The organism is Brachybacterium tyrofermentans (genome assembly GCF_014897585.1).
GTDB lineage: Bacteria > Actinomycetota > Actinomycetes > Actinomycetales > Dermabacteraceae > Brachybacterium > Brachybacterium tyrofermentans.
The window spans coordinates 111,111-226,453 of the sequence record NZ_JABUXW010000002.1 but is presented as its reverse complement, the minus strand read 5'-3'; the positions used below and the strand labels follow the sequence as shown (position 1 = coordinate 226,453).

Here is a 115,343-nt window from a genome sequence, read left to right as displayed (position 1 = left end):
GGACGCAGGATCGGATGCGGATGCGGATGCAGGACCGGGCACGGTGTCGGAGGCAGGATCGGGATCAGCGACGGACGCAGAACTCGACGAAGGATGGGAAGCAGGACCGGGCACGAGAACTCCTTGACGGCGGTCGGGTGGGGCGGGCGACGGGAGCCGCGCGACGCGGCGGCGTGATCGTGCCACCACAGGATGCCGCGAGGTCTCTCGGGCCGATGCCCCGAGACTACCAAGTGCGATCGATCACCCGCTGTGCCTGGTCTGGACCCCGCAGCGCTCTCACCAGGGACGCTGACCTGTGCGGAGGGGTGCTGACCGGGCGGACAGGCGGCCGTCGCCGACGGGCGGGGGCGACCGCACGCCGGACACGGCGTCACGGGGGGCGCGGCCCCGTCTAAGGTCGACCAGCAGCCCGAACCCGTCCGGCCCCGGCCGGACCCCCGCACCACCCCACCCGCACCACCCCAGGAGCAGACATGCGCGCCCATGAGGCCGGAGCCCTTCACGGCAACGACGCCGCCCCCACGTGGCTCCCGTATCCCGCCGACGTCAACACGCTGATCGACGGTCTGTGGTCGCAGACCACGCGGCGCAACGCCGAGGGCGCGGTCGAGGTGGGCGGCGTGGATGTGCGGCGCATCGCCGAGGAGGTCGGGACCCCGGCCTTCGTCCTCGACGAGGACGACTTCCGCGCCCGCGCCCGCGAGTTCCGCGATGCCTTCGCCGAGGCCTTCGCGCCTCACGCGGGGGCCGACGTGTACTACGCGGGCAAGGCCTTCCTGTGCGGGGCCGTCGCCCGTTGGGTCCAGGAGGACGGGCTCGGCCTGGACGTGTGCACCGGCGGCGAGCTCGCCGTCGCCCTGCGCGCCGGGTTCCCGGGGGAGCGCATCGCCCTGCACGGCAACAACAAGTCCGTCGCCGAGCTGCGCCGCGCCCTCGACGCCGGCGTCGGCCGCATCGTGATCGACTCCCTGGACGAGATCGACCAGGTCGAAGCCGTCGCCGCCGAGCTGGGAGTGAGCGCCGCGGTGATGCTCCGGGTGACCACGGGCGTCGAGGCCCACACCCACGAGTTCATCGCGACCGCCCACGAGGACCAGAAGTTCGGGCTCTCGCTCACCGGCGGCGCCGCCTTCGAGGCCGTGCGCCGAACCCTCGAGGCGGAGCACCTGGACCTCCTGGGCCTCCACTCCCACATCGGCTCGCAGATCTTCGACACGGGCGGCTTCGAGGTGGCGGCGCGTCGCGTGCTGGATCTGGTCGCCCAGGTCAGGACCGAGCTCGGCCACAGCATCGACCAGCTCGACCTCGGTGGCGGCTTCGGCGTCATGTACAACACCCAGCACACCCCGGCGACCCCCGCGGCGCTCGCCGCCGGGATCGCCGGGATCGTGGAGAAGCAGTGCCATGAGCTCGAGCTCGAGGTGCCGCACGTGTCCTTCGAGCCGGGCCGCGCGATCGCAGGGCCCTCGACCCAGACCCTCTACTCGGTCGGCACCGTCAAGGACGTCCGCCTCGGCGGCCCCCACCACCGGGTCTACGTCTCGGTCGACGGCGGCATGAGCGACAACGTCCGCACCGCGCTGTACGACGCCGACTACTCGTGCCTGCTGACCGGCCGCGTCTCCGACGCCGCCCCCGAGGTGGTGCGTGTGGTCGGCAAGCACTGCGAGAGCGGCGACATCGTGGTCAAGGACGAGTACCTGCCCTCGGACGTGCAGCGCGGGGATCTGATCTCGGTGCCGGTCACCGGTGCCTACTGCTACTCGCTGGCCTCCAACTACAACCACGTCCCGAGGCCGCCGGTCGTCGCCGTGCGCGGCGGCGAGGTCCGCACCCTGATCCGTCGGGAGACGGAGGAGGACCTCCTCGGCCTCGACGTCGGGTGACCCCGGCGGCGACGGTCGCGTTCGTCGCCTCGTCGCCTCGTCGCCTCGTCGCCTCGTCGCCGCGTCGCCGCGTCGCCGCGTCGCCCTGTCGCGCCGTCCGCCGGTCGCCATCACGCGGCCCAGCCCCGCGGGATCCTGCTCCCGCACCGCCCCTCCGTCGTCCTGGACGTCGGTCATCTGCGTTCATGCTCGGTCACGGGACCGACGTGCCCTCGGCTAGAGTTCGAGAGCCCGCCCGGCCACCCCGTCGGACCATGTGGAAGGACCACCTCGCACATGTCTCAGTCATCTCCCAGCAGCTCCTCGCCCTCGGCCCCGCAGGTGCTCCCTGTGCTCCGCGTCGCCGTGCTCGGAGCCGGTACCGTCGGCACCGAGGTGCTGCGTCTGATCTCCCAGCAGGGGGAGGACCTCGCCCACCGCATCGGTGCCCGGCTCGATGTGGTCGGCGTCGCCGTGCGCGACACGACGCGAGACCGCGGCGAGCACGTCCCCGCCGCTCTGCTCACCACCGACCCCTCCGCGCTCGTGCGCGAGGCGGACCTCGTCATCGAGGTGATGGGCGGGATCGAGCCGGCCCGCAGCCTGCTGCTGGAGGCCATGTCCCATGGCGCGAGCGTGGTCACCGCCAACAAGGCGCTCCTCGCTCAGGACGGCTCCTCCCTCTACGAGGCCGCCGACACCCACGGGGTGGACCTGTACTTCGAGGCCGCCGTCGCCGGGGCCATCCCGCTGGTGCGCCCGGTGCGGGAATCCCTGGCCGGTGACCGCATCCAGCGCGTGCTGGGCATCGTCAACGGCACCACCAACTACATCCTCGATGCGATGACCCGCTCCGGGGCGAGCTTCGAGGAGGCCCTCGCCACGGCGCAGGAGCTCGGCTACGCCGAGGCGGACCCCACCGCCGACGTGCAGGGCCACGACGCCGCCGCGAAGGCCTCGATCCTCGCCTCGCTCGCCTTCCACTCGCGGGTGCGCCTGTCCGACGTGCACTGCGAGGGGATCACCGACGTCTCCGCCCAGGACATCGCCGCGTCCGCCCGCATGGGGCGCACGATCAAGCTGCTCTCGATCGTCGAGCGGGTCCAGGACGAGAGCGGTGAGCGGATCTCCGCCCGCGTGTATCCGGCGCTCATCCCCGACGGCCACCCGCTGGCGTCGGTCTCCGAGGCGTACAACGCCGTCTTCATCGAGGCGGACGCCGCTGGCTCGCTCATGTTCTACGGACAGGGGGCCGGGGGAGCCCCGACCGCCTCCGCGATCCTCGGCGATGTGGTCTCCGCGGCCAGCCAGCGCGTGCGCGGCGGCGTGGGCCCCCGTGAATCCCGGTACGCCGAGCTGGACCTGATCCCGCTCGACGACCTGCGCAACGCCTTCTACATCTCGCTGACCGTGCAGGACCGTCCCGGCGTCCTCGCCGAGATCGCCGGCACCCTGTCCGGGTACGGGATCTCCATCTCGACCATCCATCAGGAGCTCCTCGACCAGCAGGACGACGGGGGTGAGCAGGCCCTGGCGCATATCGGCATCAGCACGCACCGCGCCCTGGAATCCGCGATGACCTCGTCCCTGGACGTGTTCTCGTCGACCTCGACGGTGCTGAGCATCGATTCCGTCCTCCGTATCGAAGGAGAATGACCCCTATGGCACATCAGTGGCGCGGCGTCCTCGCCGAATATCGTGAACACCTGCCCTTCGCCGACACCGACACCCTGCTCACGCTGGGGGAGGGCGGCACCCCGCTCGTGCCCGCACCGGCGCTGTCCAGGCGGGTCGGCGCGGATGTCCATATCAAGGTCGAGGGCCAGAACCCGACCGGCTCCTTCAAGGACCGGGGCATGGTCTCGGCGATGTCGAAGGCGCTGAACGACGGCGCCACCGCCGTGGTGTGCGCCTCGACCGGCAACACCAGCGCCTCGGCGGCCGCCTACGCGACGGCCGCGGGGATGACCTGCGCGGTGCTGCTGCCCGAGGGCAAGATCGCCGCCGGGAAGCTCGCCCAGGCCGTGGTGCACGGCGCGAAGCTGATCCAGGTGCAGGGCAACTTCGACGACTGCCTCGAGATCGCCCGCAAGCTCGACGCGGAGCATCCCGTCGAGCTCGTGAACTCGGTGAACCCCTACCGCCTGCAGGGGCAGAAGACCGCCGCCTTCGAGGTGAGCGATGCCCTGGGCCGCGCGCCGGACATCCACATCCTCCCGGTCGGCAACGCGGGCAACATCTCCGCCTACTGGATGGGCTACCGCGAGTACCACGAGGCAGGCGTCAACCAGGCGCTCCCCGCCATGTGGGGATACCAGGCCGCCGGCGCCGCACCCTTCGTGGCCGGGCGCCCGATCAGCAATCCCGAGACCGTTGCGACCGCGATCCGGATCGGTGCCCCGGCTTCCTGGGACCTCGCGGTCACCGCCCGCGACGATTCCGGCGGTCTCATCGACGCCGTCTCCGACCAGCAGATCCTCGACGCGCAGAGCCTGTTGGCCGCGGAGGTCGGGATCTTCGTCGAACCGGCCTCCGCCGCGGGTGTGGCGGGCCTGCTCCAGCAGTCCGAGCGCGGCCTGGTCCCCGCCGGCGCGACGATCGCCATCACAGTGACCGGCAACGGGCTCAAGGACATCGACACCGCCCTCTCCCAGCGCGATCTCACCCCCACGGTGATCCCGGTCGACATCGCCGCCGCCGCGGAGGCCATCGGCCTGTGAGGATCCAGAACACGCGAGTCTCCGTCCAGGTCCCGGCGACCTCCGCCAACCTCGGCCCCGGATTCGACACCCTCGGGCTCGCGCTCGGGCTGTGCGACGACCTCGAGCTCGAGGCGACCACCGGGGGGATCGAGATCCACGCCGAGGGCGAGGGCTCGGGATCGGTGCCCACCGGCGAGGAGCACCTCGTCGTGCGGGCGCTGCGCCGGGGCCTCGACCACGCGGGCGCTCCGCAGACCGGGGTGCGCCTGCGCACCGTCAACCGGATCCCGCATGGTCGGGGACTGGGATCGAGCGCCGCGGCCACGATCGCCGGCCTGCTGCTCGCGCGCGGGCTGCTGTCCGATCCCGACGCCCTGGACGATGCCGCCGTGCTGGACCTCGCGACCGAGTTCGAGGGCCATCCGGACAACGCCGCCCCGGCGCTGCTCGGAGGCGTCGTGCTCTCCTGGATGTCCGGCGGCCGTGCGCGTTCCGTGTCGCTCACACACGCTCCAGGCGTGCTGAACCCCGTTGTCCTGCTGCCCTCGAGCACGCTGTCCACGCACCAGGCGAGGGGCCTGCTGCCCGCCGAGGTGCCCCATGCCGATGCCGTCTTCAACGCCTCGCGCACAGGCCTGCTGGTCCACGCGCTCGGCGGGGACCCCGAGCTGCTCATGGAGGCGACGGAGGACCGCCTGCACCAGGAGCAGCGCTCCGCCGGGATGTCCCAGAGCATCGAGCTGATGCGCGTGCTGCGCCAGGAGGGCCACCCCGCCGTGATCTCGGGAGCAGGGCCCTCCGTGCTCGTCCTGTCCGGCCGACGGTCCGAGGTCGCGCCCCTGGTGCGCCGGATCGTCACCGATCCCTCGACGTGGCGGATCGCCCAGGTCCCGCTGCGGGAGAACCCTGCTGCCCCTGTGGTAGGTTGAGCCTGCGTCCAGGCGGCATCGTCCGATGGCGAGCACTGCAGCAGAGTCTGCCGGCAGTGTCCCGTGTCCCGATGCATCCCTGATCAGCGTCACGCATGAACCCTGCGCTCCGCGCACACCGTGCCGAGCAGGCCCGTGCACCAGACGCTGACGCACCCCGAAGCACACCAGCAGGCCGACCATCGGTGCCCTGCACCGTGGCGTCACCTTGCTCGGATGAGCCGCTGAAGCACCCGGACTCCGTCCCTCTGCCCGCAGCGGCAACCAGACCAGAAAAGAATCGGCTCCGTCCGGTTCGACAGGAAGGAACCCGGGTGAACGACACCACCTCCGACGCGGATCTCGCGGCGAAGAAGCTTCCCGAGCTGCAGTCCATCGCGACTGACCTCGGCATCAAGGGCGCGCGGCGCCTCCGCAAGGGCGAGCTCATCGACGCCATCCGTGGGGGCGGGTCCTCTCAGGCCGCGCCCGCCGCTGCGCCTGAGGCCGCTGTCTCGAGCGCGCCGGCCGCCTCCACCGCCCCGGCGGCGTCCACCGAGGACCCGCAGGGCGCGACGCAGCGCGACCGCTCCTCGGCGCGCTCCGCACGCTCCACGTCCACCAGCACCGGCACCGGCACCGGCACCGAGCAGGGTCGCTCGTCGCGGTCCGAGACGGACGAGGCCCCCACCCGGTCGCGGTCGCGGTCCCGCTCGGCTGCTCGTGACCAGGGCGAGGACAACGCCCCGGATCTGGGCCTCGAGCTCCCGGATCGTCAGGGCGGGCGCCGCGGCGGCCGCCGTGAGGACACGCGCCCCGCGGGCGCCGCTCGCGACGACAGCCGTGAGGACGCTCGTCGCGATGACAGCCGCGACGACTCCCGTCGTGACGACAACCGTCGCGACGAGACCCGTCGTGACGAGACCCGTCGTGACGAGGACAACCGTGACGACTCCCGCCAGGGGGGCTCGCGCCGGGACGATTCCCGTCGCACCGCTTCCGACCGGGACGACGAGGGCCGCTCCTCGCAGCAGGGACGCGACGGTCAGGACCGCCGCGGGAACCAGCAGGGTGGCAATCAGCGTCGCCGCCTCGAGGACATCGCGCTGCCGGACCGCTCGGGCGAGAACGACGAGGATCGCAACCAGGGCGACGACTACGACGACGACCGTCGCGGCCGCCCCCGCAGCCGGAACCGCTCGCGCGATCGCAAGCGTCGCGGCCGTGGCCAGAACGACCAGGGCGGTCAGGAGTCCCAGGGCGGGCAGAACTCCCAGGGCGGCCGGAACTCGCAGGGCAACCAGGGCAACCGGAACGATCAGCAGGAGGACTCCGAGCCGCGCGGCGGCGAGGAGCTGATGACGGTCGCCGGAATCCTCGACATCCGCGACAACAACGCCTACGTGCGCACCACCGGGTACCTCCCCGGCCCCAGCGACGTCTACGTGACGATGAATCAGGTCAAGCGCGCCGGTCTGCGCAAGGGTGACGCGATCACCGGCCAGGTCAAGGCTCCTCGCGACGGCGAGGACCACCAGGTCGAGCAGCCGCAGCAGCACCACGGCGGCGGTCGCAACCGTCGCGGCAAGGGCGGCGGCGGTGGCAACAACCAGAGCAAGTACGCCGCGCTGGTCCAGGTGGACACCGTCAACGGTCTGCCCCAGGACAAGGCCCGTTCGCGCGTGGACTTCAGCAAGCTGACGCCGCTGTACCCGGATGAGCGTCTGCGCCTGGAGACCGATCCCAAGGGCCTCGCCCCTCGCCTGATCGATCTCGTCTCGCCCATCGGCAAGGGCCAGCGTGGTCTCATCGTCGCGCCGCCGAAGGCCGGCAAGACGATCATCATGCAGCAGATCGCCAACGCGATCACCACGAACAACCCTGAGGTCCACCTCATGGTCGTGCTGGTCGACGAGCGTCCCGAGGAAGTCACCGACATGCAGCGCACGGTCAAGGGTGAGGTCATCGCCTCCACCTTCGACCGCCCTGCCTCGGATCACACGATCGTCGCGGAGCTCGCCATCGAGCGGGCGAAGCGCCTGGTCGAGATGGGTCGCGACGTCGTGGTGCTGCTGGACTCGCTCACGCGGCTCTCGCGCGCCTACAACCTCGCCGCTCCGGCCTCGGGCCGCATCCTCTCCGGTGGTGTCGACGCCTCCGCGCTCTACCCGCCCAAGCGCTTCTTCGGTGCGGCGCGCAACATCGAGCACGGCGGCTCGCTGACGATCCTCGCCTCTGCCCTGGTGGAGACCGGGTCCAAGATGGACGAGGTCATCTTCGAGGAGTTCAAGGGCACCGGCAACATGGAGCTGCGCCTGTCCCGTCACCTCGCGGACAAGCGCATCTTCCCGGCCGTGGACGTCAATGCCTCGGGCACCCGTCGCGAGGAGGAGCTCATGGGCAAGGAGGAGCTGGCCATCATGTGGAAGCTCCGCCGTGTCCTGGGGTCCCTCGAGCAGCAGCAGGCTCTCGAGCTGCTCATGGAGCGGGTCAAGAAGACCCAGTCCAACACCGAGTTCCTCATGACGGTCCAGAAGAACACGCCGAGCGTGAACGGTCGCAGCGCCGACTGACGCGCCAGCATGCCTGTCGACGGGGCGTCTCCCACCGGGAGGCGCCCCGTCGTCATGCTGTGGCGACCCCACGCATCGGACTGCGTGGCCCGCGGCCCGCGGAGGGCAGACTGCGTGGGCAACACGCCGACCCGATCCACGAGAACGTGTCGTCGCTGGCACGTTCTCGTGGAATGGGCGAGCAGGGGCTTGTCGGTCGGTCGTCGGCGGCTCAGCCCTTGATCGCGCCAGCGGCGATGTTGGCGATGAAGTGCCGCGAGCCGATGATGAACACGCCGATCAGCGGGACCACACTGATGAGGGCGCCGGCCATCACCATCCCGTAATCGGTGAGGTACAGCGAGTTGAGGTTCTGCAGGGCCGTCTGCAGGGTCTGGCGTTCCGGATCCACTAGCACGATCAACGGCCACACGTAGTCGTTCCATGCGGTGATGAAGGTGAAGATGCCGAGGAAGGCGAGGCCCCCGCGGAGGAGAGGCACGCCCACCCTCCAGTAGGTGGTGAAGAATCCGGCGCCGTCGATCCGTGCCGATTCCACGAGCTCGTCGGGGATGGATCCCGCCGCCATCTGCCGCAGCAGGAAGATGCCGAAGGCGTTCGCGGCGCCCGGGACTATCAGCGCCTGCAGCGTCCCTACCCAGCCCAGTTCCGACATCAGGATGAAGCTCGGGACCAGGGAGAGGCTTCCGGGCACCAGCATGGTGGCGATCAGCAGGATGAACAACGGCTTCTTGCCCGGGAAGTCGAACTTCGCGAAGGCGAAGGCCGCCAGGGAGTCGAAGAACATCACCAGGGCAGCGCTGGCCGTGGAGACGATGATCGTGTTCACCAGGGCCTGCAGCAGGTCGACGCTGGAGACGACGCTGCGCACGTTCTCCGCGAAGCTGCTGCCGACGGTGAGCTTCGGCGGGTAGCCGAAGATCTCCCCGGTGGTCGAGGTCGACATCACGATCAGCCAGTAGAACGGGAAGATCGACAGCAGCACGCCGGTGATCACGCACAGGTGGGTGACGACGGCGACGAGCCGGCCCCGCGCCACGTAGTGCGCGTTCGGGCGGTGTGCATCTGCCGTGCTCTTCGGTGCGGCCGGTTTCAGTGCGGTCATCCTCGGGCCTCCTTGGTCCGTACAGCGCGTCGCACCGTGTCGTCACCACGTCCGGAGACCAGGCGCCAGTTGATGATCGCGAAGATGGCGGCGATCAGGAACAGGGCCCAGGCGATCGCCGAGCCGTAGCCGAAGTCGAACTGGGTGAACGCCTGGTTGTATTGGTAGAGCACGATCGTCATGCCCGCCTCGCCGGCGCCGCCGGAATCTCCGAGCAGCACCTGGGGCTCGGTGAACAGGCTCAGGCCGCCGATAGTCGAGGTGATCACCGTGAACAGGATGATGGGGCGCATCATCGGCACCGTCACCCGGAAGAAGACCTGCGACAGGTTGGCTCCGTCGACCTTCGCGGCGTCGTACAGGTCTGTGGAGATGGACTGCAGGCCCGCGAGATAGATGATCGCGTTGTAGCCGGTGAATCGCCAGATCACCATGACCGCGATCGTGATCTTGATGCCCCAGGGGCTCGACAGCCACGGCACGGCGTCCAGGCCCACCGCGGTGAGAGCAGAGTTCACCAGGCCGAAGGTGTCGGAGAAGACCGATCCGAAGACGATCGCCATCGCCACCATCGAGGTGACGTTGGGCAGGAAGAAGGCCACTCGGTAGAACTTCGTGAACCGGATGTTCTGGTGCAGCAGGAACGCGATGACCATCGCGAAGAACAGCATCGGGATGGTCGAGAGGAACCAGATGATGAAGGTGTTGCCGACGGAGTTCCAGAAGCGGCCGTCGGTGAGCAGGAACTTGTACTGCGCCAGGCCCACGAAGGACATCTCTCCCATTCCGTCCCAGTCCATGAAGGACAGGACGATGGAGAACAGGATCGGGAACAGGCCGAAGACGGCGAACAGCAGATAGAAGGGGGAGATCGCCAGGTAGAGCGGCAGCACCTCCCGGATCTTCCGCTTTCGCTTGGCGGTGGGATCCGCGGGGGTGAGGGCGTCGCGCGGCCGCGTCGGGATTGCGGTGCTCATGAGAAGACTCCTCGCTTGAGGAGGACGCGCTCCGCCTGGCCGATCGCATCGTTCCAGGCGGCCTCGGAATCCTTGCCGGAGGTCTCCACGTTCGAGAGCTCGAGGACGAACTTGCCCATGATGAAGGTCTCCGCGTTGCTGATGAACGAGGAGGGGACCGATTCCGCAGCGGTGGAGAAGAACGCGAGCGGGTCCTGGTCCCCGTAGAAGTCTCCGGAGTAGGTCAGATCCTCGAAGGAGGCGGGTGTGGAAGGGAACAGCGACTCGTCCTGGTAGGCGGCGGCCTGGTTCTCGGGAGAGTTGATCCAGGTGATGAAAGCGAGGGCGGCCTCCGGGTCCTTGCAGGTGTGGGGAAGCGCGGCGAAGGAGCCGCCGCTGTTGCCAGGACGGACCGGCTGTGACGCGAGGCGCCAGGCGCCGGCGGTGTCGGGAGCGGACTGCTGGAGGACCTGGGCCCACCAGGCCGCCCCGATGTTCCCGGCGGTGCGGCCGCTGGCCCAGGCAGCGTTCCGGTCGGTGTCGCGTTCCCGCGGGATCTTGGCCGTCACACCGGCCTCGACGGCGGCGACCGAAGTGTCCCACGCCTGACGGACGGCGCTGTCTGGCCGCAAATAGAGGGCCTTGTCGTCGGTGTCGAAGAAACGTTCCGGGCTCGCGTTCAAGAATTCTTCGAAGACGTTCAGCGCGTCGTTGACGAGGAAGGCGTCGGCCGCACCCTTGAGCTCGGTGCCGAGCGCGATCCAGTCCTCCCAGGTGGTGATCGCCGCCGAAACCTCCGCGGGCGTGCTCGGCAGGCCCGCCTCCTCGAAGATGTCCTGGCGGTAGAAGTAGCCCGTCGGGCCGATGTCCAGGGGGAAGAAGCAGAAGCGGCCGGTCGGGGTCGTCCCGAGGTTCCACTTCCACTCGTAGTAGTCGTCCTTGACGGAGTCCGCGCCGAGCTCGGACAGATCCAGGAACAGGTCCTCGTTGGTGAAATAGAGGGCGTTGTTGGAGTTGATGTAGGTGATGTCGGGGATGTAAGCGTCGCCGGCCAGACTGGTGCGGAGCTTGGTGTCGAAGCTGGTGCCGATCACATCGGCTCGGAGATGGCGGTCGGTGCCGGGGATCTCCTGGCTCGCCTGCTCCAGCAGATCTCGACTGGCTGATCGGTCCCAGAACCACAGCACGAGTTCATCGGGGTCCTCGGAGATCGTCGGGTCCGAGCCGCAGCCGGCGAGGGCCAGCGGGAGCAGCCCGGCGCCGAGCATCAGGGATCGTCTCGAAGGACGACCGTGCGGTGGGGAACTTCGTAATGGACGTCGTGTGAGCGCAGCGCTCATACGCACCCTCCTCGTTGAGTGGCAGTCGCAATACCGTGAACGTTCACGGGTGACGCAGATCATGCCATCGTGGCATCCGTGCGTCAACGGTTCGGCCGGCGGTCGTCATCATGGATCCGCGCCAACCAGTGCGCTTGTGGAGCCGCGGGGGCCGGGATAGGGTGAGAGGGTCGTGAACGTTCACGACTCTTACTGGCCTCGAACTCGAAGGACGACGACGTCTCCATGAGCACCTCCTCCACCCCGTTCCGCTGGGCGATCCTCGGCCCGGGCGGCATCGCCCGACGCTTCGCCTCTCAGCTCCCCTCCTCGCTGGACGGCGTCCTGGTTGCCGTCGGGAGCAGCTCTCCCGAGCGCGCCAGCGCCTTCGCCGAGGAATTCCCCCTCGCCGAGCCCGCACTGCTAGGCACCTATGAGGAGGTCCTCGCCTCCGACGAGGTCGATGGCGTCTACGTCTCCACGGTTCACACCGGCCACGCTCGCCTGGCCGCGGCCGCCCTCGAGGCCGGCAAGCACGTGCTGTGCGAGAAGCCCCTGACTCCGAACTCGGGCACCACGATGGCGCTGAACGACCTCGCGGCCCGCAGCGGAAAGGTCCTCCTGGAGGCGTACATGTACCGCTTCCACCCGCAGACGGTGAAGGTCCTCGAGCTCGTCGCCGACGGCGCGATCGGCGACGTCACGCACGTCGACGCCTCCTTCGCCTTCGACACAGGCGGCCGCAGCGGCCGCCTGTTCGACACCGCCACCGCGGGCGGCGGGATCCTCGACGTCGGCTGCTACCCGCTGTCCTTCGCCCGCTTCGTCGCCGGCGCCGCCCAGGGCAGGGCGTTCGTCGACCCGACCGCGCTGCAGGGCAGCGGCACCCTCGGCGAGACGGGCGTGGACGAATGGGCCACCGCCGAGGTCGCTCTCCCCGGCGACATCACCGCGAGCCTGCGCACCGGAGTGCGCCTGTCCGATCCGCAGTCGGCGACGATCACGGGATCCCGGGGCGTCATCCGTCTGTCCGACCCGTGGGGTCTGTCGGAGAAGCAGGCCATCGAGCTCGACGTGGTCGGCGAGGAGCCCCAGCGCATCGAGATCCCGGCCGCTTCCGCCTACGCCCTGGAGGCCGACGCGCTGGCGAGGGCCGCGCGCGACGGGGGAGTCGTCCCCGAGGTCACCCCGGAGAACACGCTCGGACAGGCCCGTGCGCTGGACCTCTGGCGTGAGGAGATCGGGCTGCGCTTCCCGTTCGAGGCCGACGACGCGGACATCCCTACCCTCACCGGGCGTCCGCTCGCCGCGTCCAGCGTGCAGTCAGGGCCCGCGATGGCCTACGGGTCGCTCCCAGGGATCGACAAGAAGGTCTCGCGCCTGGTGATGGGCTGCGACAACCAGATGAACCTGGCCCATGCGTCGGCGATGTTCGACGCCTTCTACGAGATCGGCGGCACCACCTTCGACACCGCTTACATCTACGGCGGCGGCCACGTCGAGAAGCTGTTCGGGAAGTGGGTGCAGAACCGAGGTGTCCGCGAGGACGTCGTTGTGATCACCAAGGGCGCCCACACCCCGCACTGCGACCCGGAGTCGATCACGCGTCAGCTCGAGGAGTCCCTCGAGCGTCAGGGCACCGACTATGCGGACCTCTACATGATGCATCGGGACAACCCCGAGATCCCGGTCGGGGAGTTCGTCGACGTCATGGACGAGCATCTGCGGGCCGGGCGCATCCGCGCCTACGGCGGCTCCAACTGGACCCCCGCCCGGGTGGACGAGGCCAACGAGTACGCCCGCGCGAACGGACGCACGGGCTTCACGATCCTCTCCAACCACTTCGGCCTGGCCGAGGCGCTGGACGTGCCGTGGGCGGGTTGTGTGCATGCGACCGATGCGGATTCCAAGGCATGGCTCGAGGAGCGCGGCATCGCGCTGCTGCCGTGGTCCTCCCAGGCGCGAGGATTCTTCACTGGGCGGGCGCACCCCGAGGACCGCTCCGATGCGGAGCTCGTGCGCTGCTACTACAGCGATGAGAATTTCGAGCGCCTGGCCCGGGCAGAGGCCTTGGGTGCCGAGCGCGGGGTGCCCGCGACGGCGATCGCCCTCGCCTTCGTGCTGCACCAGAAGTTCCCGACGTTCCCGCTGTTCGGCCCGCGCAGCATTGCCGAGATGCGCTCGTCGACCCTCGGACTCGGAGTCGAACTCTCCGAGAGCGACCTCGCGTGGCTCGACCTGCGGGCCGAGCAGCGGGCGTGACAGACTTCCGCGCATGACGCAGCAGGCCAGCACCCCCGGCACGCACCGTGCGACGATCATCGACGTCGCGGCGCGCGCCGGGGTCTCCCGGCAGACGGTCTCGCGGGCGATGAACGACATGCCCGGCATCAGCGTCGCCACTCGTGAACGAGTGCTCGACGCCGCACGCGAGCTCAGCTACCGCCCCTCCCGCTTCGGGCGGGGCCTGGTCGAGCAGGGTCCCATCACCCTCGGCCTGGTGGTGATGGACCTGACCAACGCGTATTACGGGGAGCTGGGTACGGCAGTGGTGCGTGCCTGCGCTCCGTACGGGTGGAACGTGGTCTTGGTCGAGGCGGAGAACGCTGTTGATCCGGAGGGCGTCGCCGCTGACCTGGCGCGCCGGGTCGACGCGATCGTCGGCTACGGCGTGGGGACCGGCGACATCCGCGGCGGCGCGGGCATGCCCGTGGTGCAGCTGGACGGCGGCCGGAAGCATCTCGACGCCGGAGGCGTGGTCGAGCAGCTGTTCGCAGAGGCGATGCCCGAGCTCGTGGGGCACCTGCAGGATGTGGGCGTGCGGCGCCCGCTGGTGCTTGACCTGACCGGCGGCCCGATAGGCGGCCGGGCTCTCACTCTCGCTGCTGCACTCCGCGAGCTGACGGATGACGGCGAGGTGCTGATTCATGAGGTCGACGCCCGCACCGGTCACCGTGAGGCCCTCGAGGTGGCGCTGGCGACCGGGGCCGACGCCCTCATCGCCTTCAACGACGAGCTCGCGGTGCGCCTGCTGCGCGCACTGCGCTCGATGGAGATCGAGGTTCCCGGCCAGGTTCGCCTCGTAGGCATCGACGGACTTGAGATCGGATCGCTGGTGACTCCCGAGCTCACTTCGTTGAGCATCGACATCGAGGCGGTGGCGCGGGAGACCGTCGAGCTGGTGGCAGGGATGCTCGAGGGGACCGTTCCGCTGAAGGGGCCAGATGCACATCGAACGGTGCCCTATCACCTGGAGGTCCGCGCCTCGACCTGAGATGTCGTGCCCGTCCCGCGGCCGTCCACCACCTGGATTCGCGATGTTGCGCACGCCGCATCCCGATTCCTCGCTCCGGGGCCGTGTGCCGTGGCAGACTGTGACGTCGGTTCTGGTTCACGGCGCCCGGCCGGGCGCCGACCCAGCGACCCCGAGAAGGAGAGACATGAAGGCTGATATTCACCCCACGTACGTCGAGACCCAGGTCAAGTGCACCTGCGGTAACTCGTTCACCACGCGCAGCACCAAGACCGATGGTGCGATCAGCACCGAGGTCTGCTCCGCGTGCCACCCCTTCTACACCGGCAAGCAGAAGATCCTGGACACCGGCGGCCGCGTGGCCCGCTTCCAGGCCCGCTACGGCAAGAAGGCCTGACACCGAGTCTCCGACGCCGGTGCGCGCCCCAGGGCGTGCACCGGCGTCGTCGCATGTGAGGGCGTGATGGTAGATGAAGGACGACGACACCACTGACTGTCACGGTGGCCGTGATGGCCGTGATGCTGGTGGAGATCGTGATGCCCGTCTGGAGCCGTTGCGCAGCGAGCACGCCCGGCTGCAGGAGTCGATGGCCGATCCCGCTCTCCATGACGACCCCGCCCGCGCACGACGGGTCGGTCGTCGGTACGCGGAGGTCGACACGGTGCTGGCCGCCGCCGCCGACATCGAGTCGACGACCGCGGATCTCGAGACCGCCCGTGAGCTGATCGAGCTGGGAGAGGGAGACGACGAGCTGACGGCCGAGGCCGAGCAGCTCACGATCCGCCTCGAGAGCGAGCGCGAGCACCTCGAGGATCTCCTCGCCCCCCGGGATCCCGATGACGCGCGGGATGTCCTCCTCGAGATCAAGGCCGGCGCCGGTGGCGAGGAGTCCGCCCTGTTCGCGGCCGAGATGCTGCGCATGTACCGCTCCTACGCGGAGCACAAGGGCTGGCGCGTCGAGGTCCTCACCTCCGCGGAGTCCGAGCTCGGCGGGTTCAAGGACGTCACGACGGCGATCACCGCGCGCGCCGGCACCACCCCGGCCGACGGCGTCTATGCCCACCTCAAGCATGAGGCCGGCGTGCACCGGGTGCAGCGCGTGCCCGTCACCGAGTCCGCGGGGCGCATCCACACCTCCGCGGTGGGCGTGCTGGTGCTGCCCGAGGCTGATGAGGCCGACGAGGGCGAGGTGCTCGCCGAGGCGATGGCGGCATCGAACCTGCGCATCGACGTGTACCGCTCGAGCGGACCTGGTGGGCAGAGCGTGAACACGACCGATTCCGCCGTGCGCATCACCCATCTCCCCACGGGGCTCGTGGCCTCCTGTCAGGACCAGAAGAGCCAGCTGCAGAACCGTGAGCAGGCGATGCGCATCCTCCGCACCCGCCTGCTGGATGCGCGCCGGGCGGAGCAGGAGGCGCAGTCCTCCGCGGCTCGCCGCTCCCAGGTGCGCACCGTCGATCGCAGCGAACGCATCCGCACCTACAACTTCCCCGAGTCACGGGTCGCCGATCACCGCACCGGCTACAAGGCGGGGAACCTCGCCAGCGTGCTCTCCGGCGACCTCGACGATCTGATCGCCTCCTCCCGGGACGCCGCGCGCGCCACCCGCCTCGAGGACGCCCAGCGCACCGCAGCCGAGGACGCCCGATGAGCATCGATCCCGCGGCCATTGATCCGATTGTTCCCTCCGAGTCCTCCGAGTCCTCCGAGTCCTCAGCGGCCCCCGCGGCTCCGGCGCTGTCCGGCGCTGCGGCGCGGGGCCGTCTGCGCACCGCCCTCGCCGAGACCACGGAGCGCCTCGGGGCCGCCGGAGTGCCCTCGCCCAGCGTCGATGCGCGTGCTCTGATCGCCGCGGCCGCGCGCACCGATCGACCCCTCGTGCTGCTCGACGAGCTGCCGGAGACCTTCGCTGCGGATCTCGAGGCGGCCACCGCTCGCCGCGAGCAGCGCGAGCCGCTCCAGCTCATCCTGGGCCGTGCCCCGTTCCGTCGGCTGATGCTCGCCGTGCGCCCCGGGGTGTTCATCCCGCGACCGGAGACCGAGCTCGCCGTCGATCTGCTGCGCGAGGAGGCCGTCGGCCCGCTGGGCACCGTGGTGGACCTGTGCACCGGCAGCGGGGCGCTGGCCGCGGCGGTCCTCGACGAGATGCCTGACTCCCGCGTCACCGCGGTCGAGGTCGACCCGGCGGCGATCGAGCTCGCACGGGAGAACCTCGAGATGGCCGGCCCCGGCCGCGGCCGCGTGCTGTCCGCCGATCTGACCGCGGCCCTGCAGGACCCCTCGAGCCCCTCCGCGGCGGTCCTCGCCGAGCTGTGCGGGGAGGGGCACGTGGACGCCGTCGTCTCCAACCCGCCGTACATCCCGCCCGAGGCCGTGCCCCGCGATGCCGAGGTGCTCGACCACGATCCGCATCGTGCCCTCTTCGGCGGCGGCCCGGACGGTCTGGAGGTGCCGCGCGCCGTGATCGCCTGGGCCGCCCGACTGCTGCGACCTGGGGGAGTGCTGGTCATGGAGCATGCGGACGTCCAGGGTGAGGCGGCACGGCGAGCCGCCGCACAGCACGGCGGCTTCGATTCCCTGCGCACCGCCCGTGACCTCACCGGCCGAGACCGCTTCCTGGTCGCCCGCCGTGCCGACGAAGACCCCGACCCCGGAAGTGAGACACTGACCTCGTGAGCGTGCATGACACCCAGAACCCAGAATCCCGCGACGCCGCGCTGACGGCTGCGACCGATGCCGTCCGTGACGGCAAGCTGATCGTGCTGCCGACGGATACCGTCTACGGCATCGGCGCCGACGCCTTCACCCCGGACGCCGTCAACGCCCTGCTCGATGCCAAGGGCCGAGGTCGCGACGTGCCGCCGCCGGTCCTCGTGGGCGATCACGCCGTGCTGCTGGCCCTGGCCACCGATGTGCCCGATTACGTCGAACAGCTCGCGGAGGAGTTCTGGCCCGGCCCGCTGACCATCATCCTCACCGCCCAGCCCTCGCTGACCTGGGACCTGGGGGAGACCCGTGGGACCGTCGCCCTGCGCATGCCGGACGACGAGATCGCGCTGGCGCTGCTGCGCCGCACCGGTCCGCTCGCCGTCTCCAGCGCGAACCGCAGCGGGAAGCCCGCCGCGCTCACCGTGCTCGATGCCGCGACGCAGCTCGGGGACAGCGTCGAGGAGTACCTCGACGGAGGAACTGCCAGGATCGGCACCAGCTCGACCATCCTCGACGCCACCGTGGAGCCCGCGGAGATCGTCCGCGAAGGTAGCCTCACCAAGGAACAGATCATCGCGGCCGTCGGCGACATCTTCGCCGCCCCCGTTCCGGAGGTCTCCGAGGACGACGCCGACGTGGAGGGCTCGCCCGAGGCAGCCGACGACGGTTCGCTCGCGGAGGGCGCGTCCGCTGACGGCGCTCTCGCTGATGGTTCTGCGGCGGACCTCTCCGCTGCCGACCACTCTGCCGCCGACGGCACCGCTTCCGACGACACCGCTCCCGACGGTGGTGCCCCGCAGGGCGACTCCGCAGGCGACAGTCCTGCCGAGAGCAGTCGGGCGACCCCGGCCGAGACCACTGGCGCCGCCGCGGGCGCCCCGGCGCTCGACCTCCCGTCCGAGCCCGACCTGGGCCGGTCCGCGACGACCCCCGCTGAGGCCGCCGTCCCCGCTGTCCCTGCAGACCTCGCTGCCGACGATCTCGCTGCTGGCGATCCCGCTGCCGATGATCTCGCAGCTGGTGATCCCGTTGCCGGCGATCTCGGTGCCGACGGTGCGACGCCGACCGTGGCGGACGCCTCGACGACCGAGGGCGGGCGCGGCGAGGGACACGCTGCGGGGTGAGGATCTATCTCTTCGTCCTGCTGATCTCCGCTGCGGTGACGTACCTCGTCACCCCGGCCGTGAGGCTCCTGGCCCGCCGAGCCGGGGCGATGACCGCGGTGCGGGAGCGGGACGTGCACGATGCCGTCACCCCTCGTCTGGGCGGCCTCGCGATGCTCGCCGGAGTGGCGGCCGCGATGGTGGTGGCCAGCAACATCCCCTTCCTCGAGGGCCTGTTCGAGGACACCCGCCAGCCCTGGGCCATCCTCGCCGCCGCCGGTCTCGTCTGCCTGCTCGGCGCCGCGGATGACAAGTGGGACCTCGACTGGATGACGAAGCTGGCGGGGCAGATCCTCGCCGCGATGCTCCTGGCCTGGCAGGGCGTCAGCCTGGTGTCCCTGCCGATCGGCGGTGTGACCATCCTGTCGGAGCGCTCGGCGCTGATCCTCACCGTGCTCGTGGTCGTGGTCTGCATGAACGCGGTGAACTTCGTCGACGGCCTCGACGGACTCGCCGCCGGGGTGATGGCCATCGGGGGCTCCGCGTTCTTCGTGTATGCGTACACGCTCACCCGCAACGCCTCCACCACGGACTACTCCTCGCTCGCCGCTCTGCTCACGGCGGTGATGATCGGCGCCTGTCTGGGCTTCCTGCCCCACAACATGACCCGTGCCCGGATCTTCATGGGGGACTCCGGGTCGATGCTGCTGGGCCTCCTCCTGGCCGCGAGCACCATCGCGGTGACCGGCCAGGTCGATCCCGCACGACTGTCGGGGGCGGACTTCTTCGGGCAGTTCCTGCCGATCCTCCTGCCGATCGGCGTGATGGTCATCCCGTTCCTCGACTTCGCACTGGCAGTCGTGCGGCGGATCGGCTCGGGGAAGTCCCCGTTCCATGCCGACAAGGCCCATCTGCATCACCGGCTGCTGCGCCTGGGGCACTCCAAGCGCACCGCCGTCCTGATCATGTACACGTGGACGGTGGTGGTGTCGGTCGGACTGCTCCTGCCGATCGTGCTGTCCACCCAGGCGGTCCTGATCTTCTGGGCGTGCGGGCTCCTGTTCGCGCTCCTGCTGACCTTCGACCCGCTCAGATGGCGCCCCGGGCGCCGCCGGAAGGAATCCGATGTCCCCTCGTCCTGACAGCTCCGCCACCCCCACCGGGAGGACGCCGCGTCGCCGCGCCGTGGGCGACCGCGCCATGCAGCGGGCCCTGATCCTGGCGCTCGTGGTCGGCATGGTGCTCGACGTCGTGGTCATCGTGATCGCCGCCATGAGCTCGGACCAGCCGGCACTCGTCGGTGCGCTCATCGGCACGGGCCTCACGCTCGTGGTGGTGCTGCCGACGCTCGCGATCACCTTCGCCGGTCCGAGGCTGACGCCGGTGACCATGGCGGCCACCGTGCTCGGCAGCTGGGCGGTCAAGATGCTTGTTGTGATCCTCGTCCTGATCGTGGTGCGGGACATGGGTGGCGTCTCCACCCGGTGGATCGGACTCGCACTGCTGGTGGGCGCGGTCTCGGCCGTGGCGGTGGAGGTCACGCTGCTGGCACGGTCCCGTCAGCCCCTCGATGTGGAGCAGGTCGCAGACCCCCCTGATGACCAGTCCGGATCCTGACTCTCTGTTATGATTTCCAAGGTGCTCGACTGCTGATCACGGTGCAATACCGCAGCGAGTTCGACCACTGATCGACCACCCGGAACGCCTAGCGTCGTCCATCGTCGTACGCATGGTGGCCGCTACGGGATGGACTCGATCAACATGACGGCCACGGCCGACGCAGCTGCGTCCGGCCACACGACCACGGGAGATCGAGCTGAACACCGCAGACCTCAGCCCCACGCTGTACGCAGAGGGCGATTCGCTCTTCCACATCCCGAGCCTGGCGGAATTCTTCCCGCCGCCGATCCTTTTCGCCGGGACCCCGTTCGAGTTCAACCGGGTGCAGCTCGTGCGCCTGATCGTGATCGCGGTCGTCCTCATCGTGATGTGTGTGATCGCCTCCCGGGCCAAGCTGGTCCCCGGCCGCGCGCAGAGCATCGTCGAGATGCTGATCGAGTTCGTGCACGGCACGATCATCCAGAACACCCTGGGGATCCGGGAAGGTCGACGCTTCGCCCCCTTCCTGATCACCCTCTTCTTCCTCATCCTCGCGATGAACCTCGCCGGGGTGGTCCCGGGCATGAACCTCGCGGGCACCTCCGTGATCGGCTTCCCGCTGCTGCTGGCGCTGTGGACCTTCGTGACCTACGTGGTCGCCGGGATCAAGAAGCACGGGCTGGGCGGCTACCTCAAGCACGAGACCATGCCTCCCGGTGTGCCGAAGCCGATCTACATCCTGCTGATCCCGATCGAGTTCCTGCAGGTCATCCTGATCCGCTGGGCCTCGCTCACGATCCGACTCCTCGCGAACATGGTCGCCGGCCACATCATGCTGGTCGTCTTCATCGGGCTGACCCAGGGGCTGCTGCTCTCGGGCACCTGGCTCATCGTGGCCTCCCCGTTCGCCGGAGCCCTCGCGATCGGCATCTACGGCTTCGAGATCTTCGTCGCCGCGCTGCAGGCCTTCATCTTCACGATGCTGGCCGCGGTGTACATCCAGATGGCTTCCTCGGACGAGCACTGAGCGCTCGCCTCCGTTCCCGCACCTCCCCGCAAGACCCCTGTCTGCCGCCCGCCCGGGCGGCACAACGAAAGGAATCCCCGTGGACCCGATGATCCTCTCCGAAATCAACGGCAACGTCGCGTCGATCGGCTACGGCCTCGCCGCTATCGGCCCCGGTATCGGCATCGGCATCATTGTCGGCAAGACCGCTGAGGCCACCGCGCGCCAGCCCGAGCTGCGCGGCCAGCTGCAGACCACCATGTTCATCGGTATCGCCTTCACCGAGATCCTGACGCTGCTGGCCATCGTCACCGGCCTCATCTTCGGCGGAACGGCCTGAGGCACCCCTGATGCTCAACGCTGAAGCAGAAGTTCCCGGCTACAAGCTGCTGCTGCCGGAGACCTCGGAGATCATCTGGACGTTGATCTTCGTCGTGATCTTCGCCGTCGTCTTCATGAAGTTCGTCCTGCCGCGACTCACCGCAGTGCTCGATGAGCGTTCGGAGAAGATCGAGGGCGGGCTGAAGAAGGCCGAAGAGGTCCAGCAGCAGGCTGATGATCTCAAGGCCACCCAGGAGCAGGAGCTCGCCGCCGCTCGCCAGGAAGCCGCAGGCATCCGCGAGAAGGCACGCCAGGACGGCGCACGCATCGTCGAGGAGGCCAAGGCTCGCGCCGAGGCCGAGTCCGACCGGGTGCTCGCCTCCGGCCGTCAGCAGCTGTCCGCGGAGCGCCAGACGGCCTCCACGCAGCTTCACAGCGAAGTCGGATCGCTCGCGAGCGACCTGGCTTCCAAGATCGTCGGGGAGTCCCTCACCGATGATGAGCGATCCCGCCGCGTGATCGACCGGTTCCTGGACGACCTCGAGTCGAGCCAGTCCGCCACCCGATAAGGACCAGTGATGCGAGGAACTTCCTCCACCTCGTTCGCCGAGGTCGTCCAGCAGGCCCAGTCCGTCTTCGCGACGGACGGGCTCTCCCTGGACAGCACCGCGGACGAACTGTTCGCGATCGCCGATGCGATCGACTCCAGCAATCAGCTCGTGCGTCTGCTCAGCGACTCCGGTCGCGACGCCGAGGTGAAGGAGTCGGCCGTCCGTGCGCTGCTGACCGGCAAGGTCAGCGACGCCGCCCTCGGCCTCACCCTCGAGGTCGTGCGTCGGCGCTGGTCCGAGCAGGAGGACATCCTCGACGCCCTGGAGCGGCTGGGGGTGACCGCCCTGCTGGAGCAGTCCGAGCGCGAGAGCGTCCTCGGCCAGGTCGAGGAGGAGCTCTTCCAGGTCTCGCGACTGATCGACGACAGCGCCGAGCTGTCCTCGAGCTTCGACGACACCCGAGGGGATCCTGCGGCCCGCGGGCGGGTCGTCCGAACGCTGCTCGAGGGACGTGTCCACCGGCTCACGGGGGCCCTCGCGGTCCGCGCCGTGTCCCGGCGCACCGAGCTGAAGCCCTCGCGCCGTGTGCGCGAGATCGCGGAGTTCGCCTCGGACCGTCGTCGCCGCCTCCTCGCCGTGGTCGAGACCTCTCGTCCGCTCGACGAGGCGCAGCAGTCTCGTCTCGCCGCGGTCCTGGCCGGCATCTACGGCCGTGAGGTGCAGATGAACCTCGAAGTCTCACAGGACGTCGTGGGCGGTCTGCGGATCCATGTCGGAGACGACCTCTACGACGCAACCGTCCTCGCGCGCCTCGCCCAGGCCCGCGAACACCTGGTGTCCTGACGGCTCCGGCCGCGGCACCTGCCCCAGCACCACACATCACCCCCGCAGCGACGGGACCACGAGAGGAAGCGAAGCACCGCGATGGCTGAGCTCACGATCCGCCCGGAGGACATCCGGCAAGCACTGGACACCGCCGTGTCCACCTACCAGGCAGGTTCCACCGACCGCGAGGAGATCGGCCGGGTCACCGAGTCGGCCGACGGCATCGCCCGCGTCGAGGGCCTGCCCAACGTCATGGCCAACGAGCTGGTCCGCTTCGAGAACGGGGAGCTCGGCCTCGCGCTGAACCTCGAGCTCAGCGAGATCGGCGTCGTCGTCCTCGGCGAGTTCTCCGGCATCGCAGAGGGCCAGGAGGTCCGTCGCACCGGCGAGGTCCTCTCCGTGCCCGTCGGCGACGGCTACCTCGGCCGCGTGGTCGACCCCACCGGCGCGCCGATCGACGGCCTCGGCACGATCGACACCGTCGGCCGCCGCGCCCTGGAGCTCCAGGCTCCCGGCGTCATGCAGCGCAAGAGCGTCAAGGAGCCCCTGGCGACCGGGATCAAGGCCATCGACGCCATGACCCCGATCGGCCGCGGTCAGCGTCAGCTGATCATCGGTGACCGCCAGACCGGCAAGACCGCGATCGCGCTGGACACGATCCTGAACCAGAAGGCGAACTGGGAGAGCGGCGACCCGGAGAAGCAGGTCCGCTGCATCTACGTCGCCGTCGGCCAGAAGGGTTCGACCATCGCCTCGGTGCGCTCGACGCTCGAGCAGGCCGGAGCCCTGGAGTACACGACGATCGTCGCGGCCCCGGCCTCCGACCCGGCTGGCTTCAAGTACATCGCGCCCTACGCGGGCTCCGCGATCGGTCAGCACTGGATGTACGAGGGCAAGCACGTCCTCATCGTCTTCGACGACCTCTCCAAGCAGGCCGAGGCGTACCGCGCCGTGTCGCTGCTGCTGCGGCGTCCGCCGGGCCGCGAGGCCTACCCGGGCGACGTCTTCTACCTGCACTCTCGTCTGCTCGAGCGTTGCGCGAAGCTGTCCGACGAGCTGGGCGGCGGCTCGATGACCGGTCTGCCGATCATCGAGACCAAGGCCAACGACGTCTCGGCCTACATCCCGACCAACGTCATCTCGATCACCGACGGCCAGTGCTTCCTGCAGTCGGACCTGTTCAATGCGAACCAGCGCCCGGCGGTCGACGTCGGCATCTCGGTCTCCCGCGTCGGCGGCTCCGCCCAGACCAAGGCCATGAAGGCCGTCTCGGGCACGCTGAAGATCTCGCTCGCGCAGTACCGCGACCTCGAGGCCTTCGCGATGTTCGCCTCGGACCTGGATGCCGCGTCCAAGCAGCAGCTGAACCGCGGTGCCCGCCTCATGGAGCTGCTCAAGCAGAACCAGAGCTCGCCCTTCCCCATGGAGGAGGAGGTCGTCTCGATCTGGGCCGGCACCAAGGGCAAGTTCGACGACATCGATCTCGAGGACGTCCGCGACTTCGAGTCGCATCTGCTGGAGCACCTGCGCCACAACGGCGGCGTGCTCGACGCGATCCGCAGCACCAACAAGTTCGAGTCCGCGACCGAGGAGGAGCTGTCCAGCATCCTCGACGAGGTCAAGAAGGACTTCCTCGCGGGCAAGGGCAAGAGCGCAGGCGTCAACGACGTCAGCGAGCGCCTCGACGACGAGGACATCGAGCAGGAGAACATCGTCCGCGGCTGATCCGATTCATCCGTGCCCGCCCGGGAGGGCGGGCACGGCGGACGCCGGCTTCACGCCACGCACGAGGAGAGACATGGGAGCACAGCAGAGGGAGTACAAGAAGCGGATCAAATCCGCTCAGGGCATGAAGAAGATCTTCAAGGCCCAGGAGATGATCGCCGCCACGCGCATCGCCAAGGCGCATGCCCGTGTGCTCGCCACGACGCCGTACGCCGATGCCATCTCGCAGGCCATCGGAGCGGTGGCGATGCACTCCACCGACTTCGCGCATCCCTTCCTGGAGCAGGACCGCGCGCAGACCGGCCGTGTCGCGATCCTGCTGATCACCTCTGATCGCGGCATGGCGGGCTCGTACTCGCCCAACGCGATCCGTGAGGCGGAGGAGCTCGGCAACTCGCTGCGCGACGAGGGCAAGACCGTGGACATGTACATCGTCGGCCGCAAGGGCGACTCGTACTACCGGTTCCGCAACCGTCCGTCGGTCAAGACGTGGACTCCGTACAAGGAGGAGGAGCTCGCGCTCCTCGGCCACGAGATCGCCGAGACCCTCACCGAGGTGCTGCTCAGCGAGGACCCCGCGGTCCACGTCGATGAGCTGTACCTGGTCGGAACCCGCTTCAAGAGCAGGTTCCAGCAGTTCGCACGCGTCTCCCGGCTGGTGCCGATGGGCATCGTGGAGGCCGAGGACGGCGGCGAGAAGCCGACGTTCCCGCTCTACGAGTTCACCCCTGACGCCGAATCCGTCATGGGCGAGCTCATCCCGCGATACGTCGAGTCGCGCATCGTGAACACCCTGATGCAGTCCATCGCCTCGGAGCACGCCTCCCGGCAGCGAGCGATGCAGACCGCGACGGACAACGCACAGACCCAGATCGACAAGTTCACCCGACTGGCGAACACCGCTCGCCAGGCGGAGATCACGCAGGAGATCACGGAGATCGTCGGCGGCGCCGACGCCCTCTCCGGATCCGGGCGCACCGAACGCTGAGACCTCTGCCCAGCGCTCCCGAGCGCCGGCCCGACCCCTTGGAGAGAAGCCACATGACCACCACAGCTCCCGCCCCCGCCACCGCGACCGGTCGTATCGCGCGTGTCACCGGCGCCGTCGTCGACATCGAGTTCCCGCCCGGGAACATCCCCGCCATGTACAACGCGCTCACCGCGCAGGTCGAGGTGAGCGGCGCAGGCCTCGCCTCGACGCTCCTCACCCTGGAGACCGCCCAGCACCTCGGTGACGGCATGGTCCGCGCCATCGCGCTGAAGCCCACCGACGGTCTCGTCCGCGGCCAGGACGTCACCGACACCGGCGCCCCGATCTCGGTGCCCGTCGGCGACGCGACCCTCGGCACCGTCTTCGACGTGGTCGGCAATGCGCTGAACCTCCCCGAGGGCGAGACCCTCCAGGTGTCCGAGCGCTGGCCCATCCACCGCCAGGCGCCGAACTTCGACCAGCTGGAGTCCAAGACCCAGATGTTCGAGACCGGCATCAAGTCGATCGACCTCCTGACCCCGTACGTGCAGGGCGGCAAGATCGGCCTGTTCGGCGGCGCCGGCGTCGGCAAGACGGTCCTCATCCAGGAGATGATCTACCGCGTGGCGAACAACCACGACGGCGTCTCTGTGTTCGCCGGTGTCGGTGAGCGCACCCGTGAGGGCTGGGACCTCATCGAGGAGATGACCGAGTCGGGCGTCATCGAGAAGACCGCCTTGGTCTTCGGCCAGATGGATGAGCCGCCGGGCACGCGTCTGCGCGTGGCCCTCTCGGCCCTGACCATGGCGGAGTACTTCCGCGATGTGCAGTCCCAGGACGTGCTGCTGTTCATCGACAACATCTTCCGCTTCACCCAGGCGGGCTCCGAGGTGTCGACCCTGCTGGGCCGCATGCCGTCGGCCGTGGGCTACCAGCCCAACCTCGCGGACGAGATGGGTGTGCTCCAGGAGCGCATCACCTCGACCCGCGGACACTCGATCACCTCGATGCAGGCGATCTACGTGCCGGCCGATGACTACACCGACCCGGCCCCGGCGACCACCTTCGCCCACCTCGACGCCACCACGGAGCTCTCCCGCGAGATCGCCTCGCGCGGTCTGTACCCGGCGATCGACCCCCTGACCTCCACCTCGCGGATCCTCGACCCGCAGTACGTGGGCCAGGACCACTACGACACCGCGGTGCGCGTGAAGATGGTGCTGCAGCGCAACAAGGAGCTGCAGGACATCATCGCGATGCTCGGCGTCGACGAGCTCTCCGAGGAGGACAAGGTCACGGTGTCGCGTGCGCGCCGCATCCAGCAGTTCCTCTCGCAGAACACCCACCTCGCCAAGCAGTTCACCGGCGTGGACGGCTCGGACGTCTCGCTGCGCGACACGATCGAGGGCTTCAAGGGCATCTGCGACGGCGAGTTCGACCACATCACCGAGCAGGCGTTCTTCAACGTCGGCGGGATCGACAAGGTCATGGAGAACCACCACCGCATCCAGAAGGAGCTCGGAGCGTGAGTGCTCTCGAGGTCACCTTCGTCACCAGCGGTCGCACCGTGTGGTCCGGTCAGGCCGCCCAGGTGGTCGTGCCTGCTGCCGACGGTTCCATGGGCATCCTGCCGCAGATGCAGCCCACGCTCGCCGTTCTCGGCGACGGTCAGGTGCGCATCATCGACGCGGACGGTTCGGTCGCCGAGCGCACCGTCCATGGCGGCTTCGTCTCCGTGGACTCCGACCGTGTCACCATCGGTGTCGACGACGCCGAGCTGCTCGAGTCGGATCACTGAGCGGCGCCTGAACAGTTCATGATCGATCTGAGCATCCCGATCCTCCTCCTGGGGGTCGGGATGCTCTTCGTCGTGATGGCGGTGTATCTGGTGGGTCGGCAGATCGCCCTGAGCCGTCAGCGCGGCGCCTTCGAGTGCTCCCTGCAACGGCGCGGCCTGGTGACCAGGTCGAGCTGGCAGCACGGGTTGATGCGCTTCGGCACCGATCGTCTGCGATGGCATCGGGCCTTCTCGCTGCGGGTCCGTCCCGAGGTGGTCATCCGACGCCTCGAGCTGCTCGACGTGTCCCGGCGCCGCCTGCCCTCCCGCATCGCGGGCGAGGAGGACAGCTTCCTGGTGGAGTTCACGCTGCGCGGCGGGCGCACGATCGTCGCGATCGTGGATCTCGCCTCCGGGGCTGCGCTGAACTCCTGGATCGAGGCAGCTCCGACCGGCCTCGTGATGGGCGACGCGGACTGACTGACCGCGGCCACGGTGCCGTACGAACCGTTGATCGTCGGGCTGACGGCTGACGGCTGACGGCTGACGGCTGTCGGCTCTCGATCCGCCAGCCCGCTAGGCAGCTCTGGACCTGTCGGCCCCGGACCTGCCACCCCTGGACCACTTGGCCCTCGTCCAGCTAGGCGCCGACCCGCTGGCCGCCCCGCAGCACGGAGACGGGCCGGAGGTCGGTGTCCGTGAGCACGATGTCGGCCCGGCGTCCCGGTGCGAGAGATCCGAGGCGATCCTGCTGACCCAGCACCGTGGCCGGGACCACGGACGCCGCACGGACGGCGCGCACCAGGTCGACGCCGGCCTCGAGGACGGCGAACCGCACCACGTCGAGCAGATGCGCAGTCCCTCCGGCGATCGCGGTGCCGCCGGTGAGGGTCGCGACCCCGGCATCGACGGTGACGTCGAGCGAGCCGAGGCTGTACTGGCCATCCGGCATCCCGGCCGCGGCCATCGCGTCGGTCACCAGCGCCACGCAGTCATCGGCGGCGAGGGCGAAGACATGGGCGACGGTGCGTGCATCGAGGTGCACACCATCGGCGATGACCTCGACGACGAGATCCGCGCGGGCTGCGGCGTCCAGCGCTGCGAGCGCGGGGCCGGGATCACGATGGTGGATCGGCCGCATCCCGTTGAACAGATGGGTGGCCGTAGGACGGGCGGAGCGCCCGTGCTCCCGGCGCAGCTGGTCACCGGCCAGCGCGACGGCGCTGGTCATCTGGGTGCTGGAGCCGTCGGTGTGTCCGAGGGAGGGGATGGCGCCGACCTCGGCGAGGGCTTCGATCACCGCGTCTGCACCCTCCGCCTCCGGGGCGACGGTCATGGTGGCGAGTGCTCCACCGGCGATCTGGGCGAGCTCCCGCACCAGATCCGCATCGCCGGCGGTGATGTGCTCGGGGTTCTGGGCGCCCCGACGGGCCACGGAGAGGAACGGGCCCTCGAGGTGGATGCCGGCGATCTCTCCGTCGGCCGTGAGCTGCGCGAGCTGCCCGACCCGGTCGCGCAGGGTGGCCGCGTCCGCCGTGACCAGGGAGGCGACCAGAGAGGTGGTTCCGTGCCGGCGGTGCTCACGCACCGCGGTGAGCATCTCCTCGGCGGAGGTGGAGTCGGGGAAGGAGACGCCGCCGCCGCCATGGCAGTGCAGGTCGACCAGTCCGGGAAGGATGAGCCCCTCGTGCTGGAGGGTCTTCACGGCGGTGTGCTCGGGAGCGTGCGCGGAGGGACCGGACCAGATGATGTCCTGCCCGGAGACGAGCACCAGGGCGTCAGGCACGAGCCCCTGCTCGAGCAGCGCCGTGCCGCGCAGAGCGAGATCGGCGGAGACCGCCGCGGGGGAGTGGTCCGTGCTGGCAGCGGTGCTCAAGGCAGCTCCTGGTGCGGTGGGGTGAGCGGGGCGGGTGGGGAGATCAGAACAGCCGGGAGTCGACGTCGTCGATCCCGCGCAGGGCGTCGTAGTCCAGCGTCACGCAGTCGATCCCGCGATCACCGGCGAGGACGCGGGCCTGGGGCTTGATGGCCTGGGCGGCGAAGATGCCGCGCACGGGGGCCAGGAGGGGGTCGCGGTTGAGCAGCTCGAGATACCGGGTCAGCTGTTCGACGCCGTCGATCTCGCCGCGGCGCTTGATCTCGATGGCCACCGATCCGCCGTCCGCGTCACGGGCGAGGATGTCGACCGGCCCGATGGCGGTGCCGTACTCCCGGCGCACGAGCGACCAGCCGTCGCCCAGGGTCTCGATGTTCTGCGCCAGCAGCGCCTGGAGATGCGCTTCGACGCCGTCCTTCTGCAGGCCGGGATCGACACCCAGCTCATGGGCGGAGTCCTCGAAGATCTCGTGCAGCCGCACCCGCAGCCGGTCACCGGTCTTGGTATGGGTGACGTCCCACTGCTCGATCCACTCGCCCTCGGGGTCGTCGACGGCGTCCGCGTCCTCGCGACGCGTGGTCGCCAGGGTGCAGGGCGGGCTCATCCAGTTCAGGGGTTTATAGCTGCCCCCGTCGGAATGGATCAGCACGCTGCCGTCGGCCTTCACGATGAGAAGGCGTGGGGCCAGCGGGAGGTGGGCGGTGAGTCGACCGGTGTAGTCGACGGAGCAACGGGCAACAACGAGACGCACTCCGCCAGGGTACGTCACCGATCCGGAGGATCCGACGCCGGAGGCTCATTGCGCGCCTGATGAGAGGCCCATGGGGCGCTCATGAGGGGATCTTTACCGAGGTGCACATAGTCACGGGGGACTGTTGCCGCGCACGGCACCGCCCTATCGTGGATGAATCTGCCACCTTGGCCCGTCGGGGCCGCTCTGAAGGAGCACTTATCGTGCAACGCCTCCTCGCCGTCCTCCTGATCCTGATCGGAGTGATCGGACTGGTGCTGGGACGCCTCGGTGAGACCACCTGGGCCCCACCGACCGAGACCACCGCGACCGTGGAGCTCAGCAGCCCCGGCCCCGCCGTGGTCATCGATCCGGGCGTCCTGTACGTCGGGGGCCAGAAGGGCGAGGTGACGATCGAGGGCTCCTCGGACGTCTCCCTCATCACCGCGGACAACAGCGACATCGAGGCCTACCTCGCCGACACCGCCTACACGCGGATCACCGGGGCCAGCGACTGGAGCACGCTGAGCACGGAGGCGGTCAACCCGGAGGGCGCCACCGAGCTGAGCGATCCCACCGGATCGGACCTGTGGCGCACGGTCGAGACGAAGCCCTCGCCGTACACGGTCGAGATCGCCGACTTCGCCGCGGAGGAGCACGGGGACAACCAGCAGGCGTACCGGGCGATCCTGGTCGTCACCGACGGCACCGAGGCCGGTGCCGATTCCGTCTCGATCACCTGGCCCGTCGAGAACGAGAACGAGTGGGTTCCCTTCGCCTATGCCGGCGGCGCCGCGATCGCCGTGATCGGCCTGGTCCTGCTCGTCGTCTCGATCGGCGGCCGACGCCGAGAGGACGACGAGGACGCGGAGCTCGAGGCGACCGACGCCGCCACGGAGACTGACCGCGCCGCGGTCGACCCCGAGGTCGAGGCAGGCGCAGCCGCTGGTACGCCGGCTGATGCTGATGCTGATGCTGATGCTGATGCTGATGCTGAGTCCGACGACATGACGACCGATGGCGTGACGTCCGACAGCGAGGCGCCCGGCGATCCGGTCCGCCTCTTCCACGACGACACCGAGGTGCTCGCACCGGTCGACGGGAAGGGCGACGACGTCGCCGACCCGGACGCCGGCCGTCCCTCCCCGACGGGCCCGGAGGACAATGCCTGGGGCCTGGGCGAGGATCGCGGTACCCCGGAAGACGTCGACGACCGGGACAGCGAGGACCGTCGATGACCCGCCAGAACCGCAGCACGCCTGTGTGGAAGGACCCGCAGATGACCAGCCGACCCGTTCCCCGCCGTGGACTCTTCGTCGGAGCGGGATCCCTCCTCGCCGCCGGGGTGCTCTCCGCCTGCGCCTCGGAGCCCGAGGCGCCGCCCGCGCCGCCCAAGGGCCCTTCCGCCGCGGAGCCGACCCCCGTGAACACGGTCGAGCAGTTCGAGACCTACGTCAGCGAGGTCAACGCTGCGGTGCTCGCCGCCGACAAGAAGGCCGACGTCAAGAAGCTCGCGCCCCGCGTCACCGGCTCGGCCGTGACCTTCCGCAAGTCGGCCTACGCGATGATCAAGAAGGCCGACGAGTGGGCAGCCTTCCTCAGCGTCCCCGGTGAGTCGCTGATCGTCCCGATGACCACCGTCACCGCCGAGTTCCCGCGCGTCGCGATCGCCCTGGTCGAGGACTCGAAGAAGGACGGCGTCCCGTACTTCATGGCACTGCAGCAGGCCGACGCCCAGTCGCCCTACATCAGCTGGGGCTGGGCTCAGCAGGCCGTCGGCATCGAGATGCCTCAGGTGCCCAACGAGCTGGTGGGTGCCGAGAAGGTCGAGGTGGACTCCGAGGACCTGCTCATGACTCCCGCGAAGGCCCTGGCGCTGTATGCCAAGGTGCTCTCCAACGGCGACGAGGACGACCCGGACGACCTGCTCGCCGACGACCCCTTCAAGCTGGAGCGGCACGAGCAGATCAAGACCGAGCGCAAGGAGCTCAACGCCGGCGTCGAGAAGGACGAGGCTGCGACTGTGAAGGAGACCTACAAGGTCACGGACGAGGAGTTCGTCGGGCTGCGCACGGACGACGGCGGAGCCATCGTCATGGGCACCCTGACCTCGACCCGCACGGTGTCCATCAAGGACGGCGCGACCATGCGCTATGCGGAGGACAACGCGTACACCAAGGTGATCGGCAGCAAGGAGTTCACCAAGGAGTACGTCCGAACCTATGGGGCGCACGTCGCCCTGTTCATCCCCGCCAAGGGGGCGAAGGGTGCGAAGAAGGGCGCCACGGCGCAGGTGCAGCCGATCGGCGCCACCCTGACCACCCTGGGAGCCACGGGGGAGTGACCTCCGCCGGGGCGACGTCGTCGGTCGATCGGCTCCGGAGGATGTTCTCTCAGGGCGTCCCCGGGATGGCGGTCTCTGAGAGCCCCGGCTCGGTGCACTCCCTAGACTGTTCGGGTCCCGACCTCGTCGAAGGAGTTCTCCCGTGACCGATCCGTACGGCATCATCGATCTCGCCGCGCTGAAGCAGCCTGCCGCTTCCGAGGGAAGCGCCGGCGGCGCCGGGGGCACCCCGTCCCCGCATGAGGTGGCTGTCACCGAGCAGGGTCTCGAGCAGCTGGTCGCCGATTCGCAGCAGATCCCCACGCTCATGCTCGTTACCAGCTCGCGGGTCGCCGAGGGCGAGCAGTTCCTCGGCTCCCTGCGGCGCGCCGTCGACGCCCAGGGTGGGGCGCTCCGCCTCGCGGTCGTCGACGCCGACACGCAGCAGCGCGTCGCCGGAGCCCTGCGCATCGAGCAGCTGCCGACGCTGCTCCTGCTGATCCTCGGCCAGGTGCAGCCGATCGTGCAGTCCGTGCTCCCCGACGAGGAGGTCGACAACCTCATCAGCCAGGTGCTCGAGCTCGCGAAGCAGCAGGGCCTGGACACCACCGGCGCAGGGCAGGGTGAGCAGGCGGCTCCCGAGGAGGAGCCGATGCCGCCGCTGATCGCCGAGGCCTACGAGGCGATCGAGAAGGGCGACCTCGACGCCGCCGTGGCCGCCTACGAGAAGCAGCTCTCCGAGACCCCGGCCGACGCCGAGGCGAAGGCCGGCCTGGCCACCGTGTCGCTCATGCGCCGCACCCAGGGCATCGACGCGAACGCGGTCCGCGAGGAGGCCGCCCAGAAGCCGACGGACCTGGCGGCACAGCTGCTGGTCGCCGACCTCGACATGCTCGGCGGACACGTCGACGACGCGTTCAGCCGCCTGCTGGGCCACCTCCGGGGCGCCGACCAGGAGACGAAGGCCGCGCTGCGTGATCGTCTGCTGCAGCTGTTCGAGGTGGCCGGCCCGGCGGATCCGCGGGTGCCTGCCGCGCGCAAGCGCCTGGCGAACTTCCTGTACTGAGCGCACGGCCGCCCGCGGACAGCACGGCCGCCCGCGGTGCCTGCACAGCCCACGACCTGCCGCCCCTCCGGAGCTCTCCGGAGGGGCGGCAGGTCGTCGTTGCTCGGTCGGCCGGCTCGGTCATCGGGAGCGGCCTCTGCAGCCCGGTTCTGCAGCCCAGCACTGCGGCACGGGGCCCGGCTGCTCAGCCCTCGCGGAGCCGCTCCGGGACGAGGACGACGGCGCCCAGCGGGGGCACCGACAGCCGCACCGAGTGATCCCGGCCGTGCTGGGGCAGGGCCTCCGCATGCACACGGCCCAGGTTCCCGATGCCGCTGCCCCCGTAGACCGGGGCGTCGCTGTTGAGCACCTCGAGCCAGCTCCCACCCTCGGGCAGCGGGATCCGGTAGCCGTGCCACGGCTGCGGGGAGAAGTTGAGCACCACGACCACCGGGTCGCCGGCCTCGTCGCGACGCAGGAACACCAGCATGTTGTGGTCGGCGTCGTCCCCGATCAGCCATTCGAAGCCGCCCGGATCCTGGTCGCGCTGATAGAGCGCGGGGAAGTCGGCCTGCAGGCCGTTGAGGTCCTTGACCAGCTGCTGGGTGCCGCGGTGCAGCGGGTACTCGAGCAGCCACCACGGCAGGCCCGACTGCTCGGACCATTCGGTGCCCTGCGCGAACTCGCTGCCCATGAACACGAGCTGCTTGCCGGGATGGGTCCACTGCAGGGCCAGGTAGGTGCGCAGCGAGGCGGCCTGCTGCCAGTCGTCGCCCGGAGCCTTGCGCAGCAGCGAGCCTTTGCCGTGGACGACCTCGTCGTGGCTGATGGGGAGCACGAAGTTCTCGGAGTACTGGTAGACCATCGAGAAGGTCAGCTCGCCATGGTGGTACTGGCGGTTGATCGGGTCCTGCCCGAGGTACTCCAGGGTGTCGTGCATCCAGCCCATGTTCCATTTGAAGCCGAAGCCGAGCCCGCCGCTGTCAGTGCTACGGGTGACGCCCGGGAACGAGGTCGACTCCTCGGCGATCATCACGATGCCCGGCGCCCGCTTGTAGGCGGTCGCGGTGGTCTCCTGCAGGAAGGCTATGTTCTCGAGGTCCTCCCGGCCGCCGTGGCGGTTGGGGATCCACTGGCCGTCCTCACGGGAGTAGTCCAGGTAGAGCATCGAGGCGACGGCGTCGACCCGCAGGCCGTCGACGTGGAACTCCTCGAGCCAGTAGCAGGCGTTGGCGACCAGGAAGTTGCGCACCTCGTGGCGGCCCGTGTCGAACACGAGCGTGCCCCAGTCCGGGTGCTCGCCGCGCCGGGGATCGGCATGCTCGTACAGCGCGGTGCCGTCGAAGCGCGCGAGCGCCCATTCGTCCTTGGGGAAGTGGGCGGGGACCCAGTCCAGGATCACGCCGATGCCCGCCGCGTGCAGCGCATCGATCAGGTGGCGCAGCTCGTCGGGGGAGCCCAGACGGGAGGTCGGGGCGTAGTACCCGGTGACCTGGTAGCCCCAGGACCCGCCGAAGGGGTGCTCGGCGACCGGCATGAACTCCACGTGGGTGAAGCCCATCTCGGTCACATAGTCGACCAGCTCGGTGGCGAGCTCGGTGTAGCCGAGCCCGGGGCGCCAGCTGGCCAGGTGGAGCTCGTAGATCGACATCCGGGAGGCGACGGCCTCCTGGGCGGCGCGCTCGGCGAGCCAGTGCTCGTCGGTCCACTCGAAGGTGCTCGTGGTGACCACGGAGCCGGTGGCGGGCGGCACCTCGGCCAGGCGCGCCATCGGATCGGCCTTGTCGACCCAGGTGCCGTCGGCCCCCAGGATCCGGAACTTGTAGGTGTCCCCGTCCCCGACAGCGGGGACGAAGATCTCCCAGACGCCGGAGGATCCCAGGCTGCGCAGGGCGTGGCCACGGCCCTCCCACCCGTTGAAGGTGCCGACCACCTGGATCGCGCGGGCGTTGGGGGCCCACACGGCGAACGATGTGCCCTCGACCCCGTCGAGGGTGAGCACGTGGGCGCCGAGCGCCCGCCACGGCTCCTCGTGGCGGCCCTCGTGGATCAGGTGGAGGTCGAGCTCGCCGATGGTGGGCGCGAACCGGTGGGGCTCGTCGAGGTCCACCGGAGCGGCACCCTCCTCCCAGGTGACGCGCACCCGGTAGGAGGGGAGGTGGGGGACCGCGAGGGCGACGGCCCAGATCCCGTCGTACTCGTGCTCCATCGCGACCGCGCTGCCATCGGGCAGGACCACCTCGACCGCCCGGGCAAAGGGCTTGAGGGTGCGGACCGTGATCGCGCCCTCGTACTCGTGGGCGCCGAGCACCGAATGGGGATCGTGATAGCTGCCGGTGGCGGCGGCGCCCAGCTCGTGCTCGCCCAGCGGCATCACCGTCGGTACCGCCGTCGGAGTCGCCGTCGACGACGAAGGGACCGGCGCGGACGGCGAGGCAGGCGGTGTCGCAGAAGGCGACGAGGGCGTCGCAGGGGCCGGTGCGGTCGGTGTCGCAGGAGCCGGTGCGGAGGACGGACTCGCCGCGCCTGAGGTCGAGGGGGTGGGGTCGGTCTGGTCAGCCATGTCAGCTCTCCTCGGGGTGGATGATCCGCAGGACGTGCGCGGGCCGGTCGGTGGCGCTGAGGACGACGTAGGGGTCGCTGCCCCACGTGAACCTCTCGCCGGTCAGCAGGTCCTCGACCTCGAAGCGCTCGGGGACGTCGAGCGCGTCGAGATCCAGGTGGAGCGTGGTCCACGCGTCCTTGTCATGGGCGGTCAGCGAGACCACGAGGATCGTGTCCGGCGAGCCGGTGCCACTGGCGACTGCTCCGAGATGCTTGGAGAAGACCAGCACCTGCTCGTCCTCGGCCTCATGGAACCGGATCGAGGTGAGCGACTGCAGGGCGGGATGCTCGCGGCGGATCCGGTTGAGGTCCGTCAGCAGCGGTTCGAGGCTCCGGCCGGCGGCGAGGGCGCCGGCGAAGTCGCGCGGCGCGAACTCGTACTTCTCGTTGTCGATCTGCTCCTGCGCACCGGGCCGCGGGACGTCCTCGACGAGCTCGTACCCGGTGTAGATGCCCCAGGTGGGGACGAGGGTGGCGGCGAGGATCGCGCGCAGGGCGAAGGCCCGTCGGCCTCCCGAGCTCATGAACGGGGTGAGGATGTCGTGGGTCGTGGGCCAGAAGCTCGGGCGCATGTACGGCGCGGACTCGACGAGCTCCTCGAGGTACTCCTGCAGCTCCGCGGCGGTCTCGCGCCAGGTGAAGTAGGTGTAGCTCTGGTGATAGCCGACCTTGCCGAGCGTGTGCATCATCGTGGGCCGGGTGAACGCCTCGGCCAGGAAGATCACCTCGGGATGCTTCTCGTCGAACTCCGCCAGCAGCTCCTCCCAGAACCGCACCGGCTTGGTGTGGGGGTTGTCGACCCGGAAGAGCGTCACGCCGTGGTCGACCCAGTGCTCGAGCATGTCCCGCACGGCGGCGTAGAGCCCGTCGTAGTCGGTGTCGAAGCTGAGCGGGTAGATGTCCTGGTACTTCTTGGGCGGATTCTCGGCGTAGGCGATCGTGCCGTCCGCGCGCACCGTGAACCATTCGGGGTGCTCGGTGACCCAGGGGTGGTCGGGGGAGCACTGCAGGGCGATGTCGAGGGCGACCTCGAGATCGAGCTCCCTGGCGCGCGCCACGAAGGCGTCGAAGTCCTCGAGGGTGCCGAGGTCGGGATGGATCGCGTCGTGGCCACCGTCGGCCGAACCGATCGCATAGGGCGAGCCGGGGTCCCCGGGGCGCGGGTCCAGGGTGTTGTTGCGTCCCTTGCGGAAAGTCGAGCCGATCGGGTGGATCGGGGTCAGATAGGCGACGTCGAAGCCCATCGCCGCGATCCGGTCCAGGGACGTCGCCGCGGTGCGCAGGGTGCCCGAGCGCCACCCCGTCTCGGGGTCGAAGCGCGCCCCTTCGGAGCGGGGGAAGAACTCGTACCAGGAGCCGAACAGGGCCCGACGACGGTGCACCACGAGCCGGTAGGGCGCCGAGACCGTGACACCCTCGCGCAGAGGCCTCAGGGCGAGCATTCCGCGCAGATCGGCGGCCAGCGCCGGGGCCACGCGCGAGGAGGCCGGCAGGCCGGGGGAACGCAGGCTCTCCAGCGCCGCGCGGACGACGGGGCCGTCGGACGCGGGCCGCAGGCCGCTGTCGACCTCGGCCAGCACGCGTCGCAGCACCAGGACCCCCTCGGCACAGACGAGGTCGAGGTCGATGCCGGCCGGGATCTTCACCTCGGCGCTGTGGACCCAGCTCTCGTAGGGCGCGGAGTACGCCTCGATGCGGAAGGACCAGTGCCCCGTCCGATCCGGCCGCACGGGCACCTGCCAGAGATCCAGGCCCGGGTTCGTGGACTCCATCCGCAGGCGCTGCTCGCCGCCGTCGGGATCCACGAGGACGACCTGCACGCCCATCTCGTCGTGCCCCTCGCGGAAGGCGTTCGCGGTGAGGGTGATCGTCTCGCCCTCGACGCAGGAGGCCGGGAAGCGACCGCCGTCGACGACGGGCTGCACGTCCATGATCGGGATCCGGCCCACGCCGCGCTCCAGCGAGCTCGTCGTGCCGGGCGAGCCGGTCGACGCGGTCGCAACGGGCTCAGCAGGGCGGGCGTCGGAGGCGGGAGCGCTGGACGCCGGGGTGCTGGCCGCCGGGGTGCTGGACGAGGGAGTGCTGTTCTCGGGGGCGTCGGTCGCGGACGCAGCGGTCCGGAACGCGGTGGACCGGGGCGCAGCGCCCTCGGACCCGGTGGCCTGGGACATGGTCTCTCCTGCCTGACACCTCGGTGTCTGCGACGGTCGTGGTGACGGTCCTCACGATAGCCGTTCGGAGGGCTCCTCAGGACCGTCGGCCTCGATCCCGAGGACCACCACGCTCCCGCTGCGCACGGTGACCGTCCGCTCGAGGACGGGACTCGTGGGAAGGTCGTCCTGACGCTCGAGAGCGGTGTCCAGCAGAACCCGCGTCGTGCCCTGGGGCCAGGGCGCCCCCGGCATCCGCACGGGAACGTCACCGGAGTCGGTCGAGAGGATCACGAGCAGATGCTCCGCTCCGCCGCGTCCCCGGATCGCCGGCCGCAGCATGGCCAGCAGATGCCGGGACGGATCCATCCACGATCCATGGTCCAGCGGGTCGCCCTCGGCCCCGAACCAGGCGACCTGGTCGGCGTCGAGGTGCTCGGGATCCGCAGGGCGCAGGAAGTGGGGCGCCCGCAGCTGCGGATGCTCGCCCCGCAGGTCCAGGACGCGGGACACCGACTCCCGCAGCTCCAGGGCCTGGTCGTCGAGCGACCAGTCCACCCACGAGATCTCGTTGTCCTGGCAGTACGCGTTGTTGTTGCCCTGCTGGGTGCGCCCGATCTCGTCCCCCGCGGTCAGCATCGGCGTCCCGGAGGCGAGCAGCAAGGTGGCGAGCATGCTGCGCGCGGTGCGGCGACGCAGCTCCTCGATCCCGTCGGGCACGGCGGCGCCGGGGTTCTCGCCCTCGTGGCCGTGGTTCCAGGAGCGGTTGTCCGAGGTGCCGTCGCGGTTGTCCTCGCCGTTGGCCGCATTGCGCTTGCGGTCGTAGACGGTCAGATCCCGCAGGGTGAAGCCATCGTGCGCGGTGACGTAGTTGATCGAGGCCCAGGGAGAGCGCAGGCTGCGTCCCTCGGGCAGAGCGGGCGGGTCGTTCCTGGTCAGCAGATCGCTGGAACCGCTCAGGCGGGTCGCGAGATCCCGGATCCCCCCGACGGCGTCGTCCCCGGTCCTCTCCCGATGCGCACGATCGGAGAGCCAGAAGGCCCGGACATCGTCGCGGAAGGCGTCGTTCCACTCGGCGAAGGGGGCCGGGAAACCACCGGTCTGCCAGCCGTCGGTGCCGACGTCCCACGGCTCGGCGATGAGCTTGACCTCGCGCAGCACCGGGTCGGTGGCGATCGCCCGCAGCAGCGGATGGTCGGCGCGGAAGCCCCGATCATCCCGTCCCAGCGTCGCCGCCAGATCGAAGCGGAAGCCGTCGACATGGACCTCCTGCACCCAATGACGCAGCGAGGCGAGCACAAGATCCATGACGTGCACCGATCGTGGATCCAGGGTCCCGCCGGTCCCCGTGACGTCCTGGAACGTGCCGTGGTCCATCCAGTAGTACTCGAGGTTGTCCAGACCCCGCAGGGACAGCGAGGGGCCTCCCGCCCCGCCCTCGGCGGTGTGGTTGTAGACCACGTCGAGGATGACCTCGAGGCCCGCGGCGTGCAGCGCCCGGACCATCGTCCTGACCTCGTCGAGCACCGCCTGGGCCCCGGCTCTCTGGGCGGCCGCCGTCGCCAGCGACGGCTCCGGGGCGAAGTACGACATGGTCGAGTAGCCCCAGTAGTTCGTCAGGCCCAACCGGGTCAGGTGGGCCTCGTCCATCGCGGCATGGATCGGCAGCAGCTCCACACTGGTCACGCCGAGCTCCTGCAGGTATGTCGTGACAGCAGGATGCGCGAGGCCCGCGTACGTCCCGCGCTGCTCGGGCGGCACGTCGGGGTGGCGGCGCGTGACCCCCTTGACATGCGCCTCGTAGAGCACCGTCGCGTCCCAGTCCACGATCGGCCGCAGGTCGTCCTGCCAGTCGAAGGCGTCGCCGACGACGACCGACCACACGGCCTCCTGGCTGTTGTCCGTCGAGCTGGGCACGGGATCCTCGTCGAGGCGATCGAGCATCGCGTCCACCTCGACGGGGAAGAAGGAGCTCAGCAGGGACGAGGAGTGCGACACGCCCCGTGCCCACGGATCCTGGAGCAGCCGCGCCGGCGTGAAGAACTGCCCGCCGGCGGGGTCCCACGGGCCATGGGCCCGCAGTCCGTACTGCGTGCCCGGAACCATCCCGGTGACGTGGTCCCAGTGGAGGCCGCCCTCGACGTGCCGCAGCCGCTGCCGCCGCTCCGTGCCGCCATGGCGCACGCACAGGTCGACGGCCTCGGCGCGCGGGGCGGCCACGGCGAAGGTGCCTCGGCCCGCGGCATCGACCGAGAGGCCGGGGGAGGAGGGAGCGGCCGGGGTCGCGGCACGGTCGGGATGATCTGCTGGCACCGGCGCATTCTCCCACCGTCGGCGGTCACGATCGCACTCAGGGGGCCCGGTGACGTTAGGATCGTCGGGATGTCACCGCGCTCCTCGTCCGGGGAACGGCCCGGACGCCGGGAGCGCAGCGGGGGCTGGACCCTCACGGTCACATGGCCGTGCGCGGTCCCCGGTCCCTGCGGGGGCAGGGCCGGAGCAGGACGAAGGTCCAGCTCGCACGAGCAGATCGAATCGACGCACGACGGGGGAGCCCCAGCGCATGAGCATTCCACCCAGCCAGCAGAGCGCGGTGCCGGCAGGTCCCGGCCGGCCCGCGCCCCAGGCGCACCCCGGCACGCCCGCGGGTCCGCCGCAGCCCCAGGGGCAGCTCCAGCCCCACGGCCAGCCGCAGGCTCCGGGTCAGCCCCAGGCTCAGGGCCAGCCGCAGGCACCCCAGCAGGGCCAGGCCCCGCAGTCGGAGCAGGGGAGAGCGCAGGGCGGCCAGCAGCGTCGGCCCGGCGACTTCGCGCCCTCGTCCGCGGCGATCTCGCCGGCGGATCTCGAGCGCACCGGCTCGATCATCCGCACGATCTCCTCCGTGTTCCAGTCCCGCGTGGTCGGGCAGGAGAACCTCCGGATGACCCTCGTCGCCGCGCTCGCCGCCGGCGGGCACGTGCTGCTGGAATCCGTGCCCGGTCTGGCCAAGACGACTGCCGCGAGCGCCCTGGCGTCGTCGATCACCGGATCCTTCGCCCGCATCCAGTGCACGCCGGACCTCATGCCGAACGACATCATCGGCACCCAGATCTTCAACTACGGCTCCGGCACCTTCACCACCCAGCTGGGACCGGTGCACGCCAACGTCGTGCTGCTGGACGAGATCAACCGCTCCAGCGCGAAGACCCAGTCCGCGATGCTCGAGGCGATGCAGGAGCGACAGACCTCGATCGGCGGCGAGGTGTACAGCCTCCCCGAGCCGTTCATGGTGCTCGCGACCCAGAACCCGATCGAGGAGGAGGGGACCTACGTCCTCCCCGAGGCGCAGATGGACCGCTTCCTCATGAAGGAGATCCTCACCTATCCGCGGCCCGGCGAGGAGCACGAGATCCTCGACCGCTCCACGTCGGGAAGCCTCACCGGCCCCCGCGAGGCCGTCGCCAACGTGTCCCTCGAGGACGTCCGCTTCCTCCAGCAGGCGGTCGACGCGGTCTACGTCGATCCGGCGGTGAAGCGGTACATCATCGATCTGGTGTTCACCACGCGCGGCTCCGGCCCGCGACCGGTGCCGAACCTGACCCAGTCCGTGCGCGTCGGCGCGAGCCCTCGCGGCTCGCTGGCCCTGATGCGCGTGGGCCAGGCCCACGCGCTGCTCAACGGACGCGACTACGTGACGCCCGACGACGTGAGGGCCATGCGCTACGGCGTGCTGCGCCACCGCCTCGTGCTCACCTTCGACGCCCTGGCCAGCGGCATCAAGCCGGAGCAGATCATCGACGCGGTGTTCCACGCCGTGCCGATGCCCTGACCCCACCTCACCCGGACGGCCACGGCCCACGGATCACGGACACCCCGACCACGGAGTACGGAGCGCACTGAATGGCCACCTCGCTGCTGACCCGCGTCAAGGCTCGGGTCGATCTGCACACCTCGAACCGGGCGCGGGGACTTATCCAGGGCCGCGGCCGCTCGATGTTCAAGGGCAGCGGCGAGGACTTCGACGATCTGAAGTACTACCAGCCCGGGGATAAGATCTCCGAGATCGACTGGAAGGCGACGGCGCGCTCCGGCGAACCGCTGATCCGACAGTTCAACGAGGAGCGGGTGCGGCACCTGTCGATCGTCGCCGACACGTCCTCGGCGATGGCGGCGACCGCGGCCGACGGCAGCTCCAAGCGCGACGCGATGATCCTGGCCGCGGGGATGGTCTGCTTCCTCGCCCAGAAGAGCGGTGACATGGTGGGCCTGGTGGCGGGCGGCGAGGGCCGTCCGATCCAGCTGCCCTCGCGGTCCAGCGACGGCCACCTCGAGCTGCTCCTGCGCAGCGTGCAGCAGGCCACCACCACCGCGGCACCGGTGACCGACACCTCCTGGCTGCTCGAACGGGCCTTCCGGGTCACCACCCGGTCCACGCTGATGACGATCATCACCGACGAGGCGCATCCCAGCGTCGAGGACTTCACACTGCTGCGTCGACTGACCACCCGGCACGACGTCATGGTGATCCGCATCGCCGATGCGGATCCGCTGCAGCGCACCGACCTGGATCACGACGTCGTCGATGTGGACCGCCCCCGCGAGATCGCGTCGCTCGCCCGGTCCTCCAAGCGGGTCGCGCAGGACGTCGAGGCCTACCGTCGGGCGCGGCGCGACGGCATCACCGAGATGCTCGACCGCCTGCACGTCACCCATATGGTCACCGAGGGAGAGACCACCGTGGTCGACGACATGATCGCGATGCTGCGCTCGAGGGAGTACCGCCATGCCCGTTCCTGAGCTGAGCGGCCCGGCGCTGACGCTGCTGGGCGGCGTCCCGCTCCTCGCGGAGCCCGCGCCGCCGGAGATCATCGCCCCGCCCCAGTACTCCGTGGCATGGGTGATCCTCGCCGTGCTGTGCCTGCTGGTCATCACCGCGCTGATCGTGGGCACCCTGAAGATCACCCGGGCGATCGAGAAGCGCATCGCCTATCGCGATCGCCCTTCCGACGTCGACACCGTCAAGGCGGAGTTCCTGCGCGCGGTGAACGACATCGCCGACCGTCACGAGGCCGGTGACCTCGGGGCCCGCGAGGGCCACCACGAACTCACCGGGGTGATGCGCCGTTTCGTGCGCCGGACCACGGGGCAGGACGTGACCAGCCAGGACACGTCGACGCTGCGGGCGGATCCGCGCACCCGCGATGTCGGGGAGCTGATCGCCGCGCTCTACGAGCCGGACTTCGCGCAGAGCACCGATGCCGAGCTGCAGGACTCCGTGCGCCGCTCGCGGGAGGTGATCCGGCGATGGTCATGACCTTCTGGTGGGTCACCGCCCTGCTGCTGCTCGCCGCGCTCGCCGTCTGGGGCATCACGTTCTGGAACCGTCGGGCGATGCGGAAGTCGCCGGTGCTGGTCGCGAACTCGGAGTACCTCGATCGGCTCCCGAGCTTCGCGCGCGCCCAACGGACCGCGAAGGTGCTGCGGGTGCTGCAGGTCGGCATCGCCGTCGTCGGCGTCGTCGCCGCCTCGGTCCTCTCCGGGCGGATCGCGACCGAGCGCATCGAGACCCCCGACTTCGCCTCGCGCGACATCGTGCTGTGCCTGGACGTCTCGGGGTCGATGTACGAGTACGACACCGAGATCCTCGCGACCTTCGCCGAGATGGTCGACACCTTCGAGGGCGAGCGGGTCGCGCTGACGATCTTCAACTCGACCAGCCGGACGGTGTTCCCGCTGACCAACGACTACGACCTCATCAAGCGCGAGCTCGAGGAGGGTGCCGAGGCGATCGACTTCGACGAGTTCGGGTATCGACTGGGCAACCGCGACTACTCCGACGACAAGGTCCGTCAGTACGTCGATTTCGTCGAGGGCACCAAGGGGATCCCCGACCAGGCCTCCGTCGTCCCCGACGGCCTCGCCTCGTGCGGCCAGGTCTTCGACCAGGCCGAGGAGGACCGCTCCCGCTCGATCATCTTCGCGACCGACAACGAGGTCAACGGCGAACCGATCTTCACCCTGCAGGAGGCCACCGAGTCGGTCGCCGCACGGGAGATCGACCTCTACACGTTCTACCCCGGAGCGTATGACTGCGGCCCGGAGTGCTTCGAGGAGCTGAAGACGGCCACCGAGGACCAGGACGGCGATCTGTACGAGTCCTCGGATCCCGAGGCGATCCCCTCGATCATCCAGGAGATCCAGAAGTCACAGGCGCAGGCGATGGGTGCCGAGCCGACGGTGGTGCGCACTGACCATCCGACCTTCGGGTTCGTCCTGACGTTCCTCTCGCTGATCGGCATCCTCGTGCTGGGATGGAGAACACGATGATCCGTCTCGAGCCCCTCATGCCCCTGTGGGCGAGCATCCCGCTGTTCGCGGCGATGCTGATCGTCGCCGTGGTGCTGCTGATCCGCAGGCCGCGCCAGCGCGTGGCGTGGCTGCGCCGGGTGCTGATGATCGTGCTCCTGCTGGTGGTCGCGCTGCGGCCGGTCACTCCGCTGGACACCCAGCAGACAGAGCGGATGAACGCGAACGTGTTCTTCGTGGTGGACCGCACGGGATCCATGAACGCCGAGGACTACGCCGGCGACCAGCCACGGCTGGACGGCGTCAAGGCCGACATGGCCCGGGTGATGGGGATGACCGAGGGCTCCCGCTACTCGATCATCGCCTTCGACTCGACGGCGACCCAGCAGCTGCCGCTGACCACCGATGCTGGTGCCGCGACGTCCTGGATCGACACCGTGACCACGGAGCCCACCGCGTACTCGAAGGGCTCGAACGTGGACCGTCCTCTGCAGTCGCTGATGAGCGCGCTCTCCGATGCGCAGCGGGACGACCCGGACTCCCAGATCCTCGTCTACTTCCTCTCCGACGGGGAGAACACCGACGGGGAGGACGCCGAATCCTTCAGCTCGGCAGCGGGATTCATCGACGGCGGCGCCGTGCTCGGGTACGGCACCGCCGAGGGCGGCCCCATGAAGGCGGAGGGCGGTGCCACCGACGGCGAGTACATCACCGGGCCCGACGGGGAGCAGGGGATCTCGACGATCGACGAGGAGCAGCTGCAGACCATCGCGGGGCAGATGGGCGTGCCCTACCTGCATCGGGAGGACCCCGAGGCGCCGATCGAGGGGACCATGGATGACGTGACCCTGAAGCCGATCCCGATCGAGTCCGGTCGCGACGTGGCATCCTTCGAGGACTGGTACTGGATCGCCTCGATCCCGCTCGCGCTGCTCCTGATCTGGGAGCTGGGCGAGATGACCTATCGGCTCCCGCGCAAGCTCGATCGCTACGACATCTCAGGAGCGCAGAGATGAGTGCACCCTCGTCAGAGAAGACCACGGAAGAGAAGCCCACGGCAGAGAAGGCCTCGACGCGGGCCCCATCGCCCGCTCTCACGCAGGACACCACCGGGAGCCCGAAGAACTTCGGGCTGAACGTGCGCCGGCTGCGCCGAGCCCGGATCATCGTCTTCGCGGTCCTCGCCCTGCCCATCCTGGCACTCGCCCTGCTGGCGGTGAAGTTCCTGTCGATGCCGATCACCCAGGCGACGCACCAGTCCGCCTATGAGGCACAGGACTATCCGACCGCGATCGAGCGGCTGGCCCCCGTCGAGTTCACGAACTGGTTCGAGCCGTACCTGCCGCATCTGTCCAAAGGCACCGATCTCCTGCAGCAGGACAAGGACGCGGAGGCCGAGAAGGAGCTGCGGACCGCCATGACGGAGTGGACCGATCACAGCGACCTCAACTCCCCGGCCCATGCCCAGTGCAAGATCGCGAACAACCTCGCCCTCTCCATCGAGCGCCAGGCGGATCAGATCGAGGATCCCCAGGAGCGCGCCGACAGGCTGTTCGAGGCCGAGGAGATCCTCGCCCCCTGCGCCTCCGGCGGCGGTGGAGGCGAGGGCGAGGGCGGCCAGGGCGGGGGCACCGGCAACGAGGACTCCGGCACCACCGAGGACAACGGCGACCGGGTGAAGGAGAAGCGTCGCGAGGCCGATGAGGAAGCCGGCAACGACCCGGACGACCGGGGCGAGCCGGGCTCCGGCTCGCCGCAGGATCCGGGCGAGCCGACGAAGGAGGACCCCGAGGGTGATGGACCCGACGAGGAGGCTCCCACCGAGGGCGACAGCGAGCAGAAGAGCAAGGAGGACAAGCTGAAGGAGCGCAACAAGGAATCCCAGGGGGGCGAGGGGGAGACCGATCCCGGCGGGTCCGAGCAGGATCCGAACAAGCCATGGTGAGCAGCGCCAGCGCCAGCGCCAGTGCCAGCGATAGCGACAGCAGTCGCGCCGCCGCGCCGGACGGGGCGATGAGCGCAGATGGTGAGCGGCGCGCCTATCTCGATCACGCGGCGACCTCGGTGCTGCGACCGGCAGCTCGCGAGGCCTTCGTCGAGGCATCGCTCGTGCAGGGCAATCCGTCGTCCGTGCACGCCACAGGGCGCCGGGCGAGAGCGGTCCTGGACGACGCCCTGGAGCTCATCGCCGAGCTCCTCGAGGTGCCGCGCAGCTGGCTGATCATGACCTCCGGGGGGACCGAGGCGGACAACCTCGCGATCCGGGCGGTGGCGACCGGGGCGGTCGCCGCGGACAGCTCCCGCACCGCCGTGGCGGTCGCGGCGACCGATCATCCGGCGGTGGTCGCGACGGCGCGCTCGCTCCAGGCGCTGACCCCTTCGATCGAGGCGCGTCTGCTGCCGGTGGACGACCAGGGCATCCTGCAGGCGGACCGCGCGGCCGACGCCCTCGCCGATGGCGCGGTGAGCGTGATGAGCACGGCGCTGGTGAACAACGAGACCGGTGCCCTCCAGGACCTGGCGGCTCTCGCCGCGATCGCCCGGGCCCACGGCACGCTCGTCCACACCGATGCGGTGCAGGGCGTGGGGCATGTGCGGCGTCCATCCTGGGACGACATCGACCTGATGTCGTTGTCCGGGCACAAGATCGGCGCCCCGGTGGGGGTGGGAGTGCTGGTGGCGAAGCCCGACGTTCCCTTCGGCACGACCAGCACCGGCGGAGGCCAGCAGCGGGGCGTGCGCTCCGGGACGCTGGATCTGGCGCTGGCCGCCGCCTTCGCGGCGGCGCTCCAGGAGACGGTGCGTGACCGGGAGCAGGAGAGCCGGCGGATCCGCGCGCTCGCCCGGAGGCTGCGCGACGGGATCCGGCAGATCGACTCGAGCGCACGGCTGACCCTCTCCGAGGAGTCGCCGCAGTCCGGGCACATCGTGCACGTGGTGTTCCCGGGCGCGCATTCGGACTCGCTGCTGTTCCTGCTGGACGAACGGGGAGTGGACTCCTCGGCAGGGTCGGCCTGCTCGGCGGGCGTCACCCAGGCCAGCCCCGTGCTGGCGGCGATGGGACTCTCGGAGGAGGACGCCCGGGGCGCGCTGCGCCTGTCGCTGGGCTGGACCAGCACCGACCAGGACGTCGACGTGCTCCTGCAGGCGCTTCCGGAGTCGCTGCGCCGAGCCCGGGCGGTCGGTGCGCTGTTCGGCTGATCGCCCGGGATCACCCGGGATCACCCGGGGGACGGTCACGGGACCACCAGAGAGCTCCCGCCGCAGCGGGGCACATCTCACGTTCCCGTCACGTGTCGCGAACCTGTGCCATCCGTAGACTCGACGGGTCGGATCCAGGGCCCTCTGGTGCTCACCAGCTGCCGGGATCACGACGATCCAGCAGATGGCGTATGACGGTGAGGAAGGGGGCGCGGCGATGAAGGTGCTGGCGGCGATGAGCGGCGGAGTCGATTCGGCGGTGGCTGCAGCCCGGGCGGCGGAGGCGGGCCATGAGGTCGTCGGCGTCCATATGGCCCTGTCCAAGAACCGCGATCAGCGGCGCACCGGCTCGCGGGGCTGCTGCACCGTCGAGGATGCCTCGGATGCTCGCCGGGCGGCAGATCGCATCGGGATCCCGTACTACGTCTGGGACCTCTCGGACGACTTCCACGACCTGGTCGTCGAGGACTTCCTGAGCGAGTACGCCGCCGGGCGCACGCCCAACCCCTGCGTGCGCTGCAACGAGCGCATCAAGTTCGCCTCGCTCATGGAGCGCGCCACGCTGCTCGGCTTCGACGCCGTCTGCACCGGGCACTACGCCTCGATCCGCACCGACGGGCCCGCGGGCACCCCCTCCTTGCACCGTTCCCGCAACATGGCCAAGGACCAGTCCTATGTCCTGGCCGTGATGGGTCCGGAGGCCGTGGGCCGCTCCCTCTTCCCGCTGGGTGAGTACGAGACCAAGGACGAGGTGCGCGAGGAGGCGCGCAAGCGCGGCCTCGGCGTCTCGACCAAGCCGGACAGCTACGACATCTGCTTCGTCGCCGATGGGGACACCCGGGGCTTCCTCGAACGCAACCTCGGGGCTGACCCCGGAGAGATCCTCGACGACAGCGGCGCCGTGATCGGTACGCACCGCGGCACCCACGGCTTCACGATCGGCCAGCGCAAGGGGCTGGGCATCCAGCAGCCGGCGGCCGACGGGGCCCCGCGCTATGTCGTCGACATCGATCCGTCCTCCCGCCAGGTCGTCGTCGGCGCCGCGGAGCTGCTCTCCACCCGTGAGCTGATCGCCACCGATGTGGTGTCCTTCGAACCGCTGAGCGCGGGCCGCGAGGTGCGCGCCCAGATCCGTGCGCACGGCGAGGCCACCCCGGCCCGGATCCTCGAGGCCCCGGAGTCCTCCGCCGCGAAACCGGCCCACGGCCCGAGCCTGCGAGTAGGCCTCGAGACCCCGATCCGCGGCGTCGCGCCCGGTCAGACCCTCGTCCTGTACGACGGTGACCGCGTGATCGCCGCTGCGACCCTGGAGCGACGCGCATGACACCCCTGGTGACCCTGACGGGGGACGGCACGTTCCGTGCCCCCACACCCCTGGAGGCCGCCCGTCTGGGGCTGCCCGACGATCCGCACCTGGCTGCGCTGATGCGGCTGCGGTCGCTGCTCGGGGACGACGTCGAGGAGCAGATCGCCACCCGGCTCTACCTTCCTGCGGCGCTCGGCACCGATGAGACGGACCATCTGCTGCCGGCCACCCTCGCACTGCTCGCCGAGACCACCGGCGATCTCGTCAGCTACGGATGGCGCCTGGGCCCTGGCATGGGTCGAGCCTGGCAGCATGCCCGTGAGCTGCGCGCCCGCCTGCTCGACGCGGCACGCATCGCCCTGCTCGGCTACGAGGGCCCGCTGATGACGACCGCGCTGGGGCCCATATCCCTGGCCGGTGCCACCTTCCTCAACTCGGGGGAGCGGACCCTGGCCGACCGCGGGGCGGTGCGCGACCTCCCGCTGCTGCTGGCCGAGGGGCTGCTCGACCATCTCGCGGAGCTGCGCGAGCGCGTCCCCGGGGCCCGTCCCCACCTGCTGCTGCGCGAGGACGCCGTCGCCGGTGTGCACGCCGGGCGCATCTCCACGCCGTCGGGCCGACGCAACTATCCGGCGGTCCCGGCTCCCGAGATCGGGATGCTCTGGCGCAGCCTGGTCGTCTCCCTGGAGGACGGCGGTCTCGAGCCGGGCATGATCACCCTCGGGGTCGGGGCGAATCTCGAGCTGCTCCGCGCCGCCCGCGACGCCGGGGTGAGCCGGATGACGCTCGGCCCGCGCCGCATGCCGACCCTGGAGACCCCGGAGGGCCGCGCGCTGTGGGAGGGCGTCGCCGAGGCCCGTGACGCCGGATGCAGCTTCGAGATCGTCGTGGATCCGCGACCGGGTGGGAAGCTCGACCCGGAGCTCGAGAGGCTCCTGGGGATCTGGAACCGTCTGGGCTACAGCGACGCCGAGGCGGCTGGCTGCACCCTGCTCGCGAACACCGGCGTCTCCCACGAGGTCCATACCGGTCGCATCGACCCGTCGGCCCAGCCCGAGCTCTCCACGCTGCTGGACGAGGGCGCGATCGAGGGGCTCCTGCGCGTGGCACCGACCTGGGCCGAGAGGGTCTCGAGCTGACACCGGCGCCGGGGCGCGCACCGGGGCGCTCCGGGGTGGACCGGTTCGGCTCGGGGCTCCCGGCTGGGCGATGTCCGGCCGGTGCGTCACAATGTCCTGGTGAGCCAGGACGAGCAGGACACCCAGAACCCGCAGCACACCGAGAGCACGGCGGCCGCTGAGCAGCCGGAGAGCGATGCCGTCGAGCCGCAGCAGCGCATCGCGGAGCTGACGGCGCAGATCGAGAAGGCGATCGAGGACTACTACCTCCACGACGCCCCGACCCTGGCAGACGCCGAGTACGACGCGCTCGAACGGGAGCTGAGGGAGCTCGAGGAGCAGAACCCGCAGCTGGCCAGCCCGGACTCCCCGACGCAGACAGTCCATGGCGTGGTCGCCAGCGGCTTGGCGGAGATCGTCCATGCGGAACGGATGCTCAGTCTCGACAACGTCTTCTCCCTCCAGGAGCTGCGTGACTGGTGCGCGCACGCTGCGGCGGAGCTCGGCCAGGAGGTCCACTGGCTCACCGAGCTGAAGATCGACGGCCTGGCGATCAACCTCCGCTACGAGAACGGGGAGCTGGTCACCGCCGCGACCCGCGGCGACGGTCGCACCGGCGAGGACGTCACCGTGAACGCCCTGCAGATCGAGGGGATCCCGCAGACTCTGGCGGGAAGCGGCCACCCCGCCCTGGTCGAGGTGCGCGGCGAGGTGTTCATGCCGACGCAGGACTTCGCGCGCCTCAACGATCTCCAGGTCGAGCTGCGCGAGCGTGCGGTCGCCGAGAGCCGCTCCCGCTGGGAGTCCCGGCAGGCGTCGGGCCGACGCGCCTTCGACGAGGAGAAGGAGCAGCTCGCCGCGACCCGCCGCTTCCCGACCTTCGCGAATCCCCGCAACACCGCGGCGGGAGGCCTGCGTCAGCAGCTCGAGAAGAAGACAGGGCTCGAACGCGAGGCCGGGGACGCCCGTCTGACGTCGCTGCGCCTGACCGTGCACGGCCTCGGCGCGTGGCCGGACCCGCCCGTCGGCTCCCAGAGCGAGGTGTACGAGCTGCTGGCGTTGTGGGGCCTGCCCACGAGCCGCTACATGGAGGTCGTCGGATCGACCGACGAGGTCGTGGCGTACGTCGAGCAGTACGGGGAGCGCCGCCACGACCTCGAGCACGAGATCGACGGCATCGTCATCAAGGTGGACTCCTTCGCGCAGCAGCGGGCCCTGGGCGCCACCTCGCGCGCCCCGCGCTGGGCGACCGCCTTCAAGTTCCCGCCCGAGGAGGTCACCACGAAGCTCGTGGACATACAGGTGCAGGTGGGACGCACCGGGCGGGTGACCCCCTTCGGCGTGATGGAGCCGGTGAAGGTCGCCGGCTCCACCGTCGAGAAGGCCACGCTCCACAACCAGTTCGATGTGGAGCGCAAGGGCGTGCTGATCGGCGACACCATCGTGCTGCGCAAGGCCGGCGACGTGATCCCGGAGATCCTCGGCCCGGTGGAATCGCTGCGCGATGGCAGCGAGCGCCCCTTCGTGATGCCCACGCAGTGCCCGGCCTGCGGCACCACCATCCGTCCCGAGAAGGAGGGGGACAAGGACTGGCGCTGCCCGAACCAGAAGGACTGCCCCGCCCAGGTGACGGGCCGCGTCGAGCATGCGGCCTCCCGCGGCGGCTTCGACATCGAGGCGCTCGGCGAGGAATCCGCGATCGCCCTCACCGATCCGGACAAGCGACGCGGCGAGGCGCTCGCCGCGCTGAGCTCCGGGCACAGCATCCATCTGCCGATCCGCGAGGCCTCGGAGGCGGAGCTCGAGAACTTCGTGGTGCTCAAGAACGGAGAGATCACCCAGGGCACCGACGGGGTGCCGCTGCTGCGCATCACCACGGCGGAGGATCCGCTGCTCCCGGGCCTGCAGGAGCCCGTGGTCACCACGGGGAACGACCTGTTCGATCTCACGGCCGACGCACTGCGCGAGGTGGTCGTCTGGCAGCCCGAGCGCCGTGACGGCGAACCGACGGGGGACTGGCGGATCCAGCCCGCGTTCTGGTCCCGTCCGCAGTTCAAGCACTACAAGCGCGACGGGGCGTGGAAGCAGCAGAAGACCCCCTCCGTGCTGAAGACCACCGAGACCCTCATCTCCGAGCTCGAGAAGGCGAAGAGCCAGCCGCTGTGGCGGGTGCTCGTGGCCTTGTCGATCCGGCACGTCGGTCCGACGGCAGCGCGATCGCTCGCCACCGCCTATGGCTCCATGGACGCGATCCGGGAGGCCGGCATCGAGCAGCTCGCCGACACCGACGGGCTGGGGCCGATCATCGCCGAGGCCGTGATCGAGTGGTTCGGGGTGGAGTGGCATCGCGAGCTCGTCGACGGGTGGGCGGCCTCCGGGGTGCGGATGGTCGATGACGTCGAGGACGGTTTCGTGAGGACCCTCGAGGGTCTGACCATCGTGGTCACCGGCGGGCTGGAGGGCTTCAGCCGGGACGGCGCCAAGGAGGCGATCATCTCCCGCGGCGGCAAGGCCTCGGGATCGGTCTCGAAGAAGACGGACTTCGTGGTGGTCGGGGAGAACGCCGGCACCAAGGAGACCAAGGCCCGGGACCTCGGGCTGCGGATCCTCGACGAGGCCGGGTTCGTCGCGCTGCTCGAGGGCGGGGCCGACGCGGTCGCCGAACCTGATGCTGATGCTGATGCTGATGCTGATGCTGCGGCGGGCGGGGCAGGCGACGCCTGACGGCCCAGATCGTCGGACCCCTCGACATCCCTCAGCAGCCGTGGGAGCGTGGTGCGCGCCACAACGCACCCGACAGGAAGGCTGCTCGACCATGAGCATCCGGAACCCCGAACCGTCCATGACGTCCGAGGAGTCCGGCGAGGGGGTGTCCCGCCGTGGCGTCGACCGACGTGCTGTGCTGCGTGGGGCAGGCCTCCTCGGGGCCCTCACCGCGTCCGGCGGAGCATTGGCCGCTCCTGCCCTGGCCGACCCCGCCCAGGCCGCAGCCCCGAGCACGCTCGATCCGACGGACTTCACCCTCACGGCCGACTACAGCGAGTACACGACGAGGGTCGAGGCGCTGCTGGAGCAGGCCGGGTCGGCGGGCGTCAGCGAGGTCATGGACACCGCGAACCACGACCGCACCGAGGCGCGGGTCCTGGACGACCAGGTGCACGGTTTCCGCTTCGCCCCGAGCGACGAGAACGACCCCGACGTCGCTCCGCAGGGGATCACCACCAGTCGTGACTCCGTCGGCACAGCGGGCAACGGCCGGTACGACGGGCGACAGGTCATCGCCGTGAGCTTCTACAACAATTCGCCCAAGGGCAGCCGCATCAACCTCATCGACTGGGATGCGAATCATCCGAACTCCTATCGGCGGATCCTGCTGGTCGAGCCCAACGGCACCGCGGCCGAGCCGAGCTTCGAGGACGTGGAGATCCACGTCGGCGGGATCGCCTGGTACGGGGATCTGCTCTATGTCGCGGACACCGGCTCTGGCATGAGGGTGTTCGACATGAGCAGGATCGTCACCACCGACACCGGCGGGACCAAGGACCAGATCGGCAGGGAGGGGGACACCTTCTATGCGCACAACTACGCCTACGTGCTGCCGCAGGTCGGGAGGATCGACTCGGAGGTCGCGGGAGGCACGGAGAAGCTGGTGTGGTCCACGATCTCCCTGGACCGCGTGAGCCGATCGATCGTCATGACCGAGTACCGCTGTGTGGACTGCGACGGGGACTACCCCGAAGGACCCACACGAGCGGTCCGCTTCCCCTTCGCGGAGGGGAAGCACACGTTCGCCGGGACGACCACGGCGACCGAGGCGCTCGACGTCCCTCTGCACTACCTCAACGGCGTGGCCTCCCACAATGGGCGCTGGTGGTTCAACGACTCCCACAACAAGACGTTGCACCACTGGTCCGGTTCAGGGGCGATGACCTCGAAGCCGTGGGTCTCCTGGGGGGAGTCCCTGAGCTACTGGGAGGACGCCGACGGACCGGACCTGCTGTGGTGCCTCAAGGAGGAGAAGGGCGACCGCCCGGTGTTCGCGGTGAAGCAGGGCGACTACAGCTGATGACGGTCGACCACAGCTGACGACGGTCGACGAGAGCAGACGCGGGCCGGCCCCGCGTCAGCGGTGGCCGCATGCCGGCTGGGCGCGCTGCTCAGCTGACCAGGGCGAGGGCCAGCGGCAGCACGGGCCCGGACCCTGACCGGCGCAGCAGGCGCCCCGCGATCGTCATCGTCCATCGGGTGTCGATCTCGTCGTCGACCAGCAGGATCGGGGCACCGTCGAGCGCGACGATCTGCTCGGCGAGCTCCGGGGGGATGGTGAAGCGGTCCCACAGGGCGGCGACCCGGAACGCGCTGTTGCGGGCTCCGCGCTGCGGGGTCGCGCTGGGCGAGAGTCCGAGCTGACCGAGGTCCTGCATCTTCCCGATCCGAGCGATGCCGGCACCCAGATCCCGCACCAGACCGGGCCGGGTCATGGAGGGCACGGCGATCACCGCGGCGGGGCGCTGCCGCCAGTCCCAGTCCGTGAGGACCTCGACGACCCGGTTCGCGATCGCCGGAGTGAGGGCCGCATCCACGCGCCGACCCTGCTCATCGACCGTGAGCAGATTCCGCAGCGGTACCGCCCAGCCCAGGTCCGACATACGGGCGAGGGCCCGACCCTCCTCCAACCGTTCCCCGGGCGGGATGTTGCCGCGCACCGGGCCCCCGGACTCCGAGGTGACGCCCACGCGGTCCAGTCCCTGCGGCCACTGCTTGCGCGGATCGATCGGGACGCCGACCCGATCCAGAAGGCGGGAGACGGCCTCCCGGGAGGCATCGTCGTCACCGTGGTCCACGGGGGCCGTGCCGGGGGCGTCGGAGCCGTCGCCCGCAGCCGGCGCGTCCTCGAGTGACCTGGTGCGAGGCGCCGGGGACGATCCCGGCACCGGGTACCAGGGGTCGGTGCAGACGTCGCAGCGACCGCAGGGGGTCGCCGTCTCGTCGTCGAGCTGGCGGGCGAGGAACATCATCCGGCAGTGCTGCGGATCGCCGGGCTGCAGATTCTCGTAGTCGAGCATGGCCTGCTGCTCCTCTCGGCGCGCACGGGCGACGTTCTCGTAGCGAGGGGCGTCATAGGCCCAGGTCGCCCCGGTGGAGACCCAGCCGCCGCGCACGGAGTCGACCGCGCCTTCGACGGCGAGCACCTTGAGCAGCAGCTCGAGGGCGCTGCGCTTGACGTCCACACGTGCCTCGAGCGCGGGCGTGGACAGCGGGGACCCGGCTGCGCCGAGCTCGGCGAGCACGGCGTCCGCATCGGCCTGGGCGGGCATGGAGGCGGTGGCGAAGTACTCCCAGATCGCTCGGTCCTCGCGGCCCGGCAGGAGCAGGACGTCGGCGGTGTCGGTGGCACGACCCGCACGGCCCACCTGCTGGTAGTAGGCCACCGGGGAGCTGGGCGCTCCCAGATGCACGACGAATCCCAGGTCCGGCTTGTCGAAGCCCATCCCGAGCGCGCTCGTCGCGGCGAGGGCCTTGACCTCGTTGTCCTTGAGGGCCTGTTCGAGCTCTGCGCGCTCCTCGGAGTCGGTACGGCCGGTATAGGCGACGACGCGGCGCCCCGGGCGGTTCAGGAGATCGGCGAGGTCCTCGGCTGCGGAGACCGTGAGGGTGTAGATGATCCCCGAGCCCGGCAGATCGTCGAGATACCGGGCGAGGTACTCCAGGCGGGCTCGGTCATCGGGCAGGGTCAGGCAGCCCAGTCGCAGCGAGTCACGGGTCAGCGTGCCGCGCAGGGTCAGCACCGGGGCGGCGCCATCGGCCTGCACCCCCAGCTGCTCGGCGACGTCGGCCACCACGCGGGAGTTGGCCGTCGCGGTCGTGGCCAGCACCGGGACCTCGTCCCCGAGCTCGGCGACCAGATCCCGCAGCCGGCGATAGTCGGGGCGGAAGTCGTGTCCCCAGTCGGAGATGCAGTGCGCCTCGTCGATGACCAGGAGCCCGCAGCGCTCGATCAGCCGTGGCATCTGCTCGGCCCGGAAGCGCGGGTTGACCAGCCGCTCGGGGGAGACGAGGAGCACGTCGAGCTGATCGGCATCCAGGGCGCTCTCGATATCGGACCACTGCGTGGGATTCGCCGAGCTGATGGCCTCGGCCCGTACCCCGGCGCGACGGGCGGCCGCCACCTGGTCGCGCATCAGGGCGATGAGCGGCGAGATGATCAGCGCGGGGCCGGAGCCCCGTCGCCGCTGGAGCAGGGCCGCGAGGAAGTACACCGCGGACTTCCCCCAGCCGGTGCGCTGGACCACCAGGACCCGGCGGCGCTCCTCGACGAGTGCCGCGATCGCCTCGAACTGGCCGTCGTGGAAATCGGCGTCGGCCCGACCGGTCAGGGCCTGCAGCGCCTCCTGGGCCTCGGCCCGCAGAGCAGAACGGTCGGTGGCGGCGGCGGGGGAGGTCGACGGGGAGGAATCCATGTCCCCCAGTGTGGCAACCGGATCCGACCTTCGTGGACGGGTCGTCGGGGTGTGGACGGTGGATCCTCGGGGAGGGACGGTCGATCCTCACCGGGGGCGGGGGGTCGCGCACCGCGGATCGGGGCCCCCGAGCGTGCCTGAGAGGACTCTCATGGACGTCTCATCCCCGCCCGTCCCGTTTTCATCAAACAGCACTATTGTGCAGGTCATGAGCAAAGAAGCCGGTTTTCGGAACCACTCCGGGGCGCCATCGCCGGGCGCTTCGATCGCAGACACCGCGGCGACCCGCATGGTCGCCGGGGTGCTGGCCGGGCTCCTTCTGACCGCGGTCGCCCTGCCCGCCCGTCGTCTCGGCCCTGCGAAGAACGTGCGCGACTCCTTCCCCTTCAGCCACTATCCGATGTTCTCCGGGAGACGGGCGTCGCACTACTGGGTGACCCATCTGCTCGGCGAGCAGGCGGACGGCTCCGTGGCGCCGCTGCACTACTCCTACCTGGGCACGGGGGGACTCAACGCCGTGCGCAGGCAGGTGCGTCGTCGCGTGCTCGCCGGGGACGGCCAGCTGCTGGCCGAGCGCGCCGCCGCTCTCGTCGGCTCCCGGGACCGGGTCGCGGATCGAGGCGTGATGCGGGTGCAGATCGTGCGCGGCCGCTACCTCGTGGACCCCTTCATGACCAGCAGGGACCGGAGCGAGTTCACCTCGAGGCTCGACGTGCGCGGAGCGGCGGAGGTGCCAGGACGATGAGCGTCAACCGCCTCACCGGCGCCCTGCGCGAGATCGCCTCCACGGCCCGACGGCATCTGGCCCCGACCGCTGGGGCCTCGACCCCGGCCATGCTGCGGATCGCCGTCGGCGGCTACCACCTCTGGCATGTCGGCCGCCGTCGGAAGCTCTACTACGGGGTGCACCGCACCGATGCGGCGAGCTTCGATCCCGTCGGACCGGCGCGGATCCTGCGCACGCCCCTGCCACCGGTCATCGCCGACCGGCTCGTCGACGCCTCCCTGGTCACCGGTGCGCTGTTCACCGCGGGGGTCGCCCACCGGGTGGTGGGCCCTCTGCATTCCGCCCTGCAGACCTGGAACTTCTCGTACCGCAACTCGTGGTCGATGGTCTTCCACCACGAGAACACCATGGTGCTGCACACGATGGTGCTCGGGGCGGCGCCGGCGGCGGATGCGCTCAGCCTCGACGCGCTGGTGAGGGACCGGACCCTGCTGCCTTCGCGGCGCTCCTGGATGTACGGGGCGACGCCGACGGTGATGAACTCCGCGGTCGCTGTGACCTATCTGCTCGCAGGCATCGCCAAGTTCACCGGCGGCGCCGGAGCGTCGTGGGTCGACGGTGCCACCATGCGCGGTCAGATCGCCTTCGACGCCCTGCGCAAGGAGATGCTGGGGGAGCAGGGCTCACCCCTCGCCCGACGCCTCTACCCGTATCGGCACCTGTTCACCGCGATGGCCCTGGTCTCCCTGATCGTCGAGGTCGGGGCGCCGCTGGCTGTGCTCGACCGCCGGCTGGGGTGGCTGTTCTCCGCAGGCGCCTTCTCGATGCACTGGGGGATCAAGGCGATCATGCGCATCACCTTCCCCTACAACCTCTGGGGCGTGCTCTACCTGCCGTTCCTGCTGATGCCGCCGCCGGATCCCCGACGATGAGCACCCGTGCCCGGAACCGGCCGGTCCCCTGCGCCACGGAGCGCCCGCCCGGGACCGCCTGACCGGGGGCACGGGATCGGAGAGCGGTCGATCAGGAGGCGGGGGTCTCCCCGTGGTGGGCGTCCTCGTCCGCTCCCGTCCCTGCGCCCTCCTCCTCCAGACGGCGCAGCCGCGCCGAGGTGGACTCGTCGTCACGCAGCGGGTCCTCCTTCGTGGCCAGGGCGCGACGCATCTTCTCCTCGAGCTCCTGCGCCTCGCGGAGCACCGGATCATCAGAGCGTGCGTCGTCGTCCTCGGGATCGTGGGCGTGATAGTCGATGTTCGGGTCTACGGACATGGCGGCACCTTCCGTTGGGATCGTCCCTGTGCGGCTCGGTGTCAGGGACCTCTTCTGGTGGGCGGAAGTCTACCGGGGCGGTCGCTACGATCGACCGGGTGAGCCCATCCCGACGCAGCACCCCGTCCCGTTCCCCGTCCCGCTCCTCGAAGGGATCCGCAGCGCGATCCTCCGGGGCGGGGGCCTCCCGGCCCCTGAGCGGCTATCGCCTCGTCGAGGCGCTGATCGCCGGCTGGAGGCCCGTGCAGCGACTCGATGTGGACGGCTTCGCCCTGCTGCGCTCCCGGGGCGTCACCCGCCGCGCCAACAGCGCGGTCGCGGTGGACGCGCCGTCGACGGACGACGCCCTCCTCGCGGCGGTCGAACGGATCGAGGGGCTCGTCGCGATGACGGGGGAGCGGGCGTGCTTCCGCATCCTCGACGTCCACGGCCCCGCCCAGCTCGATGACCTGCTCGCCGCACGCGGATACGGCAGCACCGGGCACAGCGAGCTCCTCGAGCTCCCGCTGACAGGTTCCCTCTCCGCCGTCCCGCATCCCTCGGCCGAGATCCGTACCGGGGAGCTGGACGAGGACTGGTTCGACGCCGCCTGGTCCCTCGCCCCGCGCGAGGGGGACGACGCCCGCGCGACGATGCACGACATCCTCGCCGGCACCCCCTCGGTGCAGGTCGTCCTGCGGTCCGACGGGGCCGACGCGGAGGGAGGAGGCGACGGCCTCGCCGCCGGGGCACCGATCGCCGTCGGCCGCGCCGCGCTCGTGGAGGCGGGGAAGGGGACCGCCGCGGTGCTGAACATGATCGCGGTGCACCCGCGCCGCCGCCGTGAGGGCCTCGGCCGGGCCGTGTCCCGGACCCTGCTGGCGATCGCCGCCGTCCAGGGTGCGAGCCTCGCGCTGCTCGAGGTCGAGAAGGACAACGCTGCGGCGTCGACCCTGTATCGGCGCCTCGGGTTCGCCTCCCGCGGCGCGTATCACTACCGGGTGGGCGCCCTGCCCGCGGACCGCGCCTAGAATGAGCCACATGCCTTCGATCGGACGAGATGACGTCGCACGCCTCGCCGACCTCGCACGGATCCAGCTCACCGATGAGGAGATCGACCGCTTCGCCGGCGAGTTCGACTCCATCATGGACGCTGTCGCCTCCGTGTCCGAGGTCGCCACCGAGGATGTACCCGCGACGTCCCACCCCATTGCCATGACGAACGTCTTCCGTGAGGACGTCGTCGAGACCACCCTGACCCAGGAGCAGGCGCTCGCCGGCGCTCCTGAGGCGCAGGACGGCCGTTTCGCCGTCCCGCAGATCCTGGGAGAGGAGTGAATCGATGACCGACGCCACTCAGCACGACATCATCCGGACCAGCGCCGCCGCTCAGGCCGCCGCGCTGGTCGCCGGTGAGATCTCCTCCGAGGAGCTCACCCGCGCCCACCTCGACCGCATCACCGCGGTCGACGACGACCTGAACGCCTTCCTCCACGTCAACACCGAGGAGGCGCTGAGCACCGCCCGCGAGGTCGACTCCCGCCGCGCCGCGGGCGAGGAGCTGCACGGCCTCGCCGGTGTGCCCATCGCCGTCAAGGACGTCGTGGTCACGCAGGGCCAGCCCACCACCGCGGGCTCCAGGATCCTCGAGGGCTGGATCCCGCCCTACGACGCCACCCTGGTCAGCGCGCTGCGCACGGCAGGCCTGCCGATCCTCGGCAAGACCAACATGGACGAGTTCGCGATGGGCTCCTCGACGGAGACCAGCGCCTACGGACCCACCCGCAACCCTTGGGACCGCGACCGGATCCCCGGCGGCTCCGGCGGCGGCTCCGCCGCGGCCGTGGGCGCCTACGAGGCCCCGCTCGCGATCGGCACCGACACCGGTGGTTCGATCCGTCAGCCGGGCGCCGTCACGGGCACCGTGGGCGTGAAGCCCACCTACGGCTCCGTCTCCCGCTACGGGCTGATCGCCATGGCCAGCTCGCTGGACCAGGCCGGCCCCGTGACCCGCACCGTCGAGGACTCGGCGCTGCTGCACGAACTCATCGCCGGTCACGATCCGCATGACTCGACCTCTCTCACGGACCCCGTCGGCGCCTTCGCCGCAGCCGCACGGAGCAAGGACGTCAAGGGTCTGCGCGTGGGCGTCATCGAGGAGCTCGAGGGCGAAGGCTTCGCCCCCGAGGTGCAGGCCCGCTTCACCGAGTCGCTCGAGCAGCTCGAGCGCGCGGGCGCGGAGATCGTGCGCGTGAAGTGCCCGAACTTCCGGTATGCGCTGGGCGCGTACTACCTGATCATGCCCTCGGAGGCCTCCTCGAACCTCGCGAAGTTCGACGGCATGCGCTTCGGCCTGCGCGTGGTCCCCGAGGACCACCCCACCGCCGAGAACGTCATGAAGGCGACCCGTGGGGCCGGCTTCGGCGACGAGGTCAAGCGCCGCATCCTGCTGGGCACCTACGCCCTGTCCGCCGGGTACTTCGACGCCTACTACGGCAGCGCCCAGAAGGTGCGCACGCTCGTGCAGCGCGACTTCGCCGCCGCCTTCGAGCAGGTCGACGTGCTCGCCTCGCCGACCTCCCCGACCGTCGCCTTCCGCCTCGGCGAGAAGGTCGACGACCCGATGGCGATGTACATGAACGACATCGCCACCATCCCCGCCAACCTCGCCGGCACCCCGGGCATCTCGATCCCCAGCGGCCTCGCCGAGGACGGCCTGCCCGCCGGCATCCAGTTCCTCGCCCCGGCCCGGGCCGACGAGCGCCTGTACCGCGTGGGCGGCGCCCTGGAGGCACTGCTCGAGGACTCCTGGGGCGGCCCGCTGTTGGCCAAGGCGCCCGAGCTCATGAACGGAGCGAAGTGATGACTGCATCGACCATCGATCTCGTCGACTACGACGAGGCCATCTCGCGCTTCGACCCCGTGCTCGGCATCGAGGTCCACGTCGAGCTGGGCACCGCCACCAAGATGTTCGACGGTGCGCCGAACATCTTCGCGGCCGAGCCGAACACGGCGATCACCCCCACGTCGCTGGGCCTGCCCGGCGCGCTGCCGGTCGTGAACCACAAGGCCGTCGAGTTCGCGATCAAGATCGGTCTGGCGCTGAACTGCTCGATCGCCGAGACCTGCCGGTTCTCGCGCAAGCAGTACTTCTACCCGGACCTCACGAAGAACTTCCAGACCTCCCAGTACGACGAGCCGATCGCCTATGAGGGCTGGGTCGACGTCGAGCTGGAGGACGGCGAGATCATCCGCGTGGAGATCGAGCGCGCCCACATGGAGGAGGACGCCGGCAAGAACACCCACGTCGGCGGGTCCACCGGACGCATCCACGGCGCGACCCACTCGCAGGTGGACTACAACCGCGCCGGCGTGCCGCTGGTCGAGATCGTCACCAAGCCGATCCCGAACACGAAGGGGCGCGCCCCCGAGGTCGCCGCGGCCTACGTGCGCACCCTGCGCGACATCTTCCGGGCTCTGGAGATCTCCGAGGCGAAGATGGAGCGTGGCAACGTGCGCGCCGACATCAACGTGTCGCTGCGGGCGAACCCCGAGGCGGAGTTGGGCACCCGCACCGAGACGAAGAACGTGAACTCGTTCCGTTCGATCGAGCGCACGGTCCGCTACGAGATCTCCCGCCAGGCGGGCGTGCTCGACGCCGGGCAGAAGATCATCCAGGAGACCCGCCACTTCCACGAGGACACCGGCGGCACCTCTTCAGGTCGTCCGAAGTCCGACGCAGAGGATTACCGCTACTTCCCCGAGCCCGATCTGGTGCCGGTGGCCCCGAGCCGGGAGTGGGTCGAGGAGATCCGCACCAGCCTTCCGGAGCTGCCCGCCGCCCGCCGACGCCGTCTGCTCGGCGACTGGGGGTTCACCGACCTCGAGATGCGTGACGTCATCAACGCCGACGCCCTGGATCTGATCGAGTCGACCGTCGCCGCCGGAGCGAGCGCGCAGAGCGCCCGCAAGTGGTGGATGGGCGAGCTGGCCCGTGTCGCGCGCGAGCAGGAGTCCGAGCTGCACGAGCTGGCCGTCACCCCGGCCCAGATCGCCGAGCTGCAGGGTCTGGTCGACGGGAAGAAGATCAACGACAAGATCGCCAAGCAGGTCCTCACCAAGGTCCTCGCGGGTGAGGGCGACCCGGCCGCGATCGTCGAGAAGGAGGGCCTCGCGGTCGTCTCCGACGACTCGGTGCTCACCGGCGCCGTCGATCAGGCCATCGCCGACAACCCCGACGTGGTCGCCAAGATCCAGGGCGGCAAGGTCCAGGCCATCGGCGCGCTCATCGGCCCGATCATGAAGGCCACCCGCGGTCAGGCCGACGCCGGCCGCGTGCGCGAGATCATCATGGAGAAGCTCGGCGTCACCGGCTGATCTGCAGGCCACCGCTGGACAGCACGACACCGGTCGGATTCCGGTCCGGGGCATCGCCCCGGGCTCGGGATCCGACCGTCGTGCGTCCGGGGCCCGGTCTCCGGCGGTGCCCGGGACGTCGAGCTCGCGCCGGTCCTCACCCTGGTCCTCACCGGGAGGCGGGTCTACGGTCCTGACATGGACTACACCGACATCCCGTTCGAGGACTGCCTGCGGGGCGACGAGGGCGAGATGCTCCTGTTCGCCCTGGACCGTGTGCACCGGCAGTTCGCCTGGAAGACCGGAGGACTCGACGCCGAGCAGCTGCGGCGCCGGCACGCGCCCTCGACGCTGACGGTCGCCGGGACGATCCTGCACCTGGCGAAGGTCGAGGAGAGCTGGACGGCGCTCGCGGCCGAGCGGCCCGCCGGGCCCCCGGTCCCCGGCCCGGACGGCGCCGAGCACTCCGACGGAGCCGAGTGGGACGAGGCGATCGCCCTCCGCCCGGAGGAGCTGTACGACCTCTGGTACTCGACGATCGGGCGATGCCGGAAGGAGTGGAGCCGTCTGGTCGCGGACGGCGGGCTCGAGACGGAGCTGCACAGCGACCCCGGGTACATCGTGAAGCGTCGTCGTCGACTGGTGGACATCCTCGAGGAGAACCTCCTGCACTCGGGCCAGATCTCGGTGATCCGAGAAGCGATCGACGGACTGGTCGGCAACGATCCGCCGTGACGGACGGGCAGGTGTCGGGGACCGGTGAGCGCGTCCTCAGGGTGTCCGACGCGGTCCGGGCAGGGGACCCGCGCTGTTCTGTCGTTGCCCGTGATCAGCGTGAAAAGCCTGTCCACGAGGCAACACCGTAGAAAGCCTGTGAGATGCGCCCGTCGACGTGATGGTCGAGCCCGCCGAGGCGCTCTGCACATCGGCACCTTCGCTGTCCACGGCTTTTGTCCGGTCTCGGGCTCTCGTGGCGCTTCTCATGCGGACCCCATCTGATTTGCGCGCCGCGAGCGTTGCGTTATTAGGGTAGCCAAACCTTAGTGACGCGGGTTCGCCGGATCCGCTCGACCCCGGGAGGCACCTGCCCATGGACTCGCTGCTCACGCTCACCACCGAGACGGACGACCCGGACTCGCCAGGCGTCGGATCCCTGCTGACTGCGCGGACCGCCGATGCGTACGCCGACCTCCTGCACCACGTCGTCGACGACATCGCCGGTCACGTCCGTGCAGTGCGCGCTCCCTCCGTCGGACCGGATCGCTCGGCGTTGGAGAGACTCGTCGAGGAGCGGACTCTGGACGGCTCCGGGATCGGCGCCGCGGCCGCACTGGAGGAGGCCGGTGCGCTGTACGCCCAGCACGCGGTCTGGTTCCACCACCCGTCGTACCTGGCACACCTCAACTGTCCCGTGGTGCTGCCGGCGGTCGCCGCCGAGGCGATGCTCGCGGCGATCAACACCTCCGTGGACACCTACGACCAGTCCCTCGTCGCCACCCTCATGGAGCAGCGACTCGTGCGCTGGACCGGCCGCCGGATCGGCTTCGCCGCCGGGGACGGCGTGTTCACCTCGGGAGGCACCCAGTCGAACCTCCAGGCGCTGTTCCTCGCCCGACGGCGCGCCGAGCGCAGGGCGACGACGGACCGCGAGGACCTCCTGCCCCGGCTGCGTGTTCTCACCACGGAGGCCGCCCACTTCTCCGTCTCCCGCTCCGCGGAGCTGCTCGGCCTCGCCGAGGACGCCGTGCGCATCGTCGCCGCAGATGGGCAGGGCCGGATGGACCCGACCGCTCTGGACGTCCTCCTTACCCGCTGCGAGGCGTCCGGGGAGCCGGTCATGGCCGTCGTCGCGACCGCCGGGACCACCGACCGGGGCCTGATCGATCCCCTCGCCGAGATCGCGGCCACCACCGGCACGCACGGTGCCTGGCTGCACGTCGACGCGGCGTACGGCGGCGGACTGCTCGTCTCCGGTACCCGTCGCCAGCTGCTGGCGGGCATCGAACGCGCCGATTCCGTGACGGTCGACTTCCACAAGACCTACTTCCAGCCCGTCTCCTCGAGCGCTCTGATCGTGCGCGATCCGGCCGACCTCGCCGCGGCCGCGCATCACGCCGACTACCTCAATCCCGCTGCCGAGGCCGCCTCCGCCGACGCCGAGCCCAATCAGGTCGACAAGTCGCTGCAGACCACGCGACGTTTCGACGCATTGAAGCTGTGGACCACTCTGCGCGCGCTGGGGCCCGATGAGCTGGGGCGGATGGTGGACCGGGTCTGCGACCTCGCTGCGGAGGTCCGCGGCCTGCTCGAGGACGACCCGGACCTGCACGTGCTCGGCACGACGGATCTCAGCACGGTGGTCTTCCGCTTCCAGCCCGCAGGCCTGGACGATGCACGGGTCGACGAGCTGCAGCCGCTCATCCGCCGGATCCTCTTCCAATCGGGCCGGGCCATGGTGGCGCGCACGACGATCGACGGCGTCTGCTACCTGAAGCTCACCCTGCTCAATCCCGAGGCCACGCTCACCGACATCGCCGCCGTGCTCGACCTCGTGCGGGCCACAGGTCGCGGACTCCTCGCCGGCACCCGCCTCGCCGCGACCGGGGTGGACCGATGAGCGCCCGGGCCACGCCGGAGGCGGAGAGCCCGGAACCCGCGGTGCACGACGAGGAGATCCACGACCTCATCGGCATCGGGATCGGCCCCTTCGGGCTGGGACTGGCTGCGCTTGCCGACCCGCTGCCGGACGTCGACGCCGTGTTCCTGGACCAGGCCGACAGGTTCTCCTGGCACCCGGGACTGATGATCGAGGGCACCACCCTCCAGGTCCCCTTCCTCGCGGACCTCGTGACGATGGCGGATCCCACCTCGCCCTACTCCTTCCTCGCCTTCCTCAAGCAGACCGGCAGGCTCTACCCCTTCTACATCCGGGAATCCTTCTACCCGCTGCGCAGCGAGTACGACGAGTACTGCCGCTGGGTCGCCGCACAGCTGGACTGCCTGCGCTGGCGGCGTCGGGTGGTCGCCGTGGAGGAGGAGGGCGATCACCTGCTCGTCACGGCCGCCGTGCTCGATGCAACCGGGGCTGTGATCGGCTGCGAGCACCTGCGCGGCCGCCACGTGGCTCTCGCCGTCGGCACCGCGCCGCACCTTCCGCCGCCCCTCGCCGAGCTGATCGGCCCGGCCGGTGGTGCTCCAGCAGACGAGGCCCCAGCCCCCGTGCTGCACAGCGCCGACTACCTCCGGCGGAAGGACGAGCTGCTCGCCGCCGGATCCGTGACGGTGGTGGGCAGCGGGCAGTCCGCCGCAGAGATCTATCGGGACCTGCTCCAGGAGGGCGGGGCCGACGGGCTGCGGGTGGACTGGGTGACCCGTTCCCCGCGGTTCTTCCCCATGGAGTACACGAAGCTCACCCTCGAGATGACCTCGCCGGAGTACACCGACCTGCACCGCTCCCTTCCCGAGGGGACGCGCGACCGCCTGGCGCGGGAGCAGCGTGCCCTGCACAAGGGCATCAGCGCGGACCTGATCGACGAGATCCACGAGCTCCTCTACCGCCTCTCCGCCGGGGGCCGGGAGGTGCCCTCGAGCCTGCTCACGGGAGCCGCCGTCCGCGCCGCCCGCAGGGACTCCGGGAGCGGACGGATCGTCCTGGACCTCGAGCATCCGCTCACGGGCTCGGTCGCGGAGCATCGCACCGGCGCCGTGGTCGCCGCGACCGGCTACCGGCCCCGCTCCACGGAGCTGCTCGCACCGCTCGGGGACCGGATCCGCCACGACGACGCGGGCCGGCTCGACGTCACCCGCGACTACACCGTCGACCGCGAGGAGCGGATCCATGTGCTGGGCGGCGAGGAGCACACCCACGGCGTCACCGCCCCTGACCTCGGCTTCGGCACCTTGCGCGCCTCCGTGATCCTCGCCGCGCTCACCGGGCGGGAGCCGTATCCGATCGAGCGTCGCATCGCCTTCCAGACCTTCGGCCTCCCCGCCGCCCGCTGACCAGGAGCGTCCCCATGAACCTGATGAACCCGAACGACCCGTTGGACCTGAGCGTCGAACCGCTCCGTCCTGCGGACCACACCGGCCTGCTGCACAGCTGGCTGAGCACCCCGCGCGCCCGTTTCTGGGGCATGGTCGACCATTCGCCCGCACAGGTGCGCGCCTACCTCGACGCCGTCGCCGCCTCCGAGCACGAGAACGGCCGGATCGGCCTGCGGGACGGGGTCCCGCTCGTCTACGTCGAGACCTATGATCCCGCCCGACTGCTGCCCGCCGGGGTGCTGCATCCGGAACCCGGCGATCTCGGCATGCACCTCCTCATCGCGCCGCCGGACGGCCCGACCGAGCACGGCCTCACCGCCGCGGTGCTGGCAGGCGTCGTGCGCTGGTGCTTCGAGAACCGTGGCGCCGCCCGGATCGTCGTCGAACCCGACGAACGCAACAGCGCAGTGCTCGCCAAGAACGCCGCAGCCGGTTTCCGCGTGCTGCGCACCGTCGAACTGCCCGAGGGATCGGGCACGAAGCGCGCGGTGCTGAGCATCTGCACCCGGGCGGACTTCGCGGCTTCCCCGCTCGGGGACCGGCGGCAGCGCAAGGAACTCCGGGGCGGCGCCGGAGCCGACGACGCGACTGCGGAGCGCGCACATCTCGGCGCTCCCGTCGCCCCGACGTCCCATCTGCGCGCCGACGTAGCCGAGCGGGCCCACCGGCACCTGATCGCCAAGGCCCTCGCCGAGCTCAGCCACGAACGAGTCCTCGCCCCCGAGGCGCTCGGCGACGATCGCTTCGCCCTGGCAGTCCCCGGCACCGACGTACGCTACGAGTTCCGGGCCCGGGTGCTCCCGCTCGAGCACTGGCTCGTGGACCCTGCCTCGATTCGGCGCCTCGAGGACGGCGCCCCGACGGCGCTCGACGTCCAGACGCTCGTCCTGGAGCAGCAGGAGCCGCTCGGGATCCCCGACGAGCTGCTCTCCACCTACCTCGAGGAGCTCGCGTCCACCTTCGCCGCCCGCTGCGCGACGCTCGACGAGGCCCGTCGCGGCGAGCGGCCGTCGGCCGAGGGCCTGCTCACGGCGGACCTCCCGGACGTCGAGGCCGCCATGACGGAGGGCCACCCGGGCTTCCTCGCGAACAACGGTCGCATCGGGTTCTCCCTGCCCGACTACCGTGCCTACGCGCCCGAGCAGGGCCGGCGTACGCGCCTGCAGTGGGTCGCGGTGCACGCCGGGCGCAGCACCCTGTCCCTCGGCAAGGGCCTGGACGAGGCCGCGCATGCCCGGTGGAGCCTCTCGTCCGAGGAGCGCGACTCCTTCGCGGACCGTCTGGCCGGCCGGGGCCTGGACCCGTCGGACTACCACCTGCTGCCCCTGCATCCCTGGCAGGCGGAGCATCGCCTGCCGATCACCTTCGCCCCGGACATCGCCCGCGGCGACCTCGTGCCCCTCGGGTCGGGCGGCGACGAGATGCAGCCCCAGCAGTCCCTGCGCACCTTCTTCAACCGCACGCGATCCGGGGCGCCCTATGTGAAGGTCGCCCTCGCGATCCAGAACATGGGGTTCCTGCGCGGCCTCTCGCCGCAGTACATGCGGGACACCCCCGCGATCAACGACTGGCTCGCCGCTCTCGTGGACGGCGACCCCGAGTTCGCCGGCGGAGGCTTCCGCGTCCTGCGGGAGCGGGCAGCACTGGGCTACACCGGGGACATCTACCACCGGACGCCGACCACGAACCCCCATCGCAAGATGCTCGCGGCGCTGTGGCGGGAGAGCCCCGTGCCGCTGCTCGAGCCGGGGGAGCGGGCCTTCACGATGGCGGCACTCCTGCACCGCGATCACGACGGTACGGCGCTCGCGAGCACGATGATCCGCGCCTCGGTGCTGTCGGCGGAGGGTTGGGTGGAGCAGTACCTGCGTGCCTACCTCCGCCCCCTCGTCCATGCGCTGCTCGCGCATGACGTGGTGGTCATGCCGCACGGCGAGAACCTCATCCTGCGAGTGCGGGAGCAGCAGGTGGTCGGGGCATTCCTCAAGGACATCGGTGAGGAGATGGCGGTGCTGGGACACCGCCCGCTGCCGGTGGCGATGGAGCGGGTGCGGGCGGTGGTCCCCGGCCAGGACAAGGCCCTGTCGATCTTCACCGACGTCTTCGACGGGGTGCTGCGGCACCTCGCGGGAATCCTCGACGCCGATGGGCTGCTGCCCGCCGACCACTTCTGGAGGGTCGTGGCGGGAGTCCTGGACGGGTACGAGGCGGACCATCCGGACCTCGCGCGGGGGATCGCCGGGGACGTCGACCTGCGCGCGGGCACCTTCGCGCACTCGTGCCTGAACCGGCTGCAGCTGCGCAACACCCTGCAAATGGTCGACCTCGGCGACCAGGCCTCCTCGCTGCTCTTCGCCGGGGACATGGCCAACCCCGTGGCCCGGACCTCCGTCCCTGTCTGAGGTCCGGGGCGGCGGCGCTCAGCTCTCCAGGAGCCGCGCGGCCGCCGCGGGGGTGTCGCCCTCGGGCAGCGGGAGGTAGGAGACGACGTGGAGGTCCGGCGCGTCCTGGGGCACGATGTTGACCTGCTCGAACACGAGCCGACCCACGACGGGGTGCAGGAACTCCCGGCGCCGCGAGGCGAAGCGCTCCACCTCGTGGACGTCCCATGCCTGCGAGAACTCCTCGCTCTCGGCCCGCAGATGACCCACCAGCCGCACGTGCTGGGGGCCGCCCGCCCGGCCGCCGGCCTCGGCGCGGTACTCGGCGAGGAACTGCCGGCTGGTGCGCTCCCAGTCCGGGAGCATCGAGCGCACCCACGGATCGGTGAAGATGAACTGCAGCAGGTTCCGCTGGGTCGCCTCCGCCTCGCGGACCGCGGGGAAGAGCCCCTCATAGGCCCGGTTCCAGGCGGCGATGTCCCAGTGCGGCGTGAGCGCGAAGGCCGGAGACGGGTCCAGGGCGTCCAGCAGATGCTGCACGTGCGGGGGAACCGGGGCCGGTTCGGCGAGCACCGGGCGCGGGGGAGGGGCGAACCCGGCCAGACCCAGCACGTAGTCGTGCTCCGCCTCGGTCAGGCGCAGGTTCACGGCGACGGCGTCGATCACCTGGCGGGAGGGGTTGATGTCCCGGCCCTGTTCGAGCCAGGTGTACCAGGTGACGCTCACCCCGGAGAGGAAGGCGATCTCCTCCCGGCGCAGTCCCTTGGTGCGCCCGCGGCCGACGGGCGGCAGGTCGTAGTCGGCGCGCACGACCTCGTTGCGGCGTCGGCGCAGGAACGTGCCCAGCTCGGCACGCGGTCCCTCGGTCATGCAGCCTCCTCGTCGTCGGGTCGTCGGGTCGTCGGGTCGTCGGGTCGTCCCGTCGTCCGGCCGCCCCGTCGCGAAAACTATCACTTCCACCACTAGTAGTGACGGCGTCTTGGTGCCAGGACGCTCGGAGTGATCAGATGTCCCTATGCCTCAGCTTCGTTCCCGCACCTCGACCCACGGCCGCAACATGGCCGGCGCCCGCGCCCTGTGGCGCGCCACCGGCATGAAGAGCGGAGATTTCGGCAAGCCGATCATCGCGATCGCGAACTCGTACACCCAGTTCGTGCCGGGCCACGTCCACCTCAAGAACATGGGGGACCTCGTCGCGAGCGCGATCGAGGAGGCCGGCGGCATCTCCAAGGAGTTCAACACGATCGCCGTGGACGACGGCATCGCCATGGGGCACGGCGGCATGCTCTACTCGCTGCCCAGCCGCGATCTCATCGCGGACTCGATCGAGTACATGGTCAACGCCCACACGGCGGACGCCCTGGTGTGCATCTCCAACTGCGACAAGATCACCCCGGGCCACCTGATGGCCGCGATGCGGCTGAACATCCCCGTCGTCTTCGTCTCCGGCGGCCCCTCGGAATCCGGGAAGCCCGTCGAGGGGGTCACCGAGAACCGCATCGATCTGGTCGATGCGATGTCGCTCAGCGCGAACGACGCGATCACCGACGCCCAGCTCGCGGAGGTCGAGGAGAACGCCTGCCCCACCTGCGGCTCCTGCTCGGGCATGTTCACGGCGAACTCGATGAACTGCCTCACCGAGGTGCTGGGCCTGTCCCTCCCCGGCAACGGCACCACGCTCGCCACCCACGCCTTCCGCAAGGAGCTCTTCCTCGAGGCCGGGCGGAAGGTCGTGGAGCTCGCCAAGCGCTACTACGAGGACGACGACGACTCCGTGCTGCCGCGATCGATCGCCACCAAGGCCGCGTTCTCCAACGCCATGGCGATGGATGTCGCGATGGGCGGCTCCACCAACACGATCCTGCACATCCTCGCCGTCGCGATCGAGGCCGGGACCGACTTCACCCTCGACGACATCGACCGCATCTCCCGTCTGGTGCCCACGCTGTCCAAGGTGGCGCCCAACGGCACCGCCCATGTCGAGGACGTCCACCGCGCCGGCGGCATCCCCGCGATCCTCGGCGAGCTCGACCGCGCCGGGCTGCTGGACCACACCGTGCACACCGTGCACTCTCCGGACCTCTCCAGCTGGCTCGCCGAGTGGGACATCCGCAGCGGCACGGCCTCGAAGAAGGCGGAGGCGCTGTTCCACGCCGCCCCTGGTGGCGTGCGCACCACCCAGGCCTTCTCCACCACGAACACCTGGGACGAGCTGGACACCGATGACGAGAACGGCGTGGTCCACTCGGTCCCGCACGCCTACAGCAAGGACGGCGGCCTCGCCGTCCTGAAGGGCAACCTCGCCCGCGACGGCGCCGTGTTCAAGACCGCCGGCGTCACCGAGGACCTCTTCCACTTCGAGGGCTCCGCCGTGGTGTGCGATTCGCAGGAGGAAGCCGTCCAGAAGATCCTCGACAAGACGGTGAAGGCCGGCGACGTCGTGGTGATCCGCTACGAGGGGCCGCAGGGCGGCCCCGGTATGCAGGAGATGCTCTACCCGACCTCGTTCCTCAAGGGGCGCGGCCTGGGCAAGACCTGCGCGCTGATCACCGATGGTCGCTTCTCCGGCGGAACCAGCGGCGTCTCCATCGGTCACATCTCCCCGGAGGCGGCCGAGGGCGGCCTGATCGGCCTCATCGAGGACGGCGACCGGATCATCATGGACGTCGACAAGCGCCTGCTGGAGCTCGACGTCCCGCAGGAGGAGATCGACCGCCGTCGCGAGGCGAAGGGGCCCCTGCCCTGGCGTCCCGCGAGCCGTGATCGCGAGGTCTCCCAGGCCCTGAAGGTCTACGCGCACCTGGTGCGCTCGGCGACCTACGGCGCCACCCGTCGACCGCTGGACTGACCCGCCCTGCTCGACGACACGCGACGCCCGGCCCGGGGAGGGGTCGGGCGTCGCGTGCGTGCCGGGCCGTCTCAGGCGCCGAGCATCGTGCGGTACCGGTCCACGGCGATCTCGGCGATCAGGGGATGGTCGCCGAGCGGCGCGGCGACGAGGTCCGCCCCGGAGCCCTCGAGCTGGGAGTGGAACTGCCCCGGGGCGAGCAGATAGGTCGCGACGGCGACCCGGGTCGCGCCCGCGGCGCGCCGATCGTCGACGGCCGCCGCCACCGAGGGCGTCGCGGCCGAGATGAAGCCCACGCCCACCTCGCGGCCGAGGCGCGCCGCGAGCAGACGGCCCATCTCCCGGGCCATCGCCTGACCGGCCGGGTCCCGGGTCCCCGCTGCCGCCATCACCACGGCATCCGCGCTCGTGCCCCCGGCCTCCGCGAGCCGCTGCGCCATGACCTCCGCCAACCGAGGATCCGGACCGAGCGGCCCCGCGGCGACCGCGTCGCGGTCCGCGACGGCGTGCGCGATGTCGTGGCCGACATGGACTCCGGTCGAGAGCAGCAGCGGGACCACCACGACATCGGGCGGGACGTCGCCCTCGCGGGTGCGCACCTCGGAGACCACGGAGGACAGGTCGGCGACCACCCCGGCCACCTGGGGGGACTGCACGTCGACATAGGCCTCGCGCACCGGCGCCTCGGGGACGAGCTCCGTGATCCGGCGCAGGATCGCCCGCACCACGTCGCGGCCCGCGCGCAGGCGGGTTCCGTGGGCGCAGCCGACCAGCGCCGGAACGCTCGTGCGAGGTGGGAGCCCGTCGGGGCGGGGCAGGGCCTCGCGGCCGGAACCGCGGACGGGGTCGGTGCGGACCGCAGGCTCCAGGAAGCCCTCGGCGGCGGTGCGGCCCACGGTGATCACGGCGGGGTGGGAGATCCCGGCGTCGCCGGCGATCTGCACGATGGTGGACAGGGTCCCGTGCACCACCTTCTGATCCGCCAGCGTCGCGCTCTGCACGATCGCGACCGGGGTGGACGGGGCGACGCCGTTCAGGAGGGACTGCGCGACCAGCCGCGGCAGCCACTCCACGCCCATCATGAGCACGGTCGTGGTGCCGGGATCCCGCAGTGCGGCGAGGTCCGCCGGGCCGAGGTCGCCGTGGGCGTTGACGATGTGCAGGGCGACGGCGCTGCCGCGCTGGGTCACCGGGACGCCCCCGGCCGCGGGCCCCGCGATCGACGAGGTCACCCCCGGGACGACCTGGACCGGGACACCGGCGGCGCGGCAGGCGAGCACCTCCTCGCCCCCGCGGCCGAGCACGAAGGGGTCCCCGCCCTTGAGGCGGGCCACCCGGTTGCCCGCGAGCGCCTTCGACACGAGGAGCTCCTCGATGCCGGACTGGCGCAGGGAGTGCGCCCCCGGTCGCTTGCCGACGTCGATCACCTCGACCCCTGCACCGAGCTGCTCGGTGAGTCCGGTGGGGCCCAGGCGGTCCGCGACCACGACGTCGGCCTGCCGCAGCAGGGTCAGGCCGCGCACGGTGATGAGGTCCGGGGCGCCGGGGCCCCCACCGATGAGGGCGACGGATCCCGGCTCGAGCACGGAGGCGGACAGGGCATCGTCCAGGACAGGGCGGGCAGAGGTCATGACGGACTCTCGATCAGGGCAGGGCAGGGCAGGGCAGGGCAGGGCAGGGGGTCGAGGACGCTCAGGGCATCGGCGCGGGGAGGGGGCGGGCGCTGTCCTCCGTCGAGGACTCAGCGGAATCAGGGTCCGCAGCGTCCTGGGGGTCCCCGGCGGACCCGGGGCGTGAGATCCGATGGCGTCGCAGGGCCGCGGCGAGGAGCAGCAGGCACAGCAGGGCCCCGCCGAGCTGCACGGCGAGCCTCACTGCGGGAGGCACCGCAGCGGCGGTGAGAGTGGGCCCGAGGTTCAGGGTGATGATCAGGCTGCCGACGAGGACGCCCAGGATGCCCGCCGGCAGACGGCCCGCCAGCCGTGCCGCGAGCGGAGCGGCGAGGACGCCTCCGATCATCAGAGCCACGACGAGCCCGACGGACACGCCGCCGAGGCCGAGCCCCAGGACGAACCCGATGCTCGCGCAGACGGTGACCACGAACTCCGCGGCGGCGACGGAACCGATCACGGTGCGCGGCGCAGTGCGCGCCGAGGTCAGCAGCGTCGACGTCACCACCGGTCCCCAGCCGCCGCCACCGGTGGAATCGACCAGCCCGCCGACCAGACCCAGGGGGACCAGCAGGCGTCCCCGCGGGCTCTCGGGATCCGGCGGGTCCATCCGCTCGCGCCGGGTGGCGAAGCGGATCACGACCAGGATGCCCAGACCGAGCAGCAGGGCGGACATCACCGGTGCTGCCGCCTCGAGCGGGAGCGAGGACAGCACGGTCGCCCCGACCAGGGCGCCGAGACCGCCGGGGACGGCGAGGCGCGCCACGATCCGGGCGTCGACGTTCCGCGCCCGCCAATGGCTCGCCCCCGAGGCGAGCGTCGTGCCCAGCTGGGCGAACTTGACCGTCGCGGCGACCACGGCCGGCGCCATACCGGTCGCGAGCAGGAGCGAGGCGGACGTCACGCCGTACCCCATCCCGAGGGCGCCGTCGATCATCTGCGCGAGGAATCCGGCGATCGCTGCGGGCACCAGCTCGGAGAGCATGTCAGCCGCCTCAGTGTCGCCCGGGGGCGTCGACCATCCCCGCGGCGAGGGTGGTCGCCTCCTGGGGGTCGATCACGATGAACGCGCCGCCCTTGCGGGAGTCGGAGTACGACTCCAGCGGCAGCGCCTGGGCGAGTTCGAGATCCACGCGGACCAGGTCGTTGAGCTCACCCTGCTCCGCCGGCACATGCTCGAGGGTCGAGATGTCCAGTCGGTCCCGGACCGAGGTGACCCGTGCCTGCACTGTGCTCGTCCCGTGCTTGACGAGCACCCGCGCGCCCGGGCGCAGCGGGCCCTCGGACAGCCAGCAGAGCACGGCGGAGAAGGTCCGGCGGGGAGTGGGGACGTCACCGGCGGCGAGCAGATCACCACGGGAGACGTCGAGCTCCTCGCTCAGGCGCACCGTGACGGACAGGCCCGCCTCGGCGCGCTGCACGCTGGAGCGGTCCAGGTCGATCCCGGCCACGGTGGTGGCACGGCCGGACCCGGCGACGACCACCCGGTCTCCCACCTCGACCGCTCCGGCGGTGATCAGGCCCGCGTAGCCGCGGTAGTCGACGTGCGCCGCGTCCTGCGCTCCGTGTTGAGGGCGGATCACCAGCTGGACCGGCATCCGGAAGGCGTCGTGACGGAGGTCCCGGGCAGCGGGCAGGGACTCCAGCAGGGCCAGCAGGGTGGGCCCGGTGTACCAGGGGGTGGACTCGGAGGCGTGGACGACGTTGTCGCCGCGCAGCGCCGAGAGCGGGACCACGGGCGGGACGTCCAGCGGAAGCGCCCCGGCCACGTCGGCCACCTGGGAGGCCACCTGCTCGTGGACCTGCTGGGGATCCTCGACCAGATCGATCTTGTTCAGGGCCATGACCACGTGGGGGACCCGCAGCAGCGCCGCCACCGCGAGATGGCGGCGGGTCTGCTCGACCACGCCGTTGCGGGCGTCCACCAGCACCACGACCACGTCGGCCGTCGAGGCCCCGGTGACGGTGTTGCGGGTGTACTGGACGTGACCGGGGGTGTCGGCCAGGACGTAGGACCGGTCGGCGGTCGCGAAGTAGCGGTAGGCGACGTCGATCGTGATGCCCTGCTCGCGCTCGGCGCGCAGGCCGTCGGTCAGCAGGGCGAGGTCCGCCAGCTCGCCGGTCCAGCCGCGGCGCCGGCTCGCGTCCTCGACCGCCGCCAGCTGATCGGCCAGCACGGACTTCGTGTCGTGGAGCAGTCGACCGATCAGGGTCGATTTGCCGTCGTCCACGCTGCCGGCGGTCGCCAGGCGCAGGAGGGTCGGGGTCGGGATCGCCGTGGTCGGGGCCGTGGCCGGGGCGACGGTGCTCGTCGTCGTGGTGCTCATCAGAAGTAGCCCTCCTTCTTGCGGTCCTCCATGGCGGCCTCGGAGAGGCGGTCGTCGGCGCGGGTGGCGCCGCGCTCGGTGATCGTGGTCGCCGCGACCTCGGCGATCACCGCCTCGACATCCCCGGCGGTGGAGGCCACGGCTCCGGTGCAGGACATATCGCCGACGGTCCGGTAGCGGACGGTGCGCACGCTCGGCTCCTCGCCGTCGCGCAGCTCCGCCCAGTCCCCGGGGGACAGGAGCATCCCGTCGCGCTCGAGGACCGACCGCTCGTGGGCGTAGTACAGCGACGGCAGGGCGATGTCCTCGCGGGCGATGTAGCGCCACACGTCGAGCTCGGTCCAGTTCGACAGCGGGAAGACGCGCACATGCTCCCCGGGACGCCGGCGGGTGTTGTAGAGGTGCCACAGCTCGGGACGCTGGTTCTTGGGATCCCAGTGGCCGAACGAGTTGCGGAGGCTGACGATGCGCTCCTTGGCGCGGGCCTTGTCCTCGTCGCGCCGGCCCCCGCCGAAGACGGCGTCGAAGCGATGCTCCTCGATCGCGTCGAGCAGGGGAAGGGTCTGCAGGGGATTGCGGGTGCCGTCGCTGCGCTCGCGCAGCCGGCCGTCGTCGAGGTAGTCCTGCACCGAGGCGACATGGAGCTGGACCCCGTAGTGCTCCACGGCGGCGTCCCGGAACGCCAGGACCTCCGGGAAGTTGTGCCCGGTGTCCACGTGGAGCACCGGGAAGGGGACCGGGGCCGGCCAGAGCGCCTTCGCCGCGAGGTGCAGCATGACCACGGAGTCCTTGCCCCCGGAGAACAGCATCACAGGGCGCTCGAGCTCGCCGACCACCTCACGGATGATGTGGAGCGCCTCGCTCTCGAGCATGTCGAGCAGATCAGGCGGGTCTGCGGGCGGAGGGGTGGTCGCCGCGACGGCGGGCCGCGGGTCCGGGATCAGGGTCGTCATCGTGTCTCCTGGGCGGTGTCGACGGTGAGGAGGGACAGAGGGGTGACGGCTGACGGGGTGTCCGTGGAGGCATCGTCGTCGGCCGGTGCGTCGCCGGAGGGGTGCAGGCCGCACTCGGTCTTGGCGGAATTCGCCCAGCGCCCGGCGCGCGGGTCCTCGCCGGGCGCGACGGCGCGCGTGCAGGGTGCGCAGCCGATGCTCGGGAACCCCTGCTCGAGCAAGGGGTTCTCGGGCAGGCCGTGGTCGTGGGAATAGCCCATGAGCTGTCCGAAGGACCACGTGACCAGCGGGTTGATCTTCACCAGGTCGAAGGACTCGTCATAGGTGATCAGGGGAGTGTGCGCGCGGGTGGGGCCTTCCTCCCGCCGCACTCCGGTGACCCAGGCGTCGTAGCCGGACAGGGCCCTGCGCAGCGGGTCCACCTTCCGCAGCGCGCAGCAGGCGGCGGGGTCGCGGTCGTGGAGCCGGGGGCCGAGCGAGGAGTCCTGCTCGGCCACCGTGGCCAGGGGGAGCACGTCGACCACCGTGACGTCGAGCTCGCGGGCCACACGATCGCGGGTCTCGAGCGTCTCGGGGAAGTGGTAGCCGGTCTCGAGGAACAGCACGTCGACGCCCGGGAGGTGCTGGGCGACGACGTGGGGCAGCACGGCATCGGCCATGCTGCAGGCCACGGCGAGGTCGCGCCCGAAGGTCTGCGCCGCCCAGGCGCTGACGGCCTCGGCGAGCTGACCGGGGCCGAGCTCGTCCTCGAGCGCCGAGAAGTGCTGCGAGGCCTCCTCGACGAGGGCGCGCAGGCGGGCGGTGCGCTCCACCCGGTCGGGCGTGGTGGTCGTCGTGCTCTCCGTCGTGCTCATCGCAGCTCCTCGTCCTCGGCACGGTGCGCCCACACGGCGAAGGACTCGCCGGGGGCTCGGGATCCGACGAAGCGTCGGACGACGCGTTCGACGTAGTCGGGGAGGTCGCGGGCGGCGACCTTGTGCTGGCGCAGGGTGCGGCCCAGCTGTGGCTGCTCGAGGCCTGCGGCGGCGAGCGATCCTCCGAGGTGCACCTGGAACCCGGGCAGCTGCTCGCCCTCCGCGGTGGTGATGATCTGTCCCTTCAGGCCGATGTCCGCGGTCTGGATCCGGGCGCAGGAGTTCGGGCACCCGTTCACATGCAGGCTGATCGACTCCTCCAGCTGCGGCGTGAGGTCGCTCAGCCGCTCCTCCAGGACGGAGATGGTGCGGGCGGCGGTGTCCTTGGTGTCGACGATCGCCAGCTTGCAGAACTCGAGCCCGGTGCAGGCCATGGTCGATCGGCGGAAGGGGCTGGGACGGGTGCTGAGGCCGAGCTCCTCGAGACCGGCCTGCAGGTCCTCGACCCGGTCGGTGGGGACGCCGAGCACCACGAGGCTCTGGAAGGGGGTCAGCCGCACGGACTCGGCGCCGACGGCCTCGACGAGGTCCGCGAGCGCGGTCAGCAGTCCGCCTCCGACCCGTCCCACCGTGGTGGTCGCCCCGACGTAGGACCGTCCGTCCTTCTGGAGGTGGACGCCCACATGATCGGCCGGACCGGTGGGGGCGCCCGGGGCGGGCCCGTCGGCCAGGGGATGCCCGAGGTACTCCGTCTCGAGCACCTCGCGGAACTTCTCGGGGCCCCAGGCGGCGAGAAGGAACTTCAGCCGGGCCTTGTTCCGTAGCCGGCGGTAGCCGTAGTCGCGGAAGATCCGGACCACCCCGTGCCAGACATCGCTCGCCTCCTCCTCGCGGACGAAGGCGCCCAGCCGTTCGGCCAGGCGGGGCGTGGTCGACAGGGCTCCGCCCACCCACAGGTCGTAGCCCGGACCGTGCTCGGGGTGGACGACGCCCACGAGGGAGATGTCGTTGATCTCGTGGACCACGTCCTGGCTCGGGTGGCCGGTGATGGCGGTCTTGAACTTGCGAGGAAGGTTGGCCAGCTCGGGGTCGCCGAGATAGCGGCGCTTGATCTCGGCGATCACCGGGGAAGGGTCGATGATCTCGTCGGCCGCGATCCCCGCCACCGGGCTGCCGAGGAAGCCGCGCGGGGTGTCGCCGCAGGCCGTCGTGGTCTCGAGGCCGACAGCGGCCAGGCGGCGCCAGATCTCGGGGACGTCCTCGATCCCGATCCAGTGGTACTGGATGTTCTGCCGGTCGGTCACGTCCGCCGAGCCGCGCGCGAAGTCGGCGGAGATGCCGCCGAGCACGCGGAGCGCCTTCGGGTCGAGGGCGGCGCCGTCGGTGCGGACGCGCATCATGAAGTAGCGGTCCTCGAGCTCATGGGGTTCGAGCTGCGCGGTGCGCCCTCCGTCGATGCCGGGCTTGCGCTGCGTGTACAGGCCCCACCAGCGGAAGCGACCGTGGAGATCGCCGTCCGGTATCGAGTCGAACCCGCCGGGGGCGTAGATCTGCTCGATGCGCTCGCGGACGTTGAGGCCGTTGTCGGCGGCCTTGAGCTCCTCGTTCGCGTTGAGCGGGGTGGTGCCGTCCACCTTCCACTGGCCCTGCGGCTTCCCCGAGCGCGAGGGACGAGCCCGCGGGGGAGCGGCCGGTGCGCGGGACGCTCCCTCGGCGGTCCCGGTGGATTCTGCGACCTCGGCGGTCTCGACGATCTCGATACGCGACATAGGGCGAGCATGCATGCTTATGGCGCTCATTACAATTCCTTGGGCCTGATGTGACGCCCCGTGACAGGACGGATCTCCGGGCCGCCCTCGCCGGTGGACGGATCGTCTCGCGATCCGGACGGGTGGCCTGCATCCCATCGGAGGCCCTAGTGTGTGGGGCATGCAGACGATTCTTCTCGTAGTTACCGAGCGCGGCTGACCCCGTTCGTTTCCTCGAGACGTCAACCGCGCCCCTCCCTAGCCCCAGGCGGAGGGGCTTTTTCGTGTCCCGGTCCCCGGGAGCGGAGCAACCGGGGAGGGACCGTGGCCCGCCTGCAGCAGTTCACCGCCTTGCCCACCGTCCGAGACGACGAAGGAGTTCCGATGAACGGACAGCAGATGACCGGCGCTCAGGCGCTGGTCGAGTCCCTCAAGCACGCCGGGGCCGAGGTCGTCTTCGGCCTTCCCGGCGGTTGCATCCTGCCCACCTATGACCCCCTGATGGATGCCGAGGACATTCGGCACATCCTGGTGCGCCATGAGCAGGGCGCGGGACACGCCGCGAGCGGCTACGCCCACGCCACCGGCAAGGTCGGCGTGTGCCTCGCCACCTCCGGTCCCGGTGCCACCAACCTCATCACCGCGATCGCCGACGCCCAGATGGACTCCATCCCGTTGGTCGCGATCACCGGTCAGGTCGGCTCCCAGTTCATCGGCACCGACGCCTTCCAGGAGGCGGACATCGTCGGCATGACGATGCCGGTGACCAAGCACAACTTCCTGGTCTCGGACGCCGACGAGATCCCCAAGGTCATCAAGCAGGCCTTCCACATCGCCTCGACCGGCCGCCCGGGCGCCGTCCTCGTGGACGTCACGAAGGACGCCCAGCAGGGGATGATGCAGTTCGTCTGGCCCGAGGGGCTGGACCTGCCCGGCTACCGTCCGGACCCGCGCCCGCACAGCAAGCAGATCCGCGAGGCGATCTCCCTCCTGCTGGAGGCCAAGCGCCCCGTGTTCCTGCTCGGCGGCGGCGTGCTGCGCGGCCGGGCGAGCCAGGAGGTCGGCGAGCTCATCGATCTCTCCGGGGCACCCTTCGTGACCACTCTCATGGCGCGCGGTGCGCTGCCCGATTCGCACCCCAGCCATCTCGGGATGCCGGGCATGCACGGCACCGTCTCGGCGGTCTCCGCGCTGCAGCGCTCGGACCTCATCGTGAACATCGGCGCACGGTTCGACGACCGCGTGACCGGTGTCCTGGAGTCCTTCGCGCCCAGCGCGAAGGTGGTCCACGCGGACATCGATCCCGCGGAGATCTCCAAAAACCGCGATGCGGACGTCCCGATCGTTGGTCAGGCCGCCGACGTGGCCCGCGCCCTGACCGCCGAGCTGCGCGAGCGTCTCTCCGTCGAGGACCCCCGCGACTACCAGGCCTGGTGGAGCACGCTCACGATGCTCCGCGAGAACTACCCCCTGGGGTGGACCGAGACCGAGGACGGCTTCACGGCCCCGCAGAAGGTCATCTCCCGGATCGGCGCCATCTCCGGCCCCGAGTCGATCTTCGTGGCAGGCGTGGGCCAGCACCAGATGTGGTCCAGCCAGTTCATCCAGTACGAGGAGCCCTGCAGCTGGATCAACTCCGGCGGCCTCGGCACGATGGGCTACTCGGTGCCCGCGGCGATGGGCGCCAAGGTGGGCCGGCCCGACAAGGTGGTGTGGTCCATCGACGGTGACGGCTGCTTCCAGATGACGAACCAGGAGCTCGCCACCTGCGTCATCAACGACATCCCGATCAAGGTCGCGATCATCAACAACTCCAGCCTCGGCATGGTGCGCCAGTGGCAGAACCTGTTCTACGACAAGCGCTACTCCAACACCGACCTCAACACGGGGCACGGCACCCGGCGCGTCCCCGACTTCGTCAAGCTCGCCGACGCCTACGGCGCGGTCGGCCTGCGCTGCGAGCGGGACGAGGACATCGACGCCACCATCGCGCAGGCGATGGAGATCAACGACCGGCCCGTGATCGTCGACTTCACCGTGAGCGCCGACGCGATGGTGTGGCCGATGGTGCCCTCGGGCGTCTCCAACGACGAGATCCAGATCGCGCAGGGCATGAGCCCCGAGTGGGAGAGGGACATCTGATCATGAGCACGAACTTCACGAACCAGACCACGGCATCGCCCGCGGCGCCCGCATCGACCACGGCGGGCTACGTCATGACGCCCGACAGCCAGACCCTCTCGGTCCTCGTCGAGAACAAGCCCGGCGTGCTCACCCGCGTCTCCGCACTGTTCTCGCGCCGCGGGTACAACATCTCCTCCCTCGCGGTCGGACCGACCGAGCACCCCGAGATCTCCCGGATCACCGTGGTGGTCGACGTGGATCAGCGTCGGCTCGAGCAGATCACCAAGCAGCTCAACAAGCTGGTGAACGTCCTCAAGATCGTCCAGCTCGACGCGCGGCAGACCGTCCAGCGCGAGCTCATCCTCATCAAGGTGACGGCCGACAACGCCACGCGCACCTCGGTGCTGGAGATCGTCCAGATGTTCCGCGCGAAGGTGGTCGATGCGGCCGCCGACTCGGTGACCATCGAGGCCACCGGCACCCAGGACAAGCTCAGCGCGCTGCTGGGCATGCTCGAGTCCTTCGGGGTGCGCGAGATCGTCAAGTCCGGGGCCGTCGCGATCGGACGCGGCGGGCGAGCGATCACCGATCGCAGCCTGCTGAGCTGATCCTCGCCGTCCAGGGCACCCAACGGTGTCCCGAATGCGGAGACGGCCTCTCACAACGTAAGACAACCGGCGATAGGATCGTCCCGTCGCCCGGTGCGTCAGCAAGCAACCGGCACACCGCACACCTACACGAAGGAGCACATCGTGGCTGAGATCTACTACGACGACAACGCCGACCTGTCCATCATCCAGGGCAAGAAGGTCGCCATCATCGGCTTCGGCTCCCAGGGCCACGCCCACGCGCTGAACCTGCGCGACAGCGGCGTCGAGGTCCGCGTGGGCCTCCGTGAGGGCTCGACCTCCCGCGCCAAGGCCGAGGAGCAGGGCCTGGGCACCGGCACCGTCGCCGAGGTCTCCGAGTGGGCCGATCTGATCATGATCCTCACCCCGGACCAGGATCAGCGGAAGGTCTACAGCGAGTCCATCCAGCCGAACCTCACCGAGGGCAAGGCGCTCGCCTTCGCGCACGGCTTCAACATCCGCTTCGGCTACATCGAGGTCCCCGAGGGCGTGGACGTGCTCCTCATCGCCCCGAAGGCCCCGGGTCACACCGTGCGCCGCGAGTACGTCGCCGGCCGCGGCATCCCCGACATCGTCGCCGTCGAGCAGGACGCCACCGGTGGTGCCTGGGATCTCGCGCTGTCCTATGCCAAGGGCATCGGCGGCACCCGCGCCGGCGTCATCAAGACGACCTTCACCGAGGAGACCGAGACGGATCTCTTCGGCGAGCAGGCAGTGCTCTGCGGCGGCATGAGCCACCTCGTGCAGGCGGGCTTCGAGACCCTCGCCGAGGCCGGCTACCAGCCCGAGATCGCCTACTTCGAGGTGCTCCACGAGCTCAAGCTGATCGTCGACCTCATGCACGAGGGCGGCATCGCCAAGCAGCGCTGGTCGATCTCCGACACCGCCGAGTACGGCGACTACGTCTCGGGCCCGCGCGTCGTCACCGGCGAGACCAAGAAGGCCATGAAGGACATCCTGTCCGACATCCAGGACGGCACCTTCGCCCAGCGGTTCATCGACGACCAGGACAAGGGCGCGCCCGAGTTCACGGAGCTCCGCGAGACCGAGGCGAAGCACCAGATCGAGACCGTCGGCCGGGACCTGCGCAAGATGTTCTCCTGGAGCGCTCAGGCGATCGACACGGATTACGTCGAGGGCAGCGCCGCGCGCTGATCCACCCTTCCTCACCGCGACGGCGGGCGCACCCTTCGAGGGTGCGCCCGCCGTCGGCGTGCGGGGGCTGCGCGGCCCGAGGGCTCAACGGTCCTTGCTGCGGGGCAGGGCGAGCGCGATCAGCACCATCGACAGCGCGATGATCCCGCAGCTCCACGCCAGGGAGGCCAGGACGGGTGCCTCGCCGACACCGGTCAGCAAGGCGCGGATGGCCTCCACCAACGGGCCCATCGGCTGGTGGGTCGCGATGGGCTGCAGCCAGCTCGGCATGGTCCCGATCGGCACGAAGGCGCTGGAGAGATAGGGAAGGAACAGCAGGATGAACCCATAGCCGTTGGCCGCCTCCACGCTCCCCGAGGCCAGGCCGATGCACGCGAACAAGGCGGTGATGGCGAGGATCCACACCGCCACGAGTCCCAGGGCGGCGAACCACTCCAGAACGGTGGCGGAGGGGCGGAACCCGATCGCGAGAGCCACGAGGATCACGATCATCGTCGCCACGAGGTTCCGCAGGACGCTGGCGACGACATGGCCTGCCAGCACCGTCGCGGAGATGATCGGCAGGGTCCGGAATCGGCGCATGGCGCCGAGGGTGATGTCCCGGTTCACGGAGATGGCCACCGAGGCTGCGCCGAAACCGGCGCAGGTGAGGATCACGCCGGGCACGACGAAATCCACGTAGCCGTCGGCGATGATCGCGCCGCCGAAGACATAGGTGAACAGCAGCAGCATCATCACCGGCAGGGCGACGGCCATGAGCATCCCCTCGCCGTCGCGGAGGCTGTGGCGCAGGCTGCGGCCGATGAAGACGCCGCTGGAGCGCCACGGCCCCACACCGTGTGCGGAGCTGGGTCGGCTGGGAGCGAGAGAGGTCATGGTGCCACCTCCTGGTGGGTCTGGGTCAGGGCGATGAAGGCGTCGTCCAGGCTGGGGGAGCGCAGAGCGACGTGCAGTTCCTCCTCGTGCGCGTGCAGAGAGGACAGGGCGCGGGCCAGGGAGGCAGCGGTGCCGTCGGTGTCGATCCCGCGCACCTCGATCCCCTCGGAATCGAGCAGTGACAGTCTCTGACCGCCCACGGCGGCGATGAGCTCCTCAGCGGTGCCGTCGGCGACCAGCCGTCCGGCCCGCAGGACGGCGATGCGGTCAGCGAGGGACTCTGCCTCGTCCAGCGTCTGGGTGGTGAGGAAGACCGTCGTTCCCGTCGCGGCCAGGGCTCGGACGTCGTCCCAGACCCGGTTCCTGCTCACAGGGTCGAGCCCGGTGGTGGGCTCGTCGAGGAAGAGCACGGCGGGCCGGGTGAGGAGGGAGGCGGCGAGATCGAGTCGCCGCCGCATGCCGCCGGAGTATGTGGCGACCGGTCGACGCCCCGCGGGTGCGAGGTCGAACTGCTCGAGCAGAGCCTCGGCGCGCCGCGACGCGCCCCGGCCCAGTCCCAGCAGCCTCCCGAGCATCACGAGGTTCTCGCGGCCCGTGAGGAGGTCGTCCAGGGTGGTCTCCTGTCCGGTGGCGGCGAAGAGCCGGCGTGCTTCGCGCGGTGAGGCCAGGATGTCGACGCCCCCGATGCGGGCGCACCCGGAGTCCGGCCGCACCAGGGTGGTGAGGATCGAGACCAGTGTGGTCTTCCCGGCGCCGTTGGGACCGAGCAGGGCGAACACCCCGCCGTCGATCGTGAGGTCGAGGTGGTCCAGGACGGGCTCCCGGTATGACTTGGAGAGTCCGGAGATCTCGAGGGTGCCGTTCATGGGCGTTCCATTCCGTTCGTCGGGGACTCGATGCGCGTGCTTCTGTATGCACAATAAACAGTATGCATTGCACGCAGTGGGTCGGCAAGGGCGCTTCGGAAGGAACTGTGTGTGGCGTACGCTGTCGGGGTGTACGGCGGCGCGGCTCGAGGGGGTGCGTGTCAGGAGTGACCAGGAGGTGGCGCGTGACGCGGCGGCAGCAGTGTCAGGGTGACGAGGGCGTCTCCAGGCTGGTGGCCATGGCGTGGGGTGTCGCGGCCGCTCCGCAGCGCGGCCCCAAGCGGGAGTTGAGTCACGAGCGGATCGTGGACGCCGCGATCGAGATCGCGGACAGCGAGGGTCTGACTGCAGTGACCATGCAGCGAGTGGCGCGAGTCTTCGACTTCACGACCATGGCGCTGTACCGGTACGTCTCCTCGAAGGACGACCTGCACGTTCTGATGCTCGATGCAGCCATCGGCGACAAGGGGTGGGTGATCGACGACGAGGACTGGCGCGCCGGGCTCGAGCAGTGGACGCGCACGATCATGGAGGCCTATCGGCGTCATCCCTGGGCGCTCGACATCCCCCTGGCGAGTGAGACCATGCTCATGCCGGGCCAGGTGCGCGCGGTCGATGCCGGGATGCGCGCCATGCGCACGCTCCCGGGCACCGCGGAGGACAAGCTGGGCGTGCTGATGCTGCTGGCGGTCAATGCGCGCGGCTTCGCGTCGATGAGTCGCGAGATGAACGTGGAGCAGGAGGGCGGCGGCGAGGCTGCCCAGCAGCTGCTTCGCGAGATCGTCGCCGAGGGACACTTCCCGGATGCCCGGGACCTCATCGACTCCGGAGCCTATTTCGAGGACCCGGCGACGGGATCGGACTCGACCGGTGGAGACGACGATGTGGAGGTCGCGCTCTCGCTGCTTATGCCCGGTATAGAGCGGGCCTTCGAAGGGGGCGAGGGCGCGAGTGCGCCGTCCCCGCCGACGGAGCCCGCAGGCCCGGCGGCCGCAGCCCTCGTGGAGGCCGAGAACGAACTGGTGTCGATCATCGCGCTGCGTCAGGCCACGCAGCGCCGCGCACAGGAGCTCGAGAAGCGCGAAGGGTGCCTTCGAGCAAAGAGGGATCGGGCGAAGGTGCTCGCGAAGGAGGCGGCGAAGAGAGCGGCGAAGGAGTGAATGGCGTCACCGCGCGCGGGGGCCGTGCCACCCGGGGGTGTCGACGGACGACTGCGGACCACGACGTCCTGTCTCGAATCTTGGCTAGTGTGACCGTATGGCGGACACCGCCGTATTCTTTCTGTGGCCTCGGAGACAGCTTCTCCGAGTGCCGCCACCCGACCCGGAGGTACATCCCGTGACGCGTCCCGTCGTGCTCTTCGCCGAAGAACTCTCGCCCGCAACTATCGAGGTCTTCGGCAATGACGCCGATGTCCGCCACGTCGACGGCACTGATCGTGCCGCTCTGCTCTCCGCCGTCGCCGAGGCCGACGCGATCCTGGTGCGCTCCGCGACCCAGGTCGACGCCGAGGTCTTCGCCGCCTCGAAGACCCTGAAGGTCGTCGCCCGCGCGGGCGTGGGCCTGGACAACGTCGACGTGCCGTCCGCCACCGCAGCCGGTGTGATGGTCATCAACGCCCCCACCTCGAACATCACCTCGGCGGCCGAGCTCGCGGTGACGCTGATCCTGGCCTCGCTGCGGAACCTCGCACGGGCCGATGCGTCGGTGAAGGCTGCCCGCTGGGAGCGCAAGCAGCTCACCGGCGTCGAACTGCTCGGCAAGACCGTCGGCGTCGTCGGCTTCGGCCGCATCGGCCAGCTGGTGGCCGAGCGCCTGCGCCCCTTCGGCGTGAACCTCCTGGCCTACGACCCCTACGTGAACCACGCCCGCGCCGCCGAGCTCGGTGCCCGCGTGGTCGAGCTCGACGAGCTCATGCGTGAGGCCGACATCGTCACCGTGCACATGCCCAAGACCCCGGAGACCACGGGCCTGATCGGTGCCGAGCAGTTCGCGCTCGCCAAGCCGAACCTGCACATCGTCAACGCCGCCCGCGGCGGCCTGATCGACGAGGACGCGCTGTACGAGGCGCTCAGCAGCGGGCAGATCGCCGGTGCCGGCCTGGACGTCTACACCTCCGAGCCCCCTGCGACGTCGGACACCGCGAAGCGCCTGCTCGAGCTCGACAACATCACCCTGACCCCCCACCTCGGCGCCTCCACCGCGGAGGCCCAGGAGAAGGCGGGCATCGCCGTGGCCCGTTCCGTGCGCCTCGCGCTGGCCGGTGAGCTCGTGCCGGATGCCGTGAACGTCGCCGGCGGGGCGATCGACGACCTGGTGCGCCCCGGCGTCGCCCTCGCCGACCGCCTCGGCCAGCTGTTCACCGCCCTCGCCGGCGAGATGCCCGAGCTGCTCGACATCGAGGTCCATGGCGAGATCGGATCGCGCGATGTCACCGCGCTCAAGCTCTCCGCCCTGCGCGGACTCTTCCGCAGCGTGGTCACCGAGCAGGTCAGCTACGTCAACGCCCCGGTCCTCGCCGAGGAGCGCGGCATCACCGTGCAGCTGGTGACCGATGAGTCCGCCGAGCGCTTCCGCAATGTCGTCACCCTGCGCGGCACGCTGCGCAGCGGCGAGGTCGTCTCCGTCTCCGGCACCCTCAGCGGCGTCGACCAGGAGCACAAGCTCACCGAGGTCGCCGGCCACGCGCTGGAAGTCCCGCTGAGCGACCACCTGCTGATCATCCGTTACCAGGACGGCCCGGGACTCATCGGCCAGTACGGCGTCCGTCTGGGCGAGGCCGGCGTGAACATCGCCGGGATGCAGGTCTCCCGTGCCGGTAACGAGCGCGGCGCCGAGGCCCTCGTGGTCCTGGACCTCGACGAGTCCGTCGACCGCGACTTCGCCGAGGAGCTCGGCGCGAGCATCGGCGCGCACTCGATCCACGCCGTCGACCTCGTCTACTGACCCCCGTCGCCACTGAACGCAGAACCGGAGCATCGTCATGAGCACCACCAGCGCACCCGCCTCGTCGTCCGTCCTCAAGCTCGCCGTCATCGAAGGTGACGGCATCGGCAAGGAGGTCGTCCCCCAGGGCCTGCGCGCCCTGCGGGCGGCGCTCGAACCCGCCGGTGTCACCGTCGAGACCACGGACTTCGATCTCGGGGCGGGCCGCTGGCACCGCACGGGGGAGACCCTGACCGACGAGGACATGGAGCGCCTCGCCGAGCACGACGCCATCCTGCTCGGCGCCGTGGGCGACCCCGATGTGCCCTCCGGCGTGCTCGAGCGCGGACTGCTCCTGAAGCTGCGCTTCGGCTTCGACCACTACGTCAACCTGCGCCCCACCAAGCTGCTGCCCGGGGTGGCCTCGCCGCTCAAGGATCCCGGCGACATGGACTTCCTCGTGGTCCGTGAGGGCACCGAGGGCCCGTACGTGGGCAACGGAGGCTCGATGCGCACGGGGACCCCGCTGGAGGTCGCGACGGAGGTCTCGCTGAACACCGCCGTCGGCGTCGAGCGCGTGGTCCGCTATGCCTTCGAGCAGGCCGAGGCACGCCGGAAGAAGCTCACCCTCGTGCACAAGCACAACGTGCTGGTCCATGCCGGGCACCTGTGGCGCCGGATCGTCGAGGAGGTCGGGGCGGAGCATCCCGACGTCGCCGTCGACTATGCGCATGTGGATGCCGCGATGATCTACCTCGCGACCGATCCGGGCCGCTTCGACGTGATCGTCACTGACAACCTCTTCGGGGACATCGTCACGGACCTGGCTGCCGCCGTGGGCGGCGGCATCGGGCTCGCCGCGAGCGGCAACCTGAACCCGACCGGCGCCTACCCCTCCATGTTCGAGCCCGTCCATGGCTCCGCACCGGACATCGCCGGGCAGGATCTGGCGGACCCCACGGCCACCGTGCTCTCGGTCGCCCTGCTCCTGGACCACCTCGGCCACGTCGAGCCCGCCGCGGCCGTGCGCGCCGCCGTCGAGACGGACCTCGCGTCCCGCTCGGAGTCCGAGGAGCTCGCCCACCGGGGCACCACGGAGATCGGCGACGCCCTGGTCGCCGCGATCTCCGGTCGCTGACACACTGGCCCTGACCCCATCTGCTCGGAGGAGAACCTCATGACCGCGCTCGTCTTCACCCAGACCGATCGGACTCGCCGCGTCGGCGACGAGGAGCGCGCCCGGATTCTCGCCGAGCCCGGTTTCGGCCAGTACTACACCGACTTCATGGCGCATGCGACATGGCGCCTGGACGAAGGCTGGGGCGGCGCGGAGGTCATCCCCTTCGGTCCGCTGACGATGTCGCCCGCCTCCGCGGTGCTGCACTACGGGCAGGAGATCTTCGAAGGCCTCAAGGCGTTCCGGCACGCCGACGGCTCGGTGTGGACCTTCCGTCCCGAGCGCAATGCCGAGCGTCTGCAGCGCTCCGCACGTCGTCTGGCCCTGCCCGAGCTGCCGGTCGAGGATTTCCTGGCCTCCCTCCGGGCCGCCGTCGCGGCGGACGAGCACTGGGTGCCCGAGGCGACCAGCGAGGAGTCGCTGTACCTGCGCCCGTTCATGTTCGCGAGTGAGGAGTTCCTCGGTGTGCGGGCCTCCCACGTGGTCGAGTACTACATGATCTCCTCCCCGGCCGGCCCGTACTTCCCGCGCGGCGTGCAGCCGCTGGTCGTGTGGATCACGGACGAGTACGCCCGGGCGGGAGCTGGCGGCACCGGCGCGGCCAAGTGCGGCGGCAACTACGCCTCCTCGCTGCTCGGCAAGGACGAGGCGGCCCAGCACGGGGCCGACGAGGTGCTCTTCCTGGACTCCGAGACCCACACCAGCATCGACGAGCTCTCCGGCATGAACGTCTTCGCGATCACGACGGACGGCCGCATCCTCACGCCGGCGCTGACGGGCTCGATCCTCGAGGGCGTCACCCGGGAGTCGATCCTGCAGCTGGCGCGTGATCGAGGGCTCGAGCCTGTCGAGCAGCGTCTGGTGATGAGCGACCTGCTCGAGCAGGTCACCTCCGGGGAGATCACCGAGATGTTCGCCTGCGGAACGGCCGCGGTCATCAACCCGATCGGCGAGTTCCGCGCCCACGGCGGCACCTGGACCGTGGCCGACGGCGGCTCCGGCCAGACCACGCTCGCCCTCCGACAGGAGCTGACCGACATCCAGTACGGACGGATCCCGGACCGTCACAGCTGGCTCACCCGACTTGTCTGAGGCCACGATGAGCACACTGCGCACCGCGCCGGATCAGGCGGTCCAGCCGATCCCCGCGTTCCACGTCTACGACACCACGCTGCGAGACGGCTCCCAGCAGGAGGGCCTGACGCTCTCGGTGGCCGACAAGCTGGCGGTCGCCCGGCTGCTCGACGAGCTCGGGGTGACCTATATCGAGGGCGGCTGGCCCGGTGCGGTCCCGCGGGACACCGAGTTCTTCGCCCGCGCAGCGAGCGAGCTCACGCTGAGCACGGCGCGGCTGGCGGCTTTCGGCGCGACCCGCAAGGCAGGCGTCGCGGTGGCCGGGGACGCCCAGGTCGCCGCCCTCGTCGACTCCGGGGCGCCCACGATCACCTTGGTCGCGAAGTCCGACCTGCGGCACGTCCTCGGCGCCCTGCGGACCACGGGCGAGGAGAACCTCGCCATGGTGCGGGACACCGTCGGCCACCTGGTGGGGCTCGGACGCGAGGTCTTCGTCGACGCGGAGCACTTCTTCGACGGCTTCCTCGACGATGCGGAGTACTCGACCTCCGTGGTCGTGTCCGCCTACGAGGCCGGTGCCGAGGTGGTCGTGCTGTGCGACACCAACGGAGGGATGCTCCCGCACCAGGTCACCGAGATCATCGAGGACCTGCGTGGTCGTCTCGCCGACGCCGGGCAGGCGGAGGCACGGCTGGGCGTGCACACCCACAACGACTCCGGCTGCGCGGTGGCGAACGCCCTGACCTCCGTACGGGCCGGCATCACCCATATCCAGGGCTGCGTGAACGGCTACGGCGAACGCACCGGCAACGCCGACCTGCTCACCCTGGTCGCGGACCTCCAGCTGAAGATGGGGATGGAGCTGATCCCGGAGGACGTCTTCGCCGAGACCACGCGCATCGCCCACGCGATCGGCGAGATCGTGAACATGCCGGTCACTCCGCGCGCGCCCTACGTCGGCGCGAGCGCCTTCGCTCACAAGGCCGGTCTGCACGCGAGCGCGATCCGGGTGAACCCCGACCTCTATCAGCACATCGATCCGCGCGAGGTCGGCAACGACATGCGCATGATCATCTCCGACATGGCCGGCCGGTCCTCGATCGAGCTCAAGGGCCGTGAGCTCGGCTTCGATCTCACCGGCGATCCGGATCTCCTGTCGCGCCTGGCCACGACCGTGAAGCAGCGCGAGGCGGTGGGCTACTCCTATGAGGCGGCCGATGCCTCCTTCGAGCTGCTGCTGCTGGATCAGCTCGGCCAGGCACCCTCCTACGTGCAGGTCGAGTCCTGGAGGGCGACCTCCCAGCAGGGACGCGATGGCACCCTCGAGACCGAGGCGACCGTGAAGCTCGTGGACGCGATCCACGGGGAGGGGGAGCGGAAGGTCGCGATCGCCGAGGGCAACGGCCCGGTCAACGCGCTCGACCTCGCGCTGCGAGCGGCGCTGCGGGAGCGGTTCCCGATGGTGGACGAGTTCGAGCTGCAGGACTTCAAGGTCCGCATCCTCGACTCCCACCACGGGACCGACGCGACCACCCGTGTGCTCGTGCGCACGGCGGGCAGAGGCCTGGAGTTCCAGACCGTGGGCGTCGGCCCGAACATCATCGAGGCCACCTGGGAGGCGGTCTTCGACGCCTACATGTACGGGCTCTACAAATCGGGCATCTGATCCGCCGATACATCTCGTCGGCCACGGCACGACGGGCTAGCCTGAGGCCATGACGACCTACGTGCTCACAGCCATCGGAGACGACCGCCCCGGCCTCGTCGCCGCCCTTGCCGCCGCCGTGGACGAGAACGGCGGGAACTGGGTCGACAGCCAGCTGGCGCTCCTCGCCGGGAAGTTCGCCGGCATCGTCCAGGTAGACGTTCCCGAGGGGAACGTCGGGGCCTTCCTCGAGGCGCTCCCGGTCCTGGCGGAAGAGGTCGGCCTGGAGGTCGAGGCGAACGTCGCGGGCGCTGGCGCCGGGTCGCCGACAGGGGAGTCCCTGCGGCTGCACCTGCTCGGTCAGGACCGCACCGGGATGGTCCGGGAGGTCACTTCGGCTCTCACCTCACAGGGGGCGACGATCGACGGCCTGCGCAGCTGGACCCGCGAGGCGCCCGAGGGCGGCGGCATGCTCTTCGAGGCGGAGGCCGAGGTGCGCCTCGCCGCCGGCGCGGACGACGACGGGATCCGCGAGGCGCTCGAGCAGATCGCCGCAGAGCTCATGGTGGACCTGGAGCTCGACGCGACCGACTGACCGGACGGGCCGGCGTGGCGGACTGCCGCAGTCCGGGCTCCGCCGTGCTGCCCGAACAGGCCTACCGGATGGTCGACGACGTCACGACCGCGTGACCTCCGGGGAGGGCGAGCGGGTTTGATAGGTTCCCGCGCATGCAACGCATCCTTCTGGTCCGACATGGTGACGCCGCCGGTGATGACTCCGCCGATCCTGCCCTGAGCGCTACGGGCCAAGCACAGATGACCGCTCTCGCCGAGCGTCTGCGGGCGGAGCCGATGCAGTCCCTCCTGCACGGTCCACGCCGTCGTGCCCGGCAGAGCGCCGAGATCCTCGGCGAGGCGGTCGGCCTCGACCCGGAGCCGACGGAGCTACTCGAGGACCTCACCCCGCATCCGTCGCCTGAGCACTGGGACGACTACTCGCGCGGCCGCTGGGACTGGCTGCACGAGACGCCTGTCGAGGAGCGGGACGAGGACGCGGTGTCGCTGGACGCGGCATGGGCCCGTCTGACCAAGCGGGCAGAGTCCGGGGCGCATGAGCAGTCCAAGACGCTGATCTGCGTGACGCATGCCTTCGTCATCGGCTCCTTCGTGCGCAACGTGCTCGGCGCGCCGGCCGATGCCTGGCTCCGCCTCCCGGTCGCGAATGCGGGCCTGACGGACCTGCGACGTCGCCCGAGCGGCGAGTGGGCGGTGCACTCTATGAGCGACGTCGGTCATCTTGTCGGCCTGGCCGGAACGAGCTCATGACGGTGCGCAGATCTCAGGACCCTTCCGCTCAGGAGCACGATGAGAACGCCTCCTCGGCGGCGGAGCATTGGACCCCGAAGCGGCGCGAGGCAGCGATCCCGGCCAGTCGGGAGCGCGCTCTTCCCACCGAGTCTTCGACCGCTGAAGAGGACGTCGAGGACGACCTGGGCAGCGGGTCCTCGGGGTCCGGGACACGCGGGGGCAGATGCGGGGACGGGGTCGCAGGTCAGGCTCTCGACCGGTGCACCCAGAAGTGACCGTGCGGTCATCTGATTTTCCAGAATGGCTGTGTGAAGGGAGTCACAGCGTCTAGGGTGGCGCCGCGGCCTCCGCGAGGCCGCCCGTTTCCCCTCCGAAAGGACCCCACGGTGTTCCATCCCCAGGACCTCCATGACTCCCCTCCCATCCTCTCCGCGCACCTCGGACTCTGCGCTCGCACGGCAGGAGGGATCGCCTTCACGGCGGCGCTGCTGCTGGGCGGCGCCGGCGTCGCCGCGGCCGATCCACTCGGCGACGACTCTCTGGAGTCCACGAACCTCACGGAGTCCAAGCAGGACGACGCCGTCGGCTACTGGACCGCCGACCGGATGGAAGCCGCGACTCCCGCGGACGAACTGGTCGAAGGGAGCGACGTCCCGGACGGCCAGGTCGAATCCTCTGGGACCGTCACCATCCCCTCAGTCGAGGGAGGTGCGCGCCCTGACGCGGCTCCGCAGGAGCAAACCGCCGCTGCAGAGGGCGAGCAGACCACCGCGGCCGTGGGAACCGACCACGTCGGCAAGGTGTTCTTCACCGTCGGAGGGCAGGACTACGTGTGCTCGGGCAACTCCGTCGCCTCCGCGAACGGCTCGACGGTCTCCACGGCCGGGCACTGCGTGAACGACGCGGGGACCTGGGCGAGCAACTGGGTCTTCGCACCCGGCTACGACCACGGCGAGACCCCGTATGGCCTGTGGAGCGCCTCGGACCTCTTCTCCACCGACCAGTGGGTCTCCAGCGAGGACATGAACTACGACATCGCGTTCGCCGTCGTGGAGCCGGAGAGCGGGACCGCCGTCCTCAGCGACATGGTGGGCGGATCCGGGCTGGAGTTCAACACGGCGCGCGGGGCCCTGTACACGTCCTTCGGCTACCCGGCCGCCACGCCGTTCGACGGTGAATCCCTCGAGCAGTGTCAGGGCACGGGGTCCGATGACACCCTCGGAGGCACGGACGATCAGGCCATCGACTGCGATATGACCGGTGGCTCCTCCGGCGGCCCCTGGTTCGCGGGCGACGGGCCCTCGGGTCCGCAGATCTCGGTGAACAGCTTCGGGTACACCTCGCAGCCCGGCGTCATGTACGGCCCGTACCTCGGTGATGTGGCGGAGCAGGTCTATCAGGAGGCAGCGGCCTCCTGATCCGGCCTCCGCACGGGATCATCCCGTCCGCTGCTGTACACCAGCGGCCAGCACGAGGCCGGCGTCCGAGAGGGCACCGGCCTCGCGCAGGTCTCGACGTCGCGCACGGCGAGTGACTGTGGCCGGCGTCTGGAGCCGACGGCCCGTTACGAGCGGCGTGAGAAGGACGAGGACTGTTGTGAATCGTGGCACACACGTACTATGTGCTGTATCGGCATCTCCGCCGCTTCCTCTCAGCCCTCCGAAAGGTCGTCATCGTGCGCCACGTTCAGGACGTCCACGCCAAGACTTCTTCAGCAGTCTCCTGGAAGTCACGGTGCTTCCGGATGGTCGGTGGAGCCGCTCTGGCTGGAGCCCTCACCGTTGCAGGCATCGGTCTCTCCTCCGCCCTCGTGACGAGCTCGCAGGGCATCCAGGGGAACCCCCAGGCGATCCAGGGGAACCCGCAGTTCTCCCTGCTGATCCAGGGCAACCCGCAGGCGATCCAGGGCAACCCGCAGGCCATTCAGGGCAACCCGCAGGCGATCCAGGGGAACCCGCAGGCCCTCTGAGCGCGACGTCACCCATGACGGGGCCGGTACTCGACGAGTACCGGCCCCGTCGTCGTTCGTGGTCTCCTGCGCGCAGCCCGCCCTGCCTTGGCCGAGAGTGTCGGCAGAACGGGGGCGGCTGCGTAGAGCCGTGCACCGGAAGTGCTCAGCGGTCAGCGATGTCGCCGACGTGGGTGATCGCGAGCACCGGCTCCCCGGCCTCGTCAGTGGCTTCAAGATCGAGCTCCGCCTCGATCGCCCAGTCGTGGTTGCGGTCGGGGTCGTCGAGCACCTGACGGATCCGCCAGAGCTTCGACTCCTCGGTGATCTGCAGAAGCTGCGGTGAGCGGGCCGCCCCATCGATGCCCACGTGATCGTAGGTGTCGTAGTAGGCATCCATGGCCTCGGCCCAGCGCGGGCGATCCCAGCCCTCCTCGCCGTCGAGCTCGCCGAGCCGCTGCTCCCGTTCGAAAGCGAAATGCTCGACCCGCTGCCACATGGCAGCACGGATCATCGTGCGCAGCACCTTGGTCTGGGACGAGAGGCCCCTCGGCGAGGTGGGACGCAGCTCGCTGGCGGCGTCCGCGTCGGCGTCCTCCGGATGCGAGAGCGCCTCCCACTCGTCCAGCAGGGACGAATCGATGCCGCGCACGAGCACCCCGAGCCATTCGATGAGGTCCTCGAGCTCCTCCGTGCGGAGGTCCTGGGGGAGGGTGCGGCGCATCGCCTGGTAGGCATCGGAGAGATAGCGCAGCACGATGCCCTCGGAGCGCTGCAGGCCGTAGCGCTGGACGAACTCGCTGAACGTCTGGCCGGTCTCGTGGATCTCGCGCACCACGGATTTGGGGGAGAGCTCATCGGGTCGCACCCAGGGGCGGGTCCTCGCGTAGATCTCCAAGGCCGCCTCGAGATCCTCCTCGAGCGGCTTCGGCCAGGTGACCTCGTCCAGCTGGGCCATCCGCTCGGTGTACTCCACACCGTCGGCCTTCAGCTCCGCGAGCAGCTCGCCCTTGGCGGCGTTCTGCTGCGCCAGCAGGATCTGACGGGGATCCTCGAGAATCGCCTCGATGATCGAGACGGTGTCCATCGTCAAGGAAACGGAGTCTTCGTCGAGCGTGTCGATCATCGCGATCGCGAACGGGGCCAGGGGCTGGTTCATGGTGAAGTCCAGCTGGAGGTCCTCGACCAGGGCGATGCGTCGGCCCAGATGATCGGGTTCGTCGAGCACCTCGATGATCTCGGCATCGCGCAGCCCGCGGAACAGTTCGACAGCGTCCTTGACCAGCTTCAGCTGCTGCGACCGGGTCTGATGACTGGTCATGATCAGGTGACGGCCCGAGGCGATCGCGTCGCCGGGCCGGGAGATGAGCGCGAGCACCATGCCGGCCGTGATCTTCAGATGAGGTCGCAGCGGCTCCGGGGCGTTCTCGACCAGCTTCGTCATATTCGACTCGGACCACGAGATCGCACCCTCGGGGATCCGAGGCTTGGGTTCCTTCTTGCGCTTCTTCGCGTTGTTGGAGACCTTTCCGGCCTCCTCGCGGGCGCGCACCTTGGCGCGCTCCCGCTCGAACTCGATGGTCCAGGTGGGCGCCTGCACGACGACATGGCCGATGGTGTCGTAACCGGCGCGGCCGGCCCGCCCGGCGATCTGGTGGAACTCGCGGGCGTTGAGCAGGCGCATGCGCTTGCCGTCGAACTTCGCCAGCCCCGTCAGCAGCACCGTGCGGATCGGGACGTTGATGCCGACGCCGAGCGTGTCGGTGCCGCAGATGATCTTCAGCAGACCGGACTGGGCGAGCTTCTCGACCAGGCGTCGGTACTTCGGGAGCATGCCGGCGTGATGGACGCCGATGCCCTCGCGCACCAGCTTGGACAGGATCTGCCCGAAGCCCTTCGAGAAGCGGAAATCGCCGATGATCTCCCGGATCTGCTGCTTCTCGTCCGGTGAGAGCACCTTCTCTCCGAGGAGGGCCTGCGCCTGTTCGAGGGCATCCTTCTGCGTGAAGTGGACGATGTAGACGGGGGCGTCGCGGTCCTGGAGGATCGTGGCGATGGTGTCCGGCAGCGGTTCGAGCGACCACCGGAAGTCCAGCGGCACCGGCCGCGGGGCGTCGTCGATGACGGTGACATCACGGTCGGTGCGCTCCTCGAGATCCTCGCTGAAGCGGGAGACGTCGCCGAGCGTCGCGCTCATCAGCACGAACTGGCAGTCGGGGAGCTCCACCAGGGGCACCTGCCAGGCCCAGCCGCGCTGGGGATCCCCGTAGTAGTGGAACTCGTCCATCACGGCGAGGCCGACGTCGCTGCCCGGGCCGTCGCGCAGGGCGTGATTGGCGAAGATCTCGGCGGTGCAGACGATGATCGGCGCATCGTGGTTCACGCTGGAATCGCCCGTCATCATACCCACGTTGTCCGCGCCGAACTGCGCCACGAGATCGAAGAACTTCTCGCTGACCAGCGCCTTGATCGGAGCTGTGTAGTACGAGCGCTCCCCGCGGGCCATCGCGGCGAAGAGCGCCGCGTAGGCGATCGTGGTCTTGCCCGAGCCGGTCGGGGTCGCGGCGATCACGTGGTCCCCGGCGGCGATGGCCAGCAGCGCCTCCTCCTGGTGCGGATACAGCGTGCGCCCCACGGACTCCTGGGCATCCATGAACCCGTCGACGATCGCGTCCTGTCCGGCAGTGGAGCGGGTCTCGGGCAGGAACGACGTCAGGATCGGCATGGCCCCAGTCTGCCAGGGTGCCCGGACCGTACCGAACTCCCCGCGCAGGGCACCGATCATGCGATCTCGCCGATCACGCGGTCGCCGGGGGCAGCTTCTCCAGGATCCGGGTGCGCAACAGATCTGCCTGGTCGGCGAGGGCCCGCTGGCGTCGGACGTACTCGGCCTTGCCGGCGGCCGTCTCGATCGGCACCACGCCGTAGCCGAGCGGGCGCACGTCGTAGGGGCTCGCCTCCATGTCCAGCACCCGGGTCTCCCGAGCGTGCTCGAAGCAATCCAGCACCAGATCCGATGGCAGCAGCGGCGTGAGCTTCATGGCCCATTTGTAGAGGTCCATCCCCACGTGGAGGCAGGCAGGGTTGTCGAGCTCGACCTGCGTGCCGCGGGTGGGCTGGAGGACGTTGCGGGGCGTGGACGTGGGGGTGAAGAACCGGAACGCGTCGATGTGCGAGCACACCAGGTTCTCCCGCTCCACGACGTGATCGGTCTCGGCGGAGCTCAGGCGCAGCGGCAGATCCTCATGGCGCTGCGCGCCCTCGGGCACCCGGTGCACCATCGCCCATTCGTGCAGTCCGAAACATCCGAACTGCGGCCGACGACGGGCGAGCGACGAGGAGGAGAGCAGCCGTGTGATGAAGGCGAGGGCATCGGCGCGGTCGCTGAGATAGCGCGCGACATCCGCGCGACGCTGCCGCCCGTCCGCCGAGGTGGGATCGGGCGTGGAGTCGACATACCAGGAGCGGCTCCCGGCCTCATCGACGTCGGCGATCACGGGGTCCCCGTGCTCGTCGAGGTCGGCGGAACGGTCATAGGCCACGTCCCATCCCGGATGCCAGCGCCGCAGCTTGGCGGGCGAGAAGGGGTAGTAGGTGAACAGGAAGTCCTCGACCGGGTGCTTCTGACCGGCCTGTCTGCGCGCACGGTGCGCGGCCGTCAGGGCATCTGCTCGACTCTCATGGGCGAGACGTGCTTCCTGCGCCTGGGCCGCGGAGAGGAACCGTGCGGGTGCGGCGACGGTCGGAGTGCTCTGTGTGTTCATCCCGTGCGCCCCTCCTCGTCGTTCCCGTGCGGTCCCGGCGTCCGGTGAGCATCCCGCCCGTCCCGTTCTACGGACAAGCCCCGTCCGCTGGTCCCTCACCTGCTCGTCGGCGTCCTGCACGTGCCGGTCCGTGCCATCGTACGAGGCCCCCGCTCTCCGTTCCTCCCCAGAGTGTCTGCGTCCACACCCTGCACCCGCTCCCGACGACGGATGTCCTTCTCTCCCTACGGTCAGCTCACGAGGGATCGCGACGGACCGCGACCGGATGAGGAGCATCAGGGATGACCGGCATCAACTACGACTGCGCGCACTGCGGGGAGCACCACGACGGCACGGACGGCTCGGTGGAGAGCCCGTGGCCCGCACTCGGCTTCCGCCGTCCGGATCCCTATCTGGAGCTCGACACCCACTCCCGGAGATTCCACGCTTTGGCGAACAACGACCTGTGCCTCATCGACCGGGCCCGCGGCGCCGACTGCTTCCTGCGTGCGATCCTCCCGATCCCGATCACAGGGGAGGAGGCCACGCTCGAGTACGGGCCCTGGGTCCAGATCAGCAGGATCTGCTACGACGACTATGTCGACCACTACGACGATCCCGACCATCGTGAGGACTATGCCGGGCAGCTGGCCACCGCGATCCCGGGGTACTCCGGCACGCTCTCCGTGCCGGTGCAGGTCTGCACGCGCGGCAGCCAGCGCCCGCTGCTCGTGCCGGACTCGACCTTCGGGCACCAGCTCGTGCGCGATTTCTACGAGGGGATCGCCCGCACAGAGGCCGAGCTGCGCATCCGGTCGATGCTGCTGCCGGCGGCGGACCTGTGACCGTGTGTCGAGCCACGAGCTGCTGGCTGCGATCAGGCCGCCGGGCCCGGGCTGTCCGGGTCAGGCCTCGTCGAACACCGAGGACTGCGGGACCGGAGCCTCCGCGAGGAGCTCCCGTACCCGGGGGATGACCTTCGTGCCGTACAGCTCGATGGACTCCATGAGCTGCTCATGAGGCATCGGGCCGTTGGAGTACTTGAGGTCGAAGCGGTCCACGCCGAGCGTGCGGATCGTGTCGGCGATCTTCGTCGCGACCGTCTCGACCCCGCCGGCGTAGAGGGCGCCATGCTGCGTCTCCGACTCGAACTCCGCGATGCCGGAGGGGCCCCAGCCCCGCTCGCGGCCGATCTGGTTGCGGTTGTGGATCCAATGCGGTGCGAGCTGATCGCGAGCGGTCCGATCGTCGGCGGCGATGTGTCCGGGGGAGTGCACACCCACGGGGAGCCGATCGTTGCCGAGCTTCTCGGTGGCCTCATGGAACAGGTTCACGTAGGGCGCGAAGCGGTGCGCGGGACCGCCGATGATCGCCAGCATGAGGGGAAGCCGGTGGCGGGCTGCACGCACCACGGAGTTCGGGCTGCCGCCGACCGCGACCCAGGTGGGCAGGGCGCGCTCCATGCGCGGATGCACCGATTGCTGTGTCAGCGGCGGTCGGATGCTGCCGGACCATGTGATGGGCTCCTGCCTCAGTGCCTCGCTGAGCAGGTCGAGCTTCTCCTCGAACAGAGTCTCGTAGTCCTGCATGGCGAAGCCGAAGAGGGGGAAGGACTCGGTGAACGAGCCGCGCCCCACGGTCAGCTCGGCGCGGCCGTTCGACAGCGCGTCCAGGGTGGAGAAGCGCTCGATGACTCGGATCGGATCATCTGAGCTCAGCACGATCACTGCGGTGCCCAGCGTGATCTGGTTCGTGAGGGTCGCGAGGCCGGCCAGCACCGTGTCCGGAGCGCTCACGGCGAAGTCCGGCCGGTGGTGCTCCCCGATCGAGAAGTGGTCGATCCCCACCCTGTCGGCGAGCTCGCCCTGCGCGATGACGTCGCGGATCACCTGCGCGGGTGGGACCGCAGACCCCTCGAGATCGACGGTGACGTCGCCGAAGGTGTCCAGTCCGAAGGTCACGGCGTGCGGATCGAAGGTCATGGGGTCAGAACTCCTGAGTCGTCCGGCGGGGCGTCGCCACCGGCATGATTTATGTTTCAAGTATAGGGCGTGTGTGTGGCCGCGTCCAGGGTGGCGCTTGTCGAGGCGAACCGGCTGAACCGGCTGAACCGGCTGAACCGGCTGAACCGGCTGAACGGGCTGAACTGGCCGAATTGGCAGGCCATCGGTGGGGACCTCTCCCCATCGACGAGCGACGGGTTCTCTTCGAGGATGGAGGTCCATCGCGGCACCGTCATCGGTCGTCCAGCAGGGACTGCCGCGTCGATAGTCCGTCCAGGAGGACCTCATGTCTGCCATCCGCCCCCGCGCCATCGCCCGCCCCCTCGCTCTCGCTGCGGGAGCCCTTGTCGCGCTCTCCGGGTGCGGGCTGCTCGGGCCCGGCGTGGTGGAGTCCGCGGAGGTCGAGCAGAAGATCTCCGATCTGTTCACGGAGCAGGTCGGCCAGGCACCGGATGAGGTCGACTGCCCTGACGACCTGAAGGCCGAGGAGGGTGCCGAGATGATCTGTGCGCTCACCCTGGAAGGGGAGAGCATGGACGTCAAGGTGACCGCCACCTCCGTGGACGGCGAATCCGTGAACTTCGACATCGAGCCGATCGACGACACCGAGTGAGCGATCTCCGGGCTCGGATGTGACTCCTGCACGGGCCCGGGGGCGGTGGCGGATGGACCTCTAGACTGGCGCCATGCGCATTGCTCGATTCACCACCGGCGAAGATCCCATGTACGGCATCGTCCAGGAGAAGGACGGCCAGGACATGGTCTATGGGATCACCGGGGACCCCTTGTACACCGATATCCGCCCCACCGGGAAGGTCCTCCCTCTCGAGGACGTCCGCCTGCTCGCCCCCGTCATCCCCCGCTCGAAGGTGGTGTGCGTCGGCCGCAACTATGCGGCTCACGCCGCCGAGCTCGGCAACGAGGTGCCCGAGCAGGCACTGTTCTTCCTCAAGCCGAACACCACCGTCGTCGGCCCCGGCGATCCCGTCGTCATCCCGGCCTACAGCCAGGAGGTCAGCCTCGAGGCGGAGCTCGCCGTGGTCATCAAGCGGATGGCCAAGGACGTCGCCGCCGAGGACGTCGCCGATGTGATCCTCGGCTACACCTGCGCCAACGACCTCACCGCACGGGACTCCCAGCGTGATGAGGACCAGTGGTTCCGCGCCAAGGCCTTCGACACGTCCTGCCCGATCGGCCCCTGGATCGAGACCGACCTCGATGCATCCTCCGTCTCAATCTCCTCGAGCGTCGACGGCGAGATCGCCCAGGACGGCTCCACCGCTGACATGATCCGCTCCGTCGCCGACCTGGTCGCCGAGATCTCCAGCGTCGTGACCCTGCTGCCCGGGGATCTGATCCTCACCGGTACCCCGGCCGGCGTCCGGACGGTCGACGCCGGCTCCACGATCGACATCAGCATCGAGGGGATCGGCACGCTGTCCAATCCCGTCGTGCGCCGCTGACCCCTCGCCTCTTCAGACCCACATCTCCCCACCTTCAGGAGCACTCCGCGTGACCACCACCCCGGCCCAGACCTCAGCCCCGACCGACGAGGTCCGGGTGCGCTTCTGCCCCAGCCCCACCGGCACCCCGCACGTCGGCATGGTGCGCACCGCCCTGTTCAACTGGGCGCACGCCCGTCACCATGGCGGCAAGCTCGTCTTCCGCATCGAGGACACCGACGCCGCCCGCGACAGCGAGGAGTCCTACCACCAGCTGCTCGACGCGATGCGCTGGCTCGGCATCGACTGGGACGAGGGTGTCGAGGTCGGCGGGCCCCACGGGCCGTACCGCCAGTCCGAGCGCGCGGACATCTATCAGGAGGTCATCGCGAAGCTGAAGGACGCCGGACACATCTACGAGTCGTACTCGACCGCCGAGGAGATCGTCGAGCGTCACCGTGCCGCGGGCCGCGACCCCCAGCTCGGGTACGACGGCTACGACCGTGATCTCACCGAGGAGCAGAAGGCGGCCTTCCTCGCCGAGGGCCGCCATCCCACCTGGCGCCTTCGCATGCCCGATACGGACCTCACCTTCACGGACCTCGTGCGCGGCGAGATCACCTTCAAGGCCGGCACCATCCCGGACTTCGTCGTGGTGCGCGCCAACGGCCAGCCGCTCTACACGCTCGTGAACCCCGTCGACGACGCGCTCATGCGGATCACCCACGTGCTGCGCGGCGAAGACATCCTCTCCTCGACGCCCCGCCAGATCGCTCTGTACCGGGCGCTCATCGAGATCGGCGTCGCCGAGCGGGTCCCCGAGTTCGGCCACCTGCCCTATGTCATGGGGGAGGGGAACAAGAAGCTCTCCAAGCGCGATCCCGAGTCCAACCTGTTCCTCTACCGCGAGCAGGGCTTCCTGCCCGAGGGCATGGTCAACTACCTCGCTCTGCTGGGCTGGGGCTACAGCGCCGACGAGGACATCTTCAGCCGCGAACAGATGGTCGAGCGCTTCGACGCCTCGGACGTGAACCCGAACCCGGCGCGCGTGGACATCAAGAAGGCCACTGCCATCAACGCTGACCACATCCGCCGGCTCACCGAGGCGGACCTCGCAGAGCGCCTGGTGCCGTACCTCCAGCAGGGAGGTGTGCTCGGCGAGACCGTCACCGAGGAGCAGCGGACTCTGGTCGTCGCAGCGACTCCACTGGTCCAGACCCGCATGAACCTGCTCGGCGAGGCGCCCGATCTGCTGGGCTTCCTGTTCACCGCGGATGCGGACCTCGAGGTGCAGCCGGACGCCCTCAAGAAGCTCGGCGACGACCCTGTGGGCGTGCTCGAGCGGGCGATCCAGGAGATCGACGCCGTTCCCGAGGAGGACTTCACCGCAGCGGCGCTCGAGCCCGCACTGCGCGCGGCGATCGTCGAGGACATGGGCATCAAGCCGCGGCTGGCCTTCGGGCCCCTGCGCAGCGCCATCTCCGGCCGACGGATCTCCCCGCCGCTGTTCGAGTCCATGGAGCTGCTCGGGAAGTCCTCGAGCCGTGCTCGCCTGAGCGCCCTGCGGGATCGGCTCGCCGCGGAGGCCTGAGCCTTTCGGGCGCTGTGGGGCGGCGTGCTCAGCCTCACAGCGTCCGGAGGCCTTCTCGCTTTGTCTTGTCGGGAAGAACCCGGTAGAGTCTTACCTCGGTACGGCATGGAAGTTCGGCCCGGAAAGACCTCGGAAACCACCGAGGATCAGACCAGGAAGAGAAGAGAAAAACGTACTGTCACCATGGGGTATGGTGTAATTGGCAACACAGCGGTTTCTGGTACCGTCGTTCTAGGTTCGAGTCCTGGTACCCCAGCGCTTCACGGCTTTTCAGCTGTGTGGTCCGCGCCCCGTTCGTCTAGCGGCCTAGGACGTCGCCCTCTCACGGCGGTAACACCGGTTCAAATCCGGTACGGGGTACGACGCGAGATCTTCGGATTACGCGCAGGCCCCGTTCGTCTAGCGGCCTAGGACGTCGCCCTCTCACGGCGGTAACACCGGTTCAAATCCGGTACGGGGTACGACGCGAGATCTTCGGATTACGCGCAGGCCCCGTTCGTCTAGCGGCCTAGGACGTCGCCCTCTCACGGCGGTAACACCGGTTCAAATCCGGTACGGGGTACGGACAGGAGTCGATGCCAAGCGCATCGGCTCCTTTTCTGTTTCCGGAATCGATGCGTTCTGTTGCCGGGGTCGGTCTGCTCGCGGCACCCGCACGGTCGGCGTCCGATCCCTCGCCGACATCCCGTCCGTTTCCTGGAATGTGCTCGCGAGCCGGGGTATCGTCATGTTATGAGCCACGTCACACCCTCGTCCTCCCGGCCGAAGATCACCGTGGGTGTCTTCGATGCCGATGAATCCGATCTCGCGGTGCGCTGGGCCGCACGGCATGCGGACCGCGTCAGCGGCGTGCTGCACCTGGTCCACGCCTTCGTCTGGACCGAGCTCGATGTGAACACCGATCCGATCCCGGGGATGACCGGGTCGGGCATCCGCAACGCGGCGCACGGGCTCATCGAGGATGCGCTGGCGATCGCGCGGGAGGAGCGCCCGGATCTGCCGATCACCTCGGAGATCGTCGATGGCAACGCCGTCCCCGTGCTCGTCGAGGCGAGCGCCGACTCCGATCTCGTCGTCGTCGGCGGCCGGGGGATGGGCCGACTCCTCACGCTGATCGTCGGATCCAAGAGCCTCGCCCTGGCGGCACGCTCACAATGCCCCGTCGTGGTGGTGAGGGGCCAGATCGACGGTGAGGGACCCATCGGCCTCGTGCATCACGAGAGCGCCACCGAGGTCGTGACCCGCGCCGCGGACCTCGCCACCGCCTACGGGAGGGACATCCACCTCGTGGTCCGTGCCGAGACCACGCCCGAGCAGGCTCAGGAGATCCTCGCAGGCACCAGTCAGCGCGTCGCTCTGACGCATCCCGGTGTGTACGTGGGCGATGTGACGATCGCGGCGGGGGCGAGTGCCCGGCAGCTCGTCGAGGCCAGCGAAGGGGCGAGCATCATGGTGGTCGCGGGGGAGCGGACCCACGGCCCGGACAAGCCGCTCGCCGCCCCCCGGCAGCTGGTCACGGTGCTGCGCTTCGCGAACATCCCGGTCTGGATCGAACGGGACTGATGAGGTTCAGGCGCCGGCGCGACGCAGCAGCTCGGTGAGATGGTTCGCGGAGCTCATCACGGACGCCGCATGGAGTCGACCGGGCTGACGGGTGATGCGCTCGATCGGCCCGGAGATGCTCAGGGCTGCGACCACGCGTCCGTTGGGTCCGCGCACAGGGGCGGAGACCGATCCGACGCCCGGCTCGCGCTCCCCGATGGACTGGGCCCATCCGCGGCGGCGCACGGCCGAGAGCTGTGTCGCGGTGAAGCGTGCGCCGAGCAGGCCGCGGTGCAGGCGGTCCGGCTCCTCCCAGGCGAGCAGGATCTGCGCGGCGGAACCGGCCTTCATGGTGAGCGCCGCACCCAGCGGCACGGAGTCCCGGAGGCCGATCGGCCGCTCGGCCGCGGCGACGCAGATGCGGTGGTCGCCCTGGCGGCGGTAGAGCTGCGCGGATTCGCTGGTGTGGTCCCGCAGAGCGGCCAGCACCGGGCCCGCGGCGGCGAGCAGGCGATCCTCGCCGGCGGCGGCGGCCAGCTCACCCAGGCGCGGGCCCAGGATGAAGCGCCCCTGCATGTCACGGGAGACCAGATGGTGATATTCGAGCGCCACTGCCAGGCGGTGGGCGGTGGGTCGAGCCAATCCGGTCGACTGCACCAGCTGGGCGAGCGTCGCCGGGCCTGCCTCCAGGGCGCCGAGCACGACGGCCGCCTTGTCGAGCACGCCGACGCCGCTGCCGTTCTCCTCCGAGATCTTGTCCATGCTCCGATACTGCCGTCTTATTTGGTGAGACGCAAGTGCGTCGGATCGTGGACCCGCACACGATGGGTGCTGCGCTTGCACCCCGAGCGCGTTCCAGCATGCAGACACGCGTCCACACGACGGACGCAAGGAAGGATCGACATGGCGGGGACCCTCGCAGAGAAGGTCTGGGCGGACCACGTTGTCCGTCGCGGAGAGAACGGCGAACCGGACCTGCTGTACATCGATCTCCAGCTCCTGCACGAGGTGACCAGCCCGCAGGCGTTCGACGGCCTCCGCGAGGAGGGCCGCACGCCGCGCCGCCTCGACCAGCAGCTCGCGACCGAGGACCACAACACCCCCACGATCGACATCGACAAGCCGATCGCGGACATCACCTCGCGCACCCAGATCGACACCCTGCGCCGCAACGCCGAGGAGTTCGGCGTGCGGATCCACAGCCTCGGCGACCTCGACCAGGGCATCGTGCATGTCGTCGGCCCGCAGCTGGGTCTGACCATGCCGGGCATCACCGTGGTCTGCGGCGACTCGCACACCTCGACCCACGGTGCCTTCGGGGCGCTCGCCTTCGGCATCGGCACCAGCGAGGTCGAGCACGTGCTCGCGACCCAGACGCTCTCGCTGAACCCCTTCAAGACCATGGCCATCACCGTCGACGGCGCCCTCAAGCCCGGCGTCACCGCGAAGGACATCATCCTCGCGGTGATCGCGAAGATCGGCACCGGCGGCGGCTCGGGCTACGTGCTCGAGTACCGCGGCGAGGCGATCCGGACGCTCTCCATGGAGGGCCGGATGACGATCTGCAACATGTCCATCGAGGCGGGCGCCCGCGCCGGCATGATCGCGCCGGACGAGACCACCTTCGAGTACGTCCAGGGGCGCCCGCATGCCCCGCGCGGCGCGGACTGGGACGCGGCCGTCGAGCACTGGCGGACCCTGCGCAGCGCCGATGACGCCACCTTCGACGCCGAGGTGCACATCGACGCCGATGAGCTCGAGCCCTTCGTCACCTGGGGCACCAACCCCGGTCAGGGCCTGCCGCTGTCGGCATCGGTCCCCGCCCCGGAGGACTTCACCGACGACAACGCTCGCGTGGCCGCCGAGAACGCCCTGGAGTACATGGACCTCGTGCCCGGGACGCCCCTGAAGGACGTCAAGGTCGACACCGTGTTCATGGGCTCGTGCACCAACGGCCGCATCGAGGATCTGCGGGCCTTCGCCTCCGTGCTCGAGGGCCGTCAGAAGCACCCCGATGTCCGCGTGCTGGTCGTCCCCGGTTCGGCTCGGGTGCGCATCCAGGCGGAGCAGGAGGGCCTGGACAAGGTCTTCCTCGGCTTCGGTGCCGAATGGCGCCAGGCGGGCTGCTCGATGTGCCTGGGCATGAACCCGGACCAGCTCGCCCCGGGCGAGCGTGCGGCCTCCACGTCCAACCGCAACTTCGAGGGCCGCCAGGGCAAGGGCGGACGCACCCACCTGGTGTCCCCGGTCGTCGCCGCCGCCACCGCAGTGCGCGGGACGCTGTCCTCCCCGTCGGACCTGGGCGCCGCGAGCGCCCCCTCCGACCTCCAGCCCGTCGCCTGATCAGGAGCATCGCCATGGAAGCCTTCACCACCCATACCGGCATCGGTGTCCCGCTGCGCCGCAGCAATGTCGACACCGACCAGATCATCCCGGCCGTGTACCTCAAGCGGGTCACCAAGACCGGGTTCGACGACGGCCTGTTCAACGCCTGGCGCACGAACGATCCCGACTTCGTGCTCAACCGCCCCGCCTACGCGAAGGGCTCCGTGCTCGTGGCGGGCCCTGACTTCGGCACCGGCTCCTCGCGTGAGCACGCCGTGTGGGCGCTGCGCGACTACGGGTTCAAGGCCGTGCTCTCCAGCCGCTTCGCGGACATCTTCCGCGGCAACGCCGGCAAGCAGGGCCTCGTCGCCGGGGTCCTGTCCGAGGACGACCTCGAGCAGCTGTGGAAGATCCTCGAGGAGGCGCCCGGCACCGAGGTGACCATCGACCTCGAGAACCGTCAGGCCCACGCGGGCGAGGCTGGAGCTGTCTTCCGCTTCGACGTCGACGACTACACCCGGTGGCGCCTCATGGAGGGCCTGGACGACATCGGCCTGACCCTGCGCCACGAGCAGGACATCACCGACTTCGAGGCGACCCGCCCCGGCTGGATGCCCAAGACGCTCCCGGCGCGCACGATGGACACCGTCTGACCGCTCAGATCTTCTCCTGCGGGGCCGCTGCGACCTATGACGAGGGTCGCAGTGGCCCCGCAGTCCGCTCCGGTATGGTGACTCGGTCAGACATCGGGCGTCCCGGGCGCCTGCTCAGCGAAGCAAGGACACTATGAGCTCGACATTCCACGTCCGTGGGGGCAGCCCCCTCAACGGTGAGATCACTGTCCGTGGCGCGAAGAACCTGGTCTCCAAGGCCATGGTCGCGGCCCTGCTGGGGACCAAGCCCAGCGTGCTCCACTCCGTCCCGGACATCCGCGACGTGCAGATCGTCTCGCAGCTGCTGTCGATACATGGCGTCAAGGTCGAACGGGACGTCGTCGGCGGCACGCTGCGCATGGATCCCTCCAACGTCGAGCGCGCCCATGTGGCAGACATCGACGCGCACGCCGGAAGCTCCCGGATCCCGATCCTGTTCTGCGGCCCGCTGCTGCACCGTCTGGGCGAGGCGATCATCCCCGACCTGGGTGGCTGCCGGATCGGCGACCGCCCCATCAACTACCACCTCGACGTGCTGCGCAACTTCGGCGCCGTCGTGGACAAGCGTGAGATGGGCATCTACATCACGGCCCCGAACGGGCTGCACGGCACCAAGATCCACCTCGAGTACCCCAGCGTCGGAGCGACCGAGCAGGTGCTGCTGACCGCCGTCCGGGCGAAGGGCATCACCGAGCTCACGAACGCGGCCGTCGAACCCGAGATCGAGGACCTCATCGCGGTGCTGCAGAAGATGGGTGCGCTCATCTCCGTGCAGACAGATCGCACCATCACGATCGAGGGCGTCGAGGAGCTGGGCGGCTACGAGCACGTCGCGATCCCCGATCGCATCGAGGCCGCTTCCTGGGCCTGCGCCGCCTTGGTCACGAAGGGGTCCGTCTTCGTGCGCGGCGCCGAGCAGAAGCCGATGGCGACCTTCCTGAACATCTTCCGCAAGGTCGGCGGCGGGATGGACATCACCCGTGAGGGCATCCGGTTCTACCATCCCGGCACGCCGCTGCGGGCGATCGCGGTGGAGACCGATGTGCACCCCGGCCTCATGACCGACTGGCAGCAGCCGCTGGTGGTCGCGCTCACGCAGGCCGACGGCATCTCCATCGTGCACGAGACGGTGTACGAGAACCGGCTCGGCTTCACCTCTGCGCTCAACGACATGGGCGCCCACACCCAGGTGTACCGCGAGTGTCTCGGAGGGTCCAGCTGCCGCTTCGGCCGCAGCAACTACAACCACTCCGCGGTGATCTCCGGTCCGCGGTCGCTGACGGCCGCGGACATCACCGTCCCGGACCTGCGCGGCGGCTTCTCGTATCTCGTGGCCGCACTCGGCGCCGAGGGGGTCTCCACCATCCGTGGCATCGACCTCATCGACCGCGGGTACGAGTCCTTCCGCGAGAAGCTCACCGCCCTCGGCGCGGAGTTCTGGGAGAACTGACGCCGCGAGGGATGCATCGCCCTGCGGAGGCCCTGTACCCGGGCTGAACCGACGATCCACTGCGAGCTGAGGGAGCACAGCTGATGATGAGCGAGAACGTCTCGGCGGATGCCGAGCTGCATACGGGCGAGAACCCCCTGGCCGCCACGGCCGGGAGCTCGCTGGCGCTGCGCGACATCCCGATCCCCGACTACTGCGACGTGGTCATCGTCCCCACCGGAGGCGTCGACGAGCCCGACCCGAGGGTCTGGGCCGACGCGATCTTCTCGCATGAGAACACGCCGCTGTCCAAGCGGGGGATGCGCGCGCTGCGCGATGAGGCGATCCGCCTGTTCGACATGGTGCCGCCGCCGGAGCGGGAGTACGTGGCCGACGAGGTCGTGGGCTCCGAGGCGCTGATCATCGACGACGACGACAAGATGCACGTGCGGATCGGGGTGGCGCTGCTTCCCGGCGGGCAGCTGCTCCAGGTCACCACCGCGGTGAAGTTCCGCTCGGTGCGCGGACGCCTCGCCTTCGCGCCGCGCCGGCTGATGCATGCCGCCGCCGTGAACACGCTCGCCCGTCGGGCGCCGACGACGCTGAGGCGGCGCACCATGGTCGGTGGATCGTCCGTGCGCGCCCTCACCGGGCAGGCCACGCGCAAAGCCCTGGGCCGCACGCCGTCCTCCGACCGGTGAGCATCTCGCCGGCGCGCAGCTGGGATCTGGGCACGTCCCGGGCCCCGGCTCGGCGGGCCGGGCTCGTCGTCGGCCTCGCGCAGCTGCCACTCCGACCCCTGATGAGCCTGCTCGCGCGCCCCGTCTGGATCGGCGCCGAGAACCTCCCCGCCGAGGGGGCCGCGATCGGCTGCGGCAACCACCTCGGCCCGATCGACGCCTTCCTCTACGGCCAGCTCCTGCAGGCCCACGGCATCGCGCCGCGCTTCCTGGCCAAGGAGGCGATGTTCCGGGTGCCCGTGCTGGGCGCGCTCCTGCACGGGGCCCGGCAGATCCCGGTGCACCGGGGCACCTCCCGGGGCGGCGATGCCCTGGACAGCGCGCGCGAGGCCCTGGGCCGTGGCGAGATGCTCATGATCTTCCCCGAGGGCACCTACTCCCGGGACCCGGAGCTGTGGCCGATGCAGGGGCTCCTGGGGGCGGCCCGCCTGGCTCTGGACACGGGCGCTCCGCTGGTGCCCATCGCGAGCTGGGGCGGCCGCAGGCTGTGGCCCGTCGGCTCCCTGGTCCCGCGCCCCGGACCCGGCCGCCGCGTGACCATGCGGGTGGGGACCCCGTACACCGTCGCGCAGCGGGACGACGAGACCCCGCAGACGGCGGCCCGTCGCGTGACCGCGGACCTGATGACCCGGATCGCCGCCCTGCTCGGAGAGATCCGCGGGCAGGAGCCGCCGAGCGTCCTGCACGACGGCAGGACGGATGGCCACCGACCTGAGGTGGGGGCTCCGCAGCGCGGCTACCGTGCTGTGAAGCAGGCGTGATGCAGAGCCAGGCATCACGCAGAGATGGTGACGCAGCGACGATGACGCAGAGAGACAGCGACGCAGGGAGGAGGCAGGGATGACACGACTGGCCGTTCTGGGTGCCGGCAGCTGGGGCACCACCTTCGCGCAGGTCCTCGCGGACGGTGGCGCGGACGTCACGCTGTGGGCGCGCCGCGAGGAGGTGGCCTGCGAGATCCGTGAGGCGCACCGAAACAGCGCCTACCTCGGGGACCGCCTGCTCCCGGACGCCGTGGGGGCGACCTCCTCGATCGAGGAGGCGTTCGACGGGGCCGACGGGATCGTGCTCGCGGTGCCCGCCCAGTCGATGCGCGCGACCCTCGAGTCGTGGCCCGCTCTCCCGCCGGTGCCCGTGCTCTCCCTCACCAAGGGGATCGAGCGGGGCACCGACTCGCGGATCAGCAGGATCATCGCCGAGGCCGGGGGAGCGGAGACCGAGCGCATCGGCGTGCTGTCCGGCCCGAACCTCTCCGGGGAGATCGCCGAGCGCCGCCCCTGCGCGAGCGTCGTGGCGGCCGACTCCGAGGAGCTGGCCTCCGTGCTCGCGACCTGGTGCGAGGCCCCCTACCTGCGCACCTACACCTCCACCGACTTGGTCGGGGTCGAGATCGCCGGGGCCGTCAAGAACGTCATCGCGATCGCGGTCGGTGCCGCGACCGGTCTCGGCCACGGCCACAACACCACCGCGAGCCTGATCACCCGCGGGCTCGCGGAGATCACCCGGCTCGGGGTCGCGCTGGGCGGTCGCCGGGACACCTTCGCCGGGCTGGCGGGGATGGGCGACCTGGTCGCCACCTGCTCCTCGCCGCTGAGCCGGAACCACCGCCTGGGACTGGCGCTGGGACGCGGCCTCGATGTACGGGCCGCGGCGGCCGAGGTGGGCCAGACGGCCGAGGGCGTCGCGACGGCGCGTGCCGTGTCGGAACTGGCCGCGCGACTCGGGATCGAGATGCCCATCACCGACGCCGTGGTGGATGTCGTCGATCACGATGCGCGTATCGACGAGGTCACCACGGCCCTGCTGGCGCGCGGCGTGCGCCCGGAGTGAATATCCTTTCGGCATGAGAACCACCGTCGCCCTTCTGTTCGGCGGCCGCAGCGGAGAGCACGGCATCTCGTGCGTCACCGCCGGCGGCATCCTCGCTGCGATCGATCGAGACCGTTTCGACGTGCTCGCGATCGGCATCACCCGCGAGGGGGCCTGGGTCCACGTCTCCGACGATCCCTCGGACTGGACCCTGGTCGACGGCCGCGCCCCCGAGGTGGCGTCCGAGGGCGCCGAGGTGCTGCTGCCCTCGACCCGTCGGCAGCCCGGCGGACGCAGCGAGCTGCGGACCGTCGTCGAGGGCGCGGTGCGCCCGTTGGCCGAGATCGACGTCGTGTTCCCGGTGCTGCACGGCACCTACGGCGAGGACGGCACCGTCCAGGGCCTGCTCGAGCTGCTGGACATCCCCTACGTGGGCTCCGGGGTGCTCGCGTCGGCGACCTGCATGGACAAGGCGGCCACCAAGCAGAGCCTGGGCGCCGCCGGGATCGAGTGCGCCCCCGGCATCACGGTCCACGAGGACCGCTGGGCCGCCGGAGCCGGGGAGGTGATGGACCACCTGGAGCGTCACCACCCGTTGCCCTGGTTCGTGAAGCCCGCCCGCGGCGGCTCCAGCCTCGGGGTCAGCCGGGTCAGCGATCCCGCCGAGCTCGAGGCCGCGATGAAGACCGCCTTCGCGGAGGATCCCAAGGTGCTCATCGAGGAGTCCGTGATCGGCCGCGAGGTCGAGTGCGGTGTGCTCCAGGGCGGCGACGGCTTCGAGGCGCGCACCACGGTGCCCGGCGAGGTCAGGGTCGGGGAGGACCTGGACTTCTACGACTACGAGGCGAAGTACTTCGGCAAGGGGACCGTGAGCATCGACGTGCCGGCCTCCCTTCCCGATGCCCAGCTCGAGGAGGTCCGCGAGGTGGCCGCCCGTGCCTTCTCCGTGCTGGGCCTGGAGGGTCTCGCCAGGGTGGATGTGTTCGTGACCGACGATCACCGCGTGGTGGTCAACGAGGTCAACACGATGCCGGGCTTCACCCCGTACTCGATGTTCCCGGTGCTCTGGCAGAACATGGGGCTCTCCTACGCCGATCTCATCACCGATCTCGTCGAGCAGGCCCGCGGGCGCCGTCCCGGTCCCCGCTGAGCGACAGCGCCGCTGCCGCCGCCGGCGCTGCCCCGGTGCTGCGCCGGCCCGGGCTCAGCTCGTCGGCTCGTCCCCGGGGCCCACGCAGTGATCGGTGGCCTCGATGTTCCGGCTCACCACCTGGGCGAGGTCGAGCGCCGCACCGCTGGGCTGGTCCGGCGCCGCGGAGAGCGGCACCGTGATGTCGATCGCGGGCTCCCGCCCGTAGGACGTGTACTGGAACACGTCGCCCTCGAGCTCGCGGATGATCCAGTCGATCTGCACCCCGTTGCCGTCCTCGAGGGTCGTGCACTGATCCGTGGTCGGCCCGGGAGGAGTGACACCGCAGCGCATGACCACGGTGTCCTCGCCGCTGCCCCAGGCGGCGGTGCCCTGGCTCGAGGTCTCCGTGCGGTCCATGCCCAGCACCTGCGGCGGGGCCGCGAGGATGATGTCGGCGCAGACGGGATCGGTGGCCTCGGGACCGGCGGGCACCTGCACGGTGCCGCAGGAGGCCAGGGTCACGGCCAGCAGACCGGCGGCGGCGAAGGCGGGAAGACGGGAGCGGAGCACGGGGGGAAGGCTACCGGCCGAACCTGCGTCGCCGCCGATGCCCGCTCTCCGGCACACTGGGGTCATGACCGGCGACACGCGACTCGGGGAGGCCGGGCTCCTGGCCCGCATGCTCCCTCACCTGGCCACCGACCCCCGGATCGAGGTCGGCCCCGGGGACGACGCCGCCGTGGTGCGGTTTCCCTCGCCACGCATCGTGGTCACGACCGACACCCTCGTCGAGGGGCACGACTTCCTGCCCGCCACGACGACCCCGAGCTGGATCGGGCACAAGGCCGCCGTGCAGAACCTGGCCGATGTCGCCGCCATGGGGGCCCGGCCGCTCGCCCTCGTCGTCGCGCTCTCCGCCCCGGCGGAGACCCCCGCCCCGGTGTTCGAGGAGCTCACGATCGCCCTCGCGGGGCGCGCGGAGGCCGACGGCGCCTATGTGGTCGGCGGCGACCTCGGCACCTCGGACCGCCTCACGGTGACGGTCACGGCACTCGGATCGCTCGAGGACGATCAGGCGCCGGTGCTGCGCTCGGGAGCCCGCCCCGGCGACGTGCTCGCGATCGGTTCCCCGCAGCTGGGCCGCTCCGCCGCCGGCCTGGCCCTCGTGCTCTCGGGTCGGATCCGGGTGCAGGACGGCCAGGTCCTCGGGGCGGACGGCACGACCCTCGCGGAGGAGGGCCACGGCGATCTCGTCGCCTGGCACGACGCCCCCGAGCCGGACCTCGCCCTGGGGTGGACCGTCGGCCGCGGTGCGAGGGCGATGATGGATCTCTCCGACGGGCTCGTACGGGACGGCACCCGGATCGCGAGAGCCTCCGGCGTGCTCCTGGACCTGGACGCCGACGCCCTCGCCCCGGACGTCTCGCAGCTCGCCGATCTCGCCGCCGAGCTCGGCGAGGACCCCTGGGCATGGGTGCTCCACGGCGGCGAGGAGCACGCGATGCTCGCCACCTTCGCCGCCGGGAGCGTGCCCGCGGGCTTCCGACCGATCGGGCGGGTGCTGCCCGCCGACGGAGAGAAGGCCCACGGCGTGCTCCTGGACGGTGCCCCGATCGAGGGAACAGGTTTCGACCACTTCGGGGACCAGGCCTAGTCTGTCCCCATACCCCTCGAGCGT

At 70.2% G+C, this 115,343-nt stretch carries 96 protein-coding genes and 4 tRNA genes; 76 read left to right on the top strand and 24 right to left on the bottom strand.

The features are described from left to right. Window positions 1–476 precede the first annotated feature (476 nt). The 5 genes from lysA (at window position 477) to rho (ending at window position 8,051) form a co-directional block, all read left to right on the top strand. The gene (gene lysA / locus INT49_RS02250) at window positions 477–1,889 is read left to right on the top strand and encodes a diaminopimelate decarboxylase (protein ID WP_193116089.1); all 1,413 of its coding nucleotides are present in this window, start codon (window positions 477–479) and stop codon (window positions 1,887–1,889) included. A 276-nt stretch (window positions 1,890–2,165) separates the two neighbouring features. Continuing rightward, window positions 2,166–3,524, top strand: a complete 1,359-nt coding sequence (locus INT49_RS02245) for a homoserine dehydrogenase (RefSeq protein ID WP_193116088.1) — start codon at window positions 2,166–2,168, stop codon at window positions 3,522–3,524. Between the two features lie 5 nt (window positions 3,525–3,529). Next, window positions 3,530–4,588 (top strand): threonine synthase, encoded by a 1,059-nt coding sequence (gene thrC, locus INT49_RS02240; protein ID WP_193116087.1) that lies wholly within the window; start codon window positions 3,530–3,532, stop codon window positions 4,586–4,588. Beyond that, the gene (gene thrB, locus INT49_RS02235; protein WP_193116086.1) at window positions 4,585–5,499 is read left to right on the top strand and encodes a homoserine kinase; all 915 of its coding nucleotides are present in this window, start codon (window positions 4,585–4,587) and stop codon (window positions 5,497–5,499) included. The genes thrC and thrB overlap by 4 nt, the downstream gene beginning before the upstream one ends. A 314-nt stretch (window positions 5,500–5,813) precedes the next feature. Then, entirely contained in the window at window positions 5,814–8,051 is a 2,238-nt protein-coding gene (gene rho / locus INT49_RS02230) for a transcription termination factor Rho (RefSeq protein WP_193116085.1), read from the top strand. Between the two features lie 211 nt (window positions 8,052–8,262). Here the strand turns inward: rho and INT49_RS02225 are convergent, their stop codons facing one another. Genes INT49_RS02225 through INT49_RS02215 form a run of 3 tightly spaced genes read right to left on the bottom strand, consistent with a single transcriptional unit; the run spans window position 8,263 to window position 11,380 of the window. After that, window positions 8,263–9,156 carry a carbohydrate ABC transporter permease gene (locus INT49_RS02225; protein WP_193116084.1) on the bottom strand — a complete coding sequence of 298 codons (894 nt, stop codon included), beginning with the start codon at window positions 9,154–9,156 and terminating at the stop codon, window positions 8,263–8,265. Continuing rightward, window positions 9,153–10,133: a carbohydrate ABC transporter permease gene (locus tag INT49_RS02220; RefSeq protein WP_193116083.1), complete on the bottom strand. Its 981-nt coding sequence runs from the start codon at window positions 10,131–10,133 to the stop codon at window positions 9,153–9,155. The genes INT49_RS02225 and INT49_RS02220 overlap by 4 nt, the downstream gene beginning before the upstream one ends. After that, on the bottom strand, window positions 10,130–11,380 hold the full coding sequence (locus INT49_RS02215; protein WP_193116082.1) for an ABC transporter substrate-binding protein: 1,251 nt from the start codon (window positions 11,378–11,380) through the stop codon (window positions 10,130–10,132). Before INT49_RS02215 ends, INT49_RS02220 begins: the two co-directional genes overlap by 4 nt. Window positions 11,381–11,677: 297 nt before the next feature. On the opposite strand from INT49_RS02215, the gene INT49_RS02210 reads away from it, so the two are divergent. The 17 genes from INT49_RS02210 (at window position 11,678) to INT49_RS02130 (ending at window position 27,754) form a co-directional block, all read left to right on the top strand. Then, window positions 11,678–13,693: an aldo/keto reductase gene (locus INT49_RS02210; protein WP_193116081.1), complete on the top strand. Its 2,016-nt coding sequence runs from the start codon at window positions 11,678–11,680 to the stop codon at window positions 13,691–13,693. A 13-nt stretch (window positions 13,694–13,706) separates the two neighbouring features. After that, window positions 13,707–14,705: a LacI family DNA-binding transcriptional regulator gene (locus INT49_RS02205; protein ID WP_193116080.1), complete on the top strand. Its 999-nt coding sequence runs from the start codon at window positions 13,707–13,709 to the stop codon at window positions 14,703–14,705. Between the two features lie 166 nt (window positions 14,706–14,871). Then, complete coding sequence (gene rpmE / locus INT49_RS02200; RefSeq protein ID WP_193116079.1) at window positions 14,872–15,081, top strand: 50S ribosomal protein L31; 210 nt, start codon at window positions 14,872–14,874, stop codon at window positions 15,079–15,081. A gap of 73 nt (window positions 15,082–15,154) precedes the next feature. Then, entirely contained in the window at window positions 15,155–16,339 is a 1,185-nt protein-coding gene (gene prfA, locus INT49_RS02195; protein ID WP_193116078.1) for a peptide chain release factor 1, read from the top strand. Next, on the top strand, window positions 16,336–17,364 hold the full coding sequence (gene prmC, locus INT49_RS02190; protein ID WP_193116077.1) for a peptide chain release factor N(5)-glutamine methyltransferase: 1,029 nt from the start codon (window positions 16,336–16,338) through the stop codon (window positions 17,362–17,364). Before prfA ends, prmC begins: the two co-directional genes overlap by 4 nt. Beyond that, window positions 17,361–18,521 carry an L-threonylcarbamoyladenylate synthase gene (locus INT49_RS02185; RefSeq protein WP_193116076.1) on the top strand — a complete coding sequence of 387 codons (1,161 nt, stop codon included), beginning with the start codon at window positions 17,361–17,363 and terminating at the stop codon, window positions 18,519–18,521. Before prmC ends, INT49_RS02185 begins: the two co-directional genes overlap by 4 nt. Further along, window positions 18,518–19,642: a glycosyltransferase family 4 protein gene (locus INT49_RS02180; protein ID WP_193116075.1), complete on the top strand. Its 1,125-nt coding sequence runs from the start codon at window positions 18,518–18,520 to the stop codon at window positions 19,640–19,642. Before INT49_RS02185 ends, INT49_RS02180 begins: the two co-directional genes overlap by 4 nt. Continuing rightward, window positions 19,626–20,117, top strand: coding sequence for a hypothetical protein (locus INT49_RS02175; protein WP_193116074.1), 492 nt, complete (start codon window positions 19,626–19,628; stop codon window positions 20,115–20,117). The genes INT49_RS02180 and INT49_RS02175 overlap by 17 nt, the downstream gene beginning before the upstream one ends. Window positions 20,118–20,283: 166 nt before the next feature. Beyond that, window positions 20,284–21,126 (top strand): F0F1 ATP synthase subunit A, encoded by an 843-nt coding sequence (gene atpB, locus INT49_RS02170; RefSeq protein ID WP_319021478.1) that lies wholly within the window; start codon window positions 20,284–20,286, stop codon window positions 21,124–21,126. Between the two features lie 79 nt (window positions 21,127–21,205). After that, entirely contained in the window at window positions 21,206–21,445 is a 240-nt protein-coding gene (gene atpE, locus INT49_RS02165) for an ATP synthase F0 subunit C (RefSeq protein WP_319021471.1), read from the top strand. A 10-nt stretch (window positions 21,446–21,455) separates the two neighbouring features. After that, the gene (locus tag INT49_RS02160; RefSeq protein WP_193116073.1) at window positions 21,456–21,995 is read left to right on the top strand and encodes a F0F1 ATP synthase subunit B; all 540 of its coding nucleotides are present in this window, start codon (window positions 21,456–21,458) and stop codon (window positions 21,993–21,995) included. 9 nt (window positions 21,996–22,004) lie between these two features. Then, the gene (locus INT49_RS02155; protein WP_193116072.1) at window positions 22,005–22,820 is read left to right on the top strand and encodes a F0F1 ATP synthase subunit delta; all 816 of its coding nucleotides are present in this window, start codon (window positions 22,005–22,007) and stop codon (window positions 22,818–22,820) included. An 81-nt stretch (window positions 22,821–22,901) separates the two neighbouring features. Continuing rightward, entirely contained in the window at window positions 22,902–24,527 is a 1,626-nt protein-coding gene (atpA, locus tag INT49_RS02150; RefSeq protein ID WP_193116071.1) for a F0F1 ATP synthase subunit alpha, read from the top strand. Between the two features lie 73 nt (window positions 24,528–24,600). Further along, window positions 24,601–25,515, top strand: a complete 915-nt coding sequence (locus INT49_RS02145) for a F0F1 ATP synthase subunit gamma (RefSeq protein WP_193116070.1) — start codon at window positions 24,601–24,603, stop codon at window positions 25,513–25,515. A 53-nt stretch (window positions 25,516–25,568) separates the two neighbouring features. Continuing rightward, the gene (gene atpD, locus INT49_RS02140; protein WP_193116069.1) at window positions 25,569–27,026 is read left to right on the top strand and encodes a F0F1 ATP synthase subunit beta; all 1,458 of its coding nucleotides are present in this window, start codon (window positions 25,569–25,571) and stop codon (window positions 27,024–27,026) included. Then, window positions 27,023–27,295: a F0F1 ATP synthase subunit epsilon gene (locus tag INT49_RS02135; RefSeq protein ID WP_193116068.1), complete on the top strand. Its 273-nt coding sequence runs from the start codon at window positions 27,023–27,025 to the stop codon at window positions 27,293–27,295. Before atpD ends, INT49_RS02135 begins: the two co-directional genes overlap by 4 nt. A gap of 18 nt (window positions 27,296–27,313) precedes the next feature. Next, window positions 27,314–27,754, top strand: coding sequence for a DUF2550 family protein (locus INT49_RS02130; RefSeq protein ID WP_193116067.1), 441 nt, complete (start codon window positions 27,314–27,316; stop codon window positions 27,752–27,754). A gap of 160 nt (window positions 27,755–27,914) precedes the next feature. Here INT49_RS02130 and INT49_RS02125 read toward each other — a convergent pair whose 3' ends face one another. Together INT49_RS02125 and nucS are read right to left on the bottom strand one after the other, a co-directional pair. Next, on the bottom strand, window positions 27,915–29,150 hold the full coding sequence (locus INT49_RS02125) for an N-acetylglucosamine-6-phosphate deacetylase (protein ID WP_193116066.1): 1,236 nt from the start codon (window positions 29,148–29,150) through the stop codon (window positions 27,915–27,917). Window positions 29,151–29,193: 43 nt separating this feature from the next. Beyond that, the gene (gene nucS / locus INT49_RS02120) at window positions 29,194–29,901 is read right to left on the bottom strand and encodes an endonuclease NucS (RefSeq protein ID WP_193116065.1); all 708 of its coding nucleotides are present in this window, start codon (window positions 29,899–29,901) and stop codon (window positions 29,194–29,196) included. A 203-nt stretch (window positions 29,902–30,104) separates the two neighbouring features. On the opposite strand from nucS, the gene INT49_RS02115 reads away from it, so the two are divergent. From INT49_RS02115 to INT49_RS02105, 3 genes are all read left to right on the top strand, one after another. Continuing rightward, entirely contained in the window at window positions 30,105–31,118 is a 1,014-nt protein-coding gene (locus INT49_RS02115; RefSeq protein WP_193116064.1) for a hypothetical protein, read from the top strand. Continuing rightward, entirely contained in the window at window positions 31,115–32,224 is a 1,110-nt protein-coding gene (locus tag INT49_RS02110; protein WP_193116063.1) for a hypothetical protein, read from the top strand. Before INT49_RS02115 ends, INT49_RS02110 begins: the two co-directional genes overlap by 4 nt. Before the next feature lie 142 nt (window positions 32,225–32,366). Then, on the top strand, window positions 32,367–33,269 hold the full coding sequence (locus INT49_RS02105; RefSeq protein ID WP_193116062.1) for a co-chaperone YbbN: 903 nt from the start codon (window positions 32,367–32,369) through the stop codon (window positions 33,267–33,269). A 184-nt stretch (window positions 33,270–33,453) separates the two neighbouring features. Here the strand turns inward: INT49_RS02105 and glgB are convergent, their stop codons facing one another. The 3 genes from glgB to glgX form a co-directional block, all read right to left on the bottom strand. Continuing rightward, window positions 33,454–35,622, bottom strand: a complete 2,169-nt coding sequence (glgB, locus tag INT49_RS02100; RefSeq protein ID WP_193116061.1) for a 1,4-alpha-glucan branching protein GlgB — start codon at window positions 35,620–35,622, stop codon at window positions 33,454–33,456. A gap of 190 nt (window positions 35,623–35,812) precedes the next feature. Then, complete coding sequence (locus tag INT49_RS02095) at window positions 35,813–38,023, bottom strand: maltotransferase domain-containing protein (RefSeq protein WP_264298742.1); 2,211 nt, start codon at window positions 38,021–38,023, stop codon at window positions 35,813–35,815. Window positions 38,024–38,074: 51 nt separating this feature from the next. Further along, on the bottom strand, window positions 38,075–40,315 hold the full coding sequence (glgX, locus tag INT49_RS02090; RefSeq protein ID WP_193116060.1) for a glycogen debranching protein GlgX: 2,241 nt from the start codon (window positions 40,313–40,315) through the stop codon (window positions 38,075–38,077). Between the two features lie 250 nt (window positions 40,316–40,565). Between glgX and INT49_RS02085 the strand changes: the two genes are divergently transcribed. From INT49_RS02085 to INT49_RS02035, 11 genes are all read left to right on the top strand, one after another. Then, window positions 40,566–41,810: an AAA family ATPase gene (locus tag INT49_RS02085; RefSeq protein WP_226849615.1), complete on the top strand. Its 1,245-nt coding sequence runs from the start codon at window positions 40,566–40,568 to the stop codon at window positions 41,808–41,810. Between the two features lie 71 nt (window positions 41,811–41,881). Beyond that, window positions 41,882–42,778: a DUF58 domain-containing protein gene (locus tag INT49_RS02080; RefSeq protein ID WP_193116059.1), complete on the top strand. Its 897-nt coding sequence runs from the start codon at window positions 41,882–41,884 to the stop codon at window positions 42,776–42,778. Then, window positions 42,765–43,295, top strand: a complete 531-nt coding sequence (locus INT49_RS02075) for a hypothetical protein (RefSeq protein ID WP_193116058.1) — start codon at window positions 42,765–42,767, stop codon at window positions 43,293–43,295. Before INT49_RS02080 ends, INT49_RS02075 begins: the two co-directional genes overlap by 14 nt. After that, window positions 43,286–44,308, top strand: a complete 1,023-nt coding sequence (locus tag INT49_RS02070) for a vWA domain-containing protein (protein WP_193116057.1) — start codon at window positions 43,286–43,288, stop codon at window positions 44,306–44,308. Before INT49_RS02075 ends, INT49_RS02070 begins: the two co-directional genes overlap by 10 nt. Then, window positions 44,305–45,303 (top strand): vWA domain-containing protein, encoded by a 999-nt coding sequence (locus INT49_RS02065; protein WP_193116056.1) that lies wholly within the window; start codon window positions 44,305–44,307, stop codon window positions 45,301–45,303. Before INT49_RS02070 ends, INT49_RS02065 begins: the two co-directional genes overlap by 4 nt. Beyond that, entirely contained in the window at window positions 45,300–46,232 is a 933-nt protein-coding gene (locus tag INT49_RS02060; protein ID WP_226849614.1) for an ICP22 family protein, read from the top strand. The genes INT49_RS02065 and INT49_RS02060 overlap by 4 nt, the downstream gene beginning before the upstream one ends. Before the next feature lie 68 nt (window positions 46,233–46,300). Then, window positions 46,301–47,488: a cysteine desulfurase family protein gene (locus INT49_RS02055; RefSeq protein WP_193116055.1), complete on the top strand. Its 1,188-nt coding sequence runs from the start codon at window positions 46,301–46,303 to the stop codon at window positions 47,486–47,488. A gap of 217 nt (window positions 47,489–47,705) precedes the next feature. Further along, on the top strand, window positions 47,706–48,812 hold the full coding sequence (gene mnmA, locus INT49_RS02050; RefSeq protein ID WP_193116136.1) for a tRNA 2-thiouridine(34) synthase MnmA: 1,107 nt from the start codon (window positions 47,706–47,708) through the stop codon (window positions 48,810–48,812). Beyond that, window positions 48,809–49,933 carry a hypothetical protein gene (locus INT49_RS02045; RefSeq protein WP_193116054.1) on the top strand — a complete coding sequence of 375 codons (1,125 nt, stop codon included), beginning with the start codon at window positions 48,809–48,811 and terminating at the stop codon, window positions 49,931–49,933. The genes mnmA and INT49_RS02045 overlap by 4 nt, the downstream gene beginning before the upstream one ends. Before the next feature lie 99 nt (window positions 49,934–50,032). Next, complete coding sequence (locus tag INT49_RS02040; RefSeq protein ID WP_193116053.1) at window positions 50,033–52,636, top strand: NAD-dependent DNA ligase LigA; 2,604 nt, start codon at window positions 50,033–50,035, stop codon at window positions 52,634–52,636. A 91-nt stretch (window positions 52,637–52,727) separates the two neighbouring features. Next, a complete protein-coding gene (locus INT49_RS02035; RefSeq protein WP_193116052.1) occupies window positions 52,728–53,978 on the top strand; it encodes a hypothetical protein in 1,251 nt (416 codons plus the stop codon). Window positions 53,979–54,069: 91 nt separating this feature from the next. Here the strand turns inward: INT49_RS02035 and INT49_RS02030 are convergent, their stop codons facing one another. After that, window positions 54,070–56,373, bottom strand: a complete 2,304-nt coding sequence (locus INT49_RS02030) for a RecQ family ATP-dependent DNA helicase (protein WP_193116051.1) — start codon at window positions 56,371–56,373, stop codon at window positions 54,070–54,072. A 208-nt stretch (window positions 56,374–56,581) separates the two neighbouring features. Between INT49_RS02030 and INT49_RS02025 the strand changes: the two genes are divergently transcribed. Continuing rightward, on the top strand, window positions 56,582–57,118 hold the full coding sequence (locus INT49_RS02025) for a hypothetical protein (protein ID WP_193116050.1): 537 nt from the start codon (window positions 56,582–56,584) through the stop codon (window positions 57,116–57,118). After that, on the top strand, window positions 57,115–58,032 hold the full coding sequence (locus INT49_RS02020) for a hypothetical protein (protein WP_193116049.1): 918 nt from the start codon (window positions 57,115–57,117) through the stop codon (window positions 58,030–58,032). The genes INT49_RS02025 and INT49_RS02020 overlap by 4 nt, the downstream gene beginning before the upstream one ends. 91 nt (window positions 58,033–58,123) lie before the next feature. Here INT49_RS02020 and INT49_RS02015 read toward each other — a convergent pair whose 3' ends face one another. Continuing rightward, a complete protein-coding gene (locus tag INT49_RS02015) occupies window positions 58,124–58,369 on the bottom strand; it encodes a hypothetical protein (protein WP_193116048.1) in 246 nt (81 codons plus the stop codon). Between the two features lie 98 nt (window positions 58,370–58,467). On the opposite strand from INT49_RS02015, the gene INT49_RS21505 reads away from it, so the two are divergent. The 8 genes from INT49_RS21505 (at window position 58,468) to INT49_RS01975 (ending at window position 69,150) form a co-directional block, all read left to right on the top strand. After that, window positions 58,468–59,379 carry a GNAT family N-acetyltransferase gene (locus tag INT49_RS21505; RefSeq protein ID WP_193116047.1) on the top strand — a complete coding sequence of 304 codons (912 nt, stop codon included), beginning with the start codon at window positions 58,468–58,470 and terminating at the stop codon, window positions 59,377–59,379. 10 nt (window positions 59,380–59,389) lie between these two features. Next, window positions 59,390–59,686: an Asp-tRNA(Asn)/Glu-tRNA(Gln) amidotransferase subunit GatC gene (gene gatC / locus INT49_RS02005; protein ID WP_193116046.1), complete on the top strand. Its 297-nt coding sequence runs from the start codon at window positions 59,390–59,392 to the stop codon at window positions 59,684–59,686. 4 nt (window positions 59,687–59,690) lie between these two features. Continuing rightward, the gene (gene gatA / locus INT49_RS02000; RefSeq protein ID WP_193116045.1) at window positions 59,691–61,211 is read left to right on the top strand and encodes an Asp-tRNA(Asn)/Glu-tRNA(Gln) amidotransferase subunit GatA; all 1,521 of its coding nucleotides are present in this window, start codon (window positions 59,691–59,693) and stop codon (window positions 61,209–61,211) included. Next, a complete protein-coding gene (gatB, locus tag INT49_RS01995; protein WP_193116044.1) occupies window positions 61,211–62,725 on the top strand; it encodes an Asp-tRNA(Asn)/Glu-tRNA(Gln) amidotransferase subunit GatB in 1,515 nt (504 codons plus the stop codon). Before gatA ends, gatB begins: the two co-directional genes overlap by 1 nt. A gap of 177 nt (window positions 62,726–62,902) precedes the next feature. After that, the gene (locus INT49_RS01990) at window positions 62,903–63,439 is read left to right on the top strand and encodes a mycothiol transferase (protein WP_193116043.1); all 537 of its coding nucleotides are present in this window, start codon (window positions 62,903–62,905) and stop codon (window positions 63,437–63,439) included. A gap of 355 nt (window positions 63,440–63,794) precedes the next feature. Next, window positions 63,795–65,321, top strand: a complete 1,527-nt coding sequence (locus INT49_RS01985) for a pyridoxal phosphate-dependent decarboxylase family protein (RefSeq protein WP_193116042.1) — start codon at window positions 63,795–63,797, stop codon at window positions 65,319–65,321. Further along, a complete protein-coding gene (locus INT49_RS01980; protein WP_193116041.1) occupies window positions 65,318–66,706 on the top strand; it encodes a lysine N(6)-hydroxylase/L-ornithine N(5)-oxygenase family protein in 1,389 nt (462 codons plus the stop codon). Before INT49_RS01985 ends, INT49_RS01980 begins: the two co-directional genes overlap by 4 nt. A 14-nt stretch (window positions 66,707–66,720) precedes the next feature. Beyond that, entirely contained in the window at window positions 66,721–69,150 is a 2,430-nt protein-coding gene (locus tag INT49_RS01975; RefSeq protein ID WP_193116040.1) for a GNAT family N-acetyltransferase, read from the top strand. A gap of 18 nt (window positions 69,151–69,168) precedes the next feature. Here the strand turns inward: INT49_RS01975 and INT49_RS01970 are convergent, their stop codons facing one another. Next, window positions 69,169–69,999 carry a helix-turn-helix transcriptional regulator gene (locus INT49_RS01970; RefSeq protein ID WP_193116039.1) on the bottom strand — a complete coding sequence of 277 codons (831 nt, stop codon included), beginning with the start codon at window positions 69,997–69,999 and terminating at the stop codon, window positions 69,169–69,171. Window positions 70,000–70,144: 145 nt separating this feature from the next. On the opposite strand from INT49_RS01970, the gene ilvD reads away from it, so the two are divergent. Next, entirely contained in the window at window positions 70,145–71,977 is a 1,833-nt protein-coding gene (gene ilvD, locus INT49_RS01965; RefSeq protein ID WP_193116038.1) for a dihydroxy-acid dehydratase, read from the top strand. Between the two features lie 71 nt (window positions 71,978–72,048). Here the strand turns inward: ilvD and cobA are convergent, their stop codons facing one another. The 6 genes from cobA to INT49_RS01935 form a co-directional block, all read right to left on the bottom strand. Continuing rightward, window positions 72,049–73,608 (bottom strand): uroporphyrinogen-III C-methyltransferase, encoded by a 1,560-nt coding sequence (gene cobA, locus INT49_RS01960; RefSeq protein ID WP_193116037.1) that lies wholly within the window; start codon window positions 73,606–73,608, stop codon window positions 72,049–72,051. A gap of 61 nt (window positions 73,609–73,669) precedes the next feature. Further along, a complete protein-coding gene (locus tag INT49_RS01955) occupies window positions 73,670–74,632 on the bottom strand; it encodes a sulfite exporter TauE/SafE family protein (RefSeq protein WP_193116036.1) in 963 nt (320 codons plus the stop codon). Between the two features lie 10 nt (window positions 74,633–74,642). Further along, the gene (locus INT49_RS01950; protein WP_193116035.1) at window positions 74,643–75,974 is read right to left on the bottom strand and encodes a sulfate adenylyltransferase subunit 1; all 1,332 of its coding nucleotides are present in this window, start codon (window positions 75,972–75,974) and stop codon (window positions 74,643–74,645) included. Beyond that, the gene (cysD, locus tag INT49_RS01945; RefSeq protein ID WP_193116034.1) at window positions 75,974–76,927 is read right to left on the bottom strand and encodes a sulfate adenylyltransferase subunit CysD; all 954 of its coding nucleotides are present in this window, start codon (window positions 76,925–76,927) and stop codon (window positions 75,974–75,976) included. Before cysD ends, INT49_RS01950 begins: the two co-directional genes overlap by 1 nt. After that, window positions 76,924–77,781 (bottom strand): phosphoadenylyl-sulfate reductase, encoded by an 858-nt coding sequence (locus INT49_RS01940; RefSeq protein ID WP_193116033.1) that lies wholly within the window; start codon window positions 77,779–77,781, stop codon window positions 76,924–76,926. Before INT49_RS01940 ends, cysD begins: the two co-directional genes overlap by 4 nt. Then, on the bottom strand, window positions 77,778–79,550 hold the full coding sequence (locus INT49_RS01935; RefSeq protein ID WP_193116032.1) for a nitrite/sulfite reductase: 1,773 nt from the start codon (window positions 79,548–79,550) through the stop codon (window positions 77,778–77,780). Before INT49_RS01935 ends, INT49_RS01940 begins: the two co-directional genes overlap by 4 nt. 363 nt (window positions 79,551–79,913) lie before the next feature. Here INT49_RS01935 and INT49_RS01930 point away from each other — a divergent pair, with 363 nt between their 5' ends. From INT49_RS01930 to ilvC, 3 genes are all read left to right on the top strand, one after another. Further along, entirely contained in the window at window positions 79,914–81,671 is a 1,758-nt protein-coding gene (locus INT49_RS01930) for an acetolactate synthase large subunit (RefSeq protein ID WP_193116031.1), read from the top strand. A gap of 74 nt (window positions 81,672–81,745) precedes the next feature. After that, window positions 81,746–82,261 carry an acetolactate synthase small subunit gene (ilvN, locus tag INT49_RS01925; protein WP_193116135.1) on the top strand — a complete coding sequence of 172 codons (516 nt, stop codon included), beginning with the start codon at window positions 81,746–81,748 and terminating at the stop codon, window positions 82,259–82,261. A gap of 144 nt (window positions 82,262–82,405) precedes the next feature. Continuing rightward, entirely contained in the window at window positions 82,406–83,437 is a 1,032-nt protein-coding gene (gene ilvC / locus INT49_RS01920) for a ketol-acid reductoisomerase (protein ID WP_193116030.1), read from the top strand. A gap of 84 nt (window positions 83,438–83,521) precedes the next feature. On the opposite strand, the gene INT49_RS01915 is transcribed toward ilvC, so the two are convergent. Next, a complete protein-coding gene (locus INT49_RS01915) occupies window positions 83,522–84,313 on the bottom strand; it encodes an ABC transporter permease (RefSeq protein ID WP_193116029.1) in 792 nt (263 codons plus the stop codon). Next, window positions 84,310–85,179, bottom strand: a complete 870-nt coding sequence (locus tag INT49_RS01910; protein WP_193116028.1) for an ABC transporter ATP-binding protein — start codon at window positions 85,177–85,179, stop codon at window positions 84,310–84,312. Before INT49_RS01910 ends, INT49_RS01915 begins: the two co-directional genes overlap by 4 nt. A gap of 185 nt (window positions 85,180–85,364) precedes the next feature. Between INT49_RS01910 and INT49_RS01905 the strand changes: the two genes are divergently transcribed. The 9 genes from INT49_RS01905 to INT49_RS01865 all read left to right on the top strand — a co-directional run bounded on the left by INT49_RS01905 (window position 85,365) and on the right by INT49_RS01865 (window position 95,277). Further along, window positions 85,365–86,339, top strand: a complete 975-nt coding sequence (locus tag INT49_RS01905; RefSeq protein WP_193116027.1) for a TetR/AcrR family transcriptional regulator — start codon at window positions 85,365–85,367, stop codon at window positions 86,337–86,339. Window positions 86,340–86,517: 178 nt separating this feature from the next. Next, window positions 86,518–88,125: a phosphoglycerate dehydrogenase gene (gene serA / locus INT49_RS01900; protein WP_193116026.1), complete on the top strand. Its 1,608-nt coding sequence runs from the start codon at window positions 86,518–86,520 to the stop codon at window positions 88,123–88,125. A gap of 37 nt (window positions 88,126–88,162) precedes the next feature. Beyond that, a complete protein-coding gene (locus INT49_RS01895; protein ID WP_193116025.1) occupies window positions 88,163–89,242 on the top strand; it encodes a 3-isopropylmalate dehydrogenase in 1,080 nt (359 codons plus the stop codon). 39 nt (window positions 89,243–89,281) lie between these two features. Beyond that, window positions 89,282–90,373 (top strand): branched-chain amino acid aminotransferase, encoded by a 1,092-nt coding sequence (locus INT49_RS01890; RefSeq protein ID WP_193116024.1) that lies wholly within the window; start codon window positions 89,282–89,284, stop codon window positions 90,371–90,373. Window positions 90,374–90,380: 7 nt separating this feature from the next. Beyond that, window positions 90,381–92,021 carry a citramalate synthase gene (cimA, locus tag INT49_RS01885; protein WP_193116023.1) on the top strand — a complete coding sequence of 547 codons (1,641 nt, stop codon included), beginning with the start codon at window positions 90,381–90,383 and terminating at the stop codon, window positions 92,019–92,021. 49 nt (window positions 92,022–92,070) lie between these two features. Further along, the gene (locus tag INT49_RS01880) at window positions 92,071–92,595 is read left to right on the top strand and encodes a glycine cleavage system protein R (protein ID WP_193116022.1); all 525 of its coding nucleotides are present in this window, start codon (window positions 92,071–92,073) and stop codon (window positions 92,593–92,595) included. A gap of 134 nt (window positions 92,596–92,729) precedes the next feature. After that, window positions 92,730–93,326: a histidine phosphatase family protein gene (locus INT49_RS01875; RefSeq protein ID WP_193116021.1), complete on the top strand. Its 597-nt coding sequence runs from the start codon at window positions 92,730–92,732 to the stop codon at window positions 93,324–93,326. A gap of 368 nt (window positions 93,327–93,694) precedes the next feature. Further along, window positions 93,695–94,726 (top strand): trypsin-like serine peptidase, encoded by a 1,032-nt coding sequence (locus tag INT49_RS01870; protein WP_319021469.1) that lies wholly within the window; start codon window positions 93,695–93,697, stop codon window positions 94,724–94,726. 185 nt (window positions 94,727–94,911) lie between these two features. Then, window positions 94,912–95,277, top strand: a complete 366-nt coding sequence (locus INT49_RS01865) for a hypothetical protein (protein ID WP_193116020.1) — start codon at window positions 94,912–94,914, stop codon at window positions 95,275–95,277. A 145-nt stretch (window positions 95,278–95,422) separates the two neighbouring features. Here INT49_RS01865 and INT49_RS01860 read toward each other — a convergent pair whose 3' ends face one another. Further along, on the bottom strand, window positions 95,423–97,981 hold the full coding sequence (locus tag INT49_RS01860; protein ID WP_193116019.1) for a DEAD/DEAH box helicase: 2,559 nt from the start codon (window positions 97,979–97,981) through the stop codon (window positions 95,423–95,425). A gap of 73 nt (window positions 97,982–98,054) precedes the next feature. Next, on the bottom strand, window positions 98,055–99,020 hold the full coding sequence (locus INT49_RS01855) for a 3-methyladenine DNA glycosylase (protein ID WP_193116018.1): 966 nt from the start codon (window positions 99,018–99,020) through the stop codon (window positions 98,055–98,057). Between the two features lie 281 nt (window positions 99,021–99,301). Between INT49_RS01855 and INT49_RS01850 the strand changes: the two genes are divergently transcribed. Further along, on the top strand, window positions 99,302–99,844 hold the full coding sequence (locus INT49_RS01850) for a DUF2199 domain-containing protein (RefSeq protein ID WP_193116017.1): 543 nt from the start codon (window positions 99,302–99,304) through the stop codon (window positions 99,842–99,844). 60 nt (window positions 99,845–99,904) lie between these two features. On the opposite strand, the gene INT49_RS01845 is transcribed toward INT49_RS01850, so the two are convergent. Next, window positions 99,905–100,981 (bottom strand): LLM class flavin-dependent oxidoreductase, encoded by a 1,077-nt coding sequence (locus INT49_RS01845; RefSeq protein ID WP_193116016.1) that lies wholly within the window; start codon window positions 100,979–100,981, stop codon window positions 99,905–99,907. A gap of 307 nt (window positions 100,982–101,288) precedes the next feature. Here INT49_RS01845 and INT49_RS01840 point away from each other — a divergent pair, with 307 nt between their 5' ends. From INT49_RS01840 to INT49_RS01805, 8 genes are all read left to right on the top strand, one after another. Beyond that, window positions 101,289–101,615, top strand: coding sequence for a DUF4333 domain-containing protein (locus INT49_RS01840; RefSeq protein ID WP_193116015.1), 327 nt, complete (start codon window positions 101,289–101,291; stop codon window positions 101,613–101,615). Between the two features lie 73 nt (window positions 101,616–101,688). After that, window positions 101,689–102,465 carry a fumarylacetoacetate hydrolase family protein gene (locus tag INT49_RS01835; RefSeq protein WP_193116014.1) on the top strand — a complete coding sequence of 259 codons (777 nt, stop codon included), beginning with the start codon at window positions 101,689–101,691 and terminating at the stop codon, window positions 102,463–102,465. A 49-nt stretch (window positions 102,466–102,514) separates the two neighbouring features. Beyond that, window positions 102,515–104,035: a glutamate--tRNA ligase gene (gene gltX / locus INT49_RS01830; protein ID WP_193116013.1), complete on the top strand. Its 1,521-nt coding sequence runs from the start codon at window positions 102,515–102,517 to the stop codon at window positions 104,033–104,035. A gap of 184 nt (window positions 104,036–104,219) precedes the next feature. Further along, window positions 104,220–104,291, top strand: a tRNA-Gln gene (locus INT49_RS01825). Window positions 104,292–104,322: 31 nt separating this feature from the next. Next, window positions 104,323–104,395: transfer RNA gene (locus INT49_RS01820), tRNA-Glu, on the top strand. 28 nt (window positions 104,396–104,423) lie between these two features. Then, window positions 104,424–104,496, top strand: a tRNA-Glu gene (locus INT49_RS01815). Between the two features lie 28 nt (window positions 104,497–104,524). Further along, window positions 104,525–104,597, top strand: a tRNA-Glu gene (locus tag INT49_RS01810). Between the two features lie 170 nt (window positions 104,598–104,767). Further along, complete coding sequence (locus INT49_RS01805; RefSeq protein WP_193116012.1) at window positions 104,768–105,598, top strand: universal stress protein; 831 nt, start codon at window positions 104,768–104,770, stop codon at window positions 105,596–105,598. Between the two features lie 6 nt (window positions 105,599–105,604). Here INT49_RS01805 and INT49_RS01800 read toward each other — a convergent pair whose 3' ends face one another. Continuing rightward, window positions 105,605–106,339 carry an IclR family transcriptional regulator gene (locus INT49_RS01800; RefSeq protein ID WP_193116011.1) on the bottom strand — a complete coding sequence of 245 codons (735 nt, stop codon included), beginning with the start codon at window positions 106,337–106,339 and terminating at the stop codon, window positions 105,605–105,607. A 141-nt stretch (window positions 106,340–106,480) separates the two neighbouring features. Here INT49_RS01800 and leuC point away from each other — a divergent pair, with 141 nt between their 5' ends. From leuC to INT49_RS01765, 7 genes are all read left to right on the top strand, one after another. Next, window positions 106,481–107,920 (top strand): 3-isopropylmalate dehydratase large subunit, encoded by a 1,440-nt coding sequence (gene leuC, locus INT49_RS01795; RefSeq protein WP_193116010.1) that lies wholly within the window; start codon window positions 106,481–106,483, stop codon window positions 107,918–107,920. A 14-nt stretch (window positions 107,921–107,934) separates the two neighbouring features. Continuing rightward, window positions 107,935–108,555, top strand: a complete 621-nt coding sequence (gene leuD, locus INT49_RS01790) for a 3-isopropylmalate dehydratase small subunit (RefSeq protein WP_193116009.1) — start codon at window positions 107,935–107,937, stop codon at window positions 108,553–108,555. 133 nt (window positions 108,556–108,688) lie between these two features. After that, a complete protein-coding gene (murA, locus tag INT49_RS01785; RefSeq protein WP_193116008.1) occupies window positions 108,689–110,005 on the top strand; it encodes a UDP-N-acetylglucosamine 1-carboxyvinyltransferase in 1,317 nt (438 codons plus the stop codon). 83 nt (window positions 110,006–110,088) lie between these two features. Beyond that, entirely contained in the window at window positions 110,089–110,685 is a 597-nt protein-coding gene (locus INT49_RS01780) for a DUF2867 domain-containing protein (protein ID WP_226849613.1), read from the top strand. After that, window positions 110,682–111,485 (top strand): lysophospholipid acyltransferase family protein, encoded by an 804-nt coding sequence (locus INT49_RS01775; protein WP_319021468.1) that lies wholly within the window; start codon window positions 110,682–110,684, stop codon window positions 111,483–111,485. The genes INT49_RS01780 and INT49_RS01775 overlap by 4 nt, the downstream gene beginning before the upstream one ends. 79 nt (window positions 111,486–111,564) lie before the next feature. Then, a complete protein-coding gene (locus tag INT49_RS01770; protein WP_193116007.1) occupies window positions 111,565–112,554 on the top strand; it encodes an NAD(P)H-dependent glycerol-3-phosphate dehydrogenase in 990 nt (329 codons plus the stop codon). Window positions 112,555–112,567: 13 nt separating this feature from the next. After that, complete coding sequence (locus INT49_RS01765; RefSeq protein ID WP_193116006.1) at window positions 112,568–113,683, top strand: D-alanine--D-alanine ligase family protein; 1,116 nt, start codon at window positions 112,568–112,570, stop codon at window positions 113,681–113,683. Between the two features lie 54 nt (window positions 113,684–113,737). On the opposite strand, the gene INT49_RS01760 is transcribed toward INT49_RS01765, so the two are convergent. Continuing rightward, the gene (locus INT49_RS01760) at window positions 113,738–114,235 is read right to left on the bottom strand and encodes a DUF3515 domain-containing protein (protein ID WP_319021467.1); all 498 of its coding nucleotides are present in this window, start codon (window positions 114,233–114,235) and stop codon (window positions 113,738–113,740) included. A gap of 64 nt (window positions 114,236–114,299) precedes the next feature. Here INT49_RS01760 and thiL point away from each other — a divergent pair, with 64 nt between their 5' ends. Next, complete coding sequence (gene thiL, locus INT49_RS01755; RefSeq protein ID WP_193116004.1) at window positions 114,300–115,319, top strand: thiamine-phosphate kinase; 1,020 nt, start codon at window positions 114,300–114,302, stop codon at window positions 115,317–115,319. Window positions 115,320–115,343 lie beyond the last annotated feature (24 nt).

Bases quoted from the DNA above. Each gene is read 5' to 3' on its own strand.
- ilvD (WP_193116038.1), top strand. From the start codon at position 70,145: ATGCCTCAGCTTCGTTCCCGCACCTCGACCCACGGCCGCAACATGGCC.
- INT49_RS01855 (WP_193116018.1), bottom strand. From the start codon at position 99,020: ATGAACACACAGAGCACTCCGACCGTCGCCGCACCCGCACGGTTCCTC.
- INT49_RS02080 (WP_193116059.1), top strand. From the start codon at position 41,882: ATGGCCACCTCGCTGCTGACCCGCGTCAAGGCTCGGGTCGATCTGCAC.
- INT49_RS01875 (WP_193116021.1), top strand. From the start codon at position 92,730: ATGCAACGCATCCTTCTGGTCCGACATGGTGACGCCGCCGGTGATGAC.
- INT49_RS01840 (WP_193116015.1), top strand. From the start codon at position 101,289: ATGTCTGCCATCCGCCCCCGCGCCATCGCCCGCCCCCTCGCTCTCGCT.
- INT49_RS01780 (WP_226849613.1), top strand. From the start codon at position 110,089: ATGATGAGCGAGAACGTCTCGGCGGATGCCGAGCTGCATACGGGCGAG.
- lysA (WP_193116089.1), top strand. From the start codon at position 477: ATGCGCGCCCATGAGGCCGGAGCCCTTCACGGCAACGACGCCGCCCCC.
- INT49_RS01770 (WP_193116007.1), top strand. From the start codon at position 111,565: ATGACACGACTGGCCGTTCTGGGTGCCGGCAGCTGGGGCACCACCTTC.
- INT49_RS01985 (WP_193116042.1), top strand. From the start codon at position 63,795: ATGGACTCGCTGCTCACGCTCACCACCGAGACGGACGACCCGGACTCG.
- INT49_RS02075 (WP_193116058.1), top strand. From the start codon at position 42,765: ATGCCCGTTCCTGAGCTGAGCGGCCCGGCGCTGACGCTGCTGGGCGGC.
- INT49_RS02045 (WP_193116054.1), top strand. From the start codon at position 48,809: ATGACACCCCTGGTGACCCTGACGGGGGACGGCACGTTCCGTGCCCCC.
- gatB (WP_193116044.1), top strand. From the start codon at position 61,211: ATGACTGCATCGACCATCGATCTCGTCGACTACGACGAGGCCATCTCG.
- INT49_RS01895 (WP_193116025.1), top strand. From the start codon at position 88,163: ATGAGCACCACCAGCGCACCCGCCTCGTCGTCCGTCCTCAAGCTCGCC.
- cimA (WP_193116023.1), top strand. From the start codon at position 90,381: ATGAGCACACTGCGCACCGCGCCGGATCAGGCGGTCCAGCCGATCCCC.
- INT49_RS02085 (WP_226849615.1), top strand. From the start codon at position 40,566: ATGAGCATTCCACCCAGCCAGCAGAGCGCGGTGCCGGCAGGTCCCGGC.
- INT49_RS02205 (WP_193116080.1), top strand. From the start codon at position 13,707: ATGACGCAGCAGGCCAGCACCCCCGGCACGCACCGTGCGACGATCATC.
- INT49_RS02035 (WP_193116052.1), top strand. From the start codon at position 52,728: ATGAGCATCCGGAACCCCGAACCGTCCATGACGTCCGAGGAGTCCGGC.
- INT49_RS01835 (WP_193116014.1), top strand. From the start codon at position 101,689: ATGCGCATTGCTCGATTCACCACCGGCGAAGATCCCATGTACGGCATC.
- INT49_RS01990 (WP_193116043.1), top strand. From the start codon at position 62,903: ATGGACTACACCGACATCCCGTTCGAGGACTGCCTGCGGGGCGACGAG.
- INT49_RS01915 (WP_193116029.1), bottom strand. From the start codon at position 84,313: ATGACCTCTCTCGCTCCCAGCCGACCCAGCTCCGCACACGGTGTGGGG.
- leuD (WP_193116009.1), top strand. From the start codon at position 107,935: ATGGAAGCCTTCACCACCCATACCGGCATCGGTGTCCCGCTGCGCCGC.
- prfA (WP_193116078.1), top strand. From the start codon at position 15,155: ATGAAGGACGACGACACCACTGACTGTCACGGTGGCCGTGATGGCCGT.
- INT49_RS02065 (WP_193116056.1), top strand. From the start codon at position 44,305: ATGATCCGTCTCGAGCCCCTCATGCCCCTGTGGGCGAGCATCCCGCTG.
- INT49_RS02220 (WP_193116083.1), bottom strand. From the start codon at position 10,133: ATGAGCACCGCAATCCCGACGCGGCCGCGCGACGCCCTCACCCCCGCG.
- INT49_RS02210 (WP_193116081.1), top strand. From the start codon at position 11,678: ATGAGCACCTCCTCCACCCCGTTCCGCTGGGCGATCCTCGGCCCGGGC.
- leuC (WP_193116010.1), top strand. From the start codon at position 106,481: ATGGCGGGGACCCTCGCAGAGAAGGTCTGGGCGGACCACGTTGTCCGT.
- INT49_RS02145 (WP_193116070.1), top strand. From the start codon at position 24,601: ATGGGAGCACAGCAGAGGGAGTACAAGAAGCGGATCAAATCCGCTCAG.
- INT49_RS02060 (WP_226849614.1), top strand. From the start codon at position 45,300: ATGAGTGCACCCTCGTCAGAGAAGACCACGGAAGAGAAGCCCACGGCA.
- INT49_RS01880 (WP_193116022.1), top strand. From the start codon at position 92,071: ATGACGACCTACGTGCTCACAGCCATCGGAGACGACCGCCCCGGCCTC.
- INT49_RS02070 (WP_193116057.1), top strand. From the start codon at position 43,286: ATGGTCATGACCTTCTGGTGGGTCACCGCCCTGCTGCTGCTCGCCGCG.
- INT49_RS02175 (WP_193116074.1), top strand. From the start codon at position 19,626: ATGTCCCCTCGTCCTGACAGCTCCGCCACCCCCACCGGGAGGACGCCG.
- INT49_RS01935 (WP_193116032.1), bottom strand. From the start codon at position 79,550: ATGTCGCGTATCGAGATCGTCGAGACCGCCGAGGTCGCAGAATCCACC.
- INT49_RS01805 (WP_193116012.1), top strand. From the start codon at position 104,768: ATGAGCCACGTCACACCCTCGTCCTCCCGGCCGAAGATCACCGTGGGT.
- INT49_RS02030 (WP_193116051.1), bottom strand. From the start codon at position 56,373: ATGGATTCCTCCCCGTCGACCTCCCCCGCCGCCGCCACCGACCGTTCT.
- INT49_RS01860 (WP_193116019.1), bottom strand. From the start codon at position 97,981: ATGCCGATCCTGACGTCGTTCCTGCCCGAGACCCGCTCCACTGCCGGA.
- INT49_RS02055 (WP_193116055.1), top strand. From the start codon at position 46,301: ATGAGCGCAGATGGTGAGCGGCGCGCCTATCTCGATCACGCGGCGACC.
- INT49_RS02155 (WP_193116072.1), top strand. From the start codon at position 22,005: ATGCGAGGAACTTCCTCCACCTCGTTCGCCGAGGTCGTCCAGCAGGCC.
- INT49_RS02020 (WP_193116049.1), top strand. From the start codon at position 57,115: ATGAGCGTCAACCGCCTCACCGGCGCCCTGCGCGAGATCGCCTCCACG.
- INT49_RS02110 (WP_193116063.1), top strand. From the start codon at position 31,115: ATGACCCGCCAGAACCGCAGCACGCCTGTGTGGAAGGACCCGCAGATG.
- thrC (WP_193116087.1), top strand. From the start codon at position 3,530: ATGGCACATCAGTGGCGCGGCGTCCTCGCCGAATATCGTGAACACCTG.
- prmC (WP_193116077.1), top strand. From the start codon at position 16,336: ATGAGCATCGATCCCGCGGCCATTGATCCGATTGTTCCCTCCGAGTCC.
- gatC (WP_193116046.1), top strand. From the start codon at position 59,390: ATGCCTTCGATCGGACGAGATGACGTCGCACGCCTCGCCGACCTCGCA.
- INT49_RS01845 (WP_193116016.1), bottom strand. From the start codon at position 100,981: ATGACCTTCGATCCGCACGCCGTGACCTTCGGACTGGACACCTTCGGC.
- glgB (WP_193116061.1), bottom strand. From the start codon at position 35,622: ATGCCGCTGGGCGAGCACGAGCTGGGCGCCGCCGCCACCGGCAGCTAT.
- INT49_RS01970 (WP_193116039.1), bottom strand. From the start codon at position 69,999: ATGACCGAGGGACCGCGTGCCGAGCTGGGCACGTTCCTGCGCCGACGC.
- thiL (WP_193116004.1), top strand. From the start codon at position 114,300: ATGACCGGCGACACGCGACTCGGGGAGGCCGGGCTCCTGGCCCGCATG.
- INT49_RS01975 (WP_193116040.1), top strand. From the start codon at position 66,721: ATGAACCTGATGAACCCGAACGACCCGTTGGACCTGAGCGTCGAACCG.
- INT49_RS01910 (WP_193116028.1), bottom strand. From the start codon at position 85,179: ATGAACGGCACCCTCGAGATCTCCGGACTCTCCAAGTCATACCGGGAG.
- INT49_RS02245 (WP_193116088.1), top strand. From the start codon at position 2,166: ATGTCTCAGTCATCTCCCAGCAGCTCCTCGCCCTCGGCCCCGCAGGTG.
- rpmE (WP_193116079.1), top strand. From the start codon at position 14,872: ATGAAGGCTGATATTCACCCCACGTACGTCGAGACCCAGGTCAAGTGC.
- INT49_RS02095 (WP_264298742.1), bottom strand. From the start codon at position 38,023: ATGTCCCAGGCCACCGGGTCCGAGGGCGCTGCGCCCCGGTCCACCGCG.
- gatA (WP_193116045.1), top strand. From the start codon at position 59,691: ATGACCGACGCCACTCAGCACGACATCATCCGGACCAGCGCCGCCGCT.
- INT49_RS02160 (WP_193116073.1), top strand. From the start codon at position 21,456: ATGCTCAACGCTGAAGCAGAAGTTCCCGGCTACAAGCTGCTGCTGCCG.
- INT49_RS01800 (WP_193116011.1), bottom strand. From the start codon at position 106,339: ATGGACAAGATCTCGGAGGAGAACGGCAGCGGCGTCGGCGTGCTCGAC.
- INT49_RS01940 (WP_193116033.1), bottom strand. From the start codon at position 77,781: ATGAGCACGACGGAGAGCACGACGACCACCACGCCCGACCGGGTGGAG.
- mnmA (WP_193116136.1), top strand. From the start codon at position 47,706: ATGAAGGTGCTGGCGGCGATGAGCGGCGGAGTCGATTCGGCGGTGGCT.
- INT49_RS01890 (WP_193116024.1), top strand. From the start codon at position 89,282: ATGACCGCGCTCGTCTTCACCCAGACCGATCGGACTCGCCGCGTCGGC.
- INT49_RS01955 (WP_193116036.1), bottom strand. From the start codon at position 74,632: ATGCTCTCCGAGCTGGTGCCCGCAGCGATCGCCGGATTCCTCGCGCAG.
- cobA (WP_193116037.1), bottom strand. From the start codon at position 73,608: ATGACCTCTGCCCGCCCTGTCCTGGACGATGCCCTGTCCGCCTCCGTG.
- INT49_RS02130 (WP_193116067.1), top strand. From the start codon at position 27,314: ATGATCGATCTGAGCATCCCGATCCTCCTCCTGGGGGTCGGGATGCTC.
- cysD (WP_193116034.1), bottom strand. From the start codon at position 76,927: ATGACGACCCTGATCCCGGACCCGCGGCCCGCCGTCGCGGCGACCACC.
- atpD (WP_193116069.1), top strand. From the start codon at position 25,569: ATGACCACCACAGCTCCCGCCCCCGCCACCGCGACCGGTCGTATCGCG.
- INT49_RS01765 (WP_193116006.1), top strand. From the start codon at position 112,568: ATGAGAACCACCGTCGCCCTTCTGTTCGGCGGCCGCAGCGGAGAGCAC.
- INT49_RS01850 (WP_193116017.1), top strand. From the start codon at position 99,302: ATGACCGGCATCAACTACGACTGCGCGCACTGCGGGGAGCACCACGAC.
- atpA (WP_193116071.1), top strand. From the start codon at position 22,902: ATGGCTGAGCTCACGATCCGCCCGGAGGACATCCGGCAAGCACTGGAC.
- INT49_RS01980 (WP_193116041.1), top strand. From the start codon at position 65,318: ATGAGCGCCCGGGCCACGCCGGAGGCGGAGAGCCCGGAACCCGCGGTG.
- murA (WP_193116008.1), top strand. From the start codon at position 108,689: ATGAGCTCGACATTCCACGTCCGTGGGGGCAGCCCCCTCAACGGTGAG.
- INT49_RS02025 (WP_193116050.1), top strand. From the start codon at position 56,582: ATGAGCAAAGAAGCCGGTTTTCGGAACCACTCCGGGGCGCCATCGCCG.
- INT49_RS02015 (WP_193116048.1), bottom strand. From the start codon at position 58,369: ATGTCCGTAGACCCGAACATCGACTATCACGCCCACGATCCCGAGGAC.
- INT49_RS02225 (WP_193116084.1), bottom strand. From the start codon at position 9,156: ATGACCGCACTGAAACCGGCCGCACCGAAGAGCACGGCAGATGCACAC.
- ilvN (WP_193116135.1), top strand. From the start codon at position 81,746: ATGACGCCCGACAGCCAGACCCTCTCGGTCCTCGTCGAGAACAAGCCC.
- INT49_RS02215 (WP_193116082.1), bottom strand. From the start codon at position 11,380: ATGCTCGGCGCCGGGCTGCTCCCGCTGGCCCTCGCCGGCTGCGGCTCG.
- INT49_RS01930 (WP_193116031.1), top strand. From the start codon at position 79,914: ATGAACGGACAGCAGATGACCGGCGCTCAGGCGCTGGTCGAGTCCCTC.
- INT49_RS01950 (WP_193116035.1), bottom strand. From the start codon at position 75,974: ATGAGCACCACGACGACGAGCACCGTCGCCCCGGCCACGGCCCCGACC.